We start from the raw sequence: 111,091 nt of genomic DNA, 5'->3' as shown, positions 1-111,091 counted from the left end.
CTTCACGCGGCCGACCGCGGAGAGGTCGTAGCGCTCGGAATCGAAGAACAGGGAGTGGAACATCGCCTCGGCGGTGTCGAGGGTCGGCGGCTCGCCCGGGCGCATGACCCGGTAGATGTCGAACAGCGCGCCTTCGCGGTTGGAGTTCTTGTCCACCGCCAGCGTGTTTCGGATGTAGGGGCCGACATTGACGTGGTCGATGTCGAGCACCGGCAGCTCGATGATGCCGACCTCGTCGAGGCTCTTCAGGAGCTTCTCGGAGATCTCCTCGCCGGCCTCGGCCCAGATCTCACCGGTCTCGGTGTTGACCAGGTCCTCGGCGATGTACTGGCCGACCAGATCCTCGTCGGTCGCCTTGAGGTACTTGGTGCCCTTGTCGGTGATCTGACGGGCGTTGCGGGCGTTGAGCTTCTTGCCGGCCTCGAGCACGACCTCGCCGGAATCGGCGTCGATCAGGTCGACCGTGGCCTTCATGCCCTTCATCCGCTCGGGGTCGAACGGCACGCGCCACTCGGCGCCGTCGCGGTCGTAGACCACGCGGTTGTAGAAGGTCGACAGGATCTCTTCGCCGTCCAGTCCGAGCGCGTAGAGCAGCGACGTTGCCGGCAGCTTGCGCTTCCGGTCGATACGGACGTGCACGATGTCCTTGGCGTCGAACTCGACGTCGAGCCAGGAGCCGCGATACGGGATGATGCGGGCGGCGAACAGGAGCTTGCCCGACGAGTGGGTCTTCCCCTTGTCGTGGTCGAAGAACACGCCCGGCGAGCGGTGCATCTGCGAGACGATGACGCGCTCGGTGCCGTTGACGATGAAGGTGCCGTTCTCCGTCATCAGGGGCATGTCGCCCATGTAGACGTCCTGCTCCTTGATGTCCTTGACCGACTTGGCCTGGGTGTCCGGATCGACATCGAACACGATCAGCCGCAGGGTCACCTTCAGCGGGGCCGCGAAGGTGATGCCGCGCTGGCGGCACTCGTCGACGTCGTATTTCGGCTGCTCGAAGGTGTAGCGCACGAACTCGAGCAGGGCCGTCGCGGCGAAGTCCGAGATCGGGAACACCGACTTGAACACGCTTTGGAGGCCCTCGTCACCGCGGCCGCCCTCCGGCTCGTCGACCATGAGGAACTGGTCGTAGGATGCCTTCTGAACCTCGATGAGGTTCGGCATCTCGGCGACTTCCTTGATCTTGCCGAAGAACTTCCGAATGCGCTTGCGACCGACCAGCGTGTTGGCCATGTGAACTCGCTCCATCCCGCGTGCCTCGCGCCCGGGGAAGCGTTCCCGAAAGGGACCTCCCGCGCCGGGCCGTAACGCGCGCCCCGCCGGACCGCGCCACCGAACCGAATCTCTCTGGCCCGTTTTCAGGGCCCTCCGCCGAAGCGGCCTAAAGCCCGCGGGTGCTGCACCCGCGGGCTCCAGTCACGATAGGCCCAGGACGGGCCTCCGTGGGGTGATGGGCCGGATATGGCCCATCGTCGACTTACTTGAGCTCGACCTTGGCGCCGGCCTTCTCGAGCTGGGCCTTGAGCTTCTCGGCCTCGTCCTTGGTGACGCTCTCCTTGACCGGCTTCGGAGCGCCCTCGACGAGGTCCTTGGCCTCCTTGAGGCCGAGGCCGGTGATCGCGCGGACCTCCTTGATGACCTCGATCTTCTTGTCGCCAGCGGCGGCGAGCACGACCGTGAACTCGGTCTGCTCCTCGACGGCGGCAGCGGCGCCACCGGCGGCCGGGCCGGCAGCGACGGCGACGGCGGCGGCAGCCGAGACGCCCCACTTCTCTTCGAGCATCTTGGCCAGGTCGGCGGCCTCGAGAACGGTCAGCGAGGACAGGTCGTCGACGAGCTTGGCAAGATCAGCCATTATCAATTCCTCTCAGATATCGGTTCGAACGATGGGTTTTTGAAGGGCCTCAAGCGGCCTCGTCCTTGGTGGCATAGGCCCCGAACACGCGGGCGAGCTTGGCCGCCGGCGCATTGACGACCTGAGCGATCTTGGTCGCGGGCGCCTGTACCAGGCCCACGATCTTGGCGCGCAGTTCGTCGAGGGACGGGAGCGAGGCGAGGGCCTTCACGCCGTCCGGGTTCAGGGTTGTCTTCCCCATCGCGCCGCCAAGGATCACGAGTTTGTCGTTCGTCTTGGCGAAATCGACCGCGACCTTCGCGGCTGCGACCGGGTCGCCGGAATAGGCGAGCAGGGTCGGGCCCTTCAGGAGCGGCTTGATGGAGGCGACGTCCGTACCATCGAGTGCGATGCCGGCGAGGCTGTTCTTGGCGACCTTCACGGTGGCGCCGGCCTGCTTCATCTGCGAACGCAGCTTCTGCATGTCGGCGACCGTGAGGCCCTTGTAGTGGGCCACGACGACGACGGCGCTCTGATTGAACACGCCGTTGAGCGTCGAGACGAGGTCAGCTTTAGCTGTCCGGTCCACTGGGCTCTCTCCGGTTGGCGGAACCCGAAATCGGGTCCGCCGGTTGCACATGCCGCCCGGACGTCGTCTCGGCCTTCAAGAGACCGGGAACGTCCGAACGACGCTTCGCGGCCCTGTCCCCGCACGTGCCCGTGAGGGCCGTTTCGGGTGAGTTGGTTCAAACCGACACCCCTCCGCGGCACATGCCGAAGCGAGGCTTTTCCTAAGTTCGGTCTTCCCCGTCTGTGCAGGTTGGGCGTGGATTAAGCCGGCGAACCGGCACCTGCAGTCTCGGACAGGACATAGCCGGACAAGGCTCCGCGGGGCTCGTCGCCCTCAGGATCCTGCCGGCTATTGCCACCCGGTTGCCCGGGCGACATTTCATGCGGAAACCGGCCGATTGGCCGTCTCCTTCCGTGAGGATGAAATGCGTAAGGCGCGGTGTATAGAGGCTAGCAAGCCACCTGCCAAGGGCTGAAGCGCGACTTTTCCGCCGCAGGCAAGGGCCGGAGCGAAGAATTCGCTCGGGACGCCGGGCATCCGTCGATCCCGGCCTGCGGCATTCTCGAGAGGGGGCCCGACGTCCCGCCCTCGATCGATGATCCGCAGGGTGCCGATTCGATCGCGTCGCACCGCATCGACGATCACGAGACGCCGGTCAAAGGCGATGAGCCGAAGGCTGCGTCTCAGGCCGTCGCGAGCCCGCCCAATATTCGTCATTGCGGAAAACCGTTCGCAAGGCACGCGGAACCGGCGGACGAACCCGATCGACCGTCCGGGGCCGTCCGGCCCGATCGGGTCGCAGAGCGCATCAGAGCCGGCTAACGCCCCGCCTGCAGCGCGTCCCCCAAGGCTCACGGCCGGCCTTAGCCGGCGCACATGCCGCGGGCGGCGCCGTTTGCGGGCTAGGCCGCCTCCCGCTCCGGTGCCAGCTTGCGCCGGGCATTCTCCCACCACGAGCGCCGCCGTGCATCCTCGGCCTCCGCGGCTTTGGCCGCGTAGAACGAGGCGTTGTGCTCGCCCCGCAGGGCCTCGCGGGTGAAGCGGATCAGGTGATGGGCAACGAAGCCCATGTTGAACACCGCCTCGATCTGCCCGCGCTTGAGCGCGTAGCCGGCGGCGCTCCAGAACGGCCTTCGGTAATCCGAGAGCAGACCGACCCGCGTGATGATGTTGAACCCGAGGATGAGGCCGCGGCGCAGGTTCGTGAAGGTCAGCTTGCCCTTGGTCGGAGTCTTGATCCGGTTCGGGTAGGTGGTCTGGCACTGGTGCTTGAACCGGGAGAAGAGCTGATCCGGCTCGTAGGCGTGGGCGATCGCCCGGCGCCAGCTCGACACGACGGTGTCGTGCGGGCGCTTGAACAGGACGTTCGATTCCAGCGCCGCATCGTGGACCAGACGCCCCTCGCGCTCAAGCCGATCCCACAGCGGGGTCTTGGGCAGGGCCTGGAGCAGGTTGATGGTCAGGACGGGAATCGCCGACTTGTCGATGAAGTCGATCAGGTTCTGCTCGGACTTGTCGCTGTCGGTATCGAGCCCCAGGATGATGCCCGAGGTGACTTCGAGCCCGTAGGAGTTGAGCGTCTCGATCGCCTCGTACATCGGCACGGCGGCGTTGTGGGTCTTGTCGATCCCCTTGAGCGCGTCCGCCTCGGGGGTCTCGATCCCGACGAACACGGTCATGAAGTTGGCCTGGCGCATCAGCTCGAGGATCTCGGGCTGCTTGGCCATGTTCAGCGTCGCCTCGCAGGCGAATTGCAGCGGGTAGTCGTTCTTCTTCTGCCACGCCACGAGATGGGGCAGCATCTCGCGGGTCGCCTTGCGGTTGGCGATGAAGTTGTCGTCCACGAAGTAGACCACCGCCGGGTGCCCGGGCTGGCTGATGATCGCGTCCAGCTCTGCGCACATCTGCTCCGGGGTCTTCAGCCGGGGCTGGCGGCCGTAGAGCTGCGGGATGTCGCAGAACTCGCAGCGATACGGGCAGCCGGACGAGAATTGCAGCGAGCCGATCAGGTAGCGCTTGAGCGGCGCCGCCTCGTAGGCCGGGGCCGGGAAGTCCGACAGTGCGAGCCGTTCACCGGTCTCGAACACAACCTGCTGGGTCGGACGGGCGACGTCGACGTCGAGCCGCTCGATCAGCCGGTCGGTGGCGTCGCCGATCTCGCCGACATGGAGATAATCGAAGTCCGGATATTTCTCCCGGGCACCGGACACCGAGGGGCCGCCAAGCGCCGCGACCTTGCCGGCGGCGTGGGCGCGCCGGCCGATGTCGTGGATCTGGCCCTCCTGGATGTGCATCCCCGAGACGAACACCGCGTCGGCCCAGGCGAAGTCCTGGGCGGAGGCGCGCCGGATGTTCTCGTCGATGAAGCGGTATTCCCAGCTCTCGGGCATGTAGGCCGCGATCACCAGGAGGCCCTGCGGGGGCATGAACGCCTTGACGCCCCCCATCAGCGGGTAGGCGTGCGAGAATGTGCCGAACGAGGGCGTGTAGGCGGGAAAGACGCAGAGGATGCGTCGGCGGGTCGTGACGGAGACTGTGCTGCGCATGGGGCCTATCTAGCACAGCCGCGCGGGATGGCGCCCCCTTCCATGTTGAGAATGACGTGAAGGACAGTGCGAAAAAGCCGCTGCGCGGCAGGTCCCATGCTGGATCCCAGCCCAGGCTCCGCCGCGCACCACCGACCCGGGACAGGGGCGCGTTTTCTCCAGCCCGGGGCTGGGTGCCGGGGCATGCAACGCAAAACGCCCGGCCGTTTCCGGCCGGGCGCTTCTGGAGCGGTTGGTTTGAGGCTCAGCCTCAGGCGGTCAGGACCGTGTTCGGCTCGACCTTTACGCCCGGGCCCATCGTCGAGGTGACGGCGATGCGCTGGACGTAGGTGCCCTTGGCGCCCGCCGGCTTGGCCTTGGCGACCGCGTCGGCGAAGGCCTTGATGTTCTCGACGAGCTTGTCGGCATCGAACGAGACCTTGCCCACGCCGGCATGGACGATGCCGGCCTTCTCGACGCGGAACTCCACCGAGCCGCCCTTGGCGCCGGCCACGGCGCTCTTCACGTCCATGGTGACGGTGCCGACCTTGGGGTTCGGCATCAGGCCGCGCGGGCCCAGCACCTTACCGAGACGACCGACCAGCGGCATCATGTCCGGGGTGGCGATGCAGCGATCGAACTCGATCTTGCCGCTCTGGACGATCTCCAGGAGATCCTCGGCGCCGACGATGTCGGCCCCCGCCGCCTTGGCGTCGTCCGCCTTGGCGCCGCGGGCGAAGACCGCCACGCGGACCGTCCGGCCGGAGCCGTTCGGCAGGTTGCAGACGCCGCGGACCATCTGGTCGGCGTGGCGCGGATCGACGCCGAGATTCATCGAGACCTCGACGGTCTCGTCGAACTTCGCGGTCGCCCGCTCCTTGACCAGCTTGATCGCCTCGTCGAGCGGGTAGAGCTTGGTCACCTCGATGCCCTCGCGGGCCGCGCGGATGCGCTTTCCTTCGCGTGCCATGATGTCCTCCCTCAGGCCGTGATTTCGAGGCCCATGGCCCGGGCAGAGCCGCGGATCATGGCGACGGCCGCTTCGACCGAGTCGCAATTGAGGTCGGGCATCTTCTTCTCGGCGATCTCGCGCAGCTGCGCCTCGGAGATCTTGCCGACAACCGGGCCCTTACCGGGGGTCTTCGAGCCGGAAGCCGGCTTCTTGCCGATCTTCAGGCCGACGGCCTTCTTGAGGAAGAAGGTGACCGGCGGCTGCTTCATCTCGAAGGTGAAGGAGCGGTCCTGATACGCGGTGATGATCACCGGGATCGGGGTGCCCTTCTCCATCTGCGCGGTCTTCGCATTGAAGGCCTTGCAGAACTCCATGATGTTGAGGCCGCGCTGACCGAGCGCGGGACCGATCGGGGGCGACGGGTTCGCCGCGCCGGCCGGGACCTGAAGCTTCACGTAGCCCGTGATCTTCTTCGCCATGGGATACCTCCCAAACTGCGTCCGCCGCCGGGCTGCCTAGGCGCGGGCGGGTCGGACGATGACAGGTCGCGGTGCGATCCGTGGATCCCGGAGGCGAGGCCGGGCGGATCTTCCGCGGGTGAGACCGCCCCTTTGGAGGGTACGGCCGCTTCACGGCCGAGGCGGAACGCCGGCCGGAAGAGGAGGGACGGCCGAAAACCGGCCGCCGAAAACGTGCGTGCCTCAGGCCTTCTCGACCTGGGCGTATTCCAGCTCCACCGGCGTGGCGCGGCCGAAGATCGACACGGCCACCTTGAGGCGGGAGCGGGCCTCGTCGATCTCTTCGACGGTGCCGTTGAAGCTCGCGAACGGACCGTCGGCGACCCGAACGGTCTCGCCGATCTCGAACGCGATCGACGGCTTGGGCCGATCAACGCCCTCGGCAACCTGGCCCTTGATCCGCTCGGCCTCGGCGTCAGGAATCGGAACCGGCTTCGACTTGTCGGCCCCGAGGAAGCCCGTGACCTTCGGGGTGTTCTTGATGAGGTGGTAGACCTCGTCGGTCAGGTCGCACTTCACCAGCACGTAGCCGGGGAAGAACTTGCGCTCGGCATCGACCTTCCGGCCGCGGCGCACCTCGACGACCTTCTCGGTCGGGACCATCACCTCGTCGAACAGCTCGGTCAGCCCGCGCTGGGCCGCCTGGTCCTTAATGGACTGCGCGACCTTGTTCTCGAAGTTCGAGTAGGCGTGGACGATGTACCAGCGCTTCGACACGGTTCCGTTCAACTCCGACACGTCCGCGAGGTCTCCCCCGATCGATATTGCCCCTCAGAGGCCGAGCACGAGGCCGACCACGAAGCGCAGGGCCTGGTCGACCACCGTAAAGAACAGGCTGGTGACCACGACCATCACGAACACCATGATGGTGGTGATCGTGGTTTCCCGGCGGGACGGCCAGGTGACCTTGCGGGCCTCGTCGCGGACCTGGGAGAAGAACTCGCCGGGCGTCGCGCGCTTCTGCGGCACCTTGGCGGGCGTGGCCGGGCGGGCCGGCGGCGTGTTCGCGGGACCGCGAGCCGCGCCGCGCGCCACATCCACCTTCTTGGTCGCTTCGTTCGATGCCATGGCGCCAGTGTTTTTTGCGAGCGCGGGCCCGAGGCAGGGCCTGCTTCCGGGAACGCGAACATCCGGCGCCGAGAGCCTGGGCAGGCCCGCACCGACGGTCGCTTCAGATCTCGGATTGCGCCCGCTCTAGCGCAACTCCGCCGGCTTGTCGACCGGGCGACCGCGCGGGGTTGGGTGAGATGTCTGGCAGGAGTGGAGGGACTCGAACCCGCAACCTCCGGTTTTGGAGACCGGCGCTCTGACCAGTTGAGCTACACTCCTAGCGTTCCGCCAAATGCCCGATCGCGGCGTCGCTTGCAAGAGGTTTGCGGCCGGTTCCTGAGGACTTTCAGGGGGCTGCAGCCCGAAAGCGGCGTCGCGGGTGGGTTCGGGCCTGCGGGAGCCCGACATGGCGGCGCCGGCCTCCGTGGGGACGGAGGCCGGCGCCGATCCGATCACGCGCGGCAGCGGCCCGATGACGGGCCGGGCCGAACGGGATCTCAGCCCGGGGTCTCAGTCGTTGATGGCGGCGACGACGCCGGCACCGACGGTGCGGCCGCCCTCGCGGATGGCGAAGCGAAGCTTCTCCTCCATGGCCACCGGCACGATCAGCGTGACGTCCATGGTCACGTTGTCGCCCGGCATCACCATCTCGGTGCCCTCCGGCAGCTCGCACACCCCGGTCACGTCCGTGGTCCGGAAGTAGAATTGCGGCCGGTAGTTGGTGAAGAACGGCGTGTGGCGGCCGCCCTCCTCCTTGGTCAGGATGTACGCCTCGGCCTTGAACTTGGTGTGCGGCTTCACCGAACCCGGCTTGCACACGACCTGGCCGCGCTCCACGTCCTCGCGCTTGGTGCCGCGCAGCAGCACGCCGACGTTGTCGCCCGCCTGGCCCTGGTCGAGCAGCTTGCGGAACATCTCCACGCCGGTCACCGTCGTGGTCGTGGTCGCCCGGATGCCGACGATCTCCACCGTCTCGCCGACCTTGACGATCCCGCGCTCGACGCGACCCGTCACCACCGTGCCGCGGCCCGAGATCGAGAACACGTCCTCGATCGGCATCAGGAACGGCAGGTCGATCGGACGCTCCGGCTGCGGGATGTAGGCATCCACCGTCGCCATCAGCGCCAGCACCGCCTCCTTGCCGATCTTGGGCTCCTTGTCCTCCAGCGCCATCAGCGCCGAGCCCTTGGTGATCGGGATGTCGTCGCCCGGGAAGTCGTACTTCGACAGAAGCTCGCGCACCTCCAGCTCGACCAGCTCCAGGAGCTCCTCGTCGTCGACCATGTCGACCTTGTTCAGGAACACCACCAGCGCCGGCACGCCGACCTGGCGGGCGAGCAGGATGTGCTCGCGGGTCTGCGGCATCGGGCCGTCGGCCGCCGACACCACCAGGATCGCGCCGTCCATCTGGGCGGCGCCCGTGATCATGTTCTTCACGTAGTCGGCGTGGCCGGGGCAGTCGACGTGCGCGTAGTGCCGGTTGGCCGTCTCGTACTCCACGTGCGCGGTCGAGATCGTGATCCCGCGCGCCTTCTCCTCCGGGGCCTTGTCGATCTGGTCGTAGGCCGTGAACGTCGCACCGCCCGTCTCAGCCAGCACCTTCGTGATCGCCGCCGTCAGCGACGTCTTGCCGTGATCGACGTGACCGATCGTGCCGATGTTGCAGTGCGGCTTGGTGCGAGCGAACTTTTCCTTGCCCATGATTCCCATTCCTGCGGCGGGGACCACGCTGTTCCCCGGATCCTGGACGGCCGCCCCGAACGCGGAAGCGGGGCGAAAAACGCGGTTCGCTTAGAGGGTCGGCCGCTTGCGATCAAGGTCCGGCGCGCACGGGACCCTCGGGACGACGACGTCTGTCAAGCGCCGAACCGCCACATTGGGCGGCGTGAATATTGATGCCCACCACTTCCGGTGGACACTTTCGAGACACAGTGTGGCCCGCAGGGCATAGCGGACCTGGAGCAGCCGAGCTTAAGTGGGGACAACCACTGGTCACCCGGGTTCCGCGAACATGATGAAGAAGCTCCTCCTCGCCAGCGCTGCCACGGCCCTGGTCTCGACGGCCGCCGTCGCCGCCGACCTGCCGCGCCGCGCCGCGCCGCCGCCGGTCTTCACCCCGGTGCCGGTCTTCACCTGGACGGGCTTCTACGCGGGTCTCGAGTCCGCCTACACCTTCACCGACAACCAGCGCATCACCACCGTCGGCGTCCTGCCGGGCAACGCCAACAACGTGGCGCTCGGCCGCCGGCCGCTCCTGACCTCGACCTCGCAGGACGGCTTCGCCAACATCGGTGGCACCGCCGGCTACAACTATCAGTTCACGCCGGGCTCCGGCATCGTCGTCGGTGTCGCCAACAGCATCGACTGGACCGACATCACCAAGAACCGTGTCGTCCTCGGCACCGGCAACGTCGCGGGTGGCCCGCCGAACATCAGCCAGTTCCGCCAGAGCCTCGACTGGCTCGGCACCCTCACGGGCCGCGTCGGCTACGCGTTCGACCGGGTCATGGTCTACGGCATGGGCGGTCTCGCCTACGGCAACGTGTTCCACGACGCGAACTTCTACACCCCAGGCGGCGCCCTGCAGTTCGCCGGCCGCTACGACGACTTCAAGACCGGCTTCGCCTACGGCGGCGGCATCGAGTTCGCCATCCCGACCGACAGCTTCCTGAACACCTTCGCGGTCGGCAAGTACTTCGGCATCAAGTACGACGCCGTGACCATCAAGGCTGAGTACCTGCACTACGATCTCGGCAGCCAGAGCGTGCTCGTCGGCGCCATCCCGGGCGTCGGCACCGGCTCGTACATCTCGCGCTTCCGGACCGAGGGCAGCATCGTCCGCGCCGGCTTCAACTACAAGTTCGGCGGCTTCTAGGACTTCGCCACAGACATCGGCCCTGGAGCGATCCTCCCGGGCCATCCTTCGAGGGCGCGTGCCGGGACCGGTGCGCGCCCTTTTTCGTTGTGTTGTGGTCGGTTGCTTGCTGAGTACGCGAGAGCCGTGCCCGACCGCGTTGGTTCGGGCACGGCTCTCGGCTCTTGGTTTGACGCGCTCTCCGACGAACCGAAGCCACTTCGTCGAAGAGCGCTCTAGCGGGCGCGCAGATGCGCGATCAGCCGGGCCGCCGCCTCTTGCGGCGCGCCCGTGTTGAGGATGGTGAGGTCGGCCGAGACCCGGACCTCGCGGGCCAGGCGCGCGGCGACGTCCCCGTCCTCCGGCCGGCCCCGGGCCGCGATCCGGCGTGCCAGGACCTCGGCAGGCGCCGTGACCTCGACCACGCTGACCGGCAGGCCGCTGCCCCGGGCCTCCTCGACGATCCGGCGGGAGACGTTGCAGACCACAACGCGATCGCCGCGCGCGCATTCGGCGGCCTGCGCCGGGATCGCGTAGCCCAGGCCGTGCGCCCGCCAGTGCAGCGTGAACACGCCAGCCGCACAGCCCCGTGCGAAGGCGGCCTCGTCGATCTCGTCGTTGTCCTCGTCGCCCGACGGCGGCCGGGTCACCAAGCGGCGCGGGAAGACGTAGCGCGGGTCGCCCGCCAACTCCGCCCGGGCGAGCCGGATCAGCGTATCCTTGCCGGCCCCGCTCGGGCCGACCACCAGGACCAGGCAGCCCGCCATCAGGCGACCCGCCGGCCGGTGCGCCAGACCTCGCGGACCACTGGAACCCCTTCCGCGCGCTGGACCCGCACGAGGTCGGCCCGCAGGCCGGGCGTCAGGGCGCCGCGGTCGGTCAAGCCGGTGGCGCGGGCTGGGTTGGCCGTGACGGTGGCCAGCGCCTGCGGCAGCGAGATCCCGGATGCCTGCTCGGGCAGCAGGAACGCGGCCATCAGCAGGCTCGCGGGCACGTAATCCGACGACAGGATGTCGAGGTGGCCGGCCTCGGCCAGCGCCAGGGCGGCGACGTTGCCGGAATGCGACCCGCCGCGGATCAGGTTCGGCGCGCCCATCATCACGGTGATCCCCCGCCCGTGCGCGGCCTCGGCCGCCTCCAGGGTGGTCGGGAACTCGGCGAGCGCCACCCCCTCCCCGGCCGCGAGTTCCACATCGGCCAGGGTCGTGTCGTCGTGGCTCGCCAGGGGTATGCCCATGTCTTTCGCGAACTGGACCAGGGCTGGGCGGTTGCGGCCGTTGAGGGCCTTGCCCTCCCGGATCTTGCGCTCGGTGTTGAGCCGGATCTCCTCCAGGGTCCGGCCGCCCCGCGTGGCGTAGGTGTAGTACTTCTCCATGTCGCGGAACTGGCGCTGGCCCGGGGTGTGGTCCATCAGCGAGATCAGGCCGATCGTGTACTGCGCCTTGAACTCGGCCACCGTGTCGAGGACGTCCGCCGAGGGCAGCTCGCAGCGCAGATGCGTGAAGTGCTCGGCCCGGAACAGGTTGCCGGCCCGCGCGGTCTCGATCGCGGCGGCCAGCTGTTTCAGCTCGGAGCCGAGGCCGCTGCCGTCGGGGTCGCTGCCGGCGCGCAGGGAATCGAACACCGTGGTGATGCCCGAGGCGGTGATCTGCGCGTCGTAGGCCAGCACCGCACCGAGCGGATGCCAGCGGACCTTGGGCCGGGGCGCGAAGTGGCTCTCGAGGTGGTCTGTGTGCAGCTCGATCAGCCCGGGGATCAGGTGGTCGCCGCCGAGGTCGAGGCCGCGCTCGGGCGCGCGCCCGGTGCCGATCTCCGCGATCAGGCCGTCGGCCACGGCGAGCCAGCCGTGCTCGACGCGGTCCGGCAGGACCAGGCGCGCGTTCTCGAGAATCAGGTCGCTCATCGGGTCTCCTCAGGCCGCCCGGGCTTGCGCGAAGCGGGTCACGTCGACGATTCGCGTCGCCACGGCATCACGCATCTCGCCGTCGTGGAAGATGCCGAGCACGCCGGCCCCCGCGGCCAGCTTCTCGCGGACCAGCTCGGCGACCACGGCGCGGTTGCTGGCGTCGAGGGACGCGGTGGGCTCGTCGAGCAGCAGCAGCGGCCGGTCGGCGATCAGCCCCCGGGCGATGTTGACGCGCTGCTGCTCGCCCCCCGAGAAGGTTGCGGGCGGCAGGCCCCACAGCCGGTCGGGCAGGTTCAGCCGGGCGAGCAGGGTCTTGGCCCGCGCGCGGGCTTCGTCCTCGGACAATCCGCCCTCGCGGCCGGCGGCCTCGACCACGTCGAGGGCCGAGACCCGCGGGATCACCCGCAAGAACTGCGACACGTACGCGATGACCCGGGCACGCAGCGACAGGATGGTGCGCGGGTCGGCCCGGACCACGTCGATCGCGGCGCCGCCGTCGCGGACCAGGATCGTGCCGGCATCGCAGCGGTAATTGCCGTAGGCCATCTTCAGGAGCGAGGACTTGCCGGCGCCCGAGGGTCCGCCGAGCACCACGCACTCGCCCGGCGCCACCGCGAGGCTCACGCCGCCCACCACCGGGAGCACCACGCCGCCGCGCAGGTGCAGGGTGAAGCTCTTGGCGACGTCCTGGAAGGTCAGAAGCGCGGTCATGCGGCGAGCACCGAGGAGACGAGGAGCTGGGTGTAGGCGTGCTCGGGGTCGTCGAGCACGCGGTCGGTCAACCCGGTCTCGATCACCCGGCCGGCCCGCATCACGGCGATCCGGTGGGAGAGCAGGCGCGCCACCGCGAGATCGTGGGTGACGATGATCACCGCCAGACCGAGCTCGGCCGAGAGCCGCCGGATCAGGTCGAGGAGCCGGGCCTGGACCGAGACGTCGAGCCCCGAGGTCGGCTCGTCCATCAGCACCAGCCGGGGGCCGGTGACGAGGTTGCGGGCGATCTGCAGGCGCTGGCGCATGCCCCCGGAGAACTGGCTCGGCGGGTCGTCCACGCGGGCCGCCTCGATCTCGACGCGGCCGAGCCAGTCGAGCGCCTGGCCGCGGATCCGGCCGTAATGGCGCTCGCCCATGCCCATCAGCCGCTCGCCGACATTGCCGCCGGCCGAGACCGCCATGCGCAGGCCCTGGCGGGCGTCCTGCCGGACGAAGCCCCAGTCGGTGCGCATCAGCCGGCGCAGTTCGGCGGGGCCGAGGTCGGCGAGGGTACGGCTCTGCCCGTCGCGCATCCGGTAGCGGGCGCAGCCGGAATCCGGCGCCAGCTCGCCCGCCAGCAGGGACAGGAGCGTCGACTTTCCGGAGCCGGATTCGCCCACGATGGCGAGCACCTCGCCCTCGGTGACGTCGAGATCGACCCCCGCGCAGGCGAGCCGCGCCCCGTAGGCCTTGGTCAGGCCGTGGGCGGAAAGCAGCGGCGTGCTCATCGGGCGGCCTCCGCGACGCGGGTCTCGCAGATGTCGGTGTCCGAGCAGACGTACATCCGCCCCCCCGTGTCGTCGGTGACCACCTCGTCGAGGTAGTGGCCGCGGGCGCCGCACAGCGCGCAGGGCTCGGTGAATTCCTGGATCCGGAACGGATGGTCCTCGAAGTCGAGGCTGCGCACCGCGGTGTAGGGCGGCACCGCGTAGATGCGCCGCTCGCGCCCCGCCCCGAACAGCTGGAGCGCCGGGCAATCGTCCATCTTGGGGTTGTCGAATTTCGGCGTCGGCGAGGGGTCCATCACGTAGCGGCCGGCCACCTCCACCGGGTAGGCGTAGGTGGTGGCGATGTGGCCGTGGCGGCTGATGTCCTCGTAGAGCTTGACGTGCATGGCCCCGTACTCGGCGAGGGCGTGGAGCTGGCGCGTCTCGGTCTCGCGCGGTTCGAGGAAGCGCAGGGGCTCGGGGATCGGCACTTGGTAGACCAGCGTCTGCCCCTCGGAGAGCGGCGTCTCCGGAATGCGGTGGCGGGTCTGGATGATCGTCGCCTCGGTGGTGCGCGTGGTGGTGGCGACTCCCGAGGTCCGTGCGAAGAAACGCCGGATCGAGACGGCGTTGGTGGTGTCGTCGGCGCCCTGGTCGATCACCTTGAGCACGTCGGCCCGCCCCAGGATCGCGGCCGTGACCTGTACGCCGCCGGTGCCCCAGCCATAGGGCATCGGCATCTCGCGCGAGGCGAACGGCACCTGGTAGCCCGGCACCGCGATGGCCTTGAGGATGGCCCGGCGGATCATCCGCTTCGTGCCCTCGTCCAGGTAGGCGAAGTTGTAGCCGGCGTCCGATCGGCTCGGTTCGGGCATCGCTGTCGCGCTCATTCGGCCGCCTCCTGCATGCTGTCTGAGTCTCGGAAGAACTCGGCGCGCAGGCGCCGGACCAGCTCCAGCTCCGCCTGGAAATCGACGTAGTGGGGCAGCTTCAGGTGCTCGACGAAGCCGGTCGCCTGCAGGCTGTCGCAATGGGCGAGGACGAATTCCTGGTCCTGGGCGGGGCTCGCCACCGGCTCGCCGAGTTCCTCCGCCCGCAGCGCCCGGTCGACCAGGGACATCGCCATCGCCTTGCGCTCGCTCTGGCCGAAGCTGAGCCCGTAGCCGCGGGTGAACTGGGGAGGCGTCGTCCCCGAGCCCTTGAACTGGGTGACCATCTGGCACTCGGTGAGCCGGATCCGGCCGAGCGGCACCGGGAAGCCGAGTTCCTCCGGCACGAACGCCACCGCCACGTCGCCGACCCGGATCTCGCCCACGAACGGGTGGGTGCGGCCGTAGCCCCGCTGGGTCGAGTAGCCGAGGCCGAGCACGAAGCCCTCGTCCCCCCGGGCCAGGGCCTGGAGGCGCAGGGCCCGGTCGGCGGGGTAGTCCACCGGCTCCCGGGTGAGGTCGCCCACGGGGGCGCCGTCGTCCGGGGGCGAGGGCTCGATCAGGCCGTCCTGGGCCAGGACGTCGGTGACCCTGGGGCAGGTGCCGGCATCCCCGCGCGGCTCGGCCTCGGCGGCGGGCTCGACCGCGCCCTCGGCGGCCAGCGTGAAGTCGATCAGCCGGTGCGTGTAGTCGAAGGTCGGCCCCAGAACCTGGCCGCCGGGCAGGTCCTTGAAGGTCGCCGAGACGCGGCGGGCCACCGCCATGGCGCCGGTATCGATGGGTTTGGAAGCGCCGTAGCGCGGCAGAGTCGTCCGGTACGCCCGGACCAGGAACACCGCCTCGACCACGTCGCCGCGGGCCTGCTTGAGGGCCAGCGCGGCGAGGTCGGGATCGTAGAGCGAGCCCTCGGCCATAACCCGGTCGACCAGGAGCGCCATCTGCTCCCGGATCTGCGCCACGGAGAGTTCCGGCACGGCCGGGTCGCCGCGGCGGGCCTCGGCCAGGAGCCGGTGGGCGTTATCGATGGCGGCTTCGCCGCCCTTCACGGCCACGTACATCGGTCAGCTCTCCGTGACGGCGGTGGAGCGCGGCAGACCGGCGACGAGGCCGGGCGCGGTGAGGATCAGGTCGATCCCGAGGGGGAAGCCCGCGCGGTTCGCCGCGAGCTGCGCCACGAATCCGTCCGGCATGGGCGCCAGGGCGATGCGGGTCGCACCCCTGATTCCGGGCCCGGTCAGGCGAAGCCCCTCCCCGGCCGCGATCCGGTCGAGGGCGAGGACCAGTGTGGTCGCGGTGTCGGGATAGGCCGGCGTGCCTTGCGCGAACCGGTCGAGCGGCGGGCAGCGGGCCGGATCGCACATCAGCGCGAAGGCCGCCCGGGCCGGGTCGTCCGTGAGCGGCGCGCCGGTGTGGAAGCGCAGGTAGGCGGCGACCTCGGGTGCGGCGGCGAGGCCTGGATCGAGCCAGACCGGCGTGTCGGCGTCGGTCAGCGCCAGCGCGACCGCGGCGAGTTCCGGGGTCAGCGGCGCGGGCGGCGCGAGCCGGATGTCGAGCCGCCGGGGCAGGCCGGGGCGGGCGAGCGCGTCCATCACCGCGCGGAACGTGCCCTGCGCGTCGTGGACCGGATCGGCGAAGCCGGGTGCGAGCATGCTCAATCCTCCCCGCGGACCAGCGTCAGGAAATCGACCCGGGTGGCGGCGCTGCGTCGGGCCGCCTGTCGGCCCGCGGCCTCGGCCCGTTGCGCGGCGGGCCGCAGGGCGGCCTCGACCCCGGCGCGTCGGGCCGGATCCTGCCAGAGCGCGTCCAGCGTGGCCGCGAGGCGCGCCTTCGTCCGGTCGCGGCCGAGATGATAGGCGAAGCCCGTGGCGCCATCCGGGAGCCGGATCGCCGCCCGGGTCACGCTCACCTCACCGAGGTTGAACGGCCGCCCGTCGCCGCCGATCCGGCCCGTCGCCATGACGAGGCCGGTCTCCGGGGGGCGCAGGTCCTCGGGGGCCGGGGCTTCGAGCGCCCGCAAGGCGGCGTCGAGGTCGTCCCGGCTGGCCTCGGCGCAGAGCGCCATGACGGCCTGCCGGGCCGCGATATCGTCTGGTCCCGAGTGGTGCGGGCTCGTCGCCATCGCGAATCCCTCTGTCGAGCTGTTGTCTAGTCGTGTAGACAACTAGCGCGCCGGGCGCGAATGAAGTTTGGATGACAGCATGGATGCACAGGAGCGGGCGCCCGGCCTCGTCCGGGGAGAGGGGCTGACGGCGTGGCGGCAGATCGCCGACGCGCTGAGCGCCGACATCGCGGCCGGGCGTTACGCGCCGGGCCAGCAGATGCCGACCGAGGCGGCGCTGGCCGCGCGCTTCGCCGTCAACCGCCACACGGTGCGGCGGGCGCTGGCCGCCCTGGCGGAGGGCGGCCTCGTGCGCGCCAGCCAGGGGCGCGGCACCTTCGTGGAGGAGGCGCCGCTGGCCTATCCGATCGGCCCACGCACCCGCTTCTCGGAGATCGTCACCGGGGCGGGGCGCGAGGCCTGGGGCGACCTGCTCGCCGCCGCCACCGTTCCGGCCGGGTCCAGGCAGGCGGCGGCCCTGGCGATCGAGCCCGGCGCGCCGATCCTGGAACTGCTGACGACCCACCGGGCGGACGCCGCCCCGATCTCGACCGCGCAGACCTGGCTGCCCCTGCCGCGATTCACGGACTTCGCCGCGGCTTACGCGGAGCGCGGCTCGATCACCCGGGCCTTCGCGGCCTGCGGCGTCCACGACTACACCCGGCTCTCGACGCGGATCCGCGCCCGGCCGGCCGATGCCCAGGAGGCAGAGCGCCTCGATATCGCCCCCGGGCGGGTCGTCATGGTGGTGTCGAGCGTCAACATCGACTCCGCTGGCGTGCCGATCCAGGCGAACCGCACCCTGTTCGCCGCCGACCGGGTCGAGTTGGTGATCGGCGGCTAAAGCGCGCGCCGCCGAGTTGGAGCCGGTCAGCGCGCCGCCGGCCCGATGATCGCCCGGCGCAGGCGGGTCGAGACCCAGTCGATCGCCGCCACGGTGGCGAGGATCATCAGAACCAGGAAGGCGACCTGCTTCAGCTCCAGCATGCGGATCAGCTCGGTGAGGTACTGGCCGATGCCACCCGCCCCGACGATGCCGATGATCGTCGCCGAGCGGGTGTTCGATTCGAAGAAGTACAGCACCTGGCTCGCCAGCACGGGCAGCACCCCCGGGATCAGCCCGAAGCGGATGCGGTGCAGGGCCGAGCCCCCCGAGGCGACGACCCCCTCACCGGGTTTCCGGTCACAGGTTTCGATCGCCTCGGAGAACAGCTTGCCGAACGCCCCGAAATCCGAGCACGCGATGGCGAGCATGCCCGCGAAGGGGCCGAGGCCGACGACGTTGATCCAGATCAGCGCCCAGATCAGCACGTCCACGGAGCGCATCACGTCGAGGCCCCGGCGCACGGCGAAATGCGCGAACGGATTAGGCACGACGTTGCGGGCAGCCAGCAGCGCCACCGGGAAGGCCAGGATCGCCGCCGTCAGGGTGCCCAGGAAGGCGATGCCCAGGGTCTCGCCCAGCGCGTGGACGAAGGTGCCGAGATGCCCCTCCGGCGAGGGCGGCAGCATCAGCACCGCGAAGGTGCCGAGCCGGCCGAGCCCGTAGAGGATCCGGGCCGGCGACATCTCGAACTGCCAGGCGCCGAAGCCGGCCAGTCCGGCCAGGCCCGCGAGAACCGCCAGCCGGCGCAGCCGCGCGGCCCGATCGGTCCGGAACTGCGCGGGATAGCGGGCCCGCAGGCGCGCGAGATCGGCCCGGGCGGCCGCCCGCAGGGTTTCGGTTCCGCCGCCGCTCATCGGGCCTCCTCCAGGCCGGTCAGCCGGTGCCGGACCTGCTCGGTGGCGAGGTCGATGCCGACGACGGTCAGGATGATCAGCCCCAGGATCGCGCTGACATCCGCGTAGTAGAAGTTGCGGATCGCGGCCAGGAACTCCTGCCCGATGCCGCCGGCGCCGACGAAGCCCAGCACCGCGGCCCCGCGCACGTTGATCTCGAAGCGCAGCAGCCCATAGGAGACGAAGTTCGACAGCACCTGCGGCAGCACCGCGAAGCGCACGGTCTCGAGCCAGCTGGCGCCCGAGGCGGACAGGCCCTCCACCGGGCGCATGTCGATATTCTCGACCACCTCGGAGAACAGCTTGCCGAGCGCCCCCGTGGTGTGGATCGCCAGGGCCAGCACGCCGACCATCGGGCCGAGGCCGAAGGCGATCACGAACAGCAGCGCGAACACCACGTCGGGAATCGTGCGGCACACCTCCAAGACGCGCTTGGCGAGGAAGCGCACCGGGGCCGACCGGACCAGGTTGGCGGCCGCGACGAAGCTGAGGGCGAAGCCCGCAACCGCCCCGAGCAGGGTTCCGAGATACGCCATCAGCAGCGTCTCGCCGAGCAGGGCGAGCCAGCCCGGCAGGCCCCAGTACCAGGCGCGCATGTCCGCCACTGGGTGATCGAGGCCGATCGGCGGCCAGATCTGCTCGATATAGGCGGTGAACTTGCCGATGTTCGCGACGAGGACCAGCGGCCGGACCTCGGCGACGAGCCCGGCCAGGAGCGCCAGCACCGCCAGGACGGCGAAGCTCGCGAGGGTGCGGCGGCGGGCGGAGCCGCTCGCCGCCGCGTACAGGCCGGAGAGGGCGGCGACCCGCTCCGGCGGCAGGGGTGTCAGGCCGCGCAAGGCCGGCGCCTCCTCAGCAACGCGATCAGGACTTCTTGCGCTGCTTGTCGTTGAACTTCAGCATGTCGATGACCGGCTGGTAATCCTTGAGCGTCACCGGGGTGAGGCTGAGATCCTTGCCGTCGGACAGCCGGTCGAACGCCGCCTTGTCGGCCTTCGGCAGGTCGAGGAAGGCCTGGCGGATCTTGGCCTTCAGGTCGTCCGGCAGGCTCGCCAGCACGGCGTAGGGGCCCTCCGGCAGGAAGTCGGACTTGAACACCACCCGGAAGTCCGACTGCTTCATCGGCGTGCCGTCCGGGTTCTTCAGGACGCCCTTGGCGACCATGCGGGTCACCATCGTGTCGGTCTCGGAGTTCCACAGGTTGGCGGCGGCCTCGACGGTGCCCTGGGTCAGCGCCAGGACCGCGTTCTCGTGGCTGCCGGCGAAGACAGCCTTGCCGAAATACCGGTCCACGTCGTAGCCGGCCCGCTTCAGGAAGAAGCGCGGCGCCTGGTTGCCGGAGGTGGAGTTCGGGTCGACCAGGGCGAGGTTCTTGCCCTTCAAATCCGCCACCGTCTTGTACGGGCTGGAAGCCAGCACGTAGAGCACCGAGTAATAGCCCGAGGCGCCGGTCTCGTGCTGCGGGTTCACGAGCGGCTCGATCTTCACGCCGGTCATCACGGCCCGGCCGAACGAAGCGGCGCCGTAGAACGCGATCTGGATGTTGCCGGCCCGCTGGCCCTCGATCACCGCGGCGTAGTCGCTGGCGACCCGCAGCTTGACCGGGACGCCGATCGTCTTGGTCAGGTAGTCGGCCAGGGGCGCGTAGCGGTCGTTGGTGCCGCTGGCATTCTCCATCGGGATGACCGCGAGGGTCAGCTCGGGATACTTGGCCTTCCACTCCTGGGCGGCGGCCGGAAGGCTGAAGAGGGCGATCGACGCCGCGGCGGCGGCGGCAAGGGTGCGTCGGGTGATCATCGGGTGGTCCTCGGGTCTGTTCAAGCGCTGGATTGGCCGGCCGCGCGGTCGGCGCGTCCGGTCGGGCGTTTCCATCCGTCGTTGTTGGGGGCCTCGAGCCCGGTGCGCCGGCGACCGGCGCCCCGGCTCAGGCGCCGATGGCGGCCTCGCGGATGGGCTGGGCCGGGACGAGGCCGGGCAGCCCCGGCAGGGCCGCCCGCTGCTCGGCCTCGCGCTCCGGGGAATCGTCCAGCACCTCGCCCGCCTCCAGGCCGTAGAGCCGGCGCGCCACGTCCTCGGTGAGGTCGAACGGGCCGCCCTCGAACACCACTCGGCCTGCGGCGAGCCCGACGAGGCGGTCGCAATAGGCCCGGGCGAGATCGAGGGAATGCAGGTTGCACAGGACCGTGATGCCGTAGCGCCGGTTCACGGCCGCCAGGGCATCCATCACCAGCCGGGTGTTGCGCGGGTCCAGGGACGCCACGGGCTCGTCGGCGAGCAGGATCTCGGGCTCCTGCACCAGCGCCCGGGCGATGGCGACGCGCTGCTGCTGGCCGCCCGACAGGCCGTCGGCCCGCTGGCCGGCGAACTCGCCCATGTCGAAGCTCTCCAGGGCGGCGAGGGCCATGGCCCGATCCTCGTCCGACCACAGCCGGAGCAGGGAGCGGTGGGTCGGCACATGGCTCAGCCGGCCCATCAGCACGTTGGTCATCACGTCGAGGCGGCCGACCAGATTGAACTGCTGGAAGATCATGGCGCAGCGGGTGCGCCATTCGCGGAGCGGCCGACCGCTCAGGCCGGTGATGTCGCGGCCGTCATAGAGGATGCGCCCGGAACTCGGATCGGCGAGACGGTTGATCAACCGCAGGAGCGTTGATTTGCCGGCTCCCGATCGGCCGATCACACCGACGAAGCTGCCGCGCTCGATCCGCAGCGAGACTTCGTCCACGGCTCGACGGCCGCCGTACTGACGCGTGAGATCCTCTACGACGAGCATAAACATCCATCCGCTGCGGGGTGGAGGCAGCTAAACGCCTCTTCCACGACGGTTGAATGACGAATACAAAATGATTTCTTTAGTCGGCGCACCAAATCCGGAGTTGCGCGCCCCGGCGTCTCCCTACGTGCCCGACCGACTGGTGTACCGCTCCAGGAAGTCTTCGATCGGCAGCGCGCGGAAATCCGGAAGCGCCTTGCGCAGGCGGTCGTGGTCCCAATCCCACCAGGCGAGGCGCTCCAGCCGCTCGGCGACCGGCTCGGGGAAGCGGCGGCGCACCGGTCGAGCCGGGTTGCCGACGACGATCGTGTAGGCCGGGACGTCCCGCGTGACGATCGCGCCCGCCCCGACCACGGCGCCGGTGCCGATGCTGCGGCCGGGCAGCACCACCACCCCATGGCCGATCCAGACGTCGTGGCCGATGGTCACCGGGCTTGCCCGGCGGCGCGCGAAGAACGCGTCCTCGTCCGCCTCCTCGGGCCAGTAGGCCTGAGCCCGATAGGTGAAATGCGCCTGGCTCGCGCGTTCCATCGGGTGGTTGCCCGGGTTGATCCGCACCGCGGCGGCGATCGAGCAGAACTTGCCGATGGTGGTGTAGATCACCTCCCCGTCCTGGGCGATGTAGGAATAATCGTCGAGGACGGTCTCGGTCAGGCGGGTGCGGGCGCCGATTTGCGTGTAGCGGCCGAGATGGCAGTCGACGATCCGGGCGCTGGGGTCGACGGCTGCCTGGAGGCCGAGATGCTGGTCAGCCATGCGCGTCTCCGAAAGGCAGGCGCGCCAGCAGCCGGAACGGCTCGACCCCGTCCTGCACGAGCACGCTCAGGGCGTCGATCACCACGGGCTCAGGTCGCGTGGCCGCGTAGGCGTCGGACAGGCGGCGCAGCCAGGCGGCGCGGTCGGGATCCGGTAGGGCGTCGGTCAGCGTCATGTGGAACCGGAAAGCCTCGAAGACATACGGATAGCCCCAGCGGGCGAGCAGGGTGCGGCCGCGCGGATCGAGGCGCTCCGGGCGGCGCTTGGTGCGCTCGCTCTCCGACAGCGGCGCCCGCCACGGGTCCAGGGCGGCGACGCATTCGGCGGCGAGCAACCCGAGCTCCGCCGGCGGAGCCGCGGGGACCAGCGCCAGGAACGGCCCGAGCGCCGCGACGGCCAGCGACCCGAGCGCCACCGGCGGGTGCCCGATTGCGAGGTCCCGCACCGCCGCGACGAGGTCCGCCTCCTCGGTGCCCGGGGCGAGGCGCATCGGCGCCTTCAGGGTCGCATGGAACCCGTAGACCCGGGCGCCCGCCGTGACGGCGGCGAGGTCGCCGAGGGCCTGCGGATGCGGCACCGGCGCGCCGGCGGCGTTGTCGTAGCCGAGCACGGCGTTGCCGAAGGCGGCCAGGCCCGAGCCGGGCGGGGGGAGCCAATAGAGAGCGTAGCGGCGCGTCATGTGATGACCTCCGGCCTCCGCGCGGTCACGCCGTCGGCGCGCAGGCGCGGTCGACGCTGGCGCGGCGCGGGCGCACATCCATGGCGTTGCCGCGCCAGACGATGGCGCTCTGCACCCAGGCGGCGAGCCACAGGGCCGGGATCAGCGCGTCGCGCACCAGGAACGCCGCCAGCATGCGCGGCCCGCGTTGCCAGCCCGCGCGGACCGCGAGCCGGTACTCGGCCCCATAGCACAGCCCGATGAGGCCGGCAGCGCCCGCGAGGCCGGCCGAGCTGCCGGCCCAGAGCGCCACCAGCAGCGCCGGCAACAGGACCCCGCTGCCGATCTCCGGGATGAAGAACAGCGCGAAGGTCACCCGGCGCAGGCGCGCCCAGCGCAGCTGCCGCGCCCAGACCTCGCGGAAGCCGCGCCGTCCCAGCGGCTGCTCGAACGGGCTCGAAACGAGGTGGACGCGCTTGCCGGCGGCGCGCACCAGCTTGGTGGCGGCTGCATCCTCGGCGATCTCGGAGGCCAGCGCCTGAAGGCCGCCCCGGGCCTCCAGGAACGGCTTGTGCCAGAGCATGCTCTTGCCCTGCGCGAAGCCCAGGCCGAACACCTCGGCCGCGTATTGCCAGCGGGCCTGCAGGGTGTTGAGGAAGGCGCATTCCACCTCGGCCATGAAGCTGCCCGGCCGGGCGCCCGCCGGGGTCGAGCAGACCAGGCCGGTGTCGGACCGCCAGGCCGCCTGCAGCCGCTGAAGATAATCCGGCGGCATCGCGACGTTGGAATCGGCGAGCACGATCCAGTCATGCGCGGCGGCGCGCCAGCCGCGGACGCAATTGTTCAGCTTGGGATTGTCGCTCACGCGCTCGTCACCGAGGATCAGCCGGGCCGGCACCTGCGGGTGGTCGGCGATCAGGCGCTGCACCCGCGGGACGATCGGATCGGCCGGGTCGGCCACGCAGAAGATCAACTCGTAGGCCGGATAGGCGAGGCGGAAGCTGCGGACCAGCATCTCGTCGCTGAACGCCTCGACCCCGTGGAGCGGCCGGACCAGGGAGACCGGGGCACCGGCCGGGAAGGTGGACGCGCCGTGGACCGTCCCGATGCGCCGGCCCGCGATCGCGATGCTGGCGATCTGGATCAGGGCCAACAGCGCACCGAGGGACAGGGCCGACACCGTGGGGTCAATCATGCGGATCCCTCGTTCACGCTCGTGATCGGCCCGGATCGTCGGCGAGTGCGCGTGGCATCAGGGATTTCGAGCCGCACCCGGTCGGGCGCGGCTCTAACGGCCGGACCGCGTCAGCCGTGTGACAGAGGCCCCTCAGAACCGAAGGGTCAGGTTGCCCTTCACGGCCTGGTCCTGGGCCCGGGCGCCGACTTGGCCGGTATAGGCCACGCCGAGCGTCGCGTTCGGCGCCACCGCCAGGTCGAGCCCGGCGCCGGCCACCAGCGCGTCCCGGTCGATCGGCACCCCCGCGCTCAGGAAGGCGGGGCCGGTGCCGAAGCTCAGCAGGGCCGCCGGCACGACGTCGCCGAACGCCCGCCGGTAGCCGAGCAGGCCGTGCGCCGTCACCGGAACACCGAAGCCGAGATCGAAGCCCGTCTGCCCCCGCACGCCGACGGTCGCCGCGCCGAGGTCGTAGCCGCGCCCGTAGCTGACCAGCGCCGCTGCGCCGCCGGTCTCGGCGAACCCGTCGCGCCGGATGCCGACATAGGCCACGCCCACGAACGGCTCGATGTAGGAGGCCGCCGCCCGTCCGTCCCGCGACGCCGGGGCCGACGGCGCGCTCAGCGTGAACCGGTAGCCGATCTCGCCGAAGCCCTGGACGGTGTGGCCGCCGCCATGCCCGGTCGGGCTGTCCGCCAGGCCGTACAGGACGCTGCGCCGGGTGCGGGTGTCGGTGTCGGCGTAGAGGGCGCCCAGCCGCACTTCGATCGGGCCGAACGCGGTGCCGCCGTAGACGCCGCCGAAGCCGCTCTTGAGCGTCGCGCTCTCGGATGGGCTGGCGGCGCCCAGCCGCGCGCCCCCCGCCCTGCCGGCCGACGCTGTCGAGGTTGGCCTCGGTGTAGCCGCCGACCAGGCCGAACCGGAGCCCGCTCGGCAGCCGGACCTCGGCGCCGAGTGCGAAGCCGGCGATCTGCCGGCCGAGGTCGAAGGCGTTGCCGCCCCCGCCGGCCGTGCCGAACGCGCCGAAGCCCTGGCCCCAGAGCCCGAACACCTGCGGGTCGAGGATCCGCGTCGGCACGCTCGCCACCACGGGCGTCCGGCCCGGCAGGTCGGCGCTGTAGGCCGCCGGCACGCGGCCGTCGTCGAGGCTCGGGGCCGACCCGCCCCAGCGCAGCCGGTCGAGCACCGCCTCGCGCACGAAGAACGCCGTCTCGTAGGCGGTCGACACCGTGCTGGCGTGGATGTCGCCAGCGAGCGCCCGGAAGCCGTCGGCGGCCTCCGCGGTGGTGAACGCCAGGGCGGCGTCGTAGGCCCGGCCGGACCCGGCCGCCTGGAGCGCGTTGGCGGACGCGACGCCGTTGCGCCCGGTGGCGCCGGCGGCCAGCGGGACGTCGTTGCGGGTCAGCGTCAGGGCGACGTCGTTGGGCAGGTAGCGCAGGCCGGGGCTGAGGAAGGCGAGGTTCGCCGTGACCAGGTCGAACCGTCCCGAGACGCCGCCGGCCGCGCTCAAGATCGCGTAGGTTGTGCGCGGGCCATAGGCGCCGGAGGCAGCCACGACCTGCACGGTGCCGCCGCCGAGCGTCACGGCGCCGCCGGCCGCGATCTTGTCGGCTTGTCCGGCGGCGTTGGCCTCGACCCGGTAGACCGAGCCCGGCGCGAAGGCGACCGCGCCGGCGACGTTGAGGGTGCCGATCGAGTTCCCCGGCGCCACGGTGCCGCCCGAGAGGGCGTTGAGGCCGCCGAGCGTGCCCGAGCCGCCGAGCAGGCCGCCGGCCCCGACCGAGACGGTGCCCGCGATGGTGCCGTTGGCGTAGAGCACGCCGCCTGTTCCGACGCCGACATCGATGCCGAGGCGGTCGCTCGTGTCCATCCACAGGGTGCCGGTGACGGCTCCGAAATAGCCGGCGGCGGAATAGAGGTCGATGCGGCTCCAGTAGCTGAGCGGGCTGCCGTAGAAGGCCGCGAGCGCGTTGGTCTGCGTGTTGACGACGATCTGGTTGATCGTGGCGGTCGAGAGCTGGCCGTAGAGGCCGCCCTGCGGGGCGAGCGTGCGGGCGGCGGCGGTCGATCCGCCGTAGAGCGGCGCCAGCAGGATCGCGGCGTCGGGTCCGCCGGCGGGGGCCGCCTCGCGCGGGGCCTGGGCGAAGGTCAGGGTCGGCAGGCCGTAGGTCAGGCGCTGCTGGTAGGCGGCCTGGTTGGCGGCCGACGGGAGATAGGGGTTTCCGGCGCTGTTGGCGGCGCCGCTCGCGCAGGCCGCGACGGTGTTGCCGCATTGGGCGGCGAGATAGGCCTGAAGCTGCCCCTGCGCCTGCACGAACTGGTTCGGCAGGTTGATCGCCACGCCGGTCACCGCGGCGTTGTTGACGTAGGCCGGGTTCGTGAACGCCTGGGCCAGGTCGTAGGCCGCCAGCGCCCGGCTGCCGATCACGTCGAGGGGGTAGTGAACGCCGAGCACGATCCGGCTCTCGCCGTACTCGGAGGCCCGCAGCAGCACGTTCTGGTATTGCTGCGGCACCAGCATCGCCAGCAGGTAGCCGCTGGTGAACGCGTAGGTGGTGTGCCCGCTGGGGAAGGAGGCGTTGGTCGCGAGGCCGGTCAGCGCCGTCGGATCGAACGGGTTGATGCGGCCGGGCGCGACCTGGACCGGGCGCGACGAGCCGTAGACGTCCTGGCCCGGCTGGGTGTTGGTGACCCCGTAGGCGCGGTCGTAGACGCTGTTGGTGGTGTTGGGCAGGCCGTCATACGTCGGCAGCCCGTAGCCCGCGGGCGCCACGGCCGGCACCGCCACGTAGTTGGCGGGTGTCACGCTCGGGTTGTTGGCCGCGCCGTTGGCGAAGTAGTTCTTCGCGACGCCGAGGTTGTTGCCCGTGAACGTGTTGGCGTTGACCAGCAGGTTGACCACGCCGCCGAGGGCGCCGTTCACGCCCTGGGCGGTCCCGCGCTGGTAGATCGGGCCGAGCTGCGCACCGAGGCCGCCGACCCGTTGCTGCGGGACGATGCCGTTGATCGGCGTCTGTCCGGGCAGGCCGCCGGCGATGTTGGCCGCGACGCCGTAGCTGCCGAGCCCCGAGGACGACAGGGCGTTGCTCGCCGCGCTGAGCAGGTTCTTGTCGCTGATCGCCACCTGCTGCCGGGCGAGGTCCGCGCCGGTGTTGAGGGCGATCGTCTGCGCCAGGTTCAGGCTCAGCGTCGCCTGCCCGGCCGCCGTTGCGTTGAGCGCCAGGTACGGCGCCAGCAGGTTGAGCACGTTGACGTCGGAGGCCGTGGTGTTGACGGTCTGCGCCTGCACCCCCGACCCGCACGCGGCGACCATCAAGGCCGCGATCGAGACCCCATAGCGAACGCTCATTCCTGGCCCCCAAGCCTGCGGCCCTTCGGCCTGCGGCGGGAGATTTAGCCACTTCCGCGAACGCGAATGCGTCATAATCCATTCACAAAGCCCTGAATCATCGCGTGTATCCTGTCAGCAACAGCCAGACATCTTAGCCGGCGCAAATCCAGGGCCATGTTAATCTTGCGCTTTGCTTCCAGCGCCGCGGCCGCGGCTCCGCAAACGCGTCACGCTGCACTCCAGGCCGGACGCCTCCCCGTCGATCGGTGCGGGCCATCGCCGGACGGATGTCCGGTACCGGAACCGGGCGCGGTCGTATCAGTAAACACCCCGGCCCAGACCTCGAAGTGGGCGGAATAGACTTCGTGCAGATTGATATTTTCGGATCGTCGGCGGTAGGCGCACGAATATAATGCTTCGCTGAATACCTTCGGCAAAACGTCACTGAAACGTCATCCCACAATCTTAATCCCGCCTCGCTTCCGAAGACGATTCAACGCGAGGGCCCATGTCCGATTCCGCCGTCATTCCGCAACACGGGGTGGGGAACAGGCCCGCGGGCGGTCCGCGCCTCGAGCACGGGATCCATCTGGGGGGCGTCGTCGCCTTCCTGGCGGTTCTGGTGGCCGGGCTCGGCTACGCGGTGGTGAGCCTCATCGCCGACATGAACGCCGTCGGCGAGGCGCCGCTGGCCTACGGGGCCTTCGCGCTGCTCGGGCTCGCGCTGCTGATCGCCCTCGCCTTCGAGTTCGTGAACGGGTTCCACGACACCGCCAACGCGGTGGCCACCGTCATCTACACCCACTCGATGCCGCCGCTGGTGGCGGTGGTCTGGTCGGGCTTCTTCAACTTCCTGGGGGTGATGCTGTCCTCGGGCGCGGTGGCTTACGCCATCGTCACCCTGCTGCCGGTGGAGCTGATCCTGCATGTCGGCTCGGGAGCCGGCTACGCGATGATCTTCGCGCTGCTGCTCGCCGCCATCATCTGGAACCTCGGGACCTGGGCCTTCGGCCTGCCGAACTCCTCGTCGCATGCGCTGATCGGCTCGGTGCTGGGCGTCGGCCTCGCCAACCAGCTGATGGGCGGCGGCGACGGCACCGCCGGCGTCGACTGGAACCAGGCGTTCAATGTGTTCAAGGCGCTGCTGTTCTCGCCCCTGTGCGGCTTCGCCCTCGCGGCGCTGCTGCTGCTGGCCCTGAAATTCGCGGTGCGCCGCAAGGACCTCTACGAGGCCCCCAGGGGCGAGGCGCCGCCGCCGCTGTGGATCCGCAGCCTCCTGATCCTGACCTGCACGCTGGTGTCGTTCTTCCACGGCGGCAACGACGGCCAGAAGGGCATGGGCCTGATCATGCTGATCCTGATCGGCGCGGCGCCCACCGCCTACGCGCTGAACCGCACCATGTCGGACGACACGACCCCGGCCTTCATCCAGACCTCGGCGGCGGCGAGCCAAGTGTTCTCCGCCCGGGCCCCCGGCGCTCCCCAGCCGGAGACGGCGCAGGCGCGCCGGACGGTGACGGACGCCCTCAAGTCCAAGGACCTGAACCGGCCGCCGGTCTACGCCGCGCTCTCCGCGCTCGCCACCGACATCGCCGCCAGCGTGAAGAATTACGGCGCGATCCGCACCGTCCCGGCCGCCCAGACCGAGAACCTGCGCAACGCCATGTACCTCACCGCCGACGCGGTGCGGCTGCTGCCCAACGCCGGGGCTGATCTGTCCGAGGCCGAGAAGTCGACCCTGAAGAGCTACACCGGGCTGCTCAACAACGGCACCCGCTACATCCCGGGCTGGGTGAAGGTCTGCGTCGCCCTGGCGCTCGGCCTCGGCACCATGGTCGGCTGGAAGCGCATCGTCGTCACGGTGGGCGAGAAGATCGGCAAGACCCACCTCACCTACGCCCAGGGCGCGTCGGCCGAGATGGTCGCCGCGGGGACGATCGGGCTTGCCGAACTCTACGGCCTTCCGGTCTCGACCACGCACATCCTGTCCTCGGGCGTCGCCGGGACGATGGCGGCCAACGGCTCGGGCCTGCAGATGGCCACGGTGCGCAACATGGCCCTCGCCTGGATCCTGACCCTGCCGGCCGCCATCACGCTGGCCGCGACCTTGTTCTTCCTGCTGCGCCACGTGTTCTGACGCCGCGGGTATCGGCGGGGCCGAGCCCCGCAATCCACGGACAAGCATGACGACGGACAGGGCCGTTTCCGCACCCCGCGGAAACGGCCCTGTCCGTTCCGGCCCCGGTTTCCCGAGGCCTCACGGGCGCGCCATGGCACGCACGAAGGCGAGGCAGGTGCGGCGCGCGGCGACGGTCTCGATCGCCATGAAGGCCGTCACCAGATCCGCCGCCTGAGCCACGGCCTCGCGCGGCTCGGGCTCGTCCGGCAGGAAGGCGGCGACCGGCATGCGGAGCGTTCCGGCGATCCGCTCGAGGATCTCCACGGAGCGATCCGCCTCGGGCAGCCCGTGAACCGGATGGGTCATGGCGCAGGCCATCGTTCAGGCCGCCTGGTTACCGAGCTGGATCGCCCGGGCGATCTCCGAGCGCCGCTTGGCGTAGCCGGGAGCCACCATCGGGTAGTTGGCCGGCAGGCCGAACTTGGCGCGGTAGCGCTCCGGGGTGAGACCGTTGGCGGTGAGGTGGCGCTTCAGCGTCTTGTACGACCGGCCGTCGATGAAGCTGATCAGGCCGTTCTCGCCGATCGAGGCCTCGACCTCCGCGGCGGCCGGGCCGGTCCAGGACCGGGCGGAGCCGGCGGGATTGCGCTGGAGCACCGAGATCGCGGCATGGACCTGATCGATCAGCACCGGCAGATCCCCTGCCCCCACAGGGTTTCGCGACACGTAAGCGGCGACGATCGCGCCGACTTTCTCGAGCAGGAAGGAAGAGCGGGCTTCGGGTTCGTTGATCATGTCAGGATCTGCTGTTCAATCTCGCGTTATCAAAACCCCGCCTCTGTCGAACGACGGCCCGAAGGTCCGCCCCAGTGATCGACATCCGCGAAGGCCCCCACCGGCGGTGAGTTGCCAATTTCACCTCAGGTTGCTCAAATGCATCCCTTGAGGCTGAAAATAATATACAATATGTATCGGACGGCGCTTGTCTGGCGACGCGGATCCCTTGTTCCGGCCGCGCGAAATGCCGGTCGATCGAAAAATTTACTTATGGAAGCATTGTTTTCGACCGAGGGTCTTAACCCCCTGCACAGCTTTCGGCGCTGGCGGGAGGCGCTTGTCAGCCGGGGTGTCCCCCTCGAGCAGACGCGCCTCGACGACCGTCCCTTCCGGGCCAAGCTCGAAGCCGCGAGCGTCGGCCCGCTGGTGCTGACCCGCGTCACGCACGGCGCCATGCGCAGCGAGGCGACGCGCGGGCTGATCCGGCGCAACGGCAAGGACGGCACCGTCGTGGTGATCTTCAAGGTCGCCGGCACGTCGAAGCGCAGCCAGGATGGCCGTAGTTCGGTGCAGCGCCCCGGCGAGGTCGTGGTGATCGATCATCGTCCGGCCGCGCACGAGTCGAGCACGGACAGCCAGTCCCTGTTCCTGGAGCTGCCCCGGGAGCGCCTGGAGAGCGTGCTCGGGTCCACCCGGCGCTACACATCCCTGACGATGGGCGCCGACGTCGTCTCGACGGGGCTGACGGTCACGTTCTTCCAAGAGCTTGTCCGGTTGCGCGACCGGCTCGACCCTGACTCGGCCACCCGGATGGCGTCGGTCGGCGTGGACCTGATCGTCGCCAGCATCGCCGAGCGCCTGACGCTCGACGTGTCCCAGCCCCTGCACGGCACCGTCGTGGTCCAGCGCGCCAAGGCCCATGTCGAGGCCCATCTCGGCGACTCGACCCTCGACCCGCCCCAGCTCGCGGCGGCGGTGGGCGTGTCGCTGCGCCGGCTCCAGGAACTGTTCCAGGCGCGCGGCCAGCACATTTCCGACTGGATCTGGCAGCGCCGCCTGGAGGCGTCGGCCAAGCGCCTCGCAGACTCGGGCTGCGCCCAAATGCCGATCGGATCCCTGGCCTTCGGCTGCGGCTTCGCCAACCAGGCCCACTTCTCCCGCCGCTTCAAGGAACGCTACGGCATGGCTCCCCGGGAGTATCGCCACGCGGCCTTCGTGGGCACCCCGTAGACCACCGCATCGCCCGGCATCGCCAGGGGACAGCACCCGTGCAGCCCGTATTCACGACCGACAACCTCCACGCGAAGGACCGCTTCAAGATCTGGCGGGAGACGCTGTTCGAGCGGCTGGTGCCGATCGAGATCGCGCGCCTCGACGACAGCCCGTTCGCCGGCAAGATGGAGTTCGCCAACGTCGGCACCCTGCGAATGACGCGGGTCACGCAGGGCGCGCTGCGCAACGAGACGACCCCCAACGCCGCGCGCCAGCACGAGCGGGCCGGCATGGCCGTCGTGCTGTTCAAGCTCTCCGGCACGTCGACCTGCCTTCAGGACGGCCGGGACTCGGTCCAGAAGCCCGGCGACATCGTGGTGCTCGATCATCGGCCGTCCGTGGTGACGACGAGCCCGGGCAGCCAAGCCGTGTTCCTGGAATTGCCGCGCGAACGCCTCGAGAGCGTGCTCGGGCCGACCCGGCTCTACACCGCGCTGTCCATGGGGGCGGAACTGGCCACGACCAGCTTGGCATCGACGTTCTTCCGCGAGCTGATCCAGATACGCCACCGGCTCGATCCGGACTCGGCCGAGCGGATGTCGACGATCGGACTGGACCTGATCGTGGCCTGCATCGCCGAGCGGATGGCCAAGGAGGTGCCGCAGCCGCTGCACGGGACCGTCGTGGTCCAGCGCGCCAAAGCGTTCGTCGAGGCCAACCTCGGCGACCCCACCCTCGACCCGCCCCAGCTCGCGGCGGCGGTGGGCGTGTCGCTGCGCCGGCTGCAGGAGCTGTTCCACGAGCGCGGCCAGCAGATCTCCGACTGGATCTGGCAGCGTCGTCTCGCGGCGGCCGCCAAGCGCCTGGCCGACCCGAGCTGCGCCCACCTGCAGATCGGCGCCGTGGCCTTCGGCTGCGGCTTCGCCAACCAGGCCCATTTCGCCCGCCGGTTCAAGGAATGCCACGGCCTGTCGCCGCGGGAATACCGGATCGCGGCCCTTATCGGCACCCTGTAGCGGCCCACCGGTCCATCGCAACGAAGGCAAGGCTCGCGCGCGATCGCATCGCCGTCGCGACACGCCGTCCTGCTTCTGTTCCAAGCAGCGTGAGACGGATCAGGGATTGTCCCGCCCGCGCGACGTGAATCCGCATCGGCCATGCTGCGCCGTGCTTGCATACGCAATGAAATTTTTTGTATACATTGCCGCAACACATTCCTCGTAGCCTCATAAGTCTGACAAGTATTAAATCCAGCAGGATAAATTTCGGTCATAGATCAAGGCTCGGCTCAAATACTTCGGAGATCCGTGGCGCCGTTGTTCAGCGTGTGTCATCGTCGAGAACGGAATTTTACCTATGAAATTATTGTTTTCGACCGATAATATTCCTATCGATGCGCGTTTCAAACGCTGGCTGGAGACCCTGGAAGAGCAGCGCCTACCCCTTGAACAGCAGCAGCTCGACGCCGCGCCCTTCGAGGCCCGGCTGGAGATCGCCACGCTGGGCCCGCTCACCATGACCCGGGTCTCGGAGGGTCCACTGCGCAGCGAGGCGACACCCGGCAAGATCCGCCGCCTGGGTGACGCGGGCTGCATCAGCGTGGGCCTCACGCTCGCCGGCACCACGACGGTCGAGCAGCGGGATCGGGTCTCGACGCAGCGGCCGGGCGACCTGGTGGTGATCGAGCATCAGCCGACGGTGATGACGACGAGCCCGGGCAATCAATCCTTGTACCTGAAGATGCCGCGCGAAAGGCTGGAGGACGTGCTCGGGCCGGCACACCGCTACGCGGCCCGGACCGTGGGCGCGGACCTGGCCACCGCGAACCTGGCGACGGGCTACTTCGTGGAGTTGAGCCGCATGCATCACCAGCTCGACCCGGTCGCGGCCGCCCGCATGGGGTCGATCGGCGTGGACCTGATCGTCGCGAGCATCGCCGAGCGGATGGCGCTGGACCTGCCGCAGCCGCTGAGCGGCAACGTGCTGGTCCAGCGGGCCAAGGCGCATGTCGAGGCGAACCTCGGCGATCCGACCCTCGACCCGCCGCAGCTGGCGGCCGCGGTCGGCGTGTCGCTGCGCCGGCTCGAGGAACTGTTCCACGAGCGCGGCCAGCACGTTTCCGACTGGATCTGGCAACGCCGGCTCGAGGTCGCGGCCGACCGCCTGACCGACCCGGCCTTCACCAACCTGACGATCGAGACCCTGGCCGCCGGCTGCGGCTTCACCAGCCGGGTCTACTTCACGCGCCGCTTCAAGAACCGCTTCGGCCTGACGCCCAGCGATTTCCGCTACGCCGTCGGGCTGAGCCCGGAGTAGCGGCTCGGCAAGCCGTTCAGGGGCCGCGGTCGCTCCGGCGCAGGCTCGCCGGCATGGCGAACAGCAGGAGGCCGGCCGCCACCAGGCAGAGCGACCCGATGACGTAGAGGGCCGGCGTGGTCGATCCGGTCAGGTCCTTGACCCAGCCGACCATCACCGGGCTGACGATGCCGCCGAACTGGCCGAGCGTGTTGATCAGCGCGATGCCGCCGGCCGCGCCGACGCCGGTGACGAGCTTGGCCGGCAGGGTCCAGAAGGTCGGGATCGAGGCGACGATGCCGGATCCGAGCAGCGCCAGCGCGATCATCAGCGGCACGATTTGCCGGTCGAACAGGCCGGCGGTGAAGAACCCGATGGCCGCGGCGATCGCCAGCGCGGCAACGAATTTCGGCCGCTCGCCGGAGGCGTCTGACAGGCGTCCGACCACCACCATGCTGATCGCGCCGCAGATGTACGGGACCGCCGTGAGGAGGCCGACATAGGCGGCGCTGCTGCCGCTGGCGGTCTTGATCAGGTCCGGCCCCCAGAAATTCAGTCCGTATGAGCCGATCTGGAGGAGGAAGTAGACCAGCCCGATCATCAGGAAGCCGGGCTGGCGGAGGGCGCCGAGGAGCGAATGGTCGCCGATCTCTCGGTTGTGGTGGGCGATCCGGGCGGACAGCAGGTCCTTCTCCGGCTGCGACAGCCAGCGCGCATCGGAGATCCGGTCGTCGAGGCGCATCAGCACCAGGGCGCCGAGCACGAGGCAGGGCAGGCCGCCGGCCAGGAACAGCCATTGCCAGCCGGCGAGCCCGGCGACGCCGTTGAGGCCCCCGAGGATCAGGCCGGCCACCGGGGCCCCGAGGATGCCCGAGAACGCCGAGGCCACGAACAGGAACGAGGTGATCCGCCCGCGATGCGAGGCCGGGAACCACAGGGTCAGATAGTACAGGATGCCGGGCGCGAAGCCGGCCTCCATGGCGCCGATGATGAAGCGCAGGGTGTAGAAGTGCCATTCCGTGCGGATGAAGATCATCAGCGCGGTGGCGATCCCCCACGAGATCATGATCCGGGCGATCCAGCGGCGCGCGCCGACCCGGTACAGGAACAGGTTCGACGGCACCTCGAAGATGACGTAGCCGACGACGAACATGCTGGCGCCGAGCCCGTAGGCGACGTTGCTGAAGCCGAGGTCGCTCTGCAGCTGGAACTTGGCGAAGCTGATGTTGATCCGGTCGAAGAACGCGAACAGGTAGCAGACCATGATCAGCGGCATCAGCCGCCACGCCACCTTCCGGACGATGCCGGCCTCGGTCACATCCTCTGGGCGCGCGGGGGCGCCGGTCACCGCGATGGCCATCGTGTTCCTCCCTGGAGAAGTCCGGCCGCCCCGTCGCGGACGAGCCGGATGCGCGGGGCCGCCTTCGGTGAGCGGCTTTTTCGCGCTGTGATCGTCGGTGTCAGGCGGCCCGTGGGACCGGGTGCAGGTCGCAGGGCCGGCCCGCCTGGGCGACCTGACCGGGCACCGGGTGGCCGACCAGCCGGGGCAGGTCCCGGGACAGGGCGATCAGGGCCGGCAGGTCGAGGCCGGTCGGGATCCCCATCTCGTGGGCCATGCTGACCAGATCCTCGGTGCAGATGTTGCCGGTGGCGCCCGGGGCGAACGGGCAGCCGCCCAGGCCGCCGAGCGCCGCATCGAAGCGGCGCGCGCCCGCCTGCCAAGCCGCCAGCACGTTGGCGAGGCCGACCCCGCGGGTGTTGTGGAAATGCAGCGTCAGATGCTCGGCCGGGACGATCTGCAGGACGCGGGCGACGAGGCGCTCGACCTGGCGCGGGTTGGCCATGCCGGTGGTGTCGGCGAGCGTCACGCCGGTGATGCCGAGCGCACGATAGCGCTCCACCTGCGCGACGACCGCGTCGGCCGGCTGGTCGCCCTCGAACGGGCAGCCGAAGGCCGTGGCGACCGTCGCATTAGTCAGGACGGCCGAGCCCGTCACGGTCGCCATGATGCGGGAGAAGCCCGCGATCGAGTCGTCCGGGCTCATGCCCATGTTGGCGCGGTTGTGGGTCTCGCTCACCGAGGCGACGAGATTGATCTCGCCGACCCCGGCGGCCAGCGCCCGCTCGGCGCCCTTCGGGTTCGGGACGAGCGCCACGTAGACCGTGCCGGGCCGGCGGCGGATCCCGGCGAAGACCTCGGCGGCGTCGCGCAGGGCCGGTACCGCCCTGGGAGAAACGAAGGACGAGACCTCGATGCGGGAGAAGCCCGCATCCGAGAGCGCGTCCACCAGGGCGATCTTGTCGGCGGTCTCGACCCAGGCCGCCTCGATCTGCAGGCCGTCGCGGGGCGCGACCTCCTGGACCAGCATCGTGGCCTCGCTCATTTCACGGCTCCCGCATCGCGCAGCGTCTGGATCGCGACCGCGTCCAGGCCGAGATCGGCCAGGACCGCGTCGGTGTGGGCGCCGAGCGCCGGCCCCGGCCAGCGCACCGCCCCGGGGGTGCCGGACAGCTTCGGCACGATGCCGGGCATCTTCACCTGGGTGCCGCCGGGCAGCTCGGCCTGAAGGATCATGTCGCGGGCCTGGTAGTGCGGGTCGGCGACGATGTCGGCCACCGAGTAGATCCGGCCCGCCGGCACGTCCGCGGCGTCCAGGGCGGCCAGCGCGTCCGCGACGCTCCTTGCCTTCGACCAGTCTCCGATCACGCCGTCGAGCATCGCGGCGTGCTGCGAGCGGCCCTCGTTGGAGCGCATCCGCGGGTCCTCGGCGAGGTCGGGGCGGCCGATGGCCTGCATCAGTCGGCGGAAGATCGGGTCGCTGTTGCCGGCGATCACGACGTAGCCGCCATCCTGGGTCGGGTAGGTGTTGGACGGGGTGATGCCGGGCAGCGCGCCGCCGGTGCGGGTGCGGATCTCGCCGAGCAGGTCGTATTCGGGGACCAAGCTCTCCATGACGTTGAACACGCTCTCGACCAGCGAGACGTCCACCACCTGCCCGGCGCCGCCGTTGACCTTGACGTTCAGGATCGACATCAGCGCGCCGATCACGCCGTGGAGCGAGGCCAGGGTGTCGCCGATGCTGACGCCGACCCGGGCCGGCGGGCTGTCCGGGGAACCGGTGGTGTAGCGCAGCCCGCCCATGGCCTCGCCGATGGCGCCGAAGCCCGGCCGGTCACGGTACGGCCCGGTCTGGCCATAGCCGGAGATGCGCACCATCGTGAGCGACGTGTTGAGGGCCGAGAGCACGTCCCAACCCAGCCCCAGCTTCTCCAGGCCGCCGGGCCGGAAGTTCTCGACCACCACGTCGGCGCTGGTGGCGAGTCGCTTGACGATGTCGAGCCCCTCCGGGGTCTTCAGGTTGACCGCGATCGACTTCTTGTTGCGCGACTGGAGATACCACCACAGCGAGGTGTCGCCGTGCATCTTGCGCCAGGTGCGCAGGGGGTCACCGCCGTCGGGCGCCTCCACCTTGATCACCTCGGCACCGAACTCGGCGAGGAGCTTGGTGGCGAAGGGCGCGGCGATGAGCTGGCCGAGTTCCAGCACACGGATCCCGCTGAGCGGACCTGACACCGTCGTTCTCTCCCTGTCTTTGCCCGGAGGATACGACCGGCTTCCGGGCGATGTCCAAACGCCATGCGCGAGGCTGCGTTCTCCGCACGCGAACGGAAGCCCCTCCTATCCCCCGGCCGTGCGCAGGTGATCCAGCAACAGGGCGGCGGCGGGCGGCAGGGCGCCGGGGCGGACCACCAGGGTGAGCGTCCGCGTCGCCCAGGGGTCGGTCAGCGGCACCGCCGCGAGGTTCAGCTGCGGCCCGAGCAGGGCGAAGACCCCCTCGGGGATCGTGCCGAGGCCCATCCCGGCCTGCGCCATCCGGCAGATCCCGTCGAAGCTCGGAACGTGGATCCGCAGGCGCAGGGGCCGCCCGAGGCGCCGGGCCTCGTCCCGCAGGGCGGCGTAGATCGAGCTCTCCACGTGCAGGCCGACATGGTCGTAGTCGAGGGTGTCGGCGAGGGCGACGGCGGCGTGCCCGCTCAGCGGATGGTCGGCCGGCATCACCAGGACCAGGCGGTCGCCGCGATACGGGTAGGCGGTGAGCGAACGGGTGTCGGTGCCGCCGGCGCAGATCCCGAGATCGGCCGCGCCCTCCTCGACGCCCAGCACCACGCCGCCGCTCGGCCGCTCCGCCAGATCGACGCGGATCTGCTCCTGCGCAGCCAGGAAGGCCTGGAGGTCCTCGGGCAGGAACTGCACGATCGCCGACAGGTTGGCGAGCATCCGGACGAAGCCGCGCACGCCGTGCGCGTGCTCGGCCAGTTCGAGCGCCATCTGCTCGGCGCTCGCCAGCATCCGGCGGGTGTGGTGCAGCAGCGTCTCGCCGGCCGGCGTCGGGCGCATCCCCCGGGGCTCACGGGTGAGGAGGGCGCAGCCCAGCGCGCGCTCCAGCTCGGCCAGGCGCTTGCTCACCGCCGAGGGGGCGATCGCCGCCCGCCTTGCCGCGCCGTTGAGCGTCCCGGCCTCGCAGATCGCCGCGAACAGGCGCAGCGTCTTGAGGTCGAGGCGGCTCACGGTCGCCGCGGTCGGACGCGTCTCGCGAATGCCTACGGCCTCGTCTTGGCGGCCCCCGGGGGGCCGCGCCAATCCCGCGCGCCGACCGGCTGGCCGTACGCGCCGTGACCGAGCTTCGCGCCCTGCCGGTTGACCACGCCGAAGCGCAGGACAGCCTGCTCCAGGTAGTCGATGGCGTCCACGAGGTCGGCGCGGGCGGCCGCGACCGCGCCCTCGCCTTCCTCGCCCGGGGTCTCGGCGAGGTTCACGGCGGCGATCAGCACCCGGTCGCGCTCCTCCTCGATCCGCCGGTCGCGCTTGACATGGCCGCGGACCCGGGCGTCGAAGGCCTCGATCACCGACCAGGGCAGCGCGTCCTTGTCCACAGGCGCCCGGAAGGCCAGCGCGTGGCGCCTTGCCGCCGCCGCCGCGGCCCTGACGTGGTCGGCAAGTTCTGCATCCATCCCGGGTCCCCGTGCGGTCACGCCCATGCTGTCTCGAACGCGCGCCGGTCGCGGCCGTTGCCGAGGCCCTTACCGGGTCGCCCCCGGGGCCCTCAAGCCGGAATCCGGCGCGGCCCTGACCTTGACAAGGCGCGGCCTTATCTCTCGGAACTGTGATCGGTGTACCGGGCCTCGCCCGGAAGGGAGTTCCCCCGAATGGTTCCGATGCTGAATGCCGGCGCCCTGCGCCCCTCCTCCGCGGCGGCGCGCCTGCTGAGCGCGCTCACGGTCCTGCTGGTTGCCACCGGCCTCTCGGGCTGCGGCGCGATCAACCGCGTGCCGACCCTGGAGGAGCAGGCGAAGTCGTCCTGGAGCGAGGTGCAGAATCAGTACCAGCGCCGGGCCGACCTGATCCCCAACTTGGTCGAGACCGTGAAGGGCTACGCCCAGCAGGAGAAGGACGTGCTGATCGGCGTGACCGAGGCGCGCGCCAAGGCGTCGAGCGTGAAGGTCGACGCCTCGACGGTGAGCGACCCGCAGAAGTTCAAGGAATTCCAGGACGCGCAGAACCAGCTGTCCGGGGCCCTCGGTCGCCTGCTGGTTACGGTGGAAAAGTACCCCGACCTGAAGTCGAACCAGAACTTCCTGGCTCTGCAATCGCAGCTCGAAGGCACCGAGAACCGCATCGCCGTGGCGCGGCGCGACTATATTGGGGCGGTCCAGGCCTACAACACCGAGCTGCGCACCATCCCGGGCCGCTGGATCGCCGCGATCATGTATCCGGAGTCCAAGCCGATGGAGACGTTCTCGGCCACGCCCAACTCCGACCGTCCGCCGAACGTGAAGTTCTAGAGACAGCGCGGATAGATCGATGCGGCTCATGGGCTTGAGCCTCACCACGGTGGTGCGGCTCCTCCTCGCGCTGGTCGTGCTGTTCGGGTGCCTGGCCGTCTACGCGGTCGGCGCGCTGGCAGCCGACCTGACCTTCCCGCCGCTGACCGGCCGCGTGGTCGACGCGGCCGGCATCCTCACGCCGGACCAGCGCGGGACGCTCGAGGCCAAGCTGAAGGCGCACGAGGACAAGACCTCGGACCAGGTCGTGGTGGCGACCGTGCCCAACCTGCAGGGCACGACCGTCGAGGATTACGCCAACCGCCTGTTCCGGGACTGGAAGCTCGGGCAGGCCAAGACCAACAACGGCGCCCTGCTGCTGGTGGCGCCGAGCGAGCGCAAGGTTCGGATCGAGGTCGGGTACGGGCTCGAGGGCGCGCTGACGGACGCGCTGTCCCGGGTGATCATCGCCAGCGCGATCACGCCGCGCTTCAAGACCGGCGACTATTACGGCGGGATCGATGCCGGCGTCGACGGGATCCTGGGGATCCTGTCGGGGGATGCGCAGGAGTGGCAACGCAAGCCGCAGGTCCGCAGCGACGAGGTCGATCCCGGGCAGGTCGCGATCTTCATCGCCCTGTTCCTGATCGTCCTGTTCGTGGCCTGGCGCATGAACCGGGGCGGACGGGCCGGGCGGGGCGGCGGCATCGTGTTCCTGCCCGGCCCGGGCTCGGGCGGATGGAGCGGCGGCTACTCGGACGGCGGTTCGTCCGGCGGCTTCGGCGGCGGATTTTCCGGCGGGGGCGGCTCCTCCGGCGGCGGGGAGCCTCGGGTGACTGGTAGGATCGCGGACGTTCTCCCCGGGGGCGCGCGCGCACGCCTCGCCCAGGCGGTGTCCCGGGCCGAAGCCGGCACGTCCGGCGAGATCGTCGTGATGGTCGGCCGCCGCGCGGGCGCCTACCGCTCCGTGGTGCTGCTCGCCGCCCTGATCGCTGGGCTGATCCTGCCCTGGCCGCTGATCGCGCTGACCGGCTGGAGTGCGGTCACGATCCTGCTCGCGCAGGCGGCCCTGGTCGCCGCGATCCTGGGCCTGAGCCAGATCGAGCGGCTGCGCCTCGCCCTGGTGCCGCGCCGCCTGCGCAGCGCCCGGGCCCGCGAGGCCGGGCAGCGGGCGTTCTGGTCCCGGGGCCTGAGCCGGACCCGGTCCCGCACCGGCGTGCTGCTCTACCTGTCCCTGGCCGAGCGCCACGCCGAGATCGTCACGGATCTCGGCGTGCTCGGGCGCATCCCGGCGCAAGCCTGGGACGGCATCCTGGCCGAACTCGGCGGGGCGCTGGCGCGCGGCGAGATCGAGGGCGGCTTGACCGTGGCGGTGGAGCGCATCGGCGCCTGCCTGGCGGAGCACCTCCCGGCCGGCCCCCACGATCCGGACGAATTGCCGAACCGGGTGATCGTCGCGGATTAGGGCGTCCCCCTCGCGGATGATGCGCGACCCTTTCCCGGACACCCGGACCGTCAGGGAAGGCGATCCCGGAACAGGCCCCGCGCGAGCGGACATGCCGGGCGGCGCATGTCTCCGCCGAAGCCCGGGTCGAGGGCATCGTCCGGAAGGGTTGCGGCCGGCTTTCCAGAAAAGAAGATGATGCGAACCAAGGAGTTCGTGCATCGCACCGGTCCCGACATCCAGTACGATGCGCTAGCCCCGCACCCGCCGCAATGCGGTCATGGCCTCGTCCGGCGCGGTGTCGCATCCCGCCGGCACGACCAGCTTCACGGCCAGCGCGGTCCGCGCCGAGGCCGAACGCATCCGCAGGACGGCGCCGGCCCGGTGCACGACATGCAGGACGCCCAGCGCCATCGCGGCCCGGGGGCCGTCGAGAGTCCAGCCCCGGTAGACGTAGACGACGCGGTCGTTCGGATCGCGCGGCGCGGCGAGGGACGTGTCCGTGCCATGGGGCGAGGGCTCGACGAAGTCGGCCACCACCGGGCGCGGGCACGCGGCGGTCCAGATCACCCGGCGCACGGCCTCGGCCCGGGTCAGGACCACGCCCGCGCCGAGATCGACCGCCGCGACGGCGGCGGCCGGTTCCGGGGTGGGCGCGCCGGTCCCGTAGGCCTGGACCCGCATCGAGACCGACAGGGCGAGCAGCAGGCACAGGGCGCCCAGGCCCGCGCGGTCGGCTCTGGTCAAACGGGACACGCGACCGGGCACGGCGACCTCTCGACATGGATGATGATCGGCAGCAGCGAGGCCGCCACCGAGACCAGCGCCACGGTCACCGAGCCGGCCCCGTCGTGCCAGTGATGATAGGCCTCGGCCGACGGCAGCATCGCCAGGATCCGGGCGATGTTGATCGCGACGACCAGGATTGCGCTCGCCGCCAGGGCTCCCAGCGCCCCGCGGCCGATCGGTCGCCCGGCGATCTTGAGCACGCACAGCCAGATCAGGGCCGCCAGCGACAGGTTGTGGAACGCCGAGCAGCCCTCCAGCATCACGATCGACCAGTCCGGGCGGGTGCTGAGATAGACGCCGGTGGCGTGCAGGCCGGGAAACGCGAGGCGCCCGACCCAGGCCATCACGGCCACCTCGAACGGCTCGATGGCGTGGTAGAACAGCTTGAAGACGAGCTTGCTCCACAATTCGCACACCGACAGCGCCAGCCAGATCTGACCGATATCGGCGAGCAGACGGTCTTCCGAGCGCCGGACGAGGAACCACGCCGCGACGAGCGTCATGCCGGCGTAGACCGCGTGGGGCTCGGGCAGGAACCACGTGAGCGCACCGGCGACCAGGATACCGAGGTCGGACCGCGTCAGCGCCGGGCGGACCTCACGGGCGGTGAACAGGAGGACCGCCGTCGCCAGCGCGGCGAACACCTCGCCGAACTTGAGTTCGACGAGGCGCTGAAGGCCCGGATCGGGCTCGAGCAGCAGGCGCTGCAGGGCGGCCGACAGGGAGGTGCCGCAGGCAAAGACCAGCAGGCTCCAGCGCGCGGCGTGGACCGGCGGGCTCGACGGGCGCGCGAGGGCCATACCCGGCCCGGCCAGGATGTCGGCCACGGCGGCGCTCTCAGGCGGCGGCCGGCCCGGACTGTTCGCGACGCCTGCGACGCAGGAAGGTCACGGTGCCGCCGGCAAGCGCGAGACCCAGGATCGCGTTGATCTCGGGCGAGGGCGCGCCACCGGAAGCGCCACCGGCACCGGCAGCGGCGCTGGATTCGAACAGGCCGGCAAACGCCCCGCCGGCTCCGTAGGGGCTCGCCTCGGCAAACCCGCCGGCCGTGTAGGTGCCGGCGCTCAGGTGGATCTGCGCCGAGCTGAAGGCGGGATTCTGCAACGCGTCTAAAGCCGAGCCCGCGTAACTCCCGAGCGCGGGCGTGGATGTGAGCCCTGAGAAGATCGTCACGCCCGTGGATGATGTCACGTTGATCCGGAACTGATCACCGCTGAGATAGGAATCCACGATCGAGAACGTTCCCGGCCCGGCCAGGCTGAAGGAGAACGTCGGCAGCCCCGAGCCCTGACCGCCGAAATCGAAAGATCGGTACCCCGCACCGAGGGCGAGATCGATCGTTTGCGCCCGCGCCGGCAAGGCCTGCGCCGCCATGGCCATGGCCATCACAGCGACGACACGTGAAAGGCTCTTCCTCATCTGCCGCTCCCCTCAGCTCGCATCAGCCCCGTCGCCTCGCCATCGAAATGAATAACGAACCTTAGGGTATTAACCAATATTTTGTTATATCAGTATTTGAGGATATGACTGGCGCAAACGAGCGCGGTCAAGGGTGGCTATCTACTTATTAAGCCCGCAATAGCCACTACTACTTTCGAGGGCGTGCCTGCGAGCAGTGTCGGCGGATGCGCGGCTTGAACCGGCGCAAGCAATCGCGTGAATAAGACCTTCGCAAGCTCCGCTCGGAGGCAGTGACAGTCTTCGCGAAATTTCACGGTGGCAGGATTTGTGCGTTGCCGCACGAACCCGGATCTGTACCGGTAACTCGGCCCGTCCGTCGACGATTCTCCCTGACAGAGGGAGCGGGCCGAGCCGCGCCTTCGGCGTCCGCATGCGGGACGCCGAGATCGACAGGGCGCGCGGGCATGGCCGGCGTCGCCCGAGGAGGCCGTGATGAAGATCCTGATTGCCGCCACGCCGCTCACCGGCCACGTGAACCCGCTGCTCGCCATCGGCCGCGCCGCGGCCGCCCGGGGCGACACCGTGCGGGTGCTGACCGACCCGGTCTTCCGGGCGAAGGTCGAGGCGGCGGGCCTGGGCTTCGCGCCCTACGCGGACAACGATTCCGCCGGCTTCCTGGAGACGACGCTGCCCCCTGGCCCGGAGCGGTTCCGGAGCGAGTTCCAGCGGCGCTTCATCGATCCCATGCCGGTCCAGACGGCCGCCCTGCGGGCCCAGATCGCCGAGGATGCGCCGGACGTGATCGTGGCCGGCAGCATGTTCCTCGGCGTGCTGCCGCTGCTCCTCGACAGGGCGCCGCGCCCGCCGATCGTCACCGCCAACATCAGTTTCCTGTTCCTCGAGCGGCCCGACCACGCTCCGATCGGCCTGGGCCTGCCGCCCGCCCGCGACCCGTCCGAACTCGCCCGCTACGCCGCCCTGAAGGCGGGCATGGATGCCGCCTTCGCCAACCCGGTCCGGGCCTACGCGGACGCGCAGCTCGCGCGGCTGGGCGCGGCGCCGCTGCCGGCGTCCCTGCCGCACGCGGTGGTGGTCCTGCCCGACCTGTTCCTCCAGCCGACCGTGCCGGGCTTCGAGTACGATTACGGCACGCTGCCGCCGGGCGTCCGCTTCATCGGCCTGCTCCAGCCCCCGGCCCCGCCGGCGCCCCTGCCGGATTGGTGGCCGGAGCTGGAACGGGCCAACGCCGACAACAAGCCCGTGGTGCTGGTCACCCAGGGCACCCTCGCCAACGCCGATTTCGGCGCGCTGGTCGAGCCGACCCTGGCCGCCCTCGCCGACCGGGACGACCTTCTGGTCCTCGCCACCACGGGCGGCCGCCCGGTCGAGGCGCTGCGCGGGCCGATCCCGGCCAACACGCGGGTCGCGCGGTTCCTGCCGTTCCGGGAGCTGCTGCCGCGGGTGAGCGTGCTCGTCACGAATGGCGGCTACGGCAGCGTCTCGCAGGCGCTCTCGAATGGCGTGCCGATCGTCTCGGCGGGCCTGACCGAGGACAAGGCGGAGGTGAACGCCCGGATCGGCTGGTCCGGGGTCGGCCTCAACCTCGCCACCAACGCGCCGGGGGTCGACGCCCTGAGGGACGCCGTGGCGCGGGTGCTCGGCGAGCCCGGCTTCCGGCAGCGGGCCATGGCCCTGCAGGAGGCCTTCGCGGCGCGGGACGCCATGGCCGGCATCCTGGGGGCCATCGACGCGCTGGTCCGCTCCGGCCCGGCACACAACAGCGGCACGGCCGTCCCGATGGCGAGGTCGGCGTGAAGCCGGCGACCGATCATCCGGCGCTGCGGGTCGTGGTCGACCTCAACCGTTGCCAGGGCTACGCCCAATGCTGCTACACGGCCCCGGACGCCTTCGCGATCCGGGGCCACGAGATCCTGTTCTACGATCCGGCCCCGCCGGCCGAGCGGCGTGGCGCGATCGAGCGCGCCGTCCAGGCCTGCCCGGTTCGCGCCATCAGCCTGCAAGCCGGGCCGGATGACGGAGATCTGCCGTGACCGCCGAGCCCGCCGGTATCGTGGTGATCGGCGCCTCGCTGGCGGGCCTGCGCGCCGCCGAGGCCCTGCGGCACGGCTCCTATGACGGGCCGCTGACCCTGGTGGGAGCCGAGCCGTATCGGCCCTACGATCGTCCACCCCTGTCGAAGCACGTGCTGGCGGGAGAGCTGAGGCCGGAGGCGAGCCGGCTGCCGGAGCGCACGCGCCTGCGCGCCCGCTGGCGGCTGGGGAACGCGGCCGTGTCCCTCGACCGGAAGGCTCGCACACTCCGCCTCGCGGACGGTACGGAGCTGGCTTATCAAAAACTGCTGATCGCCACCGGGGCCGAGTCCCGTCCCTGGCCGGCCGAGACCGGCGGCGGGCTCGCCGGCATCCATACCCTGCGCGGCCGTGACGACGCCGCATCCCTCCGGGCGGACCTCCTGGCCGGGCCTCGCCGAGTCCTCATCGTCGGGGGCGGGCTGATCGGCTGCGAGGCGGCCTCCTGCCTGCGCGACCTCGGCCTGCCGGTGACCCTGGTCGATCCCAACCCGGCCCCGTTGGCCCGGTCTCTCGGAACCTGGGTCGGCGGCGTGATCGCCGCGCGCCTGCGCGAGTCCGGTGCGGTGTTCCGCCCCGGCGCCCAGGTACTGCGATTCGAGGGCGACGCGGCCGGCCGGGTCGCCCGGGCCCGCCTCGCGGACGGCGGCACCGTGGAGGCCGACCTCGTGATCGCCGCTCTGGGCGCGACCCGCGCCACCGGCTGGCTCCGGGGCGCCGGCCTGACGGCGGATCCCGGCGGCGTCACCTGCGACGCGGCCTGCCGGGTCCTGGACACGGACGGAGTGCCCTGCCCCGACATCTACGCGGCCGGTGACGTAGCCCGTTGGCCGATCCGGCTCTACGGCGACCGGCTGGTCTCGGTGGAGCATTGGGGCAACGCCGTCGAGCAGGCGGCCCACGCCGCCCGCAACATGCTGGCCGCCCCGGACGATCAGCGCGCCTACGTGCATCTTCCGGCCTATTGGTCCAGCCAGTTCGGGATCAACATCAAGGCCGTGGGTCTCACCGAGGGCGCCGACGCCGTCGCGGTGGTGCAGGGAACGCGCGCGTCCCGGCGCTTCCTCGCGGTCTACGGCCGGGCCGGGCGCAGCATCGCGGCGGTCTCGTTCGACCAGGCCCGGTGGCTGCCCGCCTATGCCGAGGCGATCGAGGCGGGCGCCGCCTTCCCCCCGATCCTCGACGCCACGGACCAGCCCCGGATCGAGACCGCAGCGCCGGGCTTCCCGCCGGCGCGTCCTTCCGCCGAGGCCGCCCATGGCTGACCCGATGTCCGACGAGGCCCTGTTCGCCGCCGTGACGGACCCGGCCAACCGGGCCGATCCCTACCCGCTCTATGCGCGGCTGCGGCAGCGCCCGGTCTGGCGCCAGCCGGACGGCAGCTACGTGGTGAGCGGCCACGCGGCGATCCGCGGGCTGATCTTCGATCCGCGCCTCAGCTCGGAGGACCTGCCGCCACCCCGCCGGCCGCGCACCGGCAACCCGCTCAAGGACCTCATCCTCAACCCGATCAAGAACCGCATCACCGCGACCCACCGGCCGCTGATCTTCCGCGACCCGCCGGACCACGACCGCCTGCGCAGTCTGGTCATGCGCGAGTTCTCCATCACCCGGGTGCTCGGCCTGCGCGACCGGATCGCCCGCGAGGTCGATCAGCTCATCGACGCCTGCCGGGGGCGCTCCGAGATCTGCCTGGTGAGCGACCTGTCGTACCCGTTGCCCGTCACGGTGATCTGCGAACTGCTCGGCGTCCCCGAGGCGGACGAGCCGCGCTTCCAGGTCTGGGCGACGCAGCTCGCCACCGCAGTGGAACCGGATGCCCACCACGACGCCGAAACCCGCCGTCAGATCGTTGGGGCCTTCGACGCGATCGCCGCCTACATGCGCGCCCTCATCCGCGAGAAGCGCCGGCGCCCGGCCGACGACATGCTCAGCGGGCTGGCCGCCCCCGGTCCGGATGGCCGGAAGCAGCTCAGCGACTTCGACCTGATCGCCACCGCGGTCCTGCTCCTGGTCGCGGGCCACGAGACCACCGTGAACCTCATCACCAACGCGATGCTCACCCTGCTGCGCCACCCGGGCGAACTCGAGCGCCTGCGCGCCGACCCGGAGCTGGCGCCGCAGGTGATCGAGGAGGTGCTGCGCTACGAACCGCCGGTGCATTTTCGGACCCGCAAGGCGCTGGGTTCGATCACCATGGCCGGCGAGACGATCCCGAAGGGCGCCCCGGTGATCCTGCTGTTCGCCGCGGGGAACCGCGACCCGGAACGGTTCTCCGACCCCGACCGGTTCGATCCGGACCGAGTGGACATCCAGCATTTCGGCTTCGGCGGCGGCCTGCACTACTGCATCGGCGCACCGCTCGCCCGGATCGAGGCCGAGATCGCCCTGGTGGCGTTGAGCCGCCGCCTCGTGGCGCCCCGCCTGCTGCGCGACCCGCCGCCCTACCGGCCTGGCGCGTCGCTGCGCGGGCCGGAGCAGCTCGGGATCGGGATCGACGGGATCGTCTGAGAGCCCGTCACCCCCGCCGGATTCCGGATGGGTTACGAAACGGGAAACGCCGGAATGTTTCCCGTGAAACATTCACAGGTTCCGGCCCCCGTCCCTGCTGGGACGGAGGAGCCGTCGATCCCGTCCGATCAGCGTCGGACCGGGACTGGACCGTTCATGCCGGGCCAGTCGGAGTAGCCGTTGGCGCCACCGCCGTACCAGTAGGGCTTCGGCGCCTCCGCCAGCGGTGCGCCGCTGGCGAGCCGTTCGACGAGGTCCGGGTTCGCGATGTAGGGCCGGCCGAAGCTGAACAGGTCGGCCCGGCCTTCCGCCAGCTCGGTCTCCGCGAGGTCGAGGGTCAGCTGGTTGTTGCCGATATACGCGCCCTTGAATCGGCGGCGCAGATCGAGGAAGTCGATCCCGTCCGGAACATCGCGGGTCTGCTGGGTCACGCCCTCGATCGTGTGGACGTAGAGCAGCCCGAAGCCGTTCAGCGCGTCGACATAGGCGCCGTAGGTGGCGTGCGGGTCGGAATCGAGCGGCGTCTCGCCGGGCTGCGTGGTGGCGGGCGAGAGCCGGATGCCGACGCGGGCGCCGCCGCCCCAGACCTCGGTGACCGCCCGGACCACCTCCAGGGGAAAGCGCAAGCGGTTCTCAATCGACCCGCCGTACCGGTCGGTGCGCTTGTTGGTGGAATCGCGGACGAACTGCTCCAGCAGGTAATTGTTGGCCGAGTGGATCTCGACGCCGTCGAAGCCGGCCCGCTTGGCGTTCTCCGCGGCCCGTCGGTAATCGGCGACGATCCCGGGGATCTCGTCGGTCTCCAGCGCCCGCGGCGTCTCGTGGGGCTTCATGCCGTCCTGGGTGAACGCGGTCCCCTCGGGCTTGATCGCGGAGGCCGAGACCGGCAATGCGCCGCCCGGCTGCAGGTCGGGATGGGAGATCCGGCCGGTGTGCCAAAGCTGCAGGAAGATCCGCCCGTCATTGGCGTGGATCGTCCTCACGATCCGCGACCAGCTCTCGACCTGCGCGTCGGACCAGATCCCCGGCGTGTAGGCGTAGCCGACGCCCTGCGGTGAGATGTTGGTCGCCTCGGAGATGATCAGCCCGGCATTCGCGCGCTGCCCATAATAATCGGCGGCAAAATCCGGCGGCACGCCCTCGTTGTTGGAGCGGCTGCGGGTCAGCGGTGCCATCACCACCCGGTTCTTGAGCGTCAGGTCGCCGATGGTGACGGGTTGAAGGATCGGGCTTTTCGGCATGGGGCCTCGCACACGGCATCGCGCAAGGACGATGGCCGGAACGGCTCGCCCAGGCTCGGAAGGGATGGCCGATAACCCGTCGAGGCCCGTCCGGGGTTCCACGGTCGCGCCAGGATCGATCGAATCGGCCGCGGTCGCGCTTCGAAGGCATGGGATGCCGCGGGAACCGAATTCCGGGGGCCGCCTCGGTCGCTCGCTAGCGGCACGGCCCTGCGCGTCACCGCAACGGAACTTGACCGTACGGCCGGGCGCTTGCCCTGGCGAGGCCGCACAGCGCGGCCGTATTTCCCCGATCTGGAGAACCGTCCCGATGAAGGCACTCTGCTGGCACGGCAAGAACGATATCCGCTGCGACACGGTGCCGGACCCGGTGATCGAGGATGCCCGCGACGTCATCATCAAGGTGACGAGCTGCGCGATCTGCGGCTCGGATCTCCACCTGATGGACGGCCAGATGCCGACCATGAAGTCCGGCGACGTGCTGGGCCACGAGTTCATGGGCGAGGTCGTCGAGGTCGGCCAGGGCTTCACCAAGTTCAGGAAGGGCGACCGCATCGTCGTGCCGTTCAACATCAATTGCGGCGCCTGCCGCCAGTGCAAGCTCGGCAACTGGTCGGTCTGCGAACGCTCGAACCGCAACGGCGAGATGGCGGCCGCGCAGTTCGGCTACCCGACCGCGGGCCTGTTCGGATACTCGCACCTCACCGGCGGCTATGCCGGCGGGCAGGCCGAGTACGTGCGCGTGCCCATGGCGGACGTGGCGCCCATGAAGGTGCCGGACGGCATGGACGACGAGTCGGTCCTGTTCCTCACCGACATCCTGCCCACCGGCTGGCAGGGCGCCGAGCATTGCGAGATCCAGGGCGGCGAGACCATCGCGATCTGGGGCGCGGGGCCGGTCGGCCTGTTCGCGATCCAGTCGGCCAAGATCATGGGGGCCGGGCGCATCATCGCCATCGACACGTTGCCCGAGCGCCTCGCCCTCGCGAAGAAATCCGGCGCCACCGACGTCATCGACTTCATGAACGAGGACGTGTTCGAGCGGATCCAGGAGATCAGCAAGGGCCAGGGCGCGGACGGCGTCATCGACTGCGTCGGCATGGAGGCGAGCGCGGGCCATGGCGGCCTCACCGGCGTGCTCTCGACCCTCCAGGAAAAGCTGACTTCCACGGAGCGGCCCTACGCGCTGGCCGAGGCGATCAAGGCGGTGCGCCCCTGCGGCATCGTCTCGGTGCCGGGCGTCTATGGCGGGCCGGTGCCGGTCAACATGGGCTCGATCGTGCAGAAGGGCCTGACCCTCAAGAGCGGCCAGACCCACGTGAAGCGCTACTTGGAGACGCTGACCAAGCTGATCCAAGAGGGCAAGTTCGACATGACGTCGATGATCACCCACCGGTCCACGAACCTCGCCGACGGCCCGGACCTGTACAAGACCTTCCGCGACAAGAAGGACGGCTGCGTGAAGGTGGTGTTCCACCCGAACTGACCCGCGCGCGGCGCGTTCCCCGCCATCGAGACGGCCCCGGTCCTCAGGGACCGGGGCTTCGACCGCCGATGCTTCTTAGGACCGATCCCGTATGACGATGCCGGCCGCCCACACCCTTCTGCCCCTCCTTCTCTGCACCCTCGCCGGGCCGGCCCTGGCGCAGGAGCCCGTGGCCGCCACCTCGCCGCCGCCGGCCGGCTCGACCGCGCTGACGCAGGTCGCGCACTTCCAGCATCAGGTCACCGGCGTGACGGTGGCGCAGGACGGCCGGATCTTCGTGAACTTCCCGCGCTGGACCGAGGATTCGCCGGTCTCGGTGGCGGAGATCAAGGACGGCAAGCCCGTCCCGTATCCCGATGAGGCGTGGAATTCATGGCGCAACGCCCGCAAGGGCGAGATCGACCCGAAAACCCACTTCGTCTGCGTGCAGAGCGTGGTCGCCGACCGGCAGGGCCGGCTCTGGGTCGTCGATGCCGCCGCCCCCGCGATGGCGGCCGTGGTCAAGGATGGCCCGAAGCTCGTGGCGATCGACCTGAAGACCAACACGGTCGCCAAGACGATCGCGTTCGACGAGACGGTGGCCCCGCAGGGCTCCTATCTGAACGACGTGCGGATCTCGCCCGACGGCAAGACCGCCTACCTCACCGATTCCGGTGCCGAGGGCGCCCTGGTGGTGGTCGACATCGACTCCGGGAAGGCCAAGCGGCTGCTCGCGGGCGTGTCCGCGACCATGCCCGATCCGGCCGTGACCGTGACGTATGACGGCAAGCCCCTGCGGCGGCCGGACGGGCGCGGCGTCGAGTTCTCGGCCGACGGCATCGCCCTCTCACCGGACGGCAAGACGCTGTACTGGCAGGCGATCAAGGGCAAGACCCTGTACAGCCTGCCGACCGACGCGCTGACCGGCTGGGTCACGGCATCGCTGGTGCCGGAGATGCTGGCCGACAAGACCCTCGCCGGCAAGGTCGTCACCGCGGGGGAGAACGGGCCGGCCGACGGTCTGCTGATCGATCGCGACGGCAGCCGCATGTACGTGACGTCGCCGCAGGACGATTCCATCAAGGTCCGCGACCTCGCGTCCAAGGCGTCCGGGGTGACCACGCTGATCCAGGATCCGCGCCTGCGCTGGCCGGACACGTTCAGTCAGGGACCGGACGGGACGGTCTACGTCACGACCTCGCACATCCAGGATTCCGCCTTCTACAAGGAGGGCGCCCCGATCGCGCTACCGACGGAGTTGTGGAGCTTCAAGCCGACGGCGACCCCGCGCTGAGCCGGCAACGCGTCTGACACCTCCGGCTGACGCAACCGGCCGGAGGTCCCGGCGCCTTTCGGCGCCGGCCAGCAAGCGCATCACCCAAAGCAAGAAAGGACCGATCGCGCCGAATTGCCGGTCCGTCCGGGGCATGATCCACACACCAAAAACAGACCCGTCAGCATAAACCTGCGCGCCTCGGCATGCCGCGCGGGGCCGTCGCTTATAAAATCATCGATGGTCTAAGCCCGGCGGCTCATCTATTCAAAACTGAAATCGTTTTTATCTTGTGAAATAAGACTGATTTTATCATCCCCAAGCGCGCAGAAAATCAATTGCCTCGGGATTAGACTCTGATATTAACGCTCCGTTGATGAACTATTACATACCTAATCGACCTATTTTATTGTTCGGAATTTTCCGAATCGTATCACAGCCGTCGAGATCTCGTAACAGGGACGATGCGTGCAAGGGCCGTACTGTTCGATAAGGATCTCCGCTCGAAAGTAGAGGCCTTGGACCGGTCTCAGGCCGTCATCGAGTTCGCGCTCGACGGCACGATCCTGGCGGCCAACACGAACTTCCTCGACGCGGTTGGCTACCGGCTCGACGAAGTTCGCGGCCAGTCCCACGCGATGCTGGTCGCCCCGGCCTTCCGGGAGACCGAGGCCTACCGCGCGTTCTGGGCGGCGCTCAGGCGCGGCGAGTTCCAGGCTGGCGAGTTCAAGCGCATGGGCAAGGACGGTCGCGAGATCTGGCTGCAGGCGACCTACAATCCGATCCTCGACCGACGCGGCAAGCCGATCAAGGTCGTCCTGCCCCGCAAGCCGGCAGCCGCCGTTCGGGACGGCAGTCTAGGCGGTCGTGCGGCCCGACAGCTTGGTCGCGACCTCCCGCCCCGCGCCATCAGGCGTGAATCCAAGGCCAGAATCAGCGTCGTCGATAGCGGAGGCGCCGTCTGCAGGGCCCGACGGGCGGCCATCGTCGCTTGAACCGCCCTTGCACCAGGATGATCCGGCACGCACCGCCGACCGGCGTCGTCCGGAACATCGTGCGCACGGGGCCGTCCGCCCGGTGAAGCCCCTGGATCGGCTCGATGAAGGCCGTGCGATCCTCCGGATGCACGAACGCGGCGGCCTGCGCGAGCGGCAGACCTGCGGCACGCCCCACGGCGGGAAGGCCCAGGATGCGGGCGGCCCGACGGGAATACCGCCGGCGATAGCCCGCGTAGCGCCAGAGACCCGCCTGTGCCGCCTACAGGGGTGTCCGTCCGACCACGCGCCTGGTCTGCGTGGGCGCATCTGGCGGCAGATCCGGCAGCTGCGGCATGGTACGTCCTGCGGAATGGGCCCGCGGTTCCGGCTGCGCAATGTGCCGCCGAACAATCGCTCCGCGAACGATCCTGATCCATATCAGTTTTCGCTCACGTGGTCCGGTTCCAGTATTTGCTTACACCCAGCTGGCGACAGGGTCCGTCACGAAGCTGCGCCGATCATTTCACCGCCGCCCGAACCGGCCGAGATCTCCCAGAGCCCCCAGCCAGCCCTCATGTGCAACCTCTACAGCCTGCGCACCGGCCCCGCCGGGTTGCGCCGCGCCTTCGAAACCACCAGCGACCGCACCGGCAACCTGCCGCCGCTGCCCGCGATCTTCCCCGACCAGATGGCCCCGGTGGTCTGGAACGGCGCGGAGGGCCGGGAACTCGCCCTGATGCGCTGGGGCATTCCCGGCCCCAAGGCCTTCGGCGAGCATCCCGTCACCAACGTCCGCAACGCCGCGAGCCCGCACTGGCGGCCCTGGCTGGGCCCGGCGCATCGCTGCCTGGTGCCGGCCAACGCCTTCAGCGAGTACGCCGACACGAAGCCGCGCAAGATCCCGGTCTGGTTCGCCCGCGACGAGGACCGTCCGCTGTTCGCCTTCGCGGGGATCTGGCGGTCCTGGACCGGCGTCCGCGGGACCAAGCGGGAGAACCCGGACCGCGTCCCCGAGGAGCACCGCCTGTTCTCCTTCCTGACCACGGAGGCGAACGGGGTCGTCGGCCCGGTCCACCCGAAAGCGATGCCGGTCGTCCTCACCGAGCCGGAGGAATGGGCGGCCTGGCTGGAGGCTCCCACCGCCGAGGCGCTCAAGCTGCAGCGCCCGTTGCCGGATTCGGCCCTGCGCGAGGTGGCCCGGGGCGAGCGCTCGGACGGCGCCGCGCCGGATGCCGAGCCCGAGGCGTGACCGCGGGCGGCGGCGTTCCAATTACTGGATCGAGCCGCCGTCCGGCGTCTGCAGCAGCCGCAGGGCCTCGCCCAGCACCGCGTACAGGTCGGCCGCGCCCTGCAGGCTGAGGGGAAGCCCGACCCGCTGACCGAGGATCGTATCGAGGACGACCATGGCGAGGTCCTCGCCCACGAGCAGGCTGGGCTTCGGCAGGCAGAGCGGCAGGACGAAATCGCCCTCCATCTCGCCGAGGACGTCGATGGCGTCGCCAGGTCGGAAGGGCTTGGTCCTGTCGTTCATCGCGGCCTGACCTCGCGGGCATGTCCGATATGACGGATGAAACGCTACGCGATCGGGAGCCCGCGGGCCAGCCTCGGGCGCGGGCGATCACCCGGAGGATGATGCGTCAGCGCTCCGCGTCGGGGAGGCGCAGCGTCCGAACCGTCAGCGTATCGATCTCCAGGGATCGCACCGTCAACGATTCCACTTTCAAGGATCCCACCTCCAGGGCCCCGACCCGGGCACGGCCGACCGACAGGCGGCCGATCGCGAACGCGCCGAGCGCCACAGCCCCGAACGCCAAAGCCCCCACCGCGAAGGCTCCAACGGCCCCGGCTCCAACGGCCCCGGCTCCAACGGCCCCGGCTCCAACGGCTCCCGCTCCAACGGCTCCCGCTCCAACGGCCCCTGCCCCGGGCGCGGCCGGGTCGCGGGACCGGGCAGCTCCGGCTCCGGCCGGGCAGTGCGTCATCTCCTCGGGCATCCGGGATCCTCTGGCGGCAGGCACTGAGGTATCGCCCTCCCTCCGGAGCACGGCAAGGCCGGAGCGCGTGCGGCGCCCCCGAGACGAGGCGCCCCCGTCAGTAGAGCCGCGTGCGGTAGGAATCCGCGATCTGCCCCTCGGCGTCCGCGACCCCCGAGGCCGCGGTCTGCTCGGCCAGGATGCGCCCGAGGCTTGGAAAGGTATCGCGGGCGACGTGGCGCGCCGGATCCCAGAGCTGCGCGCGCATCAGCGCCTTGCCGCAATGGAAGAACGCCTCGCGCACCCGCACGATCAGCCCGATTGTCGGCACCGTGCCTTGGGCGGCCAGCGGCTCGAGCAGGGCGTGGTCCTGCGTCACCGCGGCGGTGCCGTTCACCCGAAGGGTCTCGTCGATGCCCGGCACGAAGAAGATCTCCCCGACGCCGGGGTTCTCGATGACGTTGCGGAAGCTGTCGATCCGGTTGTTGCCGCGTCGATCCGGGATCACCAGGGTTCGGGCATCGGGAACGGCCACGAAGCCCGGCGCGTCGCCCCGGGGGCTCGCGTCGGCCTGGCCGGCCGCGTCCGCGCTCGCCAGCACCAGGAACGGCGCGAGGGCGATGAACCGGCGTGCGTAATCGTCGAGGTGGTCGAGCACCTTGCCGGCGGCCAGCGGTCCGACCGCGCCGAACTGCGCGCGCAGCGCCGGAGCCTCCAGGATCGTCGACGGCTCCCGGGTTTCGGCGTCCATGAGATCCTCGTGGTAGCGGGCCGGGCCCGGCGCGATTCGCGCTTGGCCTTCAGGTGGCAGCATCGTCTCGCACGATCGCCCGGGGCTTTCCCGACGAGGCCGCGCCCCTCACGGCCAGACCCGGATCGCCACCGGGCGGCGCAGCAGGTCCCGGTCGGAGGTGATCGTACAGCCCGCGACGCGCAGGGTCGCGTAGGTCAGCAGCGCCCCGTCGCCGACATCGTCGAAGTTGCGCCCCCGCGACCCCGGATCGAGGAGCGACGGGTAGGCGATCAGCGGCGCGGTCGCCGTGCAGGGATCGTCGTACAGGGTCGCGCCTTCGAGGAGCAGGCGCGGCGCGTCCCAGGCGAGCAGGTCGCGCGAGGTCGTCCAGTAGAAGCCGGAACGTGCGAAGGTGCCGCCGGCCTTGGCCATGAACACCGCGATCCAGGCCCCCGTGGCCCGGTGCCGGACCACCGCGCCGACCGGCCCCGGGAACGGCCCAACGGGCCGGCAGGTGGCCGGCGGCGTGACGGAGGCGCGGTACGGGTCCGGGAAGGCGGCGGTGAAGCCGGCGCCGGTCCAGGCGCGCCACCGGGTCGGATCGGCCGGATCGTCGCTGCGGAACAGGCAGACGCCGGCCGCCTGGTCGCTGCCGGGCCGGTCCCAGCCCGTGGTCGAGGCCAGGAAGTAGCGCCAGCGCCCGTCCGCCACGATGTTCGACGGGTTGAAGAAGCCCCGGTGCCGGCCCTGGTCGACCTCCTGCCGGAACGGCGCGCCGGCCACCACGGCGGGCGGGCTCCGCCGCAGGATGCTGCGCCCGCCATCCGTCGAGGCGCCGGCCGTGATCGTGTTGTACCAGCACGCCATGTAGGACCCCGCCGGGCAGCGGCCGGGATGCTCGTTGGCCTGGTACTCGTGGTGCAGCAGCGCGGCGACGCGGCTGCCGTCCTCGGTCCAGGTGGCGGTGATCCAGGACCTGTCGTCATAGGCCGCCGGGTCGGCCTTCTCGCCCGAGTCGAGCACGACGGTGCAGTCGAGCTTGAGGTGGTCGAGGTCCGGCCCGCGCAGGGCGCGGTTGCGGTAATGCATCCCGAACACCGCCACCGCCCCGGCGGCGTCGCGGAACGCCCGGGCCGGCGCGTCCGGGACGTCGGCGCCGTCGCAGGTATCGCGGCCGGCCTTGAACACCACGGCGGGCGGCCCGACCAGGGTCAGGGCGGACAGGGGGCGGCTCGGCGGCGGCCAGGGCCGGCCGGGGGTGAAGGAGGGCGAGCGCCAGCATCACGGCCGCACGTCCGACGCGCGACCCCTTCCCTCCCGCCTCTGCGGGAAGTGGAAGACGCGGCGCCGCACCGCCCCCCGCTCCAGCCATCCTGTACGCCGAGCCCATGGACGAAATCCGGGTGCGTCCCGGCCACGCCTGGACAAAGCACGCCAGATTCGCTTGAGAACGGTTACAGAGTACTTGCCGACCGGCTGTCGCCCGAAAGTCCTTCATGCTTCTCCTGATCCTCGGGCTCGTGCTGTTCCTCGGCACGCATGCCTTCTCCATGGTGCGCTCCCAGCGGGCCGCGATCGTCGGACGGGTCGGCGAGGGCCGGTACAAGCTCGGCTACACCGCCCTGTCGCTGCTCGGGCTGGTGCTGATCGGGGTCGGCTTTCACGATTACCGACTCAGTGGCTACATCGCGGTCTGGGATCCGCCGGTCTGGACGCGCCACCTCGCCCTGACGCTCGTCTGGCTCGCCTTCGTGTGCCTCGCCGCCGCCTACCTGCCCGGCCACATCCGGGCGAAGGCCAAGCACCCGATGCTGCTCGCGGTGAAGATCTGGGCGACCGCGCACCTGCTCGCCAACGGCGATCTCGGCTCGATCCTGCTGTTCGGCGGCTTCCTGGCCTGGGCGGTGGCGGCGCGGATCAGCGCCAAGCGTCGGGCGCTCGCCCCGGGGGCGGTCGTCGCCCAGCACGGCGGCACCGTCGCGGCCCCGCATGGCTGGCGCAACGACATCCTGGCCGTGGTGATCGGGACGGCGGCGTGGTTCGTGTTCTCCCGCTACCTGCACTACCCGCTGATCGGCGTCTCGGTCTGGCCCGGCACGGCCTGAGGGCATCGCCGACCACACCCGCTGTCGCCAACCCGGCGCCCGTGTGTTAGGCGCGGGGTTCGAGTGTTGTGCAAGGTGGCCGGCGGACAAGCGCCGGCCGGGAAATGATGGCCGAGAACAACGAGTTCATCCGCGAGGTCGACGAGGATTATCGCCGCGACCGGATCCTCCAGATCTGGAAGCGCTACAGCGGCGTGATCATCGCGCTCGCCGTGCTCCTGGTGGTGGGCGTGGCCGGCTGGCGCTACTGGCAGAATCAGCAGCGCGTGGCCGCCGAGACCGCCTCGGTGCAGTTCGACGAGGCCAACCGCCTCGCCCGGGACGGCAAGGTCGCGGAAGCCGACACGGTCTTCGACGCGCTGGAGCAGCAGGGCCCGGCCGGCTACCGCCTGCTCGCCCGGTTCCGCTCGGCCGCGGAAACCGCCAAGCGCGACCCGGAGGCGGGCGCGAAGGACTTCGATACGCTGGCCGGTGACAGCGGCCTCGGCGACGGCCTGCGCGACCTCGCGCGGCTGCGCGCGGCGCTGCTGCGCCTCGACAGCCCGAACCCGGACCCGGCTCTGGCCAACCTCCAGGGGCTCGCGGCCGGCACGCCGTTCCGCCACACCGCCCGCGAAATGCTCGGTCTCGCCGCCCTGAAGAAGGGCGATTTCGAGGAGGCCGGCCGCTGGTTCGACCAGCTCTCGGCCGATCCCGAGACACCCCGGAATCTGCGTGAGCGGATCGAGGTCTACGCGGCGCTCGTAGCGGGCGGCCCGGTCACCGTGACCGAGGCCAAGCCCGAGGTCGCCGCCCCGCCCCCGCCGATCACGCGCTGATTTTTTTTCGTCGACCATTTCGAGACAGACCATGGATATGCCGACCGTCGCGATCGTCGGGAGGCCGAACGTCGGCAAGTCGACCCTGTTCAACCGCCTCGTGGGCAAGAAGCTCGCGCTCGTGGACGACCGGCCGGGCGTGACCCGCGACCGGCGCGAGGGCGATGTCGCGTTCGGCGGACTCCACTTCCGGGTGATCGACACCGCCGGGCTTGAGGAATCGGACGCCGCCACCCTGACCGGCCGGATGCGGATGCAGACCGAGGCGGCGATCCTCGCCGCCGACGTGGTGCTGTTCGTGATCGACGCCCGCGCCGGCGTGCTGCCGGCCGACCAGCCCTTCGCCGAGCTGGTGCGTCGGGCCGGCTGCCCGGTCATCCTGATCGCCAACAAGGCCGAGGGCGGCACCGGGCTGGCCGGGGCCTACGAGGCCTTCACCCTCGGTCTCGGCGACCCGATTCCGTTCTCGGCCGAGCATGGCGAGGGCCTGGGCGAGCTGCACGAGACGCTCAAGGGGGTCCTGCCCAAGCACGACGAGGACGACGAGGATGAGGACGCCCCCGGCGGCCGCTCCCTGAAGGTCGCTATCGTGGGCCGCCCGAATGCCGGCAAGTCCACGCTGATCAATCGCATGCTTGGCGAGGACCGGCTGCTGGTCGGCCCCGAAGCCGGCATCACCCGCGATTCGATTTCCTTGGACTGGGAATGGCGCGGGCGGAAAATCAAGCTGCACGACACGGCCGGGATGCGCCGCCGCGCCCGGATCGACGACAAATTGGAAAAGCTCGCGGTCTCGGACGGGTTGCGCGCCGTGCGCTTCGCCGAGGTGGTGGTCGTGCTGCTCGACGCAACGATCCCGTTCGAGAAGCAGGACCTGACCATCATCGACCTTGTCGAGAGCGAGGGCCGGGCCGTGGTGATCGGCCTGAATAAGTGGGACCTCGTGGCCGACCAGCCGGGCCTGCTCAAGCAGCTGCGCGAGGATTGCACCCGCCTGCTGCCGCAGGTGCGCGGCGTCGCAGTGGTGCCGCTCTCGGGGCTTGCCGGCGACGGCCTCGACAAGCTGATGCAGGCGGTGGTGCAGGCCTCGGAGGTCTGGGACAAGCGGATCTCGACCTCGCGCATCAACGACTGGCTGAACGAGGCGACCTCGCGCAACCCGCCCCCGGCGGTATCGGGCCGGCGGATCAAGATCCGCTACGCCACCCAGGTGAAGAGCCGGCCGCCGCATTTCGCGCTGTTCGGCAACCAGCTCAACGCCCTGCCGAAATCCTACACTCGCTACCTCGTGAACGCCCTGCGCGAGGCGTTCGAGCTGCCGGGCACGCCGATCCGGCTGAGCTTGCGGACCTCGCAGAACCCGTTCGACAAGGGCTGAGGCGACCCGTCAGCGCGACGCCTCGGCGATCCAGTCCACGGCGGCCGACAGCGCGGCGCGCTCGTCCTTGTCCGCAGCTAAAGCCGCCTCGAAGGCCCGAACCTGCCCGTCGGCGCTGGTGCCGTCCGCGACGATCGCCCGGGCGCGGGCGACGTCCGCCGTGCAGCCGAGCGCGTCCGCATCCTCCGCCACCAGGGCGAGGACCGCCTCCAGCGCCTCGGCGAACGGCACCGCCTCGCTGCGTTCCTCGTCGATCAGCGTCGCGCGCACGCCGCTGTGCTGGGCGCGCCACAGGTTCTCGGAGGCCAGGGCCCGCGAGACGCCGTCGAGGCCGGCATTCAGCTCCGGCCGGCGCACGCACAGGCGCACCAGGCAGCGATACAGGGCGGCGATGCAGAACGAATCATCGAGCCGGGTGCAGGCGTCGGCGATGCGCAGCTCCAGGGTCGGGAACTTGATGGAGGGCCGCAGCGACCACCACAGGAAGCTCGCATCCGCGATGGCGCCGGAGCGGGTCATGATCTCCACGAACCGGGCATGCGCGGCCGAATCCGAGAAGATCTCGGGCAGGCCGGTGCGGGGCAGCTCGCCGAACACGCTGAGCCGGTAGGCCATCAGCCCAGTCGCTTCGCCCTGCCAGAACGGCGAGGAGGCCGAGAGCGCCAGCAGCAGCGGCTGGAACGGCAGCAGCCGGTTCATCAGATCGACGCGGGCGTCCGGGTCCGGCACTTCGACATGGACGTGCATGCCGCAGATCAGCGCCCGCCGCGCCGCGATGCCGACATCCGAGAGGATGCCCTTGTAGCGCGCGCCGTCCGTGGCGGTCTGCCGGGACCAGCGCGCGAGCGGATGGGTGCCGCAGGCGAGCAGGCTCAAGCCGTTCTCGGCCGCGATGCCGGCGAGCTGCGCCCGCTGGCCGCCGAGGTTTTCTCGCGCAGCCTGCGCGTCGTCCAGCGGCGGCGTGCAGACCTCGACCTGCGCGGCGACGAGTTCCCGCCCCGTCTCGGGCAGCTCCGCCTGCACCCGGGCATGGAAGCCGGCCAGGTCGCCCCGGGGCGTGCCGCGGGTCTCGGCATCGGCGAGGAAATACTCTTCCTCGATGCCAAAGCGGTAGCTGTGGGCGCTCATCTGCGTCTCCGGACACGCAACTCGCACGCTAACGCGCCGGGCTGCCCGAAGATGCCGCTCCTCAGGGCCGCAGCGCCCCACCCACCAGCCAGGCCGGATCGAACCAGCGGTCGGCCTCGCCGTCGTAGGGCAGGCGCGTGATGTCCCAGTTCTGGATGTACCGGGCGTAGACGTTCCACACCGCGATGCCGCCGCCGACGAAGATCCGCCGGCCGGAGTAGCGCTTGAGCACCTGCTCCGGATCCTCGTGGCTGCGGATCACGTCGATGGTGCGGTCCTTGAAGGCGAAATCCGGCACCGAGGCCACGGTCTTCGGGCCGGCGATCAGCACGTGGCCCATGGTGAGCGCGAAGAAGCGCGTCACGTCCTCCACGAACAGCGGATCGGTGTTGCCCTCCCAGGGCAGGTGGCCGTTGAGGCCGAGCTGGCCGCGTTGGCCGATCGCACAGATGCAGCGGACGTCGATCATCGTAAATCCCAAACCCTGCGGGCTCCGCCCGCAACCCGCCGGGGCCGCAGGCCCCGGACCCCTCTACTCGGGCGCGCGGAACTGCATCACCCGGTCGGTGGGAAAATCGTAGAGCTTGCCGGTCTCGGTCCAGTCCGGTGCGGCGAGCCGCACGAAATGAGGGGCGAGATCCTCGGGGGTCTTGAGGGTCTCGGGATCCTCGCCCGGCATGGCCGAGCGGCGCATGCCGGTGCGCAGCGGGCCGGGGTTGAGCAGCATCGCCCGGATGGCGGTGGTCTCGTTCTCGGCCGCGTAGGTCCGCACCAGCGCTTCGAGGGCCGCCTTCGAGACCGAATACGGCCCCCAATAGGCCCGGCATTTCGAGGCCGCGCCCGACGAGACGAAGATCGCCCGGCCGGCATCGGACATGCGCAGCAGCGGGTCCAGCGAGCGGATCAGGCGCCAGTTGGCGGTGACGTTGACCTGCATCACCTGGTCCCAGACCTTCGGGGTGATGTGGCCGATCGGCATGAGGGCGCCGAGGATGCCGGCATTGCCGACCAGGATGTCGAGGCGCTTCCAGCGATCGTTGATCGCCGCGCCCAGCCGGTCGATCGCGTCGTAATCGGCGAGGTCGAAGGGCACCAGCGTGGCGCTGGACCCGGCCGCCCGGATGGCGTCGTCCAGCTCCTCGAGGGCGCCGACCGTGCGGGCCACCGCGACCACGTGGGCTCCGGCCCCGGCCAGCGCGAGGGCGGCGGCGCGCCCGATGCCGCGGGACGCCCCGGTGACGACCGCCACGCGGCCTTCGAGCTTTCGTTGAGGATCAGCCATAGCCAGCAGCTAACGCATTTCCGCGCCAGGTGGATCGAAAAAAGACCGGTTTCAAAAGGTCCGTGACCTTTTGCGGGTGCAGGGCGGAGCCCTGCAAGGACCCAGGGGCGCCGCCCCTGGACCCCGCCAAAGGGCTCGCCCTTTGGGAACCCCGTGTCAGTCCGCTTCGGCGAGCATCGCGAAGCGCTTCGGGCCGGCGATGGAGAGGTCGGTCAGGCCGGTCGGGTATTCGCCCGTGAAGCAATGGTCGGTGTATTGCGGGCAGGCGGCGTTCCGCTCCTCCTCGCCCATCGCCCGGTACAGGCCGGGGATCGACAGGAAGGCGAGCGAATCCGCGCCGATATACTTGCGCATGGCCTCGAGATCGTGGGTCGCGGCGAGCAACTTCTCCCGCTCCGGCGTGTCGATCCCGTAGAAGTCCGGGTAGGTGATCGGCGGCGAGGCGATCCGGAAATGCACCTCGGCGGCGCCAGCCTCGCGCATCATCCGGACGATCTTCACCGAGGTCGTGCCCCGCACCAGGCTGTCATCGACCAGAACGATGCTCTTGCCCTCGATCGCGGCGCGGTTGGCCGAATGCTTCATCCGCACGCCGAGCTCGCGCACCGACTGCGTCGGCTGGATGAAGGTCCGCCCGACATAGTGGTTGCGGATGATGCCCATCTCGAACGGGATGCCCGTCTCCTGCGCGAAGCCCAGCGCCGCAGGCACGCCGGAATCCGGCACCGGCACCACGATGTCGGCGGGGGCGGCGGCCTCGCGGGCGAGCTCGCGGCCGATGGCCTTGCGCACCGCGTAGACGCTCTTTCCGTTCACGACCGAGTCAGGCCGCGCGAAGTAGATGTACTCGAAGATGCACGGGCGCATCGGCACGGCGTCGGCGAAGCGGATCGACTCGACGCCCTCCTCGGAGATCACCACCACCTCGCCGTTCTCGATGTCGCGGACGTAGCGGGCGCCGATGATGTCGAGGGCGCAGGTCTCGGAGGCCAGCATGTAGCGGCCGTCGAGTTCGCCGAGCACCAGCGGGCGGATGCCCAGCGGGTCGCGGGCGCCGATCAGCTTCTTGTTGGTAAGCGCCACGATCGCGTAGGCGCCCTGGATCGCCTGCAGGGCGTCGATGAAGCGCTCGACGATCCGGGGCTTCCGCGAGCGGGCCGCGAGGTGGAGGATCACCTCGGTGTCGGAGGTCGACTGGGTGATCGCGCCGTCGCGCACGAGGTCGCGGCGGATCGACAGGGCGTTGGTGAGGTTGCCGTTGTGGGCGACCGCGAGGCCGCCGCTGGCCAGCTCGGCGAAGAGCGGCTGCACGTTGCGCAGGATCGTCCCGCCGGTGGTCGAGTAGCGCACGTGCCCGATGGCGGCGCGACCTTTCAGCCGGGCGATGGTGTCGCCGTCCGAGAACGAATCGCCCACGAGGCCGGGGCGGCGCTCGGAATGGAACACCGACCCGTCGAACGAGACGATGCCGGCCGCCTCCTGGCCGCGGTGCTGCAGGGCGTGCAGGCCCAGCGCGACGATGGCCGAGGCCTCCGGGTGCCCGAAGATGCCGAAGACGCCGCACTCCTCGCGCAGCGTATCGCCGTCGAGGTCGAAATCGGCGGCATAAGCGTCGGATTGGGACATGGTGCGATCGATCACTTCACGGGTCCCGGCGGCGACGGGCCGGCGCGCCGGTCGTCGCGGATATCATCCGATCGTCTCCGGAACCGCTATCTAGGCTCTCCACGCAGACCGACCAACGGCGAATGCCGCAGGTCAGCGTCGCGTCGGGCTCGGCGCGGTCTCAGTGCGGCGCTGGGGCGCCGGGTCGGTCTCGGCGGGGGCGTCGGCCGCCTCGTTGGGCGGCGTGACGACCTTCGGCTTCTTGAACTGCTTCAGGAAGCCCTCTGGATTCTCGGGGAGCTGGGCCACCAGGGCGTCGCCGGACTTCTCCAGCATCGAACGCGTGCGCGCCTGAGCCGCCCAGTCCGGCACCTTGCCCTGCACCAGCCAGGACAGGAACACCCAGCCGATCACGCAGATCAGGAAGCCGCGGCCTGCCCCGAACAGGAAGCCCAAGGAGCGGTCGACCGCGCCGATGCGCGAATCGAGCACCACGTCGGAGATCTTCACGGTGATGATCGAGACGACGATCAGCGTGCCCAGGAAGATCGTCGCGATCGAGGCGACCAGCGCCACGGTATCGCTGTTGACGTGCTGCTTCACGAGCGGAAGCAGCATCGGATAGAACGACCACGCGACGGCGGCGGCGGCCACCCAGGCGATGATGGCCAGCACCTCGCGGGTGACGCCACGCACGGCCGCGAGCAGCGCGGAGACCGCGACGATGCCGAGCACGACGAGATCCAGGACGGTAAACGGCATCTGTGAACTTTAGGCACCAGTGGGGATGCCGCGGCGGCCCTGCGGCTCCCCAGGACCGCGAGGGAGGTATACCAAGCCGAACCTCGGCCGTCACCCTCGGCCACCGACCTCCCGGCGGCCTGTGCCGTCCGTGCATCAGAGCGGGTCGGGGCAACAGGGTGGCCGAATGCAGACTGGGGCACCGCGGCGTTTTGCAGGTCACCCCGTTGGGCGCGACCGTTCGACGCCCACGCAACGCAGAGAATCACACACCCATCGTCAGCCCGCGAACGACTTATCTGCACCGACGAGCATATCGCGCCCATTCTTGGGCACCGGGAAGCCATACCCGTCCCCGGTTTTTTCCCACCTTAAGTCGCCGGACAGGTGATAGGGACTGACATACAATTCCATACCTATCTTCTGTAAGGCTAGATGAAGGGCCTGAATTGAGTCGGCTCCCGCAGCAAAATTCGCCCTGTTTTGATTTGGCCACCCAATTTTATATCAACACATCCAAACTCCATCTTGCAATTCTGGAGCATGAATAGATATCTCCACTCGGTTATCACCGGACGGCGAACGCACCGCTAGATTTTTTTTTGCGATGATCATGGCAGCGTCCTTAGAGGCTTAGGGGCGGAATCGAATGCCCGCGCTCGCATGCAACAAGTCTAACCATAACTTGGGCACAACATGCGCGTAGATCAGTAAATTTGCAACAATCAAGTCGCGGCGATACTGCTTGTCTCAGTCTTGTTGAGATGTAACAAGAGAGTACAGGGGCACCTTGCGAGCATTTGCGATCTTTGGGCGCGGGGGTAAGTTGGTAGTTCCGCCGTCTGTCTATCGCCCACCGCCTGTATGCCTTGCAGGGATGCGAGGATGATTTGGATTGTATTCCTTAGATGTAATTTCTTTTTCGATGAGCACCCTCCTTATTTCAAGACGGCATAACTCTATCTGTCTGCTAGCGACCGCACAGGCGACTTTCGAGTCGTTTCGCATGTACAGGCTCCTTAATCAGGGCATCCTTATCTGAATAAATTCCTATTTTCAAGCAGCTTATCAGTAGAGCATCCGTTTGCCGGCCCCGTGGCACCGGCGCTGTCAACAGATCGCACGCCGAATGACGCCCTGTGCCAACCGTCGACATGCAACGAGCGTTACTCCGGCGGACTCCCGCCGTTCAAACGTCGGACAATTTCTTTTCTGCAGACGACTGTTTTGCTATGAACCGCGGACAGACATCCGTCTCGGAAATCCATTATGCATCTTGCATGTCCGCTCGGGACCGATTGGACCGTAGGCGTCCGGTAGATGACCAAATCCCAAACGATTGACGGCGCCCACGGCGCCCGGCTGACCATCGATCTCGGGGCGATCGCCGCGAATTGGCGATCGCTGGCCGCCCGGGGCGCGGATTGCGCCGCCGTGGTGAAGGCCGACGCCTATGGCTGCGGCGTCGCGCGGGTCGGGCCGGCCCTGTGGGCGGCCGGGTGCCGGACCTTCTTCGTCGCCCACCTGTCCGAGGCCATCGCGGCCCGGGCCGCCCTGCCGGAGGCCGCGCTCTACGTCCTGAACGGGCTGCCGCCCGGTGCCGGCGCGACCTTCGCGGCCCACGGCCTGCGCCCGGTGCTCGGCAGCCGCGAGGAGATGACGGAGTGGGCGGCGGTCTCGGGCGGGCGCCTGCCGGCGGCGCTCCACGTCGATACCGGGATGAACCGCCTGGGGCTGCCGGTGCCGGAGGCGCTGGCGCTCGCGGGCGACCCGTGCATCGCGGCCTGCGGGATCGACCTGCTGATGAGCCACTTCGTCAGCGCCGAGAAACCGGCCGACCCGGTCAACGCTCGGCAGATCGCCGACTTCGCCCGGGTCCGGGCCGCCTACCCGGGCCTGCTTGCGTCGCTCGCCAATTCATCCGGAGTCTTCCTTGACGGCGCCCGGTACGACCTGCTGCGCCCGGGCTATGCCCTGTTCGGCGGCAACCCGACGCCCGGATCCGCCAACCCGATGCGCCCGGTGGTGCGGCTGGAGGCCCTGATCGCGCAGATGCGGGATGTCGAGGCCGGAACCAGCGTCGGCTATAACGGCCGCTGGACGGCCCCGGCCCCGAGCCGGCTCGCCACCCTGTCGCTCGGCTACGCGGACGGCTTCCCCCGGGCGATCAGCGGGCGCGGCCAGGCGTTGGTCGGTGGCGTGCCCTGCCCGATCCTGGGCCTCGTCTCCATGGACCTGATCATCCTCGACGCCACCGCGGCCCCCGCCGCCCGGCGCGGCGCCACCGCGGTGCTGATCGGCGACAGCCTGGATGTCGACACCGTCGGCCGCGCCGCCGGCACGATCGGCTACGAGATCCTGACGGGGCTGGGTTCGCGTTATGTTCGAACTTATGTAGGGTGACCCGAACCCACCTTACGAATGCCGGACCGGCGGCGCGCGGACCCGAATGGCCAAGATCCACCAGACCTTCGTCTGCCAATCCTGCGGGGCGGTCTACAACCGCTGGCGCGGGCGCTGCGAGGCCTGCAACGGCTGGAACACGATCGTCGAGGAGGCCGCCGCGGCGCCGGGCCAGTCCGGTCCGGTCGCGACCCGGCCGTCCCGCGCCCGCGGCCGGGTGTTTCCGCTCGAGGGCCTGACCGGCGAGACCAAGGAGGCGCCGCGCATCCCCTCGGGGATCGGCGAGCTCGACCGGGTCACCGGCGGCGGCTTCGTGCGCGGCTCGGTGATCCTGCTCGGCGGCGATCCCGGCATCGGCAAGTCCACCCTGCTGATGCAGGCCTCCGCCGCCATGGCGGGGACCGGCGAGCGGGTCGCCTACATCTCCGGCGAGGAGGCGGTGGGGCAGGTGCGCCTGCGGGCCGAGCGGCTGGGCTTGAGTTCCCGTCCGGTGGATCTGGCCGCCGAGACCAATGTCGAGGACATCATCGAGACCCTCAGCCAGGGCCGCCCGCCGGCGCTCGCGATCATCGATTCGATCCAGACCATGTGGACCGAGACCGTCGAATCGGCCCCCGGCACGGTCACGCAGGTGCGCTCCTCGGCCCAGGCGCTGATCCGCTTCGCCAAGACCACCGGCACCGCGGTGATCCTGGTCGGCCACGTCACCAAGGACGGACAGATCGCCGGCCCCCGGGTGGTGGAGCACATGGTCGACGCGGTGGCCTCGTTCGAGGGCGACCAGGGCCACCATTTCCGCATCCTGCGCGCCGTGAAGAACCGCTTCGGCCCCACCGACGAGATCGGGGTGTTCGAGATGACCGATGCGGGGCTCGCCGAGGTGCCCAACCCCTCGGCCCTGTTCCTGGCCGGGCGCGACCATCAGGCCGCCGGCACCGCGGTCTTCGCCGGGATGGAGGGCACGCGGCCCCTGCTGGTGGAGATCCAGGCGCTGGTGGCGCCGTCCTCGCTCGGCATGCCCCGCCGGGCCGTGGTCGGCTGGGACCCGAACCGGCTGTCCATGGTGCTGGCCGTGCTGGAGGCCCATGGCGGCATCCGGCTCGGCACCCACGACGTTTACCTGAATGTCGCCGGCGGCCTGCGCATCACCGAACCGGCCGCCGACCTCGCGGTGGCGGCTGCCCTGGTCTCGTCCCTGTCGGGGGCGGTGCTGCCGCCGGAGACCGTCTATTTCGGCGAGATCGGCCTGTCCGGGGCGATCCGCCCGGTGGCGCAGGCGGGCGCCCGGCTGAAGGAGGCCCAGAAGCTCGGCTTCGCCAAGGCGCTGATCCCCCAGGGCCGCGGCGAGGGCGACAAGGCTCTGGCGGTGGAGACGCTGCGCCACATCGCCGACCTGGTGGCGGGAATCAGCGCCGGGGCGCCGCGGAGGGGATCCGGACAGCGCGGACGAGCGCAGTCGCGCTACGCCGACGAGGAGATGTGACGCGCGCTACCCGCCCGTCACGCTCATGTGGCGCGGCACCGCGGCCGGGCGCTGGCGCTCGATGACGAAGTCGTGGCCCTTCGGCTTGCGCGTGATCGCCTCGACCACCGCCGCCGCCAGCACGGCATCATCCGGGGAGGCGCGCAGCACGGCACGCAGATCCGCGGAATCCTCCTGGCCGAGGCACAGGTAAAGCTGGCCGGTGCAGGTCAGGCGCACCCGGTTGCAGCTCTCGCAGAAATTGTGGGTCAGCGGCGTGATGAAGCCGAGCTTGCCGCCGGTCTCCTCGACCCGGACGTAGCGCGCCGGGCCGCCGGTGCGGTCGGAGAGCGGGGTCAGGGTGAAGCGGCTCTCCAGGCGCTGCCGCGCCACCGAGAGCGGCAGGAACTGGTCCGTGCGGTCGGCCTCGATCTCGCCCAGCGGCATGACTTCGATCAGCGTCATGTCCATGCCCAGACCGTGGGCCCAGGTGATCATATCTGGGATTTCGTCGGCGTTGACGTCGCGCAGGGCCACCGCGTTGATCTTGACCTTCATGCCGGCCGCCCGCGCGGCCGCGATGCCGTCGAGCACCACCGGCAGGTCGCCCCGCCGGGTGATCGCCCGGAACTTCTGGGGGTCCAGCGTATCCAGGGACACGTTGATCCGGCGCACCCCGAGGCTCGCCAGCTCGGCGGCGTAGCGCGTGAGCTGGGTGCCGTTGGTGGTGAGCGTCAGCTCCTCGAGCGCGCCGGAATCGAGGTGGCGCGACAGGCGGCGGAACAGGTGCATGATGTCGCGGCGGACCAGCGGCTCGCCGCCGGTGATCCGCAACTTGCGCACGCCCCGGGCGATGAACACGCCGCAGAGCCGGTCCAGCTCCTCCAGGGTCAGCAGGTCGCGCTTGGGCAGGAACTGCATGGTCTCCGACATGCAGTAGGCGCAGCGCAAATCGCAGCGATCCGTCACGGAGATGCGCAGGTACGAGATCGCCCGCTGGAACGGGTCGATCAGCGGTGCGGGGTTCGGCGCGCGGGGCGCCGCGACCGAAAACCCCTGCGGCGTGCTGGAGATGTCATCGAGCATGATTGAGCATATGATGCCCGATACGGTCGTGGGCAAGCCGACCCCGGGCCGCGGCCCCGGAATGCTTGAGGAGTGTGACCCGTGAACGAGGATCTGTGGCCGACCGAGATCCGCCTGTCGGCCGACCGGCGGGTGCTGAACGTCGCCTTCGAGGACGGAGCGCGCTTCGCCCTGCCGGCCGAGTACCTGCGGGTGTCGAGCCCGTCGGCCGAGGTGCAGGGACATTCGCCCTTGGAGCGCAAGGTGATCGGCGGCAAGCGCGCCGTGGCGATCCTGGCCGTGGACCCGATCGGCAACTACGCGGTCAAGCTCGGCTTCGACGACATGCACGACACCGGGATCTACGGCTGGGAATACCTCCACATCCTCGGCCGCGAATACGAATCCCGGTGGCAGACCTACCTCACAGAACTGGCCGAGCGCGGGCTCGACCGCGAGACCGCGCGCACCGCCCCGGTGAAGCAGACCGGGGGCTGCGGCTCGGGCTCGTGCGGCTGCCATTGAGGTCGACTGGTCAGAAAGCCGGCAGCTTCTGCGCCAAGACGACTTCTCTCGGCAATGATTCTGACGCACGATGACGGCATGACGGAGCTTCTCGACCGAGCCATCGCGCGCGTGCGCATGCTGCCCTCCGAAACCCAGGACGAGCTGGCCGGCGTCCTCCTGCGCCTCGCCGGCGAGGACGAGCCTGTCTACCGGATCAGCCCGGAGGAAGAAGCGTCTTTCGTGAACTCGCGCGCCCAGGCGGCGCGGCGTGATTTCGCTTCGGATGAGCAGATCCGGGCGATCTGGGCGAAGCACGGGCTTTGAGACTGCGCTTTACCGCGGATGCGGCGGCGGAACTTGAGCGTGTGCTCTCGGAGATCGCGCAGGCATCGCCTCAAGGGGCACGACGCGTTCAGGGCCGGATCCAGATTGTCCTCGATTTCCTTCTGGATCAGCCGAGAAGCGGCCGGTTGACGAGCCTAAAAAATCTCCGGCACATCGCAGTGCGACCCCACCCGTATTTAATTTTCTACGAGGCTTCCGAAGACGAAGTCGTCATCATCGGAATCCGCCATGGTGCCCGTGCCCCCTCCTCGATGCCGGGAGCGCCGTGACGCGCGGTCGGGCCGATCGGGCGTTCAGATCTGACCGGCTCTTCGGCCGACGATCGCATCCTCATCTTTGGACGTTCGGTGCGAGCCGGACGTCCCGCCAGCCCCGGAGCCACCATGGCCTTCACCTGCACGATCCCCGCAGTGCCCACGATCCAGCAGGACGATGCCACGGTCCGCATCACCCGCTGGGATTTCTCGCCCGGGGCGGTGACCGGCTGGCACGAGCACGGCTGGCCGTATTTCGTGGTGATGCTGGTCGAGGGCGTGCTGCGCGTCCATGACGGGGCGGCGGTCAGCGAGACCCTGCTGGCGGCCGGGCAATCCTACATGCGCCCGGCCGGAATCCGGCACGACGTGATGAACGGGTCGGAGCACCCGATCGCGTTCATCGAGATCGAGGTGAAGCGCCCCGACGCGCTGGTGACATTGCCTGAGGCCTGAACGCAAAAGGGCCGGCCTCGCGGCCGGCCCCATCCAAAAAGTCCCAAAACATCAGCGCTGGACGATGACCTTCGTGCCGACCTTGGCGCGGGTGTAGAGGTCGGTGACGTCGTCGTTCGTCATGCGGATGCAACCCGAGGAGACGGCGGTGCCGATGGTCTCCGGCTCGTTCGAGCCGTGGATCCGGTAGATCGAGCCGCCGAGATACATGGCGCGGGCGCCGAGGGGGTTCTCGATCCCGCCCTTCATGTAGCGCGGCAGGTCGGGCCGGCGGCGCAGCATGGTCGACGGCGGACGCCAATCCGGCCACTCGCGCTTCATCGTGATGGTCTGCACGCCGCCCCAGGTGAAGCCCGGACGGCCGACGCCGACGCCGTAGCGCAGGGCCTGGCCGCCGCCCATCACGTAGTAGAGCCGCCGCTCGGCCGTGGAGACCACGATCGTGCCGGCGCCGTAGGGGCCGCTATACGCCACGGTCTCGCGCGCGATCGCCGACATCTGCGGCACCGCCGCGTCCATGGGGTCGGCCGGGTTGAGGGAGGCGTTGGCCACCGGTACCGCCACGGTCTCGACGGCCTGCGGACGCACCCGCACGGACAGTGCATCGTTCAGAGGCTGACGGGTCAGCGGGTCGATCTCGTAGGCGAACGCCGGCGCGGTGCAGGCGACCGCGCCGAAGAGCCCTACGAGGGCGGGAAGGAAACGACGCATCAAAGCCTCTCGGGGCAGGCGCGAAATGGAGTGGGAACGCAGCGAATTACTGGGGCACGATGCCGTGCCGATCCTCGCCAAGGGGTAAACGCTCGCGTCCCAAAACCAAGTCTCAAACCGCCCCGCTCGGCCGGTTCCGCCCCTCCGTGACTCGATGGCAACACTGTGGCAGCTTGGCCATAAGCGCGGGATGGGCCGGGGCGTTTACGCGTACCCGCCCCGGTCCAGCGCCGACGCTCACGCCTCGTCGGCGGCGAGCCAGATCGTGGGCTCCAGGGCCGCCGCGCGGACGAGGGCCGGCGCGGCGGCCGGGAGGCCGCGGATCTGGCTCAGCTCGGCCAGCTCGGGCGCCTGCGCGGTGTCGTCGGCGGTGAGGAACAGGCCCCGGGCCCGGGCGGCGCGGCCGAGATCGGCCCGGCTGGTCCAGACGCTCTGCGCCGGGCTCGTGAGCAGCGCGAGCGCCAGGGGCGCCAGCCACAGGCCGAGCCAGGCATCGCCGGCCCAGACCAGGGCGAAGACGATCAGCGCCCCGACCACCACGGCGTCGGCCTGCAGCCGGAACGCCTCCGACCAGGAGACCTGCCGGTCGTCGCGGTCCTGGGTCTCCCAGCGCACCACCCGGCCCAGGAAGGTCGAGACCACGGCGCCGGCGGTGAACAGGGTCAGCACCGGCCACAGGATCACCCACACGGCCTGCTCCAGGGCGGCACTCGCCAGCAGCGCCCGGGTGCCGCCGAACGCCGCCCGGCGCCCGGGCGAGGCGAGGACGTGGCCGAGGCTCAGGACCTTGGGCAGCGCCAGCACGGCGAGGCTGAGGGCGGCGAGGCCGTGGGCGGCGGCGCCGTGGCCGGTCAGCCCGTAGGCGAGCAGGCCGAGGTCGCCGGTGCGGGCCGCCTGCCAGGAGGCCAGACCCAGGAAGGCGATCCAGAGCGGCAGCATGCCGTAGGCCAGGATGCCGACCGCGAGGTGCCAGCGGCTGGCCGCGTGCAGCCCGGCCCAGGGCAGGACGCGCAGGTGCTGCAGGTTGCCCTGGCACCAGCGGCGCTCGCGGCCGAGCAGGTCGACGAGGTTCGTGGGCATCTCCTCCCAGGTCCCGCCCATCTCGGGCAGCAGGCGAACCTCCCAGCCGGCCCGGACCATCAGGGCGCCCTCGACGATGTCGTGGCACAGGATCTCGCCGCCGAGCGGCGCCCGGCCGGGCAGGACAGGCAGCTGCGCGTTCTGCGCGAAGGCCTCGATCCGCAGGATCGCGTTGTGGCCCCAGTAGCTGCCCTCAGGGCCCTGCCAGGTCTCGAGGCAGCGCAGGGCCAGCGGCGCGTAGAGGCGCACGGCGAATTGCTGGATCCGGGCGAACAGCGTGTCCCGGCCCGCCGCGTACGAGACGGTCTGGATCAGGCCGGTGCGGGGGCTCTCGTCCATCAGGCCCACGAGCCGGGTCATGGCGGCGCCGGTCATCAGGCTGTCGGCGTCGAGGACGATCATGTAGGCGTAGTCCGCGCCGTGGCTGCGGCAGAACGCGCCGATGTTGCCGGCCTTGCGGCCGGTGTTCTCGGTCCGGCGGCGGTAGCGGATCCGCGGCAGGGCCGGGTCGGCCTCCGCCCAGGCCAGGATGCGGGCGAATTCGTGTTCCTCGACGGCCGCGATCGCGCCGTCCCGGGTGTCCGACAGGACGAAGATGTCGATGGCTTTCCCCGAGCCCTGCGCCTGCTCGCGCGCCAGCGAGCGGGCCATCACCCGGAGCCTGGCGAACACCGCCACCGCGTCCTCGGCGTGGATCGCCACCACGGCGGCGGTCCGGCCGGAGCCCGCGGCGGGCGCTTCGGCGGCCTCCGCCCGGCGCTCCAGCACCGACTTCGCCCGGTCGCCCAGGAGCGTGGCCACGAGCCCGTAGACGTATTGGCAGGCGACAAACGCCTGCCAGCCCATCAGCAGGCCGAACAGGACCAGGAGGGTCCAGGCCAGCGGGCTGCCGCCGGCCGGGTAGGCGGTGGCCGCCAGCCATGCGAGACCGCCCCGGTGGCGAGGCTCGGGACCGCCAGGGCGAGGCGCCGGGCCAGCAGGGCCCGGCGGCGGCCGGCCCAGGCCTCGGGTTCGGGGGGAACCGCGCCGGTCCATACAGGCTGGGGATCGGGAATGCCCGGACAGGCGTTCCGGTGCGGCCGCTCGGCGGAGGCGGTGACGCGTGAGGAGGGGACGCGTGAGGACATGGCGCGAGGAACTCGACCGTGGAAGCCTGCCGGCTGCCTCGCCGCGGGCGGGCGGGAACCGATGAGCGTGGACACCGATATGCGGGGCGAGGACACGCAGCCGACCCGGCCGCACAGGCAGCCGGAGGCCGAACGGATCGATCCCCCCTCCCGACGCCGCGTTCTCAGGACGGCCCTGACCGCGGCTGCCGGCAGTATTCTACCTAGCGCTATAGATCTGAATGGCGCCCGAACATGGGCCGGACCGGCGCTTCAGCCGCAGGGACCGGTCTCCGGGGCTTCCGAGGACGCCCCGATGACCTTCGAGACCCTGGTGGCGCAGGCCGAGCGCCTGGCGGCCGCCCCCTACGCGGCCCCGCCCAGCGAGCTGCCGCCCGCGCTGACCGGGCTGGATTACGACGGCTACCGGAGCATCGTCTTCCGGCCATCCGAGGGGGTGCCGCTGGGCCGCCATTTCAGCGCGCAGCTGTTCCACCGCGGGTTCCTGCAGCGCAAGCGCGTGGCGCTCTACCTCCAGCCGCGCACCGGCCCGGCCCGGCCGATCCCGTACGAGAGCCGGCTGTTCGACCTCGGCGGGCGTCTCGCCGGCCAGAGTTTTCCGGCCGATCTCGGCTTCGCGGGCTTCCGCCTGCACTACGCCTTCCCGGAGATGCCGGCCTGGCGGTCCGAGGGCTTCCAGGAGGAGTTCCTGGTTTTCCTCGGCGCCTCCTATTTCCGGCTGCGCGCGGCCGGCCAGGAATACGGGCTCTCGGCCCGGGGGCTCGCCATCGGCACCGGCGCCCCGGAGGGAGAGGAGTTTCCCGACTTCGTCGCCCACTGGCTGTGCGAGCCGGAGCCGGAGGCGCGCGCCCTCACGGTGCTGTCGCTCCTCGACAGCCCGAGCGTGTCCGGCGCCTACCGGTTCGTGATCACCCCCGGAGACCCGGCGCGGATCGCCGTCACCGCGTCGCTCCACCCGCGCACCGCGATCCCGCGGCTCGGGCTGGCGCCGCTCACCAGCATGTTCCTGTACGGCCAGAACGGGCCCGGCACCCGGGGCGCCAAGCCGTTCGACGACTTCCGCCCGCAGGTGCACGATTCCGATGGGCTGTGCGTCGCCACCCCGGGCGACCGGCTGTGGCGGCCGCTGGTCAACGGACGCCGGCAGCCGCAGATCTCGGCCTTCGGGGCGAAGCCGCTCACCGGGTTCGGGCTGCTGCAGCGGGAGCGGAGCTTTGCCGCCTATCTGGACGTGGAGGCGCGCCAGGAGGCCCGGCCCGGCCTGTGGGTGTCGCCCGACCAAGGGCGTGCCTTCGCGGAGGGCGCCGTGCAGCTCTACGAGATCCCCTCGGACGAAGAGTACATGGATAACATCGTGGCGGCCTTCGCGCCGGCCGATCAGGTGCAGCCGGGCACGGCCCTGCGTCTCGCCTACGGCCTGACCACCGTGGGGGCGGAGCCCGCGGACGCGATCCCGCAACCCGCGCTCGCCCGGGTCACCGAGACCCGGTTCGGTTCGGCCGAGCGCCTGCGCCCGACCGTCCCGCCGAGGCCGGAGCGGCGCCTCTGCATGATCGATTTCGAGGGTCCGTCACTGCCGAAGGGTCCGGACGAGGCGGTCGCCGCGGAGGTCTCGGCCAGCGCCGGCACGCTGCACGAGCCGGTGGCCAACTTCGTGCCGCAGACCGGCGGCTGGCGCGTCTACGTGGAGTGGCGGCCGCCCCAGCCGATGCCGGCGGGGGACATCGTGCTGCGGGTGCGGCTGATCCGCAAAACCACGCCGCTCAGCGAGCCGCTCAGCGAGACTTGGGACGCGGTGGTCTGATGATCCCTGCTCAGGCGCTGCGCCGCTCGCGCTCCAGGCGTTTTGCGAGGCGGGTGGCGCCGTAGACCTCGCTCAGGCGGCGGCGGGCGGCGGAGATCGGCGGCGCCTGCCGCTCGACATGGGCGGCCGCGATGACCCGCAGGGCGGCGTCGACCGAGCGCTCCAGCCGGCGTTCGGCCGAGCCGGCCATGCCTGGATCCGTGTTCAGCATGCGATGATCCCTCGTGCGAGGCCGGGCCCGCCCTCTCGCGGGGCGGTGACCGGCGGCGGGGACCAATCTCGTCATCCGGCTTGACCGCATCAAGGCAGCTTGGCCGTAAGCCGCCGCGCCGTTACCGCAGCTCCTCGTGCCAGGTCCGCCCGTCGCGCTCGATCAGCGCGATGGCGGCGGTGGGCCCCCAGCTCCCGGCCGGGTAGGGCCGCGGCGCCTCCGGACGGTCGGCCCAGGCCTTGAGCACGCCGTCGGCCCAGGCCCAGGCAGCCTCGACCTCGTCGCGGCGCATGAACAGGGTGGCGTTGCCCCGGACCACGTCCATCAGCAGGCGCTCGTAGGCGTCCGGGTAGCGCTGCTTGAAGGTCTCCTCGAAGGAGATGTCGAGGTCGGTCGGGCGCAGCCGCAGGCCACCGGGGCCCGGATCCTTGGTCATCACCTCGAGCTTCATGCCCTCCTGCGGCTGCAGGCGGATCACGAGGCGGTTGGGCTCGCGCCCGAACGCCTCCTCGGGGAAGATCGAGAACGGCGAGGCCCGGAACTGGACCACGATCTCCGACAGCTTCTGCGGCAGGCGCTTGCCGGTGCGCAGGTAGAACGGCACCCCGGCCCAGCGCCCGGACTGGATCTCGACCTTCATGGCCACGAAGGTCTCGGTCCGGCTCTCGTGGCCGAGCTCGGCGAGGTAGCCCTCCACCGGCTTGCCGTCGACGGCGCCCGCCACGTACTGGCCGCGGACCGTGGCGAACTGGATGTCGTGGGCGGTGATCGGCTTGAGGGCGCGCAGCACCTTCAGCTTCTCGTCGCGCACCGAGTTGGCCTCGAGATTGAGCGGGCTCTCCATGGCGGTGAGGCACAGGAGCTGCAGGATGTGGTTCTGCAGCATGTCGCGCATCGCGCCCGAGGTGTCGTAGTAGCCGGCCCGGCCCTCGACCCCGACCGTCTCGGCCACGGTGATCTGGACGTGGTCGATCACGTCCGAGGTCCAGAGCCGCTCGAAGATCGTGTTGGCGAACCGCAGGGACAGCAGGTTCTGCACCGTCTCCTTGCCGAGGTAGTGGTCGATCCGGAAGATCTGCGATTCGGGGAAGACCTCGCCGACCGCGTCGTTGATCGCACGGGCCGATTTCAGATCCTTGCCGATCGGCTTCTCCAGCACGACCCGCGACTTCTCGCCCACGAGCCCGTGCGCGGCGAGGTTGCGGCAGATCGAGCCGTAGAGGTCGGGCGAGGTGGCGAGATAATAGGGCCGGACCTGGTCGGGCCGCTCGTCGAGCTTGGCCACGAGGTCGGCCCAGCCGCTCTCGCCGGCCCCGTCCACCGCGACGTAATCCACGTGGTCGAGGAAGGCGTGGAGCGCATCCTCGGCGAGGTCCGAGGCGGGCACGAAGCGCTTGAGCGCGTCCCTCGCATGCTCCCGGAACGCGTCGGTGGACAGCTCCGAGCGCGAGGCGCCGATGATTCGGCTGGTCTGCGGGATCTGCCCGTCCCGGAACCGGTAGAACAGCGCCGGCAGCAGCTTGCGCGCCGTGAGATCGCCGGTGGCGCCGAACACGACGCAGTCGAACGAGGCAACGGGGATGATCGTGGCCAAAAGAGCGGCTCCCTGGTGTCGTGCGCGGGTGCAGCGCGGCGGGCGCGCCGCACTGACCTAACCTGGGTGCAAACGCTTCGCCAGACGAGGGGGGACCGTCAGCAAGGTCCGCGGCGCATGCCTCCGGATGAAGAGCTGAACGCCGGCTCGGTCCGATGCAGGCCTGTCAGCGCAGCTCAGCGAAGCAACCGAGGGCTCCGCGCGGCGCGGCGTTCCGCTCGATGGGACAGTTGGTGGCAACAAGAGGTGTCCTACGGCCGGCGATACACCCAGACCCGCGCGGGCGGCAGGTTCAGCCAGACCCGGTTCGAGCGGTCCGCCGTGTAGCTGCCGGCCTCGCAGCGGGCCGGGATCGGCGGAACCACCGCGTAGGTGAACTGCACGAATGGCGCGCCCGGCTGCATCAGGTCGTGGGCGGCGTTGAGCAGGTCGAGGCGCTGCTCCAGCGGCTTGGTGAACAGCGGCAGGCTCGAGATGGTCGCGGCGGCGGGCTGGGCCAGCGCCGTCTTGAGGGTCGCGCGCATGTCGTAGGCATCGCCGCGGATCACGGTCACACCCGGGAAGCGCCGGGTCAGCAGGCGGCAGAAATCCGGGTTGAACTCCACCAGGATCAGCCGCGAGGGCGCGATGCCCCGGCGGATCAGCGCCTCCGTGACCGGGCCGGTGCCGGGGCCGAGCTCGACCACCGGGCCTTCGCGGCGCGGATCGACGTAGGACGCCATGGTCCGGGCCAGCATCTTGCCGGACGGGGTTACGGCGCCGGTCACGAGCGGCCGCTCGAACCAGGAACGGAGGAAGCGGGCTTCGTCCTCCAGGGGGTCGCGCCGCGGCCCAAGATTGTCCCCCCTGGCGGCAGGGGCCTTCGCACTGGGACGGCGGAGCGGCGGCAAGTCCTGGATTCCTCGAAGCCGATGGGAATGGAAGGCTAAGGCAACGAGCCGTCTTACAGTCAAGCCGGGCCGGCGCCTAGGGTAAGCATGCCACGCTCGCCGGATGCATAACGGGCGTGCACCGGTTCGGATCCGGCCCAACGCGCCCGCCGCCGACCGGGATGCCGATTCGACCCCGGCGAGCGCGTCGGATCGGCGTTCCTAGGGTCGAACGGCGCTGCCGAAGAAATCCCGCACCTTGGCGAAGAAGCCCGCTGATTCCGGGTGATTCTCCGGCAAGGCCGATTGGTCGAACTCCTGCAGCAGCTCGCGCTGGCGCTTGGTCAGGTTCTGCGGGGTCTCGACGAAGACCTGGATGTAGAGGTCGCCGACCTCCCGGGAGCGGAGCACCGGCATGCCCTTGCCCTTGATCCGGAACTGCTTGGCGGTCTGCGTCCCGGCCGGGATCCGCACCTGGGTCTGCGAGCCGTCGATCACCGGCACGGTGATCTCGCCCGCGAGCGCCGCCGTGACCATCGAGATCGGCACCCGGCAGAACAGGTCGGCGCCGTCGCGCTGGAAGAACTCGTGCTGCTTGATCGACAGGAACACGTAGAGGTCCCCGGGCGGGCCGCCGCGCAGCCCGCTCTCGCCCTCGCCGGCCAGCCGGATGCGCAGGCCGTCATCGACGCCCGCCGGCACGTTGATCGAGAGCGTGCGCTCGCGGTTGACCCGGCCGGCGCCCTGGCAGGTGGCGCAGGGGTCGTCGACGATCTCGCCGCGGCCGTGGCAGTTCGGGCAGGTCCGCTCGATGGCGAAGAAGCCCTGCGCGGCCCGCACCCGGCCGTAGCCCGCGCAGGTCGGGCAGGCGCGCGGCTTCGAGCCCGGCTTGGCGCCCGAGCCATCGCAGGCCTCGCAGGTCACCGAGGTCGGGATCCGGATCGTCTCGGCCTTGCCGATGAAGGCCTCTTCGAGGGTGATCTCGAGGTTGTAGCGCAGGTCTGAGCCGCGCTCGCGGCCCGGCGTCCCGCCGCCACGGCCGCGCTGGGCGCCGCCCCGGCCGTCGCCGAAGAAGTTGTCGAAGATGTCCGACATGAAGTCGCCGAACTCGTTTCCGAATCCGGGGCCGCCCGCACCCTGGCTGAAGGCGGCGTGGCCGAACTTGTCGTAGGCCGCGCGCTTCTGCCCGTCCGAGAGGCACTGATAGGCCTCGTTCAATTCCTTGAACTTGATCTCGGCTTCCTTGTCGCCGGGATTGCGGTCGGGATGAAAGGTCATCGCGAGCTTGCGGAAGGCGACCTTCAGCTCACCTTCCGTCGCGGTCTTGGCGCATCCCAGGATCTCGTAATAGTCCCGCTTCGACATCCCACCCAGTCTCCGGACACTCAGAAGGCGCTGTGTTCCCTGGACCTGTCCCCAGGACCCGCCGGGGCGGGCCGTTCAGGGGGCGGTCTCGAGCAGGGTGAGCGGGCCGAGGCATCGCCGCGATCGTGGCGACCCCGGCGCTCTAGCATGAGCCGGCCGGTCCGAGGTTGAATTCGGACGATATCCGGGTCCTGCGGCGCCCGCGCAACAGCGCGTCTCACAAGCAGAGGCGGGGCCGGATCGCTCCGGCCCCGCACGGTCCTGTCGAAACGACGCCTCAGGCGCGCTTCTTCTGGTCCTTCTCGTCGACCTCCTGGAAGTCGGCGTCGATGACGTCGTCCTTCTTCTCGGAGGCGCCCGCCTCGGCACCGGCCTCGGGGCCGGCACCCTGCTGGTTGGCGCTGTACATCGCCTCGCCGAGCTTCATCGAGGCCTGCATCAGGTCCGTGGTCCGGGCCTTGATGGTCTCGACGTCCTCGCCCTCGAGCGCGGTCTTGAGCGCGGTCATCGCGGTCTCGATCGCGCCCTTGTCGGCGGCCGGGACCTTGTCGCCGTACTCCGCGACCGACTTCTCGGTGGCGTGGACCAGGCTCTCGCCCTGGTTCTTCACCTCGACCAGCTCGCGGCGCTTCTTGTCCGCCTCGGCGTTGGCCTCGGCGTCCTTCACCATCCGGTCGATGTCTGCGTCCGAGAGGCCGCCCGAGGCCTGGATGCGGATCTGGTGCTCCTTGTTCGTCGCCTTGTCCTTGGCCGTCACGTTGACGATGCCGTTGGCGTCGATGTCGAAGGTCACCTCGATCTGCGGCATGCCGCGGGGTGCCGGCGGGATGCCGACGAGGTCGAACTGGCCGAGCAGCTTGTTGTCGGCCGCCATCTCGCGCTCGCCCTGGAAGACCCGGATCGTGACGGCGTTCTGGTTGTCCTCCGCCGTCGAGAAGGTCTGGGACTTCTTGGTCGGGATCGTGGTGTTGCGGTCGATGAGCCGGGTGAACACGCCGCCCAGCGTCTCGATGCCCAGCGACAGCGGGGTCACGTCGAGCAACAGCACGTCCTTGACGTCGCCCTGGAGCACGCCCGCCTGCACGGCGGCGCCGATCGCCACGACCTCATCGGGGTTGACGCCCTTGTGCGGCTCCTTGCCGAAGAAGGACTTCACCACCTCCTGGATCTTGGGCATCCGGATCATGCCGCCGACCAGCACCACCTCGTCGATCTCGGAGGCCGACACGCCGGCATCCTTGAGCGCCTTGCGGCAGGGCTCGATCGTGCGCTGCACCAGGTCGTCCACCAGCGACTCGAACTTCGCCCGGCTGAGCTTCAGCGCGAGGTGCTTCGGGCCGGTCTGGTCGGCGGTGATGTAGGGCAGGTTGATCTCGGTCTGGGTGGCCGAGGACAGCTCGATCTTCGCCTTCTCGGCGGCCTCCTTGAGGCGCTGGAGGGCGAGCTTGTCCTTGGTCAGGTCGATGCCCTGCTCCTTCTTGAACTCGGCGGTCAGGTACTCGACCACGCGGTTGTCAAAGTCCTCGCCGCCCAGGAAGGTGTCGCCGTTGGTGGACTTCACCTCGAACACGCCGTCGCCGATCTCGAGGATCGACACGTCGAAGGTACCGCCGCCGAGGTCGTAGACCGCGATGGTGCCGGCCTTCTTCTTGTCGAGGCCGTACGCGAGGGCGGCCGCGGTCGGCTCGTTGATGATGCGCAGCACCTCGAGGCCCGCGATCTTGCCGGCGTCCTTGGTCGCCTGGCGCTGGGCGTCGTTGAAGTAGGCCGGGACCGTGATGACCGCCTGCGTGACCGGCTGGCCGAGATGCGACTCCGCGGTCTCCTTCATCTTCTGGAGCGTGAAGGCGGAGATCTGCGAGGGCGAATACTTCTTGCCGTCGGCCTCGACCCAGGCGTCGCCGTTGTCGCCGCGGACGATCGTGTAGGGGACGAGGCCCTTGTCCTTCTGGGTCATCGGGTCGTCGAAGGTGCGCCCGACGAGCCGCTTGATGGCGAAGAACGTGCGCTCGGGGTTCGTGACCGCCTGGCGCTTGGCCGGCTGGCCGACGAGCCGCTCGCCGTCGTCCGTGAAGGCGACGATCGACGGCGTGGTGCGGGCGCCTTCAGAATTCTCGATGACCCGGGGCTGCGTGCCTTCCATGACGGCCACGCACGAATTGGTGGTGCCCAGATCGATACCGATAACTTTACCCATGGTGGGATCCCTCTTCTGTCGCGTTCAAGCAGACCGCCGAGCCCCGAAGCAGCTCGGCCCATGGCGGATGTGCATGTGATGTGAGTATGGGACCCGGGCCGGATCAAGGGCCGTGAACGGCTGAAATCCAGCGCGTAATCCCGCGTCGAGGGCGATATAAGAACCCCCGGACGGGCTCGCAAGGCAAAGCCGGCCCGTTGGCCCCGGCGATCGGATTTTCTGCCAACGCGTTGGCGCTCCTGAAAAATCCTGCCGTGACGCCGGCCCTACCCGAATGGCGTCGATGCATTTTGTTGCTCTGCTGCCACGTCAAGGCCATCGATGGCGTGTTAACGGTTCGACAAGGGGTTGAGCGTGGCCCCGCCACCTCGTCCTCTCGTCAGAGCCAGATGCCTCGGACCCGCAGCCTCCTGCTCCCCCGCCTGCTCCCCGTCCTGGCGGCCGCGATCGCGGTTCCCGCGCTGCTCGGCGCCCCGCCGGCGCAGGCCCAGAACTTCTTCGAGCGCCTGTTCGGGATCAAGCCCGAACGGCCGCCGGTGCCGCCCCGCGGCGTGCCCGAGGGTCCGCCCGCGGCCCCGCCCCGGGGAGCCCGGCCCCGCCCCATCGTCGCCCCTCGAGGCGAGCCGGCCCGCTCCGGCCCCGCCCGCCCGGTGGTGCTGAAGGCCCCCTCCGAGGACGGGGTGATCGGGCCGGAGCTCCAGCTCAACGGCATGTCCGGCACCCTGAAGCTGGAGCGGGCCGGCACCGCCGTCACGGCGCGGATCAAGCTGCCCGGCACCAAGATCTCGCAGCCGGCGGAATCCTGCACGGTGCCGCTCGCCAACGGCAACCCCATTACCCTGTCCTCCGAGGGCAAGCCCGAAGGCGCGCCGCGCTTCGAGGCTGCCGGGGCCGAGTGCCCGCTGCGCTTCGACGTGGTCGAAGGCGGGATCCTGGTCACGTCGCTGGGCCAGGGACCGATCTGCACCTTCTCGAATGCCGATTGCGCGACCACCCCCGTGGGGCTGTGGGGGCCGGCGGGCGCTAGCCTGATCCCCCGGGCCGGGGAGTTCGACACCGGCCGGGGCGTCGCCGACAAGGCGGTACGCGACAATTACAAGTTGATGACCCAGCGCGCCCGGCGCGAGGACGTGCGCCCGATTGTGAGCGAGCAGGCGGCCTTCTCGGCCGACCGGGAGCAGCTCTGCCGCAACTACGCCCGCGAGGGCACGCACGGCTTCTGCCACCTGCGGGTCACCGAGAACCGGGCCCTGGCGCTCGCCACCCGCCTGGGCGCCAACACGGCGGTTCCGACCGCCGCGGCGGCCCCGCGCCGGTCCCGGCCCAGGCCCGCCGCGGAGCCGGCCGTCGACGGGGTGAACCCGGACACCGCCGGCGAGATGCCGCCGGAATAGGGTCAAGATCCGGTCGGGCCCGGCCGTGCGAAGGGCTGCTTGCGACCCAACGCAGCCGCCCGAACCGCCGTCGGCGCTTCCCCAAAGCGGTCATCAATCCGCGGCCCTTCAGTTGTGGGCCGCGGTGATATCGGAAGTCGTTACCACGGCTGACCATCACCGAACGACCAGTCCTCCTTCTCGACAAAGACCATGTTGATCATGATGTCGTCAGGTCGGACCCCCAATTTCGATTTCAGGTCGTCGGCAACGAAGCGTTAGAAGGCGAACTTGGTTTCGTTCTTGTTGCCGGCAGTGCTCGTCACCTGGATCGAAATGAAGTTCGGAGACCGGCCGAAGCCAAGACATTGCGGATCATAGAGAAGATTATCGGCTTTGTGCTCGCCGATAACTACGAAGCGGTCGCCATCAGGCGCTTCGAGGATGTCGACGATGCCTTGATCGACGATGTCCGCCACGGCAGCGCGGTACTCGGGGCTTTTCCCCGCGATCAAATCGATACGTGCGAAAGGCATGATGACCGCCTCGGGCAGGATTGCGGTCGGACCCTGGCCGGGACCGACCACTGGGCGCTCACGTCCGGTTGTCGATCTCCGGCACACCGCTGCTCCTGTCCGCATAGGCAGCGATGAAGGTCGGCCGAGACTGCCAGCGCCGCCAGAAGGCATCGAGATGCTCGAAGCGCTCATCGAGCGGAGTGGCGTTCACCGGGAACTTGGAGAACGCGATCGCCGTCGCCAGCGTGATGTCCGAGAACGTCGGTTGATCGCCTCCCAGCAGCCACGCACGGCCGTCGGCGAGATGCCGATCGACGAGCCCGGCATGCGCCAGTGCCACCTTGCGGGAATGCTCGCCCCAGGCCGGATTGCTGGTCAGTTCGAGCTTCGGGCCCAGGCCCTGATGCAGGACATGGAATGCGGTGACGATGGGATAGAGGATGTGCACCCACACCCGGTTGTCCCACATCTGATCGAGGCCGCGCTCGTGCGCCGTCTCTCCCATGATCTTGCGGCCTTCGAACGTGTCGTCGAGGTAGCGGGCGATGGCGGAGGTCTCGCTCAAGTAAGAGCCGTCGGCGAGCGCGAGGGTCGGTGTCTCGCCCCAAGCGTTCATCTTCAGGTGCTTCCAACCGCGCTGCTCGCCGACCGGTGACATGTCGTAGACCGTCTCGTCGAAGTGATCGGCGATGCCCTTCTCGTGCATGAAGATCCGCAGACGCTGCGGGTTCGGGAAGGCCGAGGGTGAGGTGAAGAGCTTGAGCTTGTCGGGCATCGTCGTCGCGCTTTCCTGAAGAGCTTGCCTGTCTGTCAGTTGACAGATTGCAAGCTAAGACCGGCTTCTTGTGCCGTCAACCCCTGTCTGTCATATGACAGGTGGAGGTTGAACATGGCAGCGACGTTGAAGAGGGATGTGCGCGAGGCGATCCTCGTGGCCGCCAGGGAGGCGGCGATGGCCTATGGATACGGCGGTATCAATTTCCGTGACCTCGCGGAGGCCGTTGGCATCAAGGCCGCCAGCATCAACTACTACTTCGCCAATAAGGCCATCCTCGGCGAGGCAGTCGCGCGCCGCTATTGGGAAGACATTGCCCGCGCTCTTGAAGCTATTTCAACGGATGCGCAAAGCCCGATGGACGCGCTGCGGCAATATCCCGGCATTTTTCGCCTCTCTCTGCAGCGCAACAATCGCATGTGCCTCAGCAGCTTCATGGCGACAGAGTGTGACGCGTTGCCTGAGCAGGTCCTGAAGGAGGTCCAGTCTTTTGCAGACGTCAATACGGCCTGGCTACGCGAGCAGCTGGTTGCCGCGAAACTCGTTGAGCCAAAGGACGGGGAGACGAGAGCCCGTGCCATCTATGCTGCTGTGGCCGGAGCTCAGATCATCGCTCGAAGCCGTTCGGACGTAAGTCTGTTCGACTCGTTGGTGAGGAGCTATCAAGAGGCGGGACTCCTGCCGAACTGATCGAAAGCCCGCACGAAGAGAAGGGCCGCTTCCAAGCCCTGCCGCTCAGAAGCGGATCGGCGGAAATCCATCCTCAACGGATCGGCGCACGGTCAAGCCGATTGGGTCTGGACCCTGGAGCATCGTCCCGGACATCGGAACCGGCACGACGCGCCAGATCCGTGTTCTCGCACCGTCGTGTTCCGAAAGCCGGCAGCCGCCGTTCGGGCCGACGAGTCAGGCCCGCCCGGCGGTCATCGACAGCATGGCGGGGTCGATGCCGTTGGCGCGCAGGGCCAATTCGTACTTGGCGTCGAGGTCGGTGTCGAAGATCAGCGCCGGGTCGGCCGGGCAGTTGAGCCAGCCGTTGGCCATGATCTCGCTCTCGAGCTGCCCCGCCTGCCAGCCGGCATAGCCGAGCGCCAGCACGGCGCTGGCCGGGCCCTCGCCGCTCGCGATGGCGCGCAGAATCTCGACCGTGGCGGTGAGGCAGATGCCGTCGTCGATGATCAGCGTCGATTGCTGGATGTGGAAGTCGTCGGTGTGCAGCACGAAGCCGCGCCGCCCCTCCACCGGGCCGCCCATCAGCACCGGCATGTGCCCGACCCGCTCGCGCAGCCGGATCGCGTCCGCCTCCGGGGCGACGTCGAGCTGGACCAGCAGGTCCGGCATGCTGATGTCGGTGGCCGCCTTGTTGACGATGATGCCCATCGCGCCGTCGGCCGAATGGGCGCAGACGTAGATCACCGAGCGGGCGAAGCGATCGTCGGCCATCCCGGGCATCGCCACGAGGAACTGGCCGTCGAGGAAGCTCGAGCCGGTGAGCGCGGATTGCGCGGGCGAGGCTGGGTTCGACATGCGCGTATGCTACGCGGCCCCCTCGCCTTGTCCAGCGGACAAAGCGCGCGCCGCCCCGGCCCTACCCGGCTGGAAAGGCGCTGTCGAATCTGCGGGCGGATCGCTATATATCCTCGCCCCCGGGCATTGGAATTTGCACAGGCCTGATCTGGCCGCGAGAAGGAGGCGTCCCATGACGGACGCTGCATCCCCGGCTGCCTTCGACATCGAGGCACAGCGCGCCCAGATCCAGCGGGCGCAGGAGGAGACGGGCAAGTTCGTCGCCGAGCAGCGCAAGCTGATGGCCGAGGCAGCCAAGCTGGCCACAGAGCAGCTCAAGATGTCGGCCGAGGCGGCCAAGCTCGGCCGCGACCGGGCGCTGGCACCCTGGCAGGTCGCGTTCTCGGGCATGGCTGCCGGCGCGGCCTTCTTCGGCGCCGGCGCCGCCTTCATCAAGCTCCTGGGGCCTTGAGCGCGTCGGCGCCCGACCGTCCTCGACAGGCGCGGTCCACCACGCTAGGTCAGCCGCGATTGTTCAGCGCGCGATCGGAGCGCGCAGCAACGAGGGACCCGCGATGATTCAGGTCGGCGATCACCTGCCCCAGACCACCTTCCGGGTGACTGGCCCCGAGGGCCCGCTCGCCCGCACCACAGACGACGTGTTCAAGGGCCGCCGCGTGGTGCTGATCGGCGTGCCGGGCGCCTTCACGCCGAGCTGCCACCGCAACCACCTGCCCGGCTTCGTCTCGAAGAAGGACGAGATCACGGCCCGCGGCGTCGACGCCATCGCGGTCACCAGCGTCAACGACGTGTTCGTGATGGACGCGTGGTCGAAGGCCAGCGATGCCGAGGGCCTGGAATTCCTGGCCGACGGCAACGCCGACTTCGCCAAGGCCATCGGCCTGGAGATGGACGGCACCGGCTTCGGCCTCGGGATCCGCTCCAAGCGCTATTCGATGCTGGTCGAGGACGGCGTGGTGAAGATCCTCAACGTCGAGGAGACCCCCTCGAAGGCCGAGGCGTCCGGCGCCGAGGCGCTGCTCAAGGTCCTCTGAGGCCATCGGGGCTTCGCGCCCCGATACCTCGCCGAAGGGCCTCGGCCCTTCTGGATCTCGGAACCCGCCCCCGCTACGCCCGGTGCGCGCCGGCGAGGTCGATGTCGTCCAGCGCGTCGTGGTGCAGGAGCAGCACGCCGGTCGCCGCCGCCAGGCGGCGCGCCGCCGGGGTGAAGCCGGCATTCGACACCACCGCGGCCCGGTCGCCGGCCCAGTAGCGCAGGGCGGCCGCCGCCTCCTGCACGGCGGCGTTGCCGACGGGCTTGGCCAACCGCTTGCACTGCACGATCAGCCGGAGCCCGTCGCGCACGGCCACGATGTCGGCGCCCTGGTCGCCGCTCGGCGGGGTCCGGTGCGCCCGCCAGCCCGCCCGGGCCAGGCGGTCGGCGCAGTAGCGCTCGTAATTGATCCCGTCGCCCGGCGCCTCGTCCTCCTCGGGCAGCGCGATGGCGGCGGCCTCCGCCTCCACGATCGCCAGCATCCGGGCGCGCTCCGACTCGGCGAGGTCGGCAAACCGCGGCCCGACCTGCGGCAGGACGGTGCGGTCGAGGAAGTACGCCCGCTCCCGCAGCCAGCCATCCTCGATCCGGTTGCCGTAGGCGTCGGAAAAGCTCTCCTGCCGCCGTCGCAGCGCCAGGGTCTCGCCGTGGGCCCGGGCGATCCGGCGCACCCGGGCCCGGAACCGGCGGGGCCGTCCGAGGTGGCGCCCGAGGACCAGCACGAGGGCGAGCCCCGTGGCCGCGAAGGCCGGCGGTCCGTACCAGAGCCCGAGCGGGCAGCCGATCACGGCCGTCCAGAACAGGCGGGCGACGGGGTTGGGCTTGCCGGGCATCGGATCTCGGGTCGCGGATGAGCCCGCCGACCCTGGCAAGCGCCCCTTGCCCGATGCTGAATCCCGGCGGGAAAGCTGTGGACGCCGGCCCGCGGGCCTAGCCCGTCTGGCCCTTCCGGCGCTGGTGGCCGAGCCCCATGCTCTTGGCGAGGCTCGAGCGCGCGGCGGCGTAGTTCGGTGCCACCATCGGGTAGTTGGGGGCGAGCCCCCACTTCTCCCGGTAGGCTTCGGGCGTCAGGTCGTACCGGGTGCGCAGGTGCCGCTTGAGCGACTTGAACCTCTTCCCGTCCTCCAGGCACACCAGGTAGTCGGGCTGGATCGAGCGCCGCACCGAGACCGCCGGCCGGAGCTCCTCCACCGGCGGCGCCGGCGGCTGGCTCAGCCCGTGCAGGGTGGCGTGGACCGCGGCGATCAGCCCGGGCAGCTCCGGCACCGGCACCGGGTTGTTGCTCACGAAGGCCGACACGATGCCGACGGACAGCGTCAGATAATCCAGGTCCTCTCCGACCGTGGCGTCCATCCCGAAACCTCCCGTCGCTTCGTCTCGGCCGCCATCGTTCGGCGTGTGCCGGCCGGAATCTGTGTCTATCGAGGCTGATACAGGCCTATAAAGCGGCAGGTACTATGATGTGATCAATATAAGGGCAAGACCAATTTATAAGCGATCACAACAGCCATCGTGATAGCAGCCTGCATTGTCGGATACTGTACAAAGCCGGCTCATCCCGTGGCGGCTGGCGCGGATCCTGCGCGGCATCGGTGCATCCGGGCGTTGCACCTGCGGGAGATTGTGCCATCTGGTAGGGTGGCGGGCGCGCCTTGGCACGCCTTGCCCAAGCGCGTCACCCAGGCGAGGGCCCCCATGCGCGCGCACAGATTCGGGCCTTCGGCGCCGTGAGCACCTACCGCTTCGACAAGCTCCTGGCGCCGCGCTCGGTCGCGCTGGTCGGCGCCGTGGCCCGCGAGGGCTCCCTCGGGCGCAGCGTGCTCGACAGCCTGCGCCGGGCGGGGTTTCCCGGTGCGATCCTGCCGGTCCAGCCGGATCACGAATCCGTGGACGGCCTGCCCTGCGTGCCGCGGGTCGCCGACCTCACCGTGGTGCCGGACCTCGTGCTGATCGCGGTACCGCCCGCGAGCGTGCCCGAAGTGGTCGCCCAGGCCGCCGCGATCGGTGCCGGGGCGGCCGTGATCCTCACCGCCCGGCTCGGCCGCGGGCCGGACGATCCCGGGCCGGTGGCGCACCGGATCGCCCGCGCGGGGGGCCTGCGCCTGCTCGGCCCCGACGGCGCCGGCCTCGCGGTGCCCGCCGCCAAGCTCGATGCCAGCCTGTTCGCCCACGCCCCGGCGGCGGGGGACCTGGCGCTGGTCTCGCAATCCGGCACGGTGGCGGCCGCCATCGTCGAATGGGCCGCCCGGCACGGGACCGGCTTCTCCGCGGTCCTGTCGCTCGGCAGCGTGCTCGATATCGGCGTCGCCGACTGCCTGGACCATTTCGCCGCCGACTACCGCACCCGGGCGATCCTGCTGTGCCTCGACCGCGTGGCCGACGCCCGGCGCTTCATGTCCGCGGCCCGGGCCGCCGCCCGCGCCAAGCCCGTGGTGGTGCTCCGCGCCGGCCGGCACCGGCCGGACACGCGGGCGGCCGTGACCCATACCGGCGCGCTCGCCCGGCCCGACGCGGTCTATGCCGCGGCCTTCCGCCGGGCCGGCCTGCTCGCCGTGCCGGATCTCGACGCGATGTTCTCGGCGGTCGAGGCCCTGGGGCGCCAGCGCCCGTTCCCGGGGGACCGCTTGGCGATCCTCACCAACGGCCGCGGCATCGGGCTGCTCGCCGCCGACCGGCTGACCGACCGCGCGGGCATCCTGGCGGAGGTCCCCGAGGCCGAGGGCCGGCCGGCCGGCAATCCGATCGATCTCGGCATCGATGCCGGCGGCCCGGCCTTCTCGGCCGCCCTGGCGCCGCTGCTGGCCGACCGGAGCAGCGACGCGGTGCTGGCGATCCACGTCCCCACGGTCCGGTCGGATGCCGGCGCGGTGGCCGGGGCGATCGCCGAGACGGTCACCCGCGCCCGCGCCGGCCAGACCCGAAAGAAGCCGGTCTTCGCGGTGTCGCTGGGCGATGCCGAGGTGGCGCGCGCCGCCTTCGCGGGGGCCGGGATCCCGCATTTCGCCACCGATTCTGAGGCGATCGAGGGGTTTTTGCACCTCGTGCGCTATCGCGAGGCGCAGGACGACCTGATGCGCACGCCGGATTCGCTGCCGCGGGATTTCTCCCCCGACACGGCCCGGGCCCGCTCGATCGTGGCCGCCGCCCTGCGCCAGGGGGCGGCCTGGCTCGACCCGGTCGCAGTGAACGGGCTGCTCGAGGCCTACGGCATCCCGACCGTGCCGATCACCCTCGCCCCCGACCAGGATTCCGCCGCGACCGCGGCCTGGCCGATCATCGCGGCCGGCGGCACGGTGGCGCTCAAGGTCGTCTCGCCCGACGTGGTGCACAAATCCGATATCGGCGGCGTCCGGCTCGATCTCACCAGCGAGGCCGACGTCCGCGATGCCGCGCGCAGCATCCTCGCGCGCGCCCGGCGGGAGCGGCCGGACGCCCGGGTCACCGGCTTCGCGGTGCAGCCGATGGTCCGGCGGGGCCAGCGCCGGGAGCTGATCGCCGGGCTCGCCGAGGACGCGGTGTTCGGGCCCGTGGTGGTGTTCGGCCGAGGCGGCACGGCGGTAGAGGTGATCGACGACCGCGCGCTCGGTCTGCCGCCCCTCGACCTCGCGCTCGCCCGCGATCTGATCGGCCGCACCCGGGTCGCCCGGCGCCTCGAAGGCTACCGCGACGTGCCGGCCGCCGACCTCGGGGCGATCGCCCTGACCCTGGTGAAGCTGTCCCAGCTCGCCGCCGACCTGCCGCAGGTGCGCGAGCTCGACATCAACCCGCTCTTGGCCGACGAGACCGGCGTGCTGGCGCTGGACGCCCGGGTCCGGATCGGCCGCGCGGAGCGGGGATGCCAGGGCCGCGGCCACCCGCGCTTCGCGATCCGGCCCTATCCGGCGGAATGGGTCCGCACCCTCAACCTCAAGGACCGCACGATCCGGGTACGCCCGGTGCGCCCCGAGGACGAGGGCCTGTTCCTGGCCTTCTTCAAGGGCCTCGATCCGGAGGACCTGCGGCTTCGCTTCTTCGGGCCTGTGCGCGAGTTCAGCCACGCGTTCCTCGCCCGGCTGACCCAGCTCGACTACGCCCGGGCCATCGCGTTCGTGGCCACCGAGGTCGATCCGCAGGGCGGCGAGCGCATGCTCGGCGCCGTCCGGCTGCACGCCGACGCCAACCACGAGAGCGGCGAATACGCCATCGCGGTCGGCCGCGACGCGCGGGGCACCGGCCTCGCCTTCGCGTTGATGCGCCTGATGATCGACTGGGCCCGCTCCGAGGGCGTCGGCCGGGTCGAGGGCATGGTGCTGGCCGAGAACCGCCCGATGCTGGCGGTCTGCCGCCGCCTCGGGTTCAGCCAGGGGCGGGACCCGGAGGATCCGGGCCTGGTGCAGGTGAAGCTGGAGCTTGGGGTGGGGTAGGGGCGGCATCCGAGAAGGGTGCCGATTTCGGAAAAGGTGCTCGCAGGACGAAACACCTGCGTCGTTCCGGGGCGCCGAAGGCGAGCCCGGAACCCAGGGACGCCGACGGTGCAAATGCTTGAGCTGTCAGCGGTTATGGATCCCGGGCTCCGCTTCGCGGCACCGGGATGACGGGGCGGGCCATCAAGCGCGCCCGGTCACGGATCGTCGTCGCTCGGATGTTGCGGACGACCGACCGGATCAGCTTCAGCGGGGCGGCTGCAGCGCGTCCGGATTGCCGCCCTCCGTTGCCGGCTTCACAACCGTCGCCTTGCTGACCGACGGCTTGGACACCGCCGGCTTCGGAGGCGTTGCCGCGGCTGGCTTCGGCGTCGCTACAGGCGGCACAGCGGCGGCCGGCGCGATCGCCCCGGTTGCGGAGGGCTCGGTGGCCGGCGTGTCGAGGTTGTAGATGTCATCGCGAAAATGCGCCGTCCCGTCCGGTGTGGCGTAGCCCGTCAGGTACACGAAGGTCACCGGCACCGGCTTGACCAGCTTGATGTCGCGGCGCTCTCCGTCGGCGATGCCGGTCTCGATCTCGATCGGCCCCCAGCTCGTGCCGGGCCCGTTGGGGCCGTCGGTGCCCTGCAGCAGCCAGCCGACCAGCTCCTTCACCTGCCCGACCCGGACGCAGCCGTGGCTGTGGAAGCGCACGTTGGCGGCGAACAGGGACTTGGCCGGCGTGTCGTGCATGTAGACGGCAAAGCGGTTCGGCATGTCGATCCGCACCTGGCCGAGCGAATTGTCGAAGCCGGAATCCTGGCGCAGCGTGTAGGCCGCCGCCTTGTTGCCGGCCCAGTCGATCCGGGTCGGGTCGACCTCGCCGGCGGGGCCGAGCATGCGGATGTGGTTCCGGGCGAGGTAGCCCGGGTTCTTGCGCATCTGCGGGATGATCTCGTTCTTCACCACCGAGGCCGGCACGGTCCAGGTCGGGTTGAAGTTGATGTCGGTGATCCGGGTCTCCACCGTGGGTGTCGCCTTGTCGGGGGAGCCGACCACCGCGACGTAGCGGCGTGCCACCACGCCGTTCTCCACCGCCTCGACGATGGCCGAGGGCACGTTGACCACGACGTAGCGCTCGCCGAACGGGAATTTCGAACCCATCAGCCGGGCCGCCGAAGCCGCGAGCTGGCGCTGCCGGGTGGCGGCCGGCACGTTCAGGGCGTTGATCGTGAGCCGGCCCAGGATGCCGCTGTCGGGCAGGCCGTGGCGGCCCTGGAACGCCGCGATCGCGGCCACCAGCGGCGGGTCGAGGCGGTCGCTCGGCGGCGCGTCTACGGGCAGGTCGCCGGTGAGCGTCAGGTGGTGGCGCAGCGACGGGATCGCCGGGCTGCGCTCCCCGGGCTTCAGCCGGATCAGGTCGTCGGGCAGCCGCTCCCAGCCGCCGGCCTCCGCGAAGGCGGCGTAGCGGTCGGCCACCTTCAGCGTGTCCAGGAAGGTGCGGGCGGTGAGCGTCGGGGTCGGGTCGGTGGAGACCTTGGCGTAGACCAGCGGCGCCGGCTCGCGCGGTTTCTTTGGGGATTCCGGCGGCTTGACCTCGGAACTTTTGGCCTCGACCGGCCGGCTCTCGGGCGTCTTCGCGTCGGACTTCACTTCGGCCTTCGCGTCGGTCTTCGCGTCGGCCTTCACTTCGGCCTTCGCGCCTTGGGCCCTGGGCTCCGGACTCTTCACGGGTTCCGGGGCCGGCGGCACAACGACCGGGACGGCGAGCGGCGGGGCCGCCGCCGCCGCGGGTCCGGCCGGGGCCGGGGCGCCCTGCGCCAGCGCGGCCACGGGGCCGCCGAGCAGCGCCAGCACCGAGAGACCGGTGCCGAGGCGAGCGGGAAGGCGGAAACGGGTCGGGACCATACGCAACACTCCCGACGGCGCCCGGGACGGCGCGGTCGGGCGGGATGATGGAGCGGTACGGTTACCAATCTCCTCCGGTGAATCGCCCCTGGCGGCGGGGCCCGTTCACCATCCCCCGAGGGGGATCGCTTCCGGACCCGGGGGCGGATATCGATTCGCGCGGAAAAGGCGCACCCTGCCGGGCCGTGCCGTGAAGGACGATCAGCCGCCGCCATGCCGGAGTCCGGATCCCAGCGCACCGGGGATGTCCCGATCACGATGCCCTATCTGCCCCAGCTCGACGGGGTGCGGGCGCTCGCGATCCTGATCGTGTTCGCGGCCCATTGCGGCTACAGCCACGTGGTGCCGGGGGGCTTCGGCGTCACGGTGTTCTTCTTCCTCAGCGGCTACCTGATCACGACGCTGCTGCGGATCGAGCGCGCGCGCGCCGGCGGGGTGTCGCTGTCGGCCTTCTACCTCCGGCGCAGCCTGCGGATCCTGCCGCCGCTCTACCTGACCCTGCTCGCCGCCGGGGCGCTCTACGCGGCGGGGCTCCTCGACTGGATGCCGGTCGCGCCGGCGGCCGTGCTCGGCCAGGTGCTGTTCCTGACCAACTATCCCGGCCTGTTCGGCACCGAGGCGGTGCTGCCGGTGCCGCTCTGGAGCCTCGCCATCGAGGAGCATTTCTATCTGGTCTTCCCCCTGGCCTACGCCCTGTGGCTCGGGCGCCTGCAACCGCGCCGGGCGGCGCTGGCCTGCCTGGGGCTCTGCGCGGCGGTGCTGGCGATCCGCTGCGTCAACGTCTGGCGGCTGCCCGATTACAGCCTGAACTATTCCTGGACCCACACCCGCATCGACGCGATCCTGTTCGGCTGCTGCCTCGGCCTGTGGAACAACCCGGTGATCCCGGGGGACCGCGCCTGGCGGCCTCAGGCCTGGCACGTCGCCGCGAGCCTCGGGGTGATCCTGCTGACCCTGGCCGTGCGCGATCCCGCCTTTCGCGAGACCCTGCGCTACACCCTCCAGAGCGCGGCACTGTTCGTGCCGTTCGCCTACCTGCTGCACGGCGAGGGCCGGGCGGTGCGGTGGCTCGCGGCCCGGCCGATGCGCCAGCTCGGCCTGTGGTCCTACAGTTTCTACCTGGCCCACATGGCCGTGGTGGCGGGGGTGCTGCACCAGGCGCCGGCCCTGCACGGGTTCTGGCTGATGCTGGCGGCCTTCCCGCCGACGCTGCTCTGGTGCTGGGCGATGTACGGGCTGGTCGAGCGCCCCTGCGCCCGCTTGCGCCGAAGGCTTCTGGCCGATCGCCCGCCGGAGCCGACCCTGTCTGAGGGCGGGCGTCGCACCCGCGTCACCCCCGCCTGAGTCTGTCGCGCGCGGCGGCATGGTCCGGGGCGGCCTGGAAGCTGTCCAGCATCGCGTGCCAGAGCGGCTTGCGCCGGAACTGCGCGTCGAGCGGCAGCGCCCGCTGGGGCAGGCCGTCCGGCCGCTTGCGGTTGGGGTGGTCGTTCAGCCACGTGTCGGGGTCGTAGATGTCCCAGGTGAGCACGTCGAGCAGGGCGGGCTCGGCCAGGACCACGTCGAGGTAGCGGCGGGCGAAATCCGCCACCCTGCGGTCGCGGCTCGCCACGTCGGACGGGAACGCCCTATCGTCGATGTCGAGCTCGGTGACCGCGATCCCCAATCCCATCTGGCCGATCTCGTGCAGGAAGCGCCGCAGCTGGCCCTGGTCGATCGGGACCGTGCTGGTGAGGTGCGATTGCAGGCCGAACCGCCGGATCGGCACGCCGCGCGACCGCATCGCCTCGAGCTGGCGCAGCACCTTGGTGCGCTTGGCCTCCATCCAGGGCGCGCCCTGCTCGACCGCGTCCTCGTTCCAGGTGCCGGCCGCGGCCGGGTCGGTCTCATGCAGGATCCGGAAGGCGCGGTCCACGTAGCCGGGCCCCATCGCGGCGAGCCAGGGGGACTCGCGCAGGCCCCCGCCCCGGTCGGGGTCGGCCTCGTTGCCCAGGATCTCGTTGACCACGTCCCAGGCGACAATCTGCCCCCGGTAATGGCCGGCCACGGTCTCGATCCAGCGCCGCATGAAATCCTCGGCCTGGACGGGGCTCGCCCGGCCGAGCAACGGCGCGACCCAGGGGGGCAGGGCCGCGTGCCAGACCAGGGTGTGCCCGCGCATCCGCTGGCCGTTGGCCCGCGCGAAGCGCAGGATCGCGTCGCCGCGGGCGAAATCGGTGCGCCCGGGGGCGGGCAGCACCTCCTCCATCTTCATCTCGGTGCCGCAGACCAGGATCCCGCACTCCCGGGCAACCGCCTGCCGGTACGCCGGGGTCGATTCGAACCGGTGGAACGGCACCTCGCAGCCATACGTCAGCCCCTTGGCGGCGGCGGCCGCCTGGAGGCTGTCGGCCGACCAGGACGGCCTGCCGAGGGGCCCGAAACCGGACGGCGCGGCCCGCGCCATTGTGGCGAGGCCGGCGCAGGCGGACCCCGCAAGGAGCGCGCGGCGGCTCGGCGGGCCGGAGGGTGGGGTCATGCCGGGTTCTCGGTTGGGGGGTACGACACCCCGTCAGTCGGGGCGCCGCAGGCGAGCCCGGAATGACACGGTGGGTGAGCCTGCGCCGCGGGCATTATCAACGCCCGGAGGAATAACATCTCTTCATCCGATCGCCCTGGTCGGCAAGGGCGCCGGCAACGGACCGATCGCACCTTTTCCAACTCGCCTTCGGGCCCGACTCGCCCCATCTTCGGGGCGCCATCCAGCCGAGGACCGACCCATGAGCCAGCATCCCGCCATCAGCCCAGGGCGCAGCGCGGTCGTCACCGGGGCGGCGAGCGGCATCGGGCTCGCGGCGGCCAAAGCCTTCGCTCGGGCCGGCATGAACGTCTGGCTCGCCGACCTGCCCGGCCAAGCCCTCGACGACGCCCGCCGCGCCGTGGCCGAACTCGCCGCCGTCGAGGTCCGGGCCTTGCCCACCGACGTCTCGGACCGGGAGGCCGTGGAGGCCCTGGCGGCCCATGTCGCCAAGGCCGCCCCCCCGGCCGTGGTGATGCTGAACGCCGGGATCGAGGCCGGCGGCAAGCTCTTCTCCGACGCCGGGACCTGGACCCGGATCCTCGCCACCAACCTCGGGGGCGTGGTCAACGGCATCCACGCCTTCGCGCCCGGCATGATCGCGGGCGGCCAGCCCGGTGCGGTGATCGTCACCGGCTCCAAGCAGGGCATCACCACGCCGCCCGGCAACGCGCCCTACAACGTCTCCAAGGCGGCCGTGAAGGCGGCCACCGAGGCGCTGGCCCACGAGCTGCGCACCCGCGAGGGGTGCCGAACCACCGCGCACCTGCTGATCCCGGGCTTCGTCTATACCGGCCTAACCAAGGCCCGCGGCGTCGCCGAGAAGCCGCCCGGCGCCTGGACGCCGGAGGAGACCGTCGCCTTCATGCTGGAGCGGCTGGAGGCGGGCGATTTCTACATCCTCTGCCCCGACAACGAGACCACGAGGGCACAGGACGAGAAGCGCATCGCCTGGGCGGCCGGCGACATCATCGAGAACCGGCCGGCGCTCTCGCGCTGGCATCCAGATTTCTCGGAAGCGTTCAAGCGGTCCATGGCGGAGTGATCGCCACCGTCGTTGCGGACGCAGCGAAACGACCCGGGGCTCCGCGACGCAGGGCGCTGTCGCGCGCGAACGGACCCAGAAGCGTCCTGAACATTCGTTCCGGGGCGCGCGGATGCGCCGGTCGTTGCATCCCCCACGCCGGTTCGATCGAGGGGGGACGCTGCGCCGCGCTGAGCCCCGGGTCGCTTGGCGGCTCTTGCGGTGGCGGCTTGGGCCCGGGGATCCGGACACGTGCCGCCAGCCTACGGAAACCGCCCGGACCTGAACAACGCCTGAGGGACGAAGTCACGTCTCCGTCAACTTATAAGCGTCACACTTGAGGCACGGCCGGTCGCGGCATCGCGGCCGGCGAGGCACAGGAGGACATCGATGTTCACCAAGACCGCACGCCTACGCCTGGCGGCCGCCGCACTGGCACTCGGGGGGATCGCCCTCGGAGCCCCCGCGATGGCCGCGCCGCTCGGCCTCGACACCGGCCTGCACCAGGGCGCCGGCGACATCGTGGATGTCCAATACGGCTACGGGTACGGCCATCGCCACGGCTTCGGCCCGCGTCACGGCTTCGGACCGGGCTTCCGCGGCCACCACCACCACGGCTGGGGGCGCGGCCACCATCGCGGCTGGGGCCATCGCGGCGGCTACGGTCATCACCGCCACGGCGGCTGGGGCCACCGTCACGGCCACGGCCGCTGGTGAGGCCGGCGGGGCCGGAGCCTATCCGGCCCCGACCCGCTCGATGATCGCCGGCCGGCCGGGGCGCCGCGCCGATCCGGTAGGCCGCCCGCAGGGCCGCCTCGGCGCGGTCGGCTGCGGCCGCGTCGGCCGCGTGGACGATCCCCAGCAGGCCGGTCGCGTCGCCGGGACCTGCGAGGTCGGTGAAGCCGACCCGCGGGTCGATCGCGTCCTCGGGCCGGGTCCGTCCACCGCCGAGCCCGATCACCGCCAGACCGATAGCCCGGGTATCGATGGCGGCGACGGCCCCGTCCTGGCGGACCGCCCGCTGCACCGGCGCGGCCGGCAGGTGTCGCGCCGGGGCCTTCAGCAGATCGCCGGGGCCGCCGAGCGCGGCGACCATGTCACAAAAGATCTCGGCTGCCCGGCCGGAGGCCAGCACCGCCTCCAGGCGCCCGGCCGCCGCGTCCCGGTCCGGCGCGAGACCGCCGATCACCAGCATCTCGGCCCCGAGCGCCAACGTGACCGCGTGGAAGCGCGGCTCGCGGCGCGCGCCCGTCAGGTAGTCGATCGCGTAGGCGACCTCGACGGCGTTGCCGGCGGCGCTGGCGAGCGGCGCGTCCATGTCGGTGATCAGCGCGGCGGTGCGCAATCCGGCGCCCTCGGCCACCGTGACGATGCTCTCGGCCAGGGCCCGGGCTTCGTCCAAGCCCGTCATGAAGGCGCCGGAGCCCTGCTTGACGTCCATCACCAGCCCGTCGAGCCCGGCGGCGAGCTTCTTCGACAGGATCGAGGCGGTGATCAGGTCGAGGGATTCCACCGTGCCGGTGACGTCGCGGATCGCGTAGAGGCGCCGGTCGGCCGGGGCCAGCTCGGCGGTCTGGCCGATGATCGCGCAGCCGACCCGGCCGACCACCCGGCGGAAGGTGTCGAGCCCCGGCGTGGCGTCGTAGCTCGGGATGCTGGCAAGCTTGTCCAGCGTTCCGCCGGTATGGCCGAGGCCGCGGCCCGAGATCATCGGCACGTAGCCGCCGCAGGCCGCCACCATCGGGGCGAGGGCCAGGCTCACCGTGTCGCCGATGCCACCGGTGGAGTGCTTGTCGAGCACCGGGCCCGGCAGGTCCCAGGCGAGCACCTGGCCGGATCCGGCCATCGCCCGGGTCAACGCCACCCGCTCCGGCAGCGCCAGGCCGCGGAAGAACACCGCCATGGCGAAGGCCGCCGCCTGCCCCTCGCCGACCGCGCCGTCGGTGAGGCCCCGGACGAAGCCCGCGATCTCCTCCGGATCGAGGGCCAGGCCGTCCCGCTTGGCCCGGATGGTTTCTTGCGGCAGGCGCATCGGTTTCACGAGTCCCGCGCCTGGATCAGCGCCCCGAACAGACTGCTCGCCCCGAGCCTGAAGGTCTTCGGGCTCACCCAGTCCGGCCCCATGATCCGGTCGGCGAGGGCCAGATAGGCGCCGGCATCGGCGACGCTGCGCAGTCCGCCGGAGATCTTGAGGCCCGCCGTACGGCCGCCATCCCGGCCCCTGGCTCGGATCTCGGCCAGCATCGCCTCGGCGGCCTCCGGGGTCGCCGAGACCGGGCTCTTGCCCGTGGAGGTCTTGAGGAAGTCGGCGCCCGCCTCCAGCGCCAGCCGCCCGGCGCGCCGGATCGCCTCGGGCTCGGCAATCTCGCCGGTCTCGAGGATCACCTTCAGCACGGCGGCCCCGCAGGTGTCGCGCACAGCCTCGACCATGTCGCGGGCGGTGGCGGCGTCGCCGCGCAGGACGGCGCGGTAGGGCAGGACGAGGTCGATCTCGTCGGCGCCGTCGCGCAGGGCCTCGGCGGTGTCGTCGGTCGCCCGGGCGCAATCCTCGCCGCCGGCCGGGAAGTTGATCACCGTGGCGACCCGGATGCCGCTGCCCTTGAGCGCCCGCGCGCCCTGCGCCACGAAATGCGGCCAGACGCAGATCGCCGCGACGCCGCCGCGGCGCGCATCCCGGCAGAGCGCGTCGATCTTCGGCTCGGTGCAGGTCTCGGTCAGGTCCGTGAGGTCGAGGAGCGGCAGCGCCCGGCGGGCGACCGCACCGGCATCCGGGTCATCCATGGTCGGTCTCCTGAGCCGGCAGGCCTGCGGCGAAGGCCCGGACCAGGCGGCCGAGATCCTCGGCGGCCCGGGCCGCCACCGCCTTGGTCTCGGCGTGATGGGGCGCGCCCCCGGCGATCCCGGCGGCGAGGTTGGTCACCACCGACACGGCCGCCACCGGCAGGCCGAGGAAGCGGGCGAGGATCACCTCGGGCACGGTGGACATGCCGACGAGGTCGGCTCCGAGGATGCCGGCCATCCGGACCTCGGCCGGGGTCTCGAAGCTCGGGCCGGAGAACCACGCGTAGACGCCCTCACCGAGGGGCACGCCGCAGGCCCTCGCCGCGGCCCGGAGGCGCACGCGCAGGTCGGGATCGTAGGCGTCGGTCATCGGCACGAAGCGGGCGTCGCTCGCCTCGCCGATCAGCGGGTTCATGCCCGACAGGTTGATGTGGTCCTGGAGCAGGACCAGGCTGCCGGGGCCGGTCTCCGGCCGCAGGGACCCGGAGGCGTTGGTCAGCAGCAGGCGCCGCGCCCCGAGGCCGGCCGCGCAGGCGAGCGGCACCCGCATCACCGCCGCGTCGCCCCGCTCGTAGGCATGGGCCCGGCCCTCGAACACCAGCACGGGGCGCCCGGCCAGGCGCCCGCGATGCAGCCGGCCGCCATGGCCGCTGACGCCGGCCCCGGGGAAACCCGGGACCGCCGCGTAATCCAGCGCGTGCACGTCTTCCAGGTCGGCCGCGATCCCGCCGAGTCCGGTGCCGGTGACGATCGCGCAGGCATAGCCGCCGCCGAAGCCGGCGGCCCGCAGCGCGGCGAGTGCGGCGGCCTCAGTCACCCAGCGTCTCCGGCCCGAACGATTCGGGCAGCAACTCCGCCAGCGTGAAGGTTCTCGCGACGCGCTCCGGCCCGGCCGCATGGATCTGCGTGTCCGGCCCGGCGAATTCGCGGATGCGCTGGCGGCAGGCGCCGCAGGGCGTCACCAGGCCCGCACCGTCGCCGCAGACCAGGATCGCGGCGATGCGCCGGCCGCCGCCCGCGATCATCGCGGCGATCGCCCCGGCCTCCGCGCAGGTCCCGACCGGATAGGCCGCGTTCTCGACGTTGCAGCCGGCATGGATCGCCCCGCGCTCGTCCCGAAGCGCCGCCCCGACCCGGAACCGGGAATAGGGCGCATGCGCCCGCTCGCGCACCGCCCGGGCGGCCTCGAACAGGGCTGTCAGCCCCTCATCCCGTTGCGCTGAATCGGCGGCCTGCATGGCCGATCTTTGGCACCCGGCGGGGCGGGCTGTCGAGGGGTGGCGCGCGCCCACGTGGATCGGATCGTCGTCTTCGCGACGCGCCCTGTGCCGGTGCGTCGCTCCCGGCCCAGATCACGCCCGGCCGGCTGCCCCGCCCGTTCCCGCATACCGGGAACCTCAGTGGGCAGTAATCGCGGACCCAGCCGAGACAGCGCTGCACGTCGTCCCGCAAAGGACCCGGGTCGCCTTCCGCCGGCGCTGCATGCGCCGGAGAAAGGGGCAGCTGTCCGCCAAACCCCGTTCCGCTCGCCTCAGTGCGCCGCCGCGCCGGCCCCCAGCATCCCGGCGGCCTGCCGCAGGACCGCGTCGTCCTGCGGGCCACTCAGCGCGTAGGCGGTGTCGCCGGCATTCCAGGACAGGAGCGTGCCGTCGTCGGAGCCGGTGAGCGCCGCCGGGCCGCCGCGCTGGCCGCGGGTGGCGAACAGCGAGGCCTCACCCATCGGGCCGGCCTCGAAGGCGATCTCGATCCCGGTGCCGTGGCGGCCGGGGAAGATCTGGATGTCGCGCACCTGCCAGCCGGCCGGGAGCGGCGGCAGGTCGATGCCGGTGACCGATTGGAGGCGGGTGCGATCGTAGACCGGGTGCTCGCCCTGGCTGGAGATGCTCTTGCGGAGCTGCGCCACGGCGCGGGCCTGGCGGGCATCGGCGATCAGGGCCGGATCGGGGGTCGCGGCCAGGGTGTCGGGCACGCCGAACCGGCCGATCTCGTCGTGGGCCAGCCAGCCCGCGCCGACCAGGACCACGATGGCTGCGGCGCGCTTGAGCCGCGCGCCGACCCGGCGCCAGCGCTGGTTGCGGTCGAAGCGGCGCGCCAGGACGAGGGTGCGGTCGGGCCCCGGCCCGGGCATGCGCGCGAAGGCGGCCCGGAGGGCGTCGCGGTCGTGCAGGTCGGCCATCACCTGGGCGGCGGCCCCGGGATGGGCAGCCAGATGCCCCTCGACGTCGAGACGGCGCATCGGGTCGATCTGCCCGTCGACGAAAGCGATGAGATCGTCGTCTGTTATCGGATCCATCATCGGTGAAGTCCTCGGTTCCAGCGTGCCGCCGGGGCGGATCCGCCGGTCGTCATCATCTCTGTTCCGGCCCTGCCGCGGTCCGGGTCGAATGCCTCAGGCATCCCCGGCGGCGCGCTTCATGAGCGGCCGGTCCCGGGCCCCGTCGGAGGCGACGAGGCGCAGGCCCGGGAAGGTGCCGCGCCGGACATCCGGCCTGTCGGATTCGGGCTCGGCCTCGGTCGCGCTCCGGCCGCCATCCTCGAAGGCACGCAACGCCGCCCGGCCGCGGCCGAGGCGGGACATCAGCGTGCCGATCGGGATCCCCAGCACCGCGGCGGCATCGGCATAGGCCATGCCCTCCAGGGTCACGAGGTGGAGGGCGGCGCGCTGCTCCTCCGGCAGGGTCAGGAAGGCCTGCCGGATCTGGGCCAGGCGGACGCGGCCCTCCTGGGCGGGGGGCGCCATGTCCTCGCTCATCCGCACGAGTGCGTCGGCGTGCCGCGCCTCGACCTGACGGCGGCGCTGCTCGTCGATGAAGGCGTTGTGCAGCACCGTCATCATCCAGGTGCGCAGGTTGGTGTTGGGGCGCAGGGACCCCTGCATCTCCAGGGCGCGCACCAGGGTATCGTGCACAAGGTCGTCCGCCCGCAGCGCGTCGCGGGTCAGCGAACGGGCGTAGCGCCGCAGGGGCACCAGCAGGTCGACGATGTCCGGATGCTTGAGCTTGTCTGACGCCATAGGGTGTGAACGCGGGGCCCCGGGCGTTTAATCCCGGGTGTCTAATCCCCGGCGCCGATCAGGCCTGATCGAGGGTGGCGGCGATGCCCGAGACGAGGCGCGGGTCGGTGGGCTCCACCTGGGTGGCGAAGGCGGCAGCCAGGGATCCGTCGCGGGCGATCAGGTACTTGTGGAAGTTCCAGCGCGGGGTCTCGCCCGGCCGCTCCGCCGCCGCCCATTGATAGAACGGGTGGGCGCCCGGCATCTTCACCCGGGTCTTGGCGGTCAGCGGGAAGGTGACGCCGTGATTCTTCCGCGCGGCCTCCGCGATGGCCGGGCCGTCGAGCGGCTCCTGGTTCCCGAAATCCGGCGACGGCACGCCGATCACCGTGAGGCCCCGGTCGCCGAAGCGGGTCCACAGGGTCTGGAGCCCGGCGAGCTGGCCGGCATAGCCGCAGGCCGTGGCGGTGTTGACCACCAGGATCGGCCGGCCGGCATAGGCCGAGAGCGGCATGGCGCCGCCCTCCGGATGCTCGAAGGCGAAGTCGCCCGCCCGGCCGGACGGCGCGGCCCGGGCGGCACCGGCAAACCCGGCGCCCAGCAGGATCAGGGCCTCGCGGCGCAACATCGTCATGGCGGCCTCGCACGGTCACGGGCACTCGCACGCCCACACGGAACCTAGCGCGCGTCGGGCAGATCCCAACAACCGGGATCCCGAAGGGCCTGCGGCCCTTTGGCGGGGTTCGGGGCGCGCAGCCCCGCGCTTCGCCTACGCGGCCCGCACCGTGTCGAGGAAGCGGTGGACCTCGGCGTCCAGCCGCTCCGCCTGGACCGACAGTTCGGAGGCCGAGCCGAGCACCTGCACGGCGGCGGCTCCGGCGCCCCTCGGCGGCGCTGGCGACCCCGGCGATGTTGGCCGTGACCTCGCCGGCCCCGGTCGCGGCCTGGCCGACGTTCCGGACGATCTCCTGGGTGGCCGAGCCCTGCTCCTCGATCGCCGCGGCGATGCCGGTGGACAGCCCGCTCATCTCGGTGATGCGGCCGACGATGATCCCGATCGCGTCCACGGTCTCCCCGGTCCAGGACTGGATCTCGCCGACCTGCCGGGCGATCTCGCCGGTGGCCCTGGCGGTCTGGCCGGCCAGCTCCTTCACCTCCGTGGCGACCACCGCGAAGCCGCGCCCCGCCTCGCCGGCCCGCGCGGCCTCGATCGTGGCGTTGAGCGCCAGCAGGTTGGTCTGGCCGGCGATGCCGCTGATCAGGTCGACCACGGCGCCGATCTTCACGGCCCCGTCGCGCAGGTTGCGCACGAGGTCCGCGGATTTCCCGGCTTCCAGCACGGCGGCGTCGGCGAGGTCGGCCGAGGCCTGCACCTGCCGGCCGATTTCGTTGACGGAGACCCCGAGTTCCTCGGCCGCCGCCGCCACGGTGTTGACGTTGGAGGCCGCCTGCTCGGCCGCCGTCGCCACGGTGGTCGACTGGCTGGCGGTCTCGGCCGCCACGGCGCTCATGTGCTCGGCGGTGGATTTCAGGTTCGCCGCGGCGGTGGCGACCGCGCGGATGATGCCGCCGACGGCGCCCTCGAAGCTGGCGGCCAGATCGCGCATCGCCGTCTTGCGCTGTGCCTCCTGGCCGATCCGGGCCTGGGCGGCCTCCGCCTCCAGCACCTTCGTGCGGGCGAGCCCGTCGCGGAACACCTGCACGGCGCCGGCCATCGCGCCGATCTCGTCGCGGCGGCCGACGCCGGGGATCTCCACGGTGAGGTCGTCGGCGGCGAGCCGGGTCATGGTCTGGGTCATCCGGTTGATCGGCTTGCCGATGCCGTGATTCAGGAGCAGCGACCCGACCAGGGCGGTGATCACCACCGCGCCGAGGCCGATCAGGTTGGCCATCCGCGACGCCGAGACGGCCGCGGCCGAGGCGGCGCTCCGGTCCTTCAGCAGATCCTGCTCGACCTGCGCGATCTCGGCCGCCTTGGCGCGCACGGCGTCCATCGTGGCCTTGCCGACGCCCGAACCTTCGAGCCGGCGCGCGTCCTCGCGGGTCGCCGGGTCCGTCATCAAGCTGAGTTCGCGGTCCGCCACCGCGCCGCTCCAGCGCTCGGTCAGGGCTTTCAGCTCCAGGAGGCGTCCGGGCTGCGTGGGATTGTTGGCGGTGAGCTTGCGCGCCGCGTCCCAGGAGGCCGCGAACGCCTTCCGCCCGGCCTGCTCGGGTTCGAGGAAGCGCGGCTCGGCGGAGATCAGGTAGCCCCGCAGGGCGGTCTCCCGGTCGACCATCGCGACCACCATCCGGTCGACCTCGGCCAGCACCTCATGGGTGTGGACGGTCCAGGCCTCGGTCTCCTCGATCAACCCGATATTGCGGAGCGAGACCACCGAGACGGCGACGGTGATCGCCAGCATCAGGGCCATGACCAGCGCGATCTTCACGCCGGTCCTGAGATCGATCAGGCGAAAACCCATGGGCCGTCCTTCAGGGCAGAATCACCGGGCCCACTCGGCCTGCGGTCGACGCGCCGGGATACTACATCTCCGTGAAATATCTCTTACGCCGCACAAATTTTATTAAGAATCGACACTTAGCCGGATACTATACTCTACAAATTGAAACGTATTCCATGAAACCACGTTCAATCGTCTCGATATGACTACGCAAACGATTGCGCGCTGTACGGGTCTTGCCTCCCGCTCGCCTCCCTCTTGCCGCGCTCGACCAATCTTGCCCCGTCTATTGATACGCGTCCCGCAGGTTCAGGGTGCAGGCGTGGCCGATGGTTCCGTAGGTCTCGGCGAGCCAGGCCCGGGCGGCGCCGCGGCCCTTGTCGCGCAGGCGCTTGAACACGGTCCAGCGCGCGTCGAGCTTGGAGGCGGCGTTGTAATCCTCGAGCGCATCGGTGCCGTCGATCCGGTGCACCAGGACCCGCTGGTAGCCGCCCTGGCCCAGGGTGCCGTCCTCGATCAGGCCGTCGAGGAAGTCGATCGCCCGCAATTCCCGCATCAGGTTGGCGTTGAAGGTGATCTCGTTGAGCCGGTCGCGGATCTCACGCTCCGTGCGCGGGGTCTCGCGCCGCTCGACAGGGTTGATCTGGACCAGCACGATGTCGCGGGTCCGGGCGCCCCGGTGCAGCGGGTAGAGCGGCGGGTTGCCGAGATAGCCGCCGTCCCAATAGGGCACGCCGTCGATCTGGACCGCCTGGAAGACCGTCGGCAGGCAGGCCGAGGCCATCAGGTGGTCGACGGTCAGGCGCTCGCGCTCGAACACCGCGAGCTTGCCGGTCCAGACATTGGTGGCCGAGACGAACAGGCCGGCGGTCTCGGACTCCCGCAGGCGCTCGAAATCCACCTGCGCGGCCAGCGCCTTGCGCAGCGGGTTGATGTTGAGCGGGTTCGACACGTAGGGGCTCGGCGAGAGCATCTTCGACCAGAACTCGGCCACCGGGTTGCCCTTCCACAGGCTGAACAGCCCGCTGACGACGTTGCGCTGGGCCGGGCCGAGGTCACCGTCGAGGCTGACCTCGCGCCAGAACCGCTCGAGCCCCTCCCGGGCGCCGTCCGGGCCGCCCTTCAGCCAGCCGTCGACCATCACGACGGCGTTCATCGCCCCGGCGCTCGCCCCGGTCAGCGCCTCGAAGGCCAGGCGGCCGTCCTCGATCAGGGCATCGAGCACGCCCCAGGTGAAGGCCCCGTGGGCGCCGCCGCCCTGCAGGGCCAGGGCGACCGGCTTCTCGGCCCGGGGCCCCGCCAGGATCCGGTTCGGCGGGTGGGCAGGTGTGGGCTCGATCCCGTCCGAGACAGGGATTCCGGACGAACGGTCGGGCAACATGTCCGGCACGGTTTCCGGGACGGCGGTCACCGGGTTGTGCGGCTCACCGCCGTGGGGATGCTCGCGCATGTCGGCCTCCAATCAGGGCTTCCTACATGGGATGGTGCACTGCAACATCAACCATGCCCGGGGCTGGCGGCGCGGCGCCGGACGGCGCGCGGCGCGCGATTCCGGCAACAGGGGCGGACGAAAACCGGTGTCGGCCGCGCGGCAAACTCGACATCCGCATCCGGATACGACATGACAGCCGCGATGCTGTCATGCGTGGCGTCTGCTTGACGCCGCGCGGCGTCGTCCGCAGCTAACCGCGGTCGGCCCGCAGCCCCGAAGCTCCGGCGAGGCGCGCGCCGCGAGATGCCCGGCCAGCCCGTTTAAGGCTCCGGCGCTCCGCACAGTGCGCGCACGCGAAGGTCCACGATGGAAGTCATGGAAGCCATCCGCTCCGAAAATCCCGCCGAGACCGCCCTGACCAGCGGGGGTCCGGAGATCGCCGGCCCCGCGCCGCGCCACCGCACGGTGGGCGTCACGGTCGGCGAGGGCGAAGGCGCGGTCACGGTCGGCGGCGGCGCCCCGATCGTCGTGCAGTCGATGACCAACACCGACACCGCCGACATCGACGGCACGGTGGCGCAGGTCGCCCAGCTCGCCCGGGTCGGCTCGGAGCTGGTCCGCATCACCGTCGACCGGGACGAGGCGGCGGCCGCGGTGCCGAAGATCCGTGAGCGGCTCGACCGGATCGGCGTCCACGTGCCGCTGATCGGCGATTTCCACTATATCGGCCACAAGCTTCTGGCCGACCATCCGGCCTGCGCCGAGGCCCTGGCGAAGTACCGGATCAACCCCGGCAACGTCGGGTTCAAGGATAAGAAGGACACCCAGTTCTCCTCGATCATCGAGCAGGCGATCAAGTACGGCAAGACCGTCCGGATCGGCGCCAACTGGGGCTCGCTCGACGGCGAGCTGCTCACCCACCTGATGGACGAGAACGCCAAGCTGCCGCGGCCGATCGATGCCCGCGCGGTGATGCGGGAGGCGATGGTGCGCTCGGCGATCGGCTCGGCCGACCGGGCGGTGGAACTCGGCCTGCCGCAGAACAAGATCATCCTGTCGGCCAAGGTCTCGGCGGTGCAGGACCTGATCGCGGTCTACCGCGAGGTGGCGCGCCGCTCGGATTACGCGATCCACCTGGGCCTCACCGAGGCCGGCATGGGCTCCAAGGGCCTGGTCGCGGCCTCGGCGGCGATCGGCGTGCTGCTCCAGGAGGGGATCGGCGACACGATCCGCTACTCGCTGACCCCGGAGCCCGGCGGCGACCGGAGCGTGGAGGTCAAGGCGAGCCAGGAATTGCTGCAGACCATGGGCTTCCGCACCTTCGTGCCGATGGTTGCGGCCTGCCCGGGCTGCGGCCGCACCACCTCGACCACCTTCCAGGAGCTGGCCCGCGACATCCAGAACTGGATCGTCACCTCCATGCCGGAATGGAAGAAGACCTATCCGGGAGTCGAGGGCCTGAACGTCGCCGTGATGGGCTGCATCGTCAACGGTCCGGGCGAATCGAAGCACGCCGATATCGGCATCTCGCTTCCCGGCACCGGGGAGACCCCGACCGCGCCGGTGTTCATCGACGGCAAGAAGGCGATGACGCTGCGCGGCGCCACGCTGGCCAAGGATTTCGAGACGGTCGTGATCGACTACATCGAGCGCCGGTTCGGCCAGCAGGGCGGCGATACCCGCACCGCGGCCGAATAGGCCGGGTCGCGGAACGGCGCCGGACGAATCACCCTGTCGTCCGGGGGCCGTGCAGCGGAGCCCGGGCTCCGGAACCGCAGCAGGGCCGAATCCGGCCCCGTCGGCGGCTCCGGGTTCCGGGCCCGCCCGCGGCGCCCCGGAATGACGAGGCGGGCGACCGGTCGCGTGAGGGCGCTCCCGAAGCGAACGTTCCCCCTACCGCCGCTCCCCGCTCCCACCCGAAGCCTGATCTTCGCACGGCCCCCGGTTCCCGGCCGCCTGAGGCCGTGATAGCAAGGCCGCACGATCCCGTGAGTGGTCGGCCTGGTGGCCGGCCCGCGTGGTTCGGCGGAGTTTTCGCGTCCTCCTGCCCGGCCCTCCGGGCCCCCATGAGCCGACCCGCGAAACGCCGGCCACGCCCGAGCCTCCGACAATCCGCATGAGCCAGACCTTCGCACCCGGCGTAGCAGCCCAGCCCGCGCCCGCGGCGTCTGGACGCCGCGCCCCGTCAGCCCCGGTGCCCGCCCCGGTGTCCGCCCCTGTGCCCACTTCGGGGCCGAGGCCGGCGCTCCGCCCCCCGAGCAGGGGCCGGCCCCGGCCGGCGCCCTGGATTCCCCCGAGAAGGCCGAGACCCAGCACGGCCATGCCGGCTTCTGGACCCTGCTGGTCGGCTCGGTCGGGGTCGTCTACGGCGACATCGGCACCAGCCCGCTCTACGCCTTCCGCGAGGCGCTGGTCCCGGCCCGCACCGACGGCATCCTGCTGCCCGAGGAGGTGATCGGCACCGTCTCGCTGATCCTCTGGGCGCTGTTCCTGATCGTGACGGTCAAGTACGTCGCGATCCTGCTGCGCATGGACAACAACGGCGAGGGCGGCATCCTCTCGCTGATGGCACTGGCCCGGAAGGCGCTCGGCGGATCCCGCATCGTGTTCATGCTCGGCCTGCTCGGCGCCTCCCTGTTCTACGGCGACGCGGTGATCACCCCGGCGATCTCGGTGCTCTCCGCCGTGGAGGGGCTGAAGCTCGTCACCCCGGCCCTGAACGACTACGTGCTGCCGATTACGGTGACGATCATCGTCGCCCTGTTCCTGGTGCAGAACCGCGGCACCGCCAAGGTCGCGGCGTTCTTCGGGCCGATGACCGTGGTGTGGTTCGTCGCCATGGCGCTCGCGGCCCTGCCGCATATCGGCCTGCACACGGAGGTATTCCGTGCGGTCAACCCCTGGTACGCGGTGCATTACCTGCTCGGCCACGGCACCGGGGCGCTGGTGGCGCTCGGCGCGGTGTTCCTGGCGGTGACCGGCGCCGAGGCCCTGTTCGCCGATCTCGGGCATTTCGGCCGCAAGCCGATCCAGGTGGCGTGGGTCTGCCTGGTCTTCCCGGCGCTCGCCCTCAACTACCTGGGCCAGGCGGCCCTGGTGCTGGAGAAGCCCGACACCGCCGACCCGTTCTTCCAGCTCGTCCCGGCCTGGGGCCTGCTGCCGATGGTGGTGCTGGCGACGCTGGCCACCGTGGTGGCGAGCCAGGCGGTGATCACCGGCGCCTTCTCCCTCTCCCGGCAGGCGATCCAGCTCGGTCTGCTGCCGCGGCTCGAGATCCGCCACACCTCCGAATCGCATGCCGGTCAGATCTACCTGCCGCAGATCAACGGTCTGCTGATGGTCGGCGTCGTGCTGCTGGCGGTGCTGTTCAAGACCTCCTCGTCGCTCGCCTCGGCCTACGGCATCGCGGTGACCGGCACGATGCTGCTCACCGCCTCGATGACCTTCCTGGTGATCTGGCGGATGTGGGGCTGGTCTCCGGTGGCCGCCGCCCTGGTGATGCTGCCGTTCATCGTGGTCGAGTTCCTGTTCCTGCTCTCCAACCTGATCAAGGTGGTCGAGGGCGGCTACGTGCCCCTGATCCTGGCCGGCGGCCTCGTCATCCTGATGTGGACCTGGGTGCGCGGGGTCACGATCCTGTTCAACAAGACCCGCAAGACCGACGTGCCGCTGGTCGAGCTGGTGGGCATGCTGGAGAAGAGCCCGCCCCACCACGTGCGCGGAACCGCGGTGTTCCTGACGAGCGACCCCGAGATCGCTCCGGCCGCCCTGCTGCACAACCTGAAGCACAACAAGGTGCTGCACGAGAAGAACGTGATCCTCACGGTGGAGACGGTGGACACCCCGCGCTCGAAGGAGACCGACAAGGTCCGGATCGAGCCGGTGGGGCCGCACTTCTTCAAGGTGGTGATGAAGTTCGGCTACATGGAGACGCCGAACATCCCCAAGACCCTGGTGCTGCTGCGCCGCCAGGGCTTCAAGTTCGATATCATGGCGACGTCGTTCTTCCTGTCCCGCCGCTCGATCCGCCCGGCCACCCATTCGGGCATGCCGCTCTGGCAGGACCGCATCTTCATTACCCTCGCCAAGAACGCGAACGACGCCACGGACTTCTTCCAGATCCCCACCGGGCGCGTGGTCGAGGTCGGGACGCAGGTGACGGTGTGAGGATCGCGCCGCTGGTGTAGATCCGCGCAAGCGATTATCTACATCGATCTGTCGAGGGCGAACGGCCGTGCCGATCAACGTCAACAATCCCGAAGCCGATGCGCTGACACGCCGGTTCGCCGCCCTGGCGGGGGTCGGCATCACCGAGGCGATCGTCATCGCCATGCGGGAGGCGATCGCGCGCAGGCACCCGGGGGAGACGCCGCAGGCCACCGCCGCACGGTTGCGCGAGAAGCATGGAATCACCCTTAGCGAGGCTGCCCGGACGCCCCTCCCGCGGGATGTCTACGACGCGATGTGGGAGGGCCGCTGATGTTCGTGGACGCCTCCGCGCTCGTCGCCCTGCTGGCGGACGAGCCGGAGGCCGGCCGGATCTCCGGCGC

At 70.5% G+C, this 111,091-nt stretch carries 101 protein-coding genes, 1 tRNA gene and 8 pseudogenes (2 of these 110 running past the window's edge); 39 read left to right on the top strand and 71 right to left on the bottom strand.

Going from position 1 to position 111,091, the window contains the following annotated elements; all coding sequences use genetic code 11:
- The 10 genes from rpoB to tuf all read right to left on the bottom strand — a co-directional run.
- Positions 1–1,236, bottom strand: the 5' end (the start) of a protein-coding gene (rpoB, locus tag FVA80_RS26640) for a DNA-directed RNA polymerase subunit beta (RefSeq protein WP_147908997.1). It extends 2,889 nt beyond the left edge of the window; only the first 1,236 of its 4,125 coding nucleotides appear in the window; the start codon lies at positions 1,234–1,236; its stop codon lies beyond the left edge, outside the window.
- 244 nt (positions 1,237–1,480) lie between these two features.
- Positions 1,481–1,858, bottom strand: a complete 378-nt coding sequence (gene rplL / locus FVA80_RS26635) for a 50S ribosomal protein L7/L12 (protein WP_147897404.1) — start codon at positions 1,856–1,858, stop codon at positions 1,481–1,483.
- A gap of 49 nt (positions 1,859–1,907) precedes the next feature.
- Positions 1,908–2,426, bottom strand: a complete 519-nt coding sequence (rplJ, locus tag FVA80_RS26630; protein WP_007566048.1) for a 50S ribosomal protein L10 — start codon at positions 2,424–2,426, stop codon at positions 1,908–1,910.
- A gap of 884 nt (positions 2,427–3,310) precedes the next feature.
- Positions 3,311–4,954, bottom strand: a complete 1,644-nt coding sequence (locus FVA80_RS26625) for a DUF4070 domain-containing protein (protein WP_147908998.1) — start codon at positions 4,952–4,954, stop codon at positions 3,311–3,313.
- A 250-nt stretch (positions 4,955–5,204) separates the two neighbouring features.
- A complete protein-coding gene (gene rplA, locus FVA80_RS26620; RefSeq protein ID WP_007566052.1) occupies positions 5,205–5,903 on the bottom strand; it encodes a 50S ribosomal protein L1 in 699 nt (232 codons plus the stop codon).
- Positions 5,904–5,914: 11 nt separating this feature from the next.
- Positions 5,915–6,364 (bottom strand): 50S ribosomal protein L11, encoded by a 450-nt coding sequence (gene rplK, locus FVA80_RS26615; RefSeq protein ID WP_147908999.1) that lies wholly within the window; start codon positions 6,362–6,364, stop codon positions 5,915–5,917.
- A gap of 222 nt (positions 6,365–6,586) precedes the next feature.
- Positions 6,587–7,120, bottom strand: a complete 534-nt coding sequence (gene nusG, locus FVA80_RS26610; protein WP_007566056.1) for a transcription termination/antitermination protein NusG — start codon at positions 7,118–7,120, stop codon at positions 6,587–6,589.
- Between the two features lie 54 nt (positions 7,121–7,174).
- Complete coding sequence (secE, locus tag FVA80_RS26605; protein ID WP_147897407.1) at positions 7,175–7,471, bottom strand: preprotein translocase subunit SecE; 297 nt, start codon at positions 7,469–7,471, stop codon at positions 7,175–7,177.
- A 184-nt stretch (positions 7,472–7,655) separates the two neighbouring features.
- Positions 7,656–7,732, bottom strand: a tRNA-Trp gene (locus FVA80_RS26600).
- Positions 7,733–7,963: 231 nt separating this feature from the next.
- Complete coding sequence (gene tuf, locus FVA80_RS26595) at positions 7,964–9,154, bottom strand: elongation factor Tu (RefSeq protein ID WP_147853161.1); 1,191 nt, start codon at positions 9,152–9,154, stop codon at positions 7,964–7,966.
- Between the two features lie 310 nt (positions 9,155–9,464).
- On the opposite strand from tuf, the gene FVA80_RS26590 reads away from it, so the two are divergent.
- Entirely contained in the window at positions 9,465–10,328 is an 864-nt protein-coding gene (locus tag FVA80_RS26590; RefSeq protein ID WP_147909785.1) for a porin family protein, read from the top strand.
- 215 nt (positions 10,329–10,543) lie between these two features.
- On the opposite strand, the gene phnN is transcribed toward FVA80_RS26590, so the two are convergent.
- The 8 genes from phnN to phnG are packed head-to-tail and all read right to left on the bottom strand — an operon-like array spanning position 10,544 to position 16,721.
- Positions 10,544–11,074, bottom strand: coding sequence for a phosphonate metabolism protein/1,5-bisphosphokinase (PRPP-forming) PhnN (gene phnN, locus FVA80_RS26585; RefSeq protein ID WP_147909786.1), 531 nt, complete (start codon positions 11,072–11,074; stop codon positions 10,544–10,546).
- Complete coding sequence (locus FVA80_RS26580; RefSeq protein ID WP_147909787.1) at positions 11,074–12,210, bottom strand: alpha-D-ribose 1-methylphosphonate 5-triphosphate diphosphatase; 1,137 nt, start codon at positions 12,208–12,210, stop codon at positions 11,074–11,076. The genes phnN and FVA80_RS26580 overlap by 1 nt, the downstream gene beginning before the upstream one ends.
- A gap of 9 nt (positions 12,211–12,219) precedes the next feature.
- Positions 12,220–12,924 carry a phosphonate C-P lyase system protein PhnL gene (gene phnL / locus FVA80_RS26575; RefSeq protein ID WP_147909788.1) on the bottom strand — a complete coding sequence of 235 codons (705 nt, stop codon included), beginning with the start codon at positions 12,922–12,924 and terminating at the stop codon, positions 12,220–12,222.
- Positions 12,921–13,694, bottom strand: a complete 774-nt coding sequence (phnK, locus tag FVA80_RS26570; protein ID WP_147909789.1) for a phosphonate C-P lyase system protein PhnK — start codon at positions 13,692–13,694, stop codon at positions 12,921–12,923. Before phnK ends, phnL begins: the two co-directional genes overlap by 4 nt.
- Positions 13,691–14,563, bottom strand: coding sequence for an alpha-D-ribose 1-methylphosphonate 5-phosphate C-P-lyase PhnJ (locus FVA80_RS26565; protein WP_187193519.1), 873 nt, complete (start codon positions 14,561–14,563; stop codon positions 13,691–13,693). Before FVA80_RS26565 ends, phnK begins: the two co-directional genes overlap by 4 nt.
- Positions 14,560–15,660 carry a carbon-phosphorus lyase complex subunit PhnI gene (locus tag FVA80_RS26560; RefSeq protein ID WP_147909790.1) on the bottom strand — a complete coding sequence of 367 codons (1,101 nt, stop codon included), beginning with the start codon at positions 15,658–15,660 and terminating at the stop codon, positions 14,560–14,562. The genes FVA80_RS26565 and FVA80_RS26560 overlap by 4 nt, the downstream gene beginning before the upstream one ends.
- Before the next feature lie 3 nt (positions 15,661–15,663).
- Positions 15,664–16,251: a phosphonate C-P lyase system protein PhnH gene (gene phnH / locus FVA80_RS26555; protein WP_147909791.1), complete on the bottom strand. Its 588-nt coding sequence runs from the start codon at positions 16,249–16,251 to the stop codon at positions 15,664–15,666.
- Positions 16,252–16,253: 2 nt separating this feature from the next.
- A complete protein-coding gene (phnG, locus tag FVA80_RS26550) occupies positions 16,254–16,721 on the bottom strand; it encodes a phosphonate C-P lyase system protein PhnG (protein WP_147909792.1) in 468 nt (155 codons plus the stop codon).
- 79 nt (positions 16,722–16,800) lie between these two features.
- Between phnG and phnF the strand changes: the two genes are divergently transcribed.
- Positions 16,801–17,544, top strand: coding sequence for a phosphonate metabolism transcriptional regulator PhnF (gene phnF / locus FVA80_RS26545; protein ID WP_147909793.1), 744 nt, complete (start codon positions 16,801–16,803; stop codon positions 17,542–17,544).
- Positions 17,545–17,570: 26 nt separating this feature from the next.
- Here phnF and phnE (FVA80_RS26540) read toward each other — a convergent pair whose 3' ends face one another.
- From phnE (FVA80_RS26540) to FVA80_RS31700, 9 genes and pseudogenes are all read right to left on the bottom strand, one after another.
- A complete protein-coding gene (gene phnE, locus FVA80_RS26540; RefSeq protein WP_147909794.1) occupies positions 17,571–18,440 on the bottom strand; it encodes a phosphonate ABC transporter, permease protein PhnE in 870 nt (289 codons plus the stop codon).
- Positions 18,437–19,318, bottom strand: a complete 882-nt coding sequence (gene phnE / locus FVA80_RS26535) for a phosphonate ABC transporter, permease protein PhnE (RefSeq protein ID WP_147909795.1) — start codon at positions 19,316–19,318, stop codon at positions 18,437–18,439. The genes phnE (FVA80_RS26540) and phnE (FVA80_RS26535) overlap by 4 nt, the downstream gene beginning before the upstream one ends.
- A 25-nt stretch (positions 19,319–19,343) precedes the next feature.
- Complete coding sequence (phnD, locus tag FVA80_RS26530; RefSeq protein WP_147909796.1) at positions 19,344–20,276, bottom strand: phosphonate ABC transporter substrate-binding protein; 933 nt, start codon at positions 20,274–20,276, stop codon at positions 19,344–19,346.
- Between the two features lie 127 nt (positions 20,277–20,403).
- Positions 20,404–21,252 carry a phosphonate ABC transporter ATP-binding protein gene (gene phnC, locus FVA80_RS26525; RefSeq protein WP_147909797.1) on the bottom strand — a complete coding sequence of 283 codons (849 nt, stop codon included), beginning with the start codon at positions 21,250–21,252 and terminating at the stop codon, positions 20,404–20,406.
- Between the two features lie 123 nt (positions 21,253–21,375).
- Complete coding sequence (locus tag FVA80_RS26520) at positions 21,376–22,008, bottom strand: chloramphenicol acetyltransferase (RefSeq protein WP_147909798.1); 633 nt, start codon at positions 22,006–22,008, stop codon at positions 21,376–21,378.
- Positions 22,001–22,687, bottom strand: a complete 687-nt coding sequence (locus FVA80_RS26515) for a DUF1045 domain-containing protein (RefSeq protein ID WP_147909799.1) — start codon at positions 22,685–22,687, stop codon at positions 22,001–22,003. The genes FVA80_RS26520 and FVA80_RS26515 overlap by 8 nt, the downstream gene beginning before the upstream one ends.
- A gap of 25 nt (positions 22,688–22,712) precedes the next feature.
- A complete protein-coding gene (locus FVA80_RS26510) occupies positions 22,713–23,861 on the bottom strand; it encodes a ceramide glucosyltransferase (RefSeq protein WP_147909800.1) in 1,149 nt (382 codons plus the stop codon).
- A 132-nt stretch (positions 23,862–23,993) separates the two neighbouring features.
- Positions 23,994–24,689, bottom strand: coding sequence for an autotransporter domain-containing protein (locus FVA80_RS31705; RefSeq protein WP_246692471.1), 696 nt, complete (start codon positions 24,687–24,689; stop codon positions 23,994–23,996).
- Between the two features lie 1,612 nt (positions 24,690–26,301).
- Positions 26,302–27,153 (bottom strand): annotated as a pseudogene (locus FVA80_RS31700) (autotransporter domain-containing protein); the annotation flags it as partial.
- A 526-nt stretch (positions 27,154–27,679) separates the two neighbouring features.
- Here FVA80_RS31700 and FVA80_RS26500 point away from each other — a divergent pair.
- On the top strand, positions 27,680–29,308 hold the full coding sequence (locus FVA80_RS26500; protein ID WP_147909802.1) for an inorganic phosphate transporter: 1,629 nt from the start codon (positions 27,680–27,682) through the stop codon (positions 29,306–29,308).
- Between the two features lie 120 nt (positions 29,309–29,428).
- Here the strand turns inward: FVA80_RS26500 and FVA80_RS26495 are convergent, their stop codons facing one another.
- Positions 29,429–29,656 (bottom strand): hypothetical protein, encoded by a 228-nt coding sequence (locus FVA80_RS26495; RefSeq protein WP_246692155.1) that lies wholly within the window; start codon positions 29,654–29,656, stop codon positions 29,429–29,431.
- Between the two features lie 15 nt (positions 29,657–29,671).
- Entirely contained in the window at positions 29,672–30,085 is a 414-nt protein-coding gene (locus FVA80_RS26490) for a MucR family transcriptional regulator (RefSeq protein ID WP_147909804.1), read from the bottom strand.
- Positions 30,086–30,337: 252 nt separating this feature from the next.
- Here FVA80_RS26490 and FVA80_RS26485 point away from each other — a divergent pair, with 252 nt between their 5' ends.
- From FVA80_RS26485 to FVA80_RS26475, 3 genes are all read left to right on the top strand, one after another.
- On the top strand, positions 30,338–31,297 hold the full coding sequence (locus FVA80_RS26485) for a helix-turn-helix domain-containing protein (RefSeq protein ID WP_147909805.1): 960 nt from the start codon (positions 30,338–30,340) through the stop codon (positions 31,295–31,297).
- Positions 31,298–31,335: 38 nt separating this feature from the next.
- The gene (locus tag FVA80_RS26480; RefSeq protein WP_147957904.1) at positions 31,336–32,295 is read left to right on the top strand and encodes a helix-turn-helix domain-containing protein; all 960 of its coding nucleotides are present in this window, start codon (positions 31,336–31,338) and stop codon (positions 32,293–32,295) included.
- Positions 32,296–32,635: 340 nt separating this feature from the next.
- Positions 32,636–33,595, top strand: a complete 960-nt coding sequence (locus FVA80_RS26475) for a helix-turn-helix domain-containing protein (RefSeq protein ID WP_147909675.1) — start codon at positions 32,636–32,638, stop codon at positions 33,593–33,595.
- Positions 33,596–33,611: 16 nt separating this feature from the next.
- On the opposite strand, the gene FVA80_RS26470 is transcribed toward FVA80_RS26475, so the two are convergent.
- From FVA80_RS26470 to FVA80_RS26450, 5 genes are all read right to left on the bottom strand, one after another.
- On the bottom strand, positions 33,612–34,934 hold the full coding sequence (locus tag FVA80_RS26470) for an MFS transporter (protein ID WP_147909674.1): 1,323 nt from the start codon (positions 34,932–34,934) through the stop codon (positions 33,612–33,614).
- 100 nt (positions 34,935–35,034) lie between these two features.
- Complete coding sequence (locus tag FVA80_RS26465) at positions 35,035–35,958, bottom strand: hydroxymethylglutaryl-CoA lyase (RefSeq protein WP_147909673.1); 924 nt, start codon at positions 35,956–35,958, stop codon at positions 35,035–35,037.
- The gene (locus FVA80_RS26460; RefSeq protein WP_147909672.1) at positions 35,955–37,148 is read right to left on the bottom strand and encodes a CaiB/BaiF CoA-transferase family protein; all 1,194 of its coding nucleotides are present in this window, start codon (positions 37,146–37,148) and stop codon (positions 35,955–35,957) included. The genes FVA80_RS26465 and FVA80_RS26460 overlap by 4 nt, the downstream gene beginning before the upstream one ends.
- 105 nt (positions 37,149–37,253) lie before the next feature.
- Positions 37,254–38,144 carry a LysR family transcriptional regulator gene (locus FVA80_RS26455; protein WP_246692154.1) on the bottom strand — a complete coding sequence of 297 codons (891 nt, stop codon included), beginning with the start codon at positions 38,142–38,144 and terminating at the stop codon, positions 37,254–37,256.
- Positions 38,145–38,176: 32 nt separating this feature from the next.
- The gene (locus FVA80_RS26450; RefSeq protein WP_147909671.1) at positions 38,177–38,587 is read right to left on the bottom strand and encodes a hypothetical protein; all 411 of its coding nucleotides are present in this window, start codon (positions 38,585–38,587) and stop codon (positions 38,177–38,179) included.
- Positions 38,588–38,782: 195 nt separating this feature from the next.
- Between FVA80_RS26450 and FVA80_RS26445 the strand changes: the two genes are divergently transcribed.
- The 3 genes and pseudogenes from FVA80_RS26445 (at position 38,783) to FVA80_RS26435 (ending at position 40,862) form a co-directional block, all read left to right on the top strand.
- Positions 38,783–39,418, top strand: coding sequence for a LemA family protein (locus FVA80_RS26445; RefSeq protein ID WP_147909670.1), 636 nt, complete (start codon positions 38,783–38,785; stop codon positions 39,416–39,418).
- A 19-nt stretch (positions 39,419–39,437) separates the two neighbouring features.
- A pseudogene (locus FVA80_RS26440) lies at positions 39,438–40,240 on the top strand (TPM domain-containing protein).
- A 91-nt stretch (positions 40,241–40,331) separates the two neighbouring features.
- On the top strand, positions 40,332–40,862 hold the full coding sequence (locus tag FVA80_RS26435) for a TPM domain-containing protein (protein WP_246692470.1): 531 nt from the start codon (positions 40,332–40,334) through the stop codon (positions 40,860–40,862).
- Between the two features lie 231 nt (positions 40,863–41,093).
- Here FVA80_RS26435 and FVA80_RS26430 read toward each other — a convergent pair whose 3' ends face one another.
- Genes FVA80_RS26430 through FVA80_RS26420 form a run of 3 tightly spaced genes read right to left on the bottom strand, consistent with a single transcriptional unit; the run spans position 41,094 to position 43,004 of the window.
- Positions 41,094–41,588 carry a hypothetical protein gene (locus tag FVA80_RS26430; RefSeq protein WP_147909668.1) on the bottom strand — a complete coding sequence of 165 codons (495 nt, stop codon included), beginning with the start codon at positions 41,586–41,588 and terminating at the stop codon, positions 41,094–41,096.
- On the bottom strand, positions 41,585–42,457 hold the full coding sequence (locus FVA80_RS26425; protein ID WP_246692153.1) for a hypothetical protein: 873 nt from the start codon (positions 42,455–42,457) through the stop codon (positions 41,585–41,587). Before FVA80_RS26425 ends, FVA80_RS26430 begins: the two co-directional genes overlap by 4 nt.
- 10 nt (positions 42,458–42,467) lie before the next feature.
- A complete protein-coding gene (locus tag FVA80_RS26420) occupies positions 42,468–43,004 on the bottom strand; it encodes a hypothetical protein (RefSeq protein ID WP_147909667.1) in 537 nt (178 codons plus the stop codon).
- A gap of 519 nt (positions 43,005–43,523) precedes the next feature.
- Here FVA80_RS26420 and FVA80_RS26415 point away from each other — a divergent pair.
- Genes FVA80_RS26415 through FVA80_RS26400 form a run of 4 tightly spaced genes read left to right on the top strand, consistent with a single transcriptional unit; the run spans position 43,524 to position 47,632 of the window.
- Positions 43,524–44,846 carry a nucleotide disphospho-sugar-binding domain-containing protein gene (locus FVA80_RS26415; protein ID WP_147957902.1) on the top strand — a complete coding sequence of 441 codons (1,323 nt, stop codon included), beginning with the start codon at positions 43,524–43,526 and terminating at the stop codon, positions 44,844–44,846.
- A 23-nt stretch (positions 44,847–44,869) separates the two neighbouring features.
- Positions 44,870–45,082, top strand: coding sequence for a ferredoxin (locus FVA80_RS26410; RefSeq protein ID WP_147909679.1), 213 nt, complete (start codon positions 44,870–44,872; stop codon positions 45,080–45,082).
- Complete coding sequence (locus FVA80_RS26405; RefSeq protein ID WP_147909665.1) at positions 45,079–46,386, top strand: FAD/NAD(P)-binding oxidoreductase; 1,308 nt, start codon at positions 45,079–45,081, stop codon at positions 46,384–46,386. The genes FVA80_RS26410 and FVA80_RS26405 overlap by 4 nt, the downstream gene beginning before the upstream one ends.
- A gap of 4 nt (positions 46,387–46,390) precedes the next feature.
- Complete coding sequence (locus FVA80_RS26400) at positions 46,391–47,632, top strand: cytochrome P450 (RefSeq protein WP_147909678.1); 1,242 nt, start codon at positions 46,391–46,393, stop codon at positions 47,630–47,632.
- Between the two features lie 128 nt (positions 47,633–47,760).
- On the opposite strand, the gene FVA80_RS26395 is transcribed toward FVA80_RS26400, so the two are convergent.
- The gene (locus FVA80_RS26395; RefSeq protein WP_147909664.1) at positions 47,761–48,873 is read right to left on the bottom strand and encodes an alkene reductase; all 1,113 of its coding nucleotides are present in this window, start codon (positions 48,871–48,873) and stop codon (positions 47,761–47,763) included.
- Between the two features lie 310 nt (positions 48,874–49,183).
- On the opposite strand from FVA80_RS26395, the gene FVA80_RS26390 reads away from it, so the two are divergent.
- From FVA80_RS26390 to FVA80_RS26375, 4 genes and pseudogenes are all read left to right on the top strand, one after another.
- Positions 49,184–50,359 (top strand): zinc-dependent alcohol dehydrogenase, encoded by a 1,176-nt coding sequence (locus tag FVA80_RS26390; RefSeq protein WP_147909663.1) that lies wholly within the window; start codon positions 49,184–49,186, stop codon positions 50,357–50,359.
- 91 nt (positions 50,360–50,450) lie between these two features.
- A complete protein-coding gene (locus FVA80_RS26385) occupies positions 50,451–51,632 on the top strand; it encodes an L-dopachrome tautomerase-related protein (RefSeq protein ID WP_147909662.1) in 1,182 nt (393 codons plus the stop codon).
- A 443-nt stretch (positions 51,633–52,075) separates the two neighbouring features.
- Positions 52,076–52,429, top strand: a pseudogene (locus FVA80_RS26380) (PAS domain-containing protein); the annotation flags it as partial.
- A 733-nt stretch (positions 52,430–53,162) separates the two neighbouring features.
- A complete protein-coding gene (locus FVA80_RS26375; protein WP_147909660.1) occupies positions 53,163–53,837 on the top strand; it encodes an SOS response-associated peptidase in 675 nt (224 codons plus the stop codon).
- Positions 53,838–53,858: 21 nt separating this feature from the next.
- Here FVA80_RS26375 and FVA80_RS26370 read toward each other — a convergent pair whose 3' ends face one another.
- The 4 genes and pseudogenes from FVA80_RS26370 to FVA80_RS26355 all read right to left on the bottom strand — a co-directional run bounded on the left by FVA80_RS26370 (position 53,859) and on the right by FVA80_RS26355 (position 56,576).
- A complete protein-coding gene (locus tag FVA80_RS26370; RefSeq protein WP_147909659.1) occupies positions 53,859–54,119 on the bottom strand; it encodes a hypothetical protein in 261 nt (86 codons plus the stop codon).
- A 106-nt stretch (positions 54,120–54,225) separates the two neighbouring features.
- The gene (locus FVA80_RS26365; RefSeq protein ID WP_147909658.1) at positions 54,226–54,411 is read right to left on the bottom strand and encodes a hypothetical protein; all 186 of its coding nucleotides are present in this window, start codon (positions 54,409–54,411) and stop codon (positions 54,226–54,228) included.
- Between the two features lie 268 nt (positions 54,412–54,679).
- The gene (locus FVA80_RS26360) at positions 54,680–55,312 is read right to left on the bottom strand and encodes a pyridoxamine 5'-phosphate oxidase family protein (RefSeq protein ID WP_147909657.1); all 633 of its coding nucleotides are present in this window, start codon (positions 55,310–55,312) and stop codon (positions 54,680–54,682) included.
- A gap of 108 nt (positions 55,313–55,420) precedes the next feature.
- Positions 55,421–56,576 (bottom strand): annotated as a pseudogene (locus FVA80_RS26355) (hypothetical protein).
- Positions 56,577–56,790: 214 nt separating this feature from the next.
- On the opposite strand from FVA80_RS26355, the gene FVA80_RS26350 reads away from it, so the two are divergent.
- The 3 genes from FVA80_RS26350 (at position 56,791) to der (ending at position 59,595) form a co-directional block, all read left to right on the top strand.
- A complete protein-coding gene (locus tag FVA80_RS26350) occupies positions 56,791–57,399 on the top strand; it encodes an NnrU family protein (protein ID WP_147909594.1) in 609 nt (202 codons plus the stop codon).
- A gap of 107 nt (positions 57,400–57,506) precedes the next feature.
- Entirely contained in the window at positions 57,507–58,217 is a 711-nt protein-coding gene (locus FVA80_RS26345; protein ID WP_147909595.1) for a tetratricopeptide repeat protein, read from the top strand.
- A gap of 31 nt (positions 58,218–58,248) precedes the next feature.
- Positions 58,249–59,595, top strand: a complete 1,347-nt coding sequence (der, locus tag FVA80_RS26340; RefSeq protein ID WP_147909596.1) for a ribosome biogenesis GTPase Der — start codon at positions 58,249–58,251, stop codon at positions 59,593–59,595.
- Positions 59,596–59,604: 9 nt separating this feature from the next.
- On the opposite strand, the gene FVA80_RS26335 is transcribed toward der, so the two are convergent.
- From FVA80_RS26335 to FVA80_RS26315, 5 genes are all read right to left on the bottom strand, one after another.
- Positions 59,605–60,723, bottom strand: a complete 1,119-nt coding sequence (locus FVA80_RS26335; RefSeq protein ID WP_147909597.1) for a carboxylate-amine ligase — start codon at positions 60,721–60,723, stop codon at positions 59,605–59,607.
- A gap of 61 nt (positions 60,724–60,784) precedes the next feature.
- A complete protein-coding gene (locus FVA80_RS26330; RefSeq protein WP_147909598.1) occupies positions 60,785–61,192 on the bottom strand; it encodes a dihydrofolate reductase in 408 nt (135 codons plus the stop codon).
- Positions 61,193–61,255: 63 nt separating this feature from the next.
- Positions 61,256–62,005 (bottom strand): SDR family NAD(P)-dependent oxidoreductase, encoded by a 750-nt coding sequence (locus FVA80_RS26325; RefSeq protein WP_147909599.1) that lies wholly within the window; start codon positions 62,003–62,005, stop codon positions 61,256–61,258.
- A gap of 156 nt (positions 62,006–62,161) precedes the next feature.
- Positions 62,162–63,631: an amidophosphoribosyltransferase gene (gene purF, locus FVA80_RS26320; RefSeq protein WP_147909600.1), complete on the bottom strand. Its 1,470-nt coding sequence runs from the start codon at positions 63,629–63,631 to the stop codon at positions 62,162–62,164.
- 132 nt (positions 63,632–63,763) lie between these two features.
- Positions 63,764–64,372, bottom strand: coding sequence for a CvpA family protein (locus tag FVA80_RS26315; RefSeq protein WP_147909601.1), 609 nt, complete (start codon positions 64,370–64,372; stop codon positions 63,764–63,766).
- Positions 64,373–65,671: 1,299 nt separating this feature from the next.
- Here FVA80_RS26315 and alr point away from each other — a divergent pair.
- The gene (alr, locus tag FVA80_RS26310; RefSeq protein WP_147909602.1) at positions 65,672–66,754 is read left to right on the top strand and encodes an alanine racemase; all 1,083 of its coding nucleotides are present in this window, start codon (positions 65,672–65,674) and stop codon (positions 66,752–66,754) included.
- A 46-nt stretch (positions 66,755–66,800) separates the two neighbouring features.
- A complete protein-coding gene (gene radA / locus FVA80_RS26305; protein ID WP_147909603.1) occupies positions 66,801–68,237 on the top strand; it encodes a DNA repair protein RadA in 1,437 nt (478 codons plus the stop codon).
- Positions 68,238–68,243: 6 nt separating this feature from the next.
- On the opposite strand, the gene moaA is transcribed toward radA, so the two are convergent.
- A complete protein-coding gene (gene moaA, locus FVA80_RS26300; RefSeq protein ID WP_246692152.1) occupies positions 68,244–69,302 on the bottom strand; it encodes a GTP 3',8-cyclase MoaA in 1,059 nt (352 codons plus the stop codon).
- A gap of 81 nt (positions 69,303–69,383) precedes the next feature.
- On the opposite strand from moaA, the gene FVA80_RS26295 reads away from it, so the two are divergent.
- From FVA80_RS26295 to FVA80_RS26280, 4 genes are all read left to right on the top strand, one after another.
- Entirely contained in the window at positions 69,384–69,806 is a 423-nt protein-coding gene (locus tag FVA80_RS26295) for a DUF971 domain-containing protein (RefSeq protein WP_147909604.1), read from the top strand.
- A 78-nt stretch (positions 69,807–69,884) separates the two neighbouring features.
- Positions 69,885–70,112, top strand: coding sequence for a hypothetical protein (locus FVA80_RS26290; protein WP_147909605.1), 228 nt, complete (start codon positions 69,885–69,887; stop codon positions 70,110–70,112).
- Positions 70,113–70,153: 41 nt separating this feature from the next.
- Positions 70,154–70,402 (top strand): type II toxin-antitoxin system RelE/ParE family toxin, encoded by a 249-nt coding sequence (locus FVA80_RS26285; protein ID WP_246692469.1) that lies wholly within the window; start codon positions 70,154–70,156, stop codon positions 70,400–70,402.
- Between the two features lie 114 nt (positions 70,403–70,516).
- Positions 70,517–70,843 (top strand): cupin domain-containing protein, encoded by a 327-nt coding sequence (locus FVA80_RS26280; protein ID WP_147909606.1) that lies wholly within the window; start codon positions 70,517–70,519, stop codon positions 70,841–70,843.
- A gap of 51 nt (positions 70,844–70,894) precedes the next feature.
- Here FVA80_RS26280 and FVA80_RS26275 read toward each other — a convergent pair whose 3' ends face one another.
- The gene (locus FVA80_RS26275; RefSeq protein WP_147909607.1) at positions 70,895–71,554 is read right to left on the bottom strand and encodes a L,D-transpeptidase; all 660 of its coding nucleotides are present in this window, start codon (positions 71,552–71,554) and stop codon (positions 70,895–70,897) included.
- Positions 71,555–71,791: 237 nt separating this feature from the next.
- Positions 71,792–73,761, bottom strand: a pseudogene (gene mdoH, locus FVA80_RS26270) (glucans biosynthesis glucosyltransferase MdoH).
- Between the two features lie 295 nt (positions 73,762–74,056).
- Here mdoH and FVA80_RS26265 point away from each other — a divergent pair.
- Positions 74,057–75,565 (top strand): glucan biosynthesis protein, encoded by a 1,509-nt coding sequence (locus FVA80_RS26265; RefSeq protein WP_147909609.1) that lies wholly within the window; start codon positions 74,057–74,059, stop codon positions 75,563–75,565.
- 10 nt (positions 75,566–75,575) lie between these two features.
- Here the strand turns inward: FVA80_RS26265 and FVA80_RS26260 are convergent, their stop codons facing one another.
- From FVA80_RS26260 to dnaK, 5 genes are all read right to left on the bottom strand, one after another.
- The gene (locus FVA80_RS26260) at positions 75,576–75,776 is read right to left on the bottom strand and encodes a hypothetical protein (protein ID WP_147909610.1); all 201 of its coding nucleotides are present in this window, start codon (positions 75,774–75,776) and stop codon (positions 75,576–75,578) included.
- A 121-nt stretch (positions 75,777–75,897) separates the two neighbouring features.
- Positions 75,898–77,370 (bottom strand): glucose-6-phosphate dehydrogenase, encoded by a 1,473-nt coding sequence (gene zwf / locus FVA80_RS26255; protein WP_147909611.1) that lies wholly within the window; start codon positions 77,368–77,370, stop codon positions 75,898–75,900.
- 251 nt (positions 77,371–77,621) lie between these two features.
- Positions 77,622–78,260: a phospholipid methyltransferase gene (locus tag FVA80_RS26250; RefSeq protein ID WP_147909612.1), complete on the bottom strand. Its 639-nt coding sequence runs from the start codon at positions 78,258–78,260 to the stop codon at positions 77,622–77,624.
- Positions 78,261–78,461: 201 nt separating this feature from the next.
- Positions 78,462–79,604 (bottom strand): molecular chaperone DnaJ, encoded by a 1,143-nt coding sequence (gene dnaJ, locus FVA80_RS26245; protein WP_147909613.1) that lies wholly within the window; start codon positions 79,602–79,604, stop codon positions 78,462–78,464.
- A 277-nt stretch (positions 79,605–79,881) separates the two neighbouring features.
- Positions 79,882–81,801 carry a molecular chaperone DnaK gene (gene dnaK / locus FVA80_RS26240; RefSeq protein WP_147909614.1) on the bottom strand — a complete coding sequence of 640 codons (1,920 nt, stop codon included), beginning with the start codon at positions 81,799–81,801 and terminating at the stop codon, positions 79,882–79,884.
- A gap of 389 nt (positions 81,802–82,190) precedes the next feature.
- On the opposite strand from dnaK, the gene FVA80_RS26235 reads away from it, so the two are divergent.
- Positions 82,191–83,195, top strand: coding sequence for a hypothetical protein (locus tag FVA80_RS26235; protein WP_147957901.1), 1,005 nt, complete (start codon positions 82,191–82,193; stop codon positions 83,193–83,195).
- A gap of 140 nt (positions 83,196–83,335) precedes the next feature.
- On the opposite strand, the pseudogene FVA80_RS26230 reads toward FVA80_RS26235, so the two are convergent.
- Positions 83,336–83,710, bottom strand: a pseudogene (locus FVA80_RS26230) (tautomerase family protein).
- Positions 83,711–83,768: 58 nt separating this feature from the next.
- Positions 83,769–84,467, bottom strand: a complete 699-nt coding sequence (locus FVA80_RS26225) for a glutathione S-transferase C-terminal domain-containing protein (RefSeq protein WP_147910515.1) — start codon at positions 84,465–84,467, stop codon at positions 83,769–83,771.
- Positions 84,468–84,581: 114 nt separating this feature from the next.
- Between FVA80_RS26225 and FVA80_RS26220 the strand changes: the two genes are divergently transcribed.
- Positions 84,582–85,157 (top strand): TetR/AcrR family transcriptional regulator, encoded by a 576-nt coding sequence (locus FVA80_RS26220; RefSeq protein ID WP_147910516.1) that lies wholly within the window; start codon positions 84,582–84,584, stop codon positions 85,155–85,157.
- A gap of 216 nt (positions 85,158–85,373) precedes the next feature.
- Here the strand turns inward: FVA80_RS26220 and FVA80_RS26215 are convergent, their stop codons facing one another.
- Positions 85,374–85,994, bottom strand: coding sequence for a YqgE/AlgH family protein (locus FVA80_RS26215; RefSeq protein ID WP_147910517.1), 621 nt, complete (start codon positions 85,992–85,994; stop codon positions 85,374–85,376).
- A 172-nt stretch (positions 85,995–86,166) separates the two neighbouring features.
- On the opposite strand from FVA80_RS26215, the gene FVA80_RS26210 reads away from it, so the two are divergent.
- Together FVA80_RS26210 and FVA80_RS26205 are read left to right on the top strand one after the other, a co-directional pair.
- Positions 86,167–86,445: a hypothetical protein gene (locus FVA80_RS26210; protein WP_147910518.1), complete on the top strand. Its 279-nt coding sequence runs from the start codon at positions 86,167–86,169 to the stop codon at positions 86,443–86,445.
- Positions 86,446–86,548: 103 nt separating this feature from the next.
- Positions 86,549–87,028, top strand: a complete 480-nt coding sequence (locus FVA80_RS26205; protein WP_147910519.1) for a peroxiredoxin — start codon at positions 86,549–86,551, stop codon at positions 87,026–87,028.
- A 73-nt stretch (positions 87,029–87,101) separates the two neighbouring features.
- Here the strand turns inward: FVA80_RS26205 and FVA80_RS26200 are convergent, their stop codons facing one another.
- A complete protein-coding gene (locus FVA80_RS26200; protein WP_147910520.1) occupies positions 87,102–87,860 on the bottom strand; it encodes a restriction endonuclease in 759 nt (252 codons plus the stop codon).
- Between the two features lie 97 nt (positions 87,861–87,957).
- Entirely contained in the window at positions 87,958–88,380 is a 423-nt protein-coding gene (locus FVA80_RS26195) for a MucR family transcriptional regulator (RefSeq protein WP_147910521.1), read from the bottom strand.
- A gap of 374 nt (positions 88,381–88,754) precedes the next feature.
- Here FVA80_RS26195 and FVA80_RS26190 point away from each other — a divergent pair, with 374 nt between their 5' ends.
- The gene (locus FVA80_RS26190; protein WP_147957900.1) at positions 88,755–91,430 is read left to right on the top strand and encodes a bifunctional acetate--CoA ligase family protein/GNAT family N-acetyltransferase; all 2,676 of its coding nucleotides are present in this window, start codon (positions 88,755–88,757) and stop codon (positions 91,428–91,430) included.
- Positions 91,431–91,676: 246 nt separating this feature from the next.
- Here FVA80_RS26190 and FVA80_RS26185 read toward each other — a convergent pair whose 3' ends face one another.
- Positions 91,677–93,317, bottom strand: coding sequence for a L,D-transpeptidase family protein (locus FVA80_RS26185; RefSeq protein ID WP_147957899.1), 1,641 nt, complete (start codon positions 93,315–93,317; stop codon positions 91,677–91,679).
- A gap of 213 nt (positions 93,318–93,530) precedes the next feature.
- Between FVA80_RS26185 and FVA80_RS26180 the strand changes: the two genes are divergently transcribed.
- On the top strand, positions 93,531–94,661 hold the full coding sequence (locus FVA80_RS26180) for an acyltransferase (protein WP_147910256.1): 1,131 nt from the start codon (positions 93,531–93,533) through the stop codon (positions 94,659–94,661).
- Here the strand turns inward: FVA80_RS26180 and FVA80_RS26175 are convergent.
- Positions 94,648–95,832, bottom strand: coding sequence for an endo-1,4-beta-xylanase (locus FVA80_RS26175; protein ID WP_147910257.1), 1,185 nt, complete (start codon positions 95,830–95,832; stop codon positions 94,648–94,650). The two genes, FVA80_RS26180 and FVA80_RS26175, sit on opposite strands and share 14 nt — an antisense overlap.
- A 241-nt stretch (positions 95,833–96,073) precedes the next feature.
- Between FVA80_RS26175 and FVA80_RS26170 the strand changes: the two genes are divergently transcribed.
- Positions 96,074–96,916 (top strand): SDR family NAD(P)-dependent oxidoreductase, encoded by an 843-nt coding sequence (locus FVA80_RS26170; RefSeq protein ID WP_147910258.1) that lies wholly within the window; start codon positions 96,074–96,076, stop codon positions 96,914–96,916.
- Positions 96,917–97,285: 369 nt separating this feature from the next.
- A complete protein-coding gene (locus FVA80_RS31695; protein WP_147910259.1) occupies positions 97,286–97,612 on the top strand; it encodes a hypothetical protein in 327 nt (108 codons plus the stop codon).
- An 18-nt stretch (positions 97,613–97,630) separates the two neighbouring features.
- Here FVA80_RS31695 and deoA read toward each other — a convergent pair.
- The 9 genes and pseudogenes from deoA to FVA80_RS26120 form a co-directional block, all read right to left on the bottom strand.
- Positions 97,631–98,927 (bottom strand): annotated as a pseudogene (gene deoA, locus FVA80_RS26160) (thymidine phosphorylase).
- Between the two features lie 5 nt (positions 98,928–98,932).
- The gene (gene deoC, locus FVA80_RS26155) at positions 98,933–99,676 is read right to left on the bottom strand and encodes a deoxyribose-phosphate aldolase (protein ID WP_147910261.1); all 744 of its coding nucleotides are present in this window, start codon (positions 99,674–99,676) and stop codon (positions 98,933–98,935) included.
- Complete coding sequence (locus FVA80_RS26150; protein WP_147910262.1) at positions 99,669–100,493, bottom strand: purine-nucleoside phosphorylase; 825 nt, start codon at positions 100,491–100,493, stop codon at positions 99,669–99,671. Before FVA80_RS26150 ends, deoC begins: the two co-directional genes overlap by 8 nt.
- The gene (locus FVA80_RS26145; protein WP_147910263.1) at positions 100,486–100,914 is read right to left on the bottom strand and encodes a cytidine deaminase; all 429 of its coding nucleotides are present in this window, start codon (positions 100,912–100,914) and stop codon (positions 100,486–100,488) included. The genes FVA80_RS26150 and FVA80_RS26145 overlap by 8 nt, the downstream gene beginning before the upstream one ends.
- Before the next feature lie 293 nt (positions 100,915–101,207).
- The gene (locus tag FVA80_RS26140; RefSeq protein WP_147910264.1) at positions 101,208–101,972 is read right to left on the bottom strand and encodes an anti-sigma factor; all 765 of its coding nucleotides are present in this window, start codon (positions 101,970–101,972) and stop codon (positions 101,208–101,210) included.
- Positions 101,973–102,065: 93 nt separating this feature from the next.
- The gene (locus tag FVA80_RS26135; protein ID WP_147910265.1) at positions 102,066–102,689 is read right to left on the bottom strand and encodes a sigma-70 family RNA polymerase sigma factor; all 624 of its coding nucleotides are present in this window, start codon (positions 102,687–102,689) and stop codon (positions 102,066–102,068) included.
- A 58-nt stretch (positions 102,690–102,747) separates the two neighbouring features.
- Entirely contained in the window at positions 102,748–103,302 is a 555-nt protein-coding gene (locus tag FVA80_RS26130) for a glutathione peroxidase (protein ID WP_147898439.1), read from the bottom strand.
- A 135-nt stretch (positions 103,303–103,437) separates the two neighbouring features.
- A pseudogene (locus FVA80_RS26125) lies at positions 103,438–105,130 on the bottom strand (CHASE3 domain-containing protein).
- A gap of 265 nt (positions 105,131–105,395) precedes the next feature.
- Positions 105,396–106,559 (bottom strand): patatin-like phospholipase family protein, encoded by a 1,164-nt coding sequence (locus FVA80_RS26120; RefSeq protein WP_147910267.1) that lies wholly within the window; start codon positions 106,557–106,559, stop codon positions 105,396–105,398.
- A gap of 348 nt (positions 106,560–106,907) precedes the next feature.
- Between FVA80_RS26120 and ispG the strand changes: the two genes are divergently transcribed.
- The 4 genes from ispG to FVA80_RS26100 form a co-directional block, all read left to right on the top strand.
- Complete coding sequence (ispG, locus tag FVA80_RS26115) at positions 106,908–108,239, top strand: flavodoxin-dependent (E)-4-hydroxy-3-methylbut-2-enyl-diphosphate synthase (RefSeq protein WP_147910268.1); 1,332 nt, start codon at positions 106,908–106,910, stop codon at positions 108,237–108,239.
- A gap of 585 nt (positions 108,240–108,824) precedes the next feature.
- On the top strand, positions 108,825–110,708 hold the full coding sequence (locus tag FVA80_RS26110) for a potassium transporter Kup (RefSeq protein ID WP_246692468.1): 1,884 nt from the start codon (positions 108,825–108,827) through the stop codon (positions 110,706–110,708).
- A 67-nt stretch (positions 110,709–110,775) separates the two neighbouring features.
- On the top strand, positions 110,776–111,021 hold the full coding sequence (locus FVA80_RS26105) for a type II toxin-antitoxin system VapB family antitoxin (RefSeq protein ID WP_147910385.1): 246 nt from the start codon (positions 110,776–110,778) through the stop codon (positions 111,019–111,021).
- A protein-coding gene (locus FVA80_RS26100) for a type II toxin-antitoxin system VapC family toxin (protein WP_147910386.1) crosses the window boundary here: on the top strand, positions 111,021–111,091 show its start. 334 nt of this gene lie beyond the right edge of the window; 71 of the gene's 405 nt are visible here — the first part of the coding sequence; its start codon is at positions 111,021–111,023; the stop codon falls past the right edge of the window. Before FVA80_RS26105 ends, FVA80_RS26100 begins: the two co-directional genes overlap by 1 nt.

The sequence above is a fragment of the Methylobacterium sp. WL1 genome (assembly GCF_008000895.1).
Taxonomy (GTDB): Bacteria; Pseudomonadota; Alphaproteobacteria; order Rhizobiales; family Beijerinckiaceae; genus Methylobacterium.
The sequence above is the reverse complement of the archived record's forward strand: the minus strand, read 5'-3'. Positions and strand labels throughout refer to the sequence as shown.

What these genes read in the sequence shown, in the direction of transcription:
- FVA80_RS26395 (WP_147909664.1), bottom strand. Translation starts at nt 48,873, where the DNA reads ATGCCGAAAAGCCCGATCCTTCAACCCGTCACCATCGGCGACCTGACG.
- FVA80_RS26495 (WP_246692155.1), bottom strand. Translation starts at nt 29,656, where the DNA reads ATGACCCATCCGGTTCACGGGCTGCCCGAGGCGGATCGCTCCGTGGAG.
- FVA80_RS26275 (WP_147909607.1), bottom strand. Translation starts at nt 71,554, where the DNA reads ATGCGTCGTTTCCTTCCCGCCCTCGTAGGGCTCTTCGGCGCGGTCGCC.
- FVA80_RS26500 (WP_147909802.1), top strand. Translation starts at nt 27,680, where the DNA reads ATGTCCGATTCCGCCGTCATTCCGCAACACGGGGTGGGGAACAGGCCC.
- moaA (WP_246692152.1), bottom strand. Translation starts at nt 69,302, where the DNA reads ATGCTCGATGACATCTCCAGCACGCCGCAGGGGTTTTCGGTCGCGGCG.
- rplL (WP_147897404.1), bottom strand. Translation starts at nt 1,858, where the DNA reads ATGGCTGATCTTGCCAAGCTCGTCGACGACCTGTCCTCGCTGACCGTT.
- phnK (WP_147909789.1), bottom strand. Translation starts at nt 13,694, where the DNA reads ATGAGCACGCCGCTGCTTTCCGCCCACGGCCTGACCAAGGCCTACGGG.
- FVA80_RS26205 (WP_147910519.1), top strand. Translation starts at nt 86,549, where the DNA reads ATGATTCAGGTCGGCGATCACCTGCCCCAGACCACCTTCCGGGTGACT.
- FVA80_RS26420 (WP_147909667.1), bottom strand. Translation starts at nt 43,004, where the DNA reads ATGGCGGCGCAGGCCTTGCCGGCGCGGGCGCAAACGATCGATCTCGCC.
- FVA80_RS26210 (WP_147910518.1), top strand. Translation starts at nt 86,167, where the DNA reads ATGACGGACGCTGCATCCCCGGCTGCCTTCGACATCGAGGCACAGCGC.
- rplA (WP_007566052.1), bottom strand. Translation starts at nt 5,903, where the DNA reads ATGGCACGCGAAGGAAAGCGCATCCGCGCGGCCCGCGAGGGCATCGAG.
- deoC (WP_147910261.1), bottom strand. Translation starts at nt 99,676, where the DNA reads ATGGATGACCCGGATGCCGGTGCGGTCGCCCGCCGGGCGCTGCCGCTC.
- FVA80_RS26520 (WP_147909798.1), bottom strand. Translation starts at nt 22,008, where the DNA reads ATGGCTGACCAGCATCTCGGCCTCCAGGCAGCCGTCGACCCCAGCGCC.
- FVA80_RS26445 (WP_147909670.1), top strand. Translation starts at nt 38,783, where the DNA reads ATGGTTCCGATGCTGAATGCCGGCGCCCTGCGCCCCTCCTCCGCGGCG.
- FVA80_RS31695 (WP_147910259.1), top strand. Translation starts at nt 97,286, where the DNA reads ATGTTCACCAAGACCGCACGCCTACGCCTGGCGGCCGCCGCACTGGCA.
- FVA80_RS26180 (WP_147910256.1), top strand. Translation starts at nt 93,531, where the DNA reads ATGCCGGAGTCCGGATCCCAGCGCACCGGGGATGTCCCGATCACGATG.
- FVA80_RS26330 (WP_147909598.1), bottom strand. Translation starts at nt 61,192, where the DNA reads ATGATCGACGTCCGCTGCATCTGTGCGATCGGCCAACGCGGCCAGCTC.
- purF (WP_147909600.1), bottom strand. Translation starts at nt 63,631, where the DNA reads ATGTCCCAATCCGACGCTTATGCCGCCGATTTCGACCTCGACGGCGAT.
- FVA80_RS26260 (WP_147909610.1), bottom strand. Translation starts at nt 75,776, where the DNA reads ATGCTGAACACGGATCCAGGCATGGCCGGCTCGGCCGAACGCCGGCTG.
- FVA80_RS26265 (WP_147909609.1), top strand. Translation starts at nt 74,057, where the DNA reads ATGACCTTCGAGACCCTGGTGGCGCAGGCCGAGCGCCTGGCGGCCGCC.
- FVA80_RS26360 (WP_147909657.1), bottom strand. Translation starts at nt 55,312, where the DNA reads ATGGACGCCGAAACCCGGGAGCCGTCGACGATCCTGGAGGCTCCGGCG.
- FVA80_RS26370 (WP_147909659.1), bottom strand. Translation starts at nt 54,119, where the DNA reads ATGAACGACAGGACCAAGCCCTTCCGACCTGGCGACGCCATCGACGTC.
- FVA80_RS26465 (WP_147909673.1), bottom strand. Translation starts at nt 35,958, where the DNA reads ATGAGCGAGGCCACGATGCTGGTCCAGGAGGTCGCGCCCCGCGACGGC.
- FVA80_RS26385 (WP_147909662.1), top strand. Translation starts at nt 50,451, where the DNA reads ATGACGATGCCGGCCGCCCACACCCTTCTGCCCCTCCTTCTCTGCACC.
- phnD (WP_147909796.1), bottom strand. Translation starts at nt 20,276, where the DNA reads ATGATCACCCGACGCACCCTTGCCGCCGCCGCCGCGGCGTCGATCGCC.
- FVA80_RS26235 (WP_147957901.1), top strand. Translation starts at nt 82,191, where the DNA reads ATGCCTCGGACCCGCAGCCTCCTGCTCCCCCGCCTGCTCCCCGTCCTG.
- FVA80_RS26350 (WP_147909594.1), top strand. Translation starts at nt 56,791, where the DNA reads ATGCTTCTCCTGATCCTCGGGCTCGTGCTGTTCCTCGGCACGCATGCC.
- FVA80_RS26145 (WP_147910263.1), bottom strand. Translation starts at nt 100,914, where the DNA reads ATGCAGGCCGCCGATTCAGCGCAACGGGATGAGGGGCTGACAGCCCTG.
- FVA80_RS26335 (WP_147909597.1), bottom strand. Translation starts at nt 60,723, where the DNA reads ATGAGCGCCCACAGCTACCGCTTTGGCATCGAGGAAGAGTATTTCCTC.
- FVA80_RS26475 (WP_147909675.1), top strand. Translation starts at nt 32,636, where the DNA reads ATGAAATTATTGTTTTCGACCGATAATATTCCTATCGATGCGCGTTTC.
- FVA80_RS26215 (WP_147910517.1), bottom strand. Translation starts at nt 85,994, where the DNA reads ATGTCGAACCCAGCCTCGCCCGCGCAATCCGCGCTCACCGGCTCGAGC.
- phnN (WP_147909786.1), bottom strand. Translation starts at nt 11,074, where the DNA reads ATGGCGGGCTGCCTGGTCCTGGTGGTCGGCCCGAGCGGGGCCGGCAAG.
- der (WP_147909596.1), top strand. Translation starts at nt 58,249, where the DNA reads ATGGATATGCCGACCGTCGCGATCGTCGGGAGGCCGAACGTCGGCAAG.
- FVA80_RS26175 (WP_147910257.1), bottom strand. Translation starts at nt 95,832, where the DNA reads ATGACCCCACCCTCCGGCCCGCCGAGCCGCCGCGCGCTCCTTGCGGGG.
- FVA80_RS26345 (WP_147909595.1), top strand. Translation starts at nt 57,507, where the DNA reads ATGGCCGAGAACAACGAGTTCATCCGCGAGGTCGACGAGGATTATCGC.
- FVA80_RS26130 (WP_147898439.1), bottom strand. Translation starts at nt 103,302, where the DNA reads ATGACGATGTTGCGCCGCGAGGCCCTGATCCTGCTGGGCGCCGGGTTT.
- FVA80_RS26510 (WP_147909800.1), bottom strand. Translation starts at nt 23,861, where the DNA reads ATGATTGACCCCACGGTGTCGGCCCTGTCCCTCGGTGCGCTGTTGGCC.
- FVA80_RS26195 (WP_147910521.1), bottom strand. Translation starts at nt 88,380, where the DNA reads ATGGACGCCACGGTCGGAGAGGACCTGGATTATCTGACGCTGTCCGTC.
- FVA80_RS26280 (WP_147909606.1), top strand. Translation starts at nt 70,517, where the DNA reads ATGGCCTTCACCTGCACGATCCCCGCAGTGCCCACGATCCAGCAGGAC.
- ispG (WP_147910268.1), top strand. Translation starts at nt 106,908, where the DNA reads ATGGAAGTCATGGAAGCCATCCGCTCCGAAAATCCCGCCGAGACCGCC.
- dnaJ (WP_147909613.1), bottom strand. Translation starts at nt 79,604, where the DNA reads ATGTCGAAGCGGGACTATTACGAGATCCTGGGATGCGCCAAGACCGCG.
- FVA80_RS26470 (WP_147909674.1), bottom strand. Translation starts at nt 34,934, where the DNA reads ATGGCCATCGCGGTGACCGGCGCCCCCGCGCGCCCAGAGGATGTGACC.
- phnF (WP_147909793.1), top strand. Translation starts at nt 16,801, where the DNA reads ATGGATGCACAGGAGCGGGCGCCCGGCCTCGTCCGGGGAGAGGGGCTG.
- dnaK (WP_147909614.1), bottom strand. Translation starts at nt 81,801, where the DNA reads ATGGGTAAAGTTATCGGTATCGATCTGGGCACCACCAATTCGTGCGTG.
- alr (WP_147909602.1), top strand. Translation starts at nt 65,672, where the DNA reads ATGACCAAATCCCAAACGATTGACGGCGCCCACGGCGCCCGGCTGACC.
- FVA80_RS26185 (WP_147957899.1), bottom strand. Translation starts at nt 93,317, where the DNA reads ATGGTCCCGACCCGTTTCCGCCTTCCCGCTCGCCTCGGCACCGGTCTC.
- FVA80_RS26515 (WP_147909799.1), bottom strand. Translation starts at nt 22,687, where the DNA reads ATGACGCGCCGCTACGCTCTCTATTGGCTCCCCCCGCCCGGCTCGGGC.
- FVA80_RS26590 (WP_147909785.1), top strand. Translation starts at nt 9,465, where the DNA reads ATGATGAAGAAGCTCCTCCTCGCCAGCGCTGCCACGGCCCTGGTCTCG.
- phnC (WP_147909797.1), bottom strand. Translation starts at nt 21,252, where the DNA reads ATGCTCGTCGTAGAGGATCTCACGCGTCAGTACGGCGGCCGTCGAGCC.
- FVA80_RS26450 (WP_147909671.1), bottom strand. Translation starts at nt 38,587, where the DNA reads ATGGATGCAGAACTTGCCGACCACGTCAGGGCCGCGGCGGCGGCGGCA.
- FVA80_RS26325 (WP_147909599.1), bottom strand. Translation starts at nt 62,005, where the DNA reads ATGGCTGATCCTCAACGAAAGCTCGAAGGCCGCGTGGCGGTCGTCACC.
- FVA80_RS26375 (WP_147909660.1), top strand. Translation starts at nt 53,163, where the DNA reads ATGTGCAACCTCTACAGCCTGCGCACCGGCCCCGCCGGGTTGCGCCGC.
- FVA80_RS26485 (WP_147909805.1), top strand. Translation starts at nt 30,338, where the DNA reads ATGGAAGCATTGTTTTCGACCGAGGGTCTTAACCCCCTGCACAGCTTT.
- FVA80_RS26200 (WP_147910520.1), bottom strand. Translation starts at nt 87,860, where the DNA reads ATGCCCGGCAAGCCCAACCCCGTCGCCCGCCTGTTCTGGACGGCCGTG.
- FVA80_RS26315 (WP_147909601.1), bottom strand. Translation starts at nt 64,372, where the DNA reads ATGCCGTTTACCGTCCTGGATCTCGTCGTGCTCGGCATCGTCGCGGTC.
- rplK (WP_147908999.1), bottom strand. Translation starts at nt 6,364, where the DNA reads ATGGCGAAGAAGATCACGGGCTACGTGAAGCTTCAGGTCCCGGCCGGC.
- radA (WP_147909603.1), top strand. Translation starts at nt 66,801, where the DNA reads ATGGCCAAGATCCACCAGACCTTCGTCTGCCAATCCTGCGGGGCGGTC.
- FVA80_RS26490 (WP_147909804.1), bottom strand. Translation starts at nt 30,085, where the DNA reads ATGATCAACGAACCCGAAGCCCGCTCTTCCTTCCTGCTCGAGAAAGTC.
- phnL (WP_147909788.1), bottom strand. Translation starts at nt 12,924, where the DNA reads ATGACCGCGCTTCTGACCTTCCAGGACGTCGCCAAGAGCTTCACCCTG.
- FVA80_RS26415 (WP_147957902.1), top strand. Translation starts at nt 43,524, where the DNA reads ATGAAGATCCTGATTGCCGCCACGCCGCTCACCGGCCACGTGAACCCG.
- phnH (WP_147909791.1), bottom strand. Translation starts at nt 16,251, where the DNA reads ATGCTCGCACCCGGCTTCGCCGATCCGGTCCACGACGCGCAGGGCACG.
- phnE (WP_147909794.1), bottom strand. Translation starts at nt 18,440, where the DNA reads ATGAGCGGCGGCGGAACCGAAACCCTGCGGGCGGCCGCCCGGGCCGAT.
- tuf (WP_147853161.1), bottom strand. Translation starts at nt 9,154, where the DNA reads ATGGGCAAGGAAAAGTTCGCTCGCACCAAGCCGCACTGCAACATCGGC.
- FVA80_RS26225 (WP_147910515.1), bottom strand. Translation starts at nt 84,467, where the DNA reads ATGCCCGACAAGCTCAAGCTCTTCACCTCACCCTCGGCCTTCCCGAAC.
- FVA80_RS26560 (WP_147909790.1), bottom strand. Translation starts at nt 15,660, where the DNA reads ATGTACGTGGCCGTGAAGGGCGGCGAAGCCGCCATCGATAACGCCCAC.
- FVA80_RS26170 (WP_147910258.1), top strand. Translation starts at nt 96,074, where the DNA reads ATGAGCCAGCATCCCGCCATCAGCCCAGGGCGCAGCGCGGTCGTCACC.
- FVA80_RS26140 (WP_147910264.1), bottom strand. Translation starts at nt 101,972, where the DNA reads ATGATGGATCCGATAACAGACGACGATCTCATCGCTTTCGTCGACGGG.
- phnG (WP_147909792.1), bottom strand. Translation starts at nt 16,721, where the DNA reads ATGGCGACGAGCCCGCACCACTCGGGACCAGACGATATCGCGGCCCGG.
- FVA80_RS26220 (WP_147910516.1), top strand. Translation starts at nt 84,582, where the DNA reads ATGGCAGCGACGTTGAAGAGGGATGTGCGCGAGGCGATCCTCGTGGCC.
- FVA80_RS26400 (WP_147909678.1), top strand. Translation starts at nt 46,391, where the DNA reads ATGTCCGACGAGGCCCTGTTCGCCGCCGTGACGGACCCGGCCAACCGG.
- FVA80_RS26390 (WP_147909663.1), top strand. Translation starts at nt 49,184, where the DNA reads ATGAAGGCACTCTGCTGGCACGGCAAGAACGATATCCGCTGCGACACG.
- FVA80_RS26625 (WP_147908998.1), bottom strand. Translation starts at nt 4,954, where the DNA reads ATGCGCAGCACAGTCTCCGTCACGACCCGCCGACGCATCCTCTGCGTC.
- FVA80_RS26435 (WP_246692470.1), top strand. Translation starts at nt 40,332, where the DNA reads ATGGTCGGCCGCCGCGCGGGCGCCTACCGCTCCGTGGTGCTGCTCGCC.
- FVA80_RS26120 (WP_147910267.1), bottom strand. Translation starts at nt 106,559, where the DNA reads ATGCGCGAGCATCCCCACGGCGGTGAGCCGCACAACCCGGTGACCGCC.
- FVA80_RS26290 (WP_147909605.1), top strand. Translation starts at nt 69,885, where the DNA reads ATGACGGAGCTTCTCGACCGAGCCATCGCGCGCGTGCGCATGCTGCCC.
- FVA80_RS26135 (WP_147910265.1), bottom strand. Translation starts at nt 102,689, where the DNA reads ATGGCGTCAGACAAGCTCAAGCATCCGGACATCGTCGACCTGCTGGTG.
- secE (WP_147897407.1), bottom strand. Translation starts at nt 7,471, where the DNA reads ATGGCATCGAACGAAGCGACCAAGAAGGTGGATGTGGCGCGCGGCGCG.
- FVA80_RS26565 (WP_187193519.1), bottom strand. Translation starts at nt 14,563, where the DNA reads ATGAGCGCGACAGCGATGCCCGAACCGAGCCGATCGGACGCCGGCTAC.
- FVA80_RS26580 (WP_147909787.1), bottom strand. Translation starts at nt 12,210, where the DNA reads ATGAGCGACCTGATTCTCGAGAACGCGCGCCTGGTCCTGCCGGACCGC.